Here is a 110,878-nt window from a genome sequence, read left to right as displayed (position 1 = left end):
CGCACTGCCCGCGGAGTGATCATCGCCCCGGCCGGGCCGCCCCTGGGCCGGCCCGGCGGGCGTCAGGAGGACGAGGGAGCCGGGGTCTCGGGAGCGGAGAGGCCCAGCGCCTCGTCCTTCGCCGCCTCCGCCTCGCGGCGGAACAGCCGGAACCACATGAACAGAACGAAGCCCACGAAGGCGAACCACTCGCCCGTGTAGCCCAGGTTCTGGAACGCCTTCAGGTCCAGCCCGCTGCCCTCCGGTGCCGCCGCAGGGACCGCCTTCAGGCCGGCAGGAGCGTCCGTGAGGGTGATCCACGCGTCATAGACGTCGTCCGGCACCACGTTCACCAGGGACGCCGCGCTGATCATGCCGATCTGGCCCGGCGGCAGACCGCCGCCGGCCCGGACGCCCGGCGAGCCCGAGTTCTCGGACGCCTGCAGCGCCCCGGTCACCGTCACCTCACCCGCCGGTGCGGCCGGGGCCCGGCCGCCCTCGGGCAGCCAGCCCCGCACCACCGGCAGCGTCCTGCCGCCGTCCGTGCGCAGCAGCGTCAGCACGTACGAACCGGTCCTGCCGTCGAGCTCCCGGCCCGGGACCAGGAACTGCTTCCCGTACCGCCCGGTCGCCGTGGCATGGCGCCCCGACGTCTCCTTGTCCACGGGCAGCAGCCCGGCCAGTGGCTCGGCCTTCAGGGAGCCGGGGTCCGGCCGCCGCTCCGCCTCCTGGTGCGAGTCGACGCGGTCCTCGAACCTGCCGAGCTGCCACGTCCCCATGAAGACGCAGAAGGGGATCGCCAGCACGACGAAGATGTTGATCCCCCACCAGCGGGGGGTCGTCAGGAACCGGTACACACCACCACGGTACGGAACGCGCTCACCCCGCTTCCGGCCGGGTCCCCAGGTGACGGGCCGCGAAGGCCAGCTCCAGCCGCACCTGCTTGATCCGCTCCTCCACCACGAGCGAGCCGTGCCCGGCGTCGTACCGGTACACCTCGTGCACGGCGCCCCGCTCCGCGAGCCGGTCCACATAGTTCTCCACCTGGCGGATCGGGCAGCGCGGGTCGTTCACCCCGGCCGAGATGTACACCGGCGCCCTCACCGCGTCCACGTACGTCAGCGGCGACGACGCCTCGAACCGGTCGGGCACCTCCTCCGGCGACCCACCCATCAGGGTGCGGTCCAGCGCCTTCAGCGCCTCCATCTCGTCGTGGTACGCCGTGACGTAGTCCGCGACCGGCACCGCGGCCAGGCCCAGCGCCCAGGCCTCCGGCTGCGTCCCGAGCCCGAGCAGCGTCAGATAGCCGCCCCACGAGCCGCCCGTCAGGACCAGCCTCGCCGGGTCGGCCAGGCCCGAGGCGACCGCCCACTCGCGGACCGCGGCGATGTCCTCCAGCTCGATCAGCCCGACCCGGTGCTTCAGCGCGTCCGTCCACTCCCGGCCGTACCCGGTGGAGCCGCGGTAGTTGACCCGCACCACCGCGTACCCGTGGTCCACCCAGGCGGCCGGGCCCGCGGCGTACGCGTCGCTGTCGTGCCAGGCCGGGCCGCCGTGGATGTCGAAGACGGTCGGCAGCGGACCGGTCGTGCCGGCCGGGCGCTGCACCAGTGCGTGGATCCGGCCGCCCGGCCCCTCCACCCACACGTCCTCCACCGGAACCGACGCGGGCGCTTTCATCCCCGGCGGGTCGAGGACCACACCACCCGCGGTCGACCGCACCGCCGGCGGCAGGGCGGCCGACGACCACAGGTACTCCACCGTCCCGTCCGGCCGCGCCGTCGCACCCGACACCGACCCGGCCGGCGTCGCCACCCGCACCAGCTCGCGGGTGGCGATCTCGTACCGCCACAGCTCGCCGCGTGCCTCGAAGCTGTGCTCGATCAGCAGGCCCGAGCCGTCCGGATACCACTCGGCCGAGACATCACCCGGCAGGTCCAGTCCCAGATCAGTCTCCTCGCCCGACGCCACGTCCCACAGCATCGGCTCCCAGCGGCCGCGCCGCTGGTGCCCCACGAGCAGCCTGGTGTCCCCGTCCACCGGCGCGAAGCCCAGCACGGCGAGCCCCAGCTCCTTGGTGCCGCCCTTGGTGTCGTCCAGCTCCGCCACCACGGCACCGTCGAGCCGCACCACCCGCAGCGCCGAGTGCATCGCGTCGCCGTGCTCGGTGTGCTCGATCGCGATCAGCGTGCCGTCGTGCGAGAGGTCACCCACCCCGGCCGACTCCCGGTGGCGGTAGATCTCCACCGGCATCCGCCCCGGCCGCACGACATGGATCGTCGACCCGTCCTCGTCCGTGGACCGCCCGACCACGGACGTGCCGTCCCGGCCGATCGCCAGTCCCGCCGGGTACGACGGCTCCAGCCCGGCCGCCGCCGGCTCGTCCGTCCCGCCGCCGAACGGCTGCCGCATCCAGACCCCGAACTCGTCCCCGTCGGTGTCCGCGAACCACCAGATCCACTCGCCGTCCGGCGACAGCGTCCCGTCCGTCGTCCCGTTCGGCCGGTCGGTGACCTGCCGCTGCTCGCCGCTGTCCCGGTCCCACGCGTACAGCTCGTACGTCCCGGTGGCATTGGACACGAACAGCGAGCGGGCGGGGGCGTCCAGCGCCCAGTCGGGCAGCGACACCCGGGGTGCCCGGAAGCGCTTCTCCCAGTCCGGCACGGCGGAGGCGTCGGTGGTCGTGCCGGCGGCGTCGGTCGGCGCGGTGGCGTCAGTCGGTGCAGTCATGCCCCCATGAAACCCGATGTCCGTGACAATCCGTTCGCGTCGTCCGCAGCCTGTGGACAACCTCCGCCGCATGTACCCACCCGCACCCGACGACTGGCGCGAGACCAACCGCGCACGCTGGGACGAGAGGGGCCCGATCCACGTCGCCGGCAGGTTCTACGACCTCGACGCCTCGGTACTCGATCAGGGCGGCGAAGGCCCGAGTCAGCGCAGCGCGCGCACCGACTCGTCCGCGCACAGCGACCAGATGACGAAGACGGAGATCGCGATCGAGACGATCGCCCAGATCGGGTAGTACGGCAGCCAGATGAAGTTGGCGATCACGGCGAGCGAGGCGAGTGCCACGCCGACCAGCTTGGCCCAGGACGCCCCCGCGAGGATGCCCGCGCCGACCAGTGCGAGGAGCAGTCCCAGCACCAGGTGGATCCAGCCCCACGCGGTGGTGCTGAACTCGAAGACGTAGTCGCCGATCCGCCCGTAGACGTCGTCCTCGGCGATGCCCGTGATGCCCTGCAGCATGCCGAGGACGCCGAGCACCAGCAGCAGGACGCCGGCGAGCATCGTTCCCACGGACGCCCAGCCGCTCTCGCCGGGCGGGGGCGCCGGAGCGGCCGGGGCGGTGTGGTGGGCGTACGCGTGGTGCTCCGTGCCATGGTGCTCGGTGCCGTGGTGCTGCCCGCCGCCGGTCGTTCCCCCGGTCGGGTCCGCAGGAGTGCTCATGGCCGTACCTCTCGTGCCGGATCCGGCTTCCAGTACGAGCCTGGGACGCCTCCGGGGCGGTCGGCGACCGGGGTGGGCCATTCGGCTGAGCGGCCGGCGGCCGCCGGCCCGCCCAGGGCGGCCCCGGGGCGAAACACTCCCTAGACGGCGACCACGCAGTTGTCGGAGCTGCGGGCGCCGAAGACGCTGACGACACCCGTCGTGCCGTCGCCGAAGAACCGGGAGAACAGACCCGCCGGGCGCCCGCCGAACAACAGCGGACCGAACACGGGTGCGATGTCCACGTCGTGCGGCTCGTCCGCGCCGTCGGCGATCATCGGCAGCCGGCAGGTGCGCGGCGCCACGAACTCCTGCACCACGCTCGTGCCCGTCGAGGCCGCCGCCGTCACCGCCGCCTCCCAGCGGGCCGGGTCCGTGTCACGGCCGATGACGACCTGCTTGCCGCTCATGCCGATGCTCTCCTTCAGCACCAGCGACTCCCGGTTGCCCACGGCGAACGGCACGAGGTCGACCTTCTTCCCGTCCCGGTGCGTCCAGCGGTCCGACACGACGCGCGTCCACGGGAGATAGGTGTCCACCAGCGCCCGCTCGGCCGCGCTCATCCACGGCCGGCCCTCCGACAGCAGGCCCATGGTCAGCTTGCTGGACAGGAAGGTGGAGGTCTGGGTGCCCACCAGCAGGCAGCCGTGGTCGAGCGCCGCCTGCACGGGGGTGGTGTCGATGCCGAGCTCGGCCCAGTCCGGGATGGTGAAGTCCCGAAGGCCCACGGGGTAGCGCAGGTGCGGCGGGCAGTCCCAGGCCTCGTGCAGGTCCTCCGGCTCGAAGAAGCGCGCGGTGAGCCCGCGGCCGGTGAGGTGCTCGGCCTGGATGTCGAAGTAGCGGGTGAACCCTCCCTGGTCGAGGGAGCTGCCCGCCAGGGCCACCCGGGGCTGCGTCCCCAGCTCCGCGCACAGGCCGTGGAACATCTCGGCACGGACGTCGAACGGGTCGCTGGAGGCGAACGGCACCCGCCCCTCCGCGTCGGCGTAGAGCTCGCGCCACACCTTCAGCCGGGAGTGCACCTCCACGGTGCCGCCGAGCGCCCCGCTGACGTTGAACTCCAGGAACCGCGGGCCGTTCGGCCCGATCACGATGTCCGGACGGGTCACGCAGTCCGCGTACCGCTCCTCGGCGAACCGGTCGGCCAGGAACAGCTGGTGCTCGTTCGCGGGCATCCGGTACGCCGCCAGCCTGCCCTCCGTGGTGGGTGCCGCCTCCAGCGCCGTGCGGCGCACCAGGTCGAGCAGCGCGGCCGTGACCCGGAACAGCTCGGCGTAGGAGGCACGCGGCAGCGTGATGGGCGCCGCAGGAAGCAGCTCCTGGTACGGCCAGCCGATGTCCCGCATCTCGTGGCACAGCATCCGGCGGATCTTCTCCGCGGGCGCGGCGGCCGGCGCCAGCCGGTACGTGCCGAACCACGGGTGGCCCGACGGGCCCTGCGCGGCGTCCTCCACGAGCGCGCCCATGCGCCTTCCCCCAACTCTCCGGTCCTCCCGGGACCCGCCCCGGCCTGGATAGCGTACGTTCTGACCACACCTCAACCGCCGTATCGCACAGGGGAGTACGACGCATGACACTGCGCCGCGTCCAGGACAACGAGTACGTCGAGGAGCACGGCGGGGACTACGAGGACTTCGAGCCCGGCATGGTGATCCGCCACTGGCCCGGCCGGACCATCAGCGAGACCGACAACACCTGGCTCACCCTGCTGACCATGAACCAGCACCCGCTGCACTTCGACACCCACTACGGGGAGGGCGCCGAGTACGGGCGGGTGCTGGTCAACAGCGGCATAACCCTCTGCCTGGTCGGCGGCATGACCGTGCAGGCGCTGTCCGCGCGGGCGGTGGCCAACCTCGGCTGGGACAAGGTCCGCCTGAAGGACCCGGTGTTCGTCGGGGACACGCTGTACGCGACGAGCCGGATCCTCGACAAGAGGCTGTCGAAGTCCCGCCCCGGGCAGGGGATCATCACGGTGGAGACGACCGGTACGAAGTCGACGGGGGAGCCCGTCATCGTCTTCGAGCGTTCCTTCATGGTCCGCTGCCGCGAGGCGGGCCATCAGCCCCCGGCGGCCCCCACGGCCTCGTAGAGCGCGGCCGCGGCGGCCGTGTCCTCGATGGCCATGCCGACGCCGCGGAACACCGAGGTGCGGCCGCCCGCCGCGGCGGCCCCACCGGCGACGAGGGTGCCCAGCTCGTGCAGCTCGTCCTCGCCGATCAGCCCGCCGGCCAGCGCCGCCCGCACCTCGCCCGCCTCCTCGACGGCCGCGGCGCGTTCCTCCACCACGACGAACGCGTCCGCCAGCAGGGCCGGGTCGACCTCCACGGCGTCCTCGTGAGTCCCGCCGATCACGTTGACGTGCGCCCCGGGGGCGACCCAGTCGGCCGCCACCAGGGGCGTGCGGCCGCCGGTCGAGGTCGTCGTGCAGACGACCTGGGCGTCGGCGACGGCGGCCTTCGCCGTGTCGCACACCCTGACCGCGACCGGCCCGCCCACGGAGTCGCTCACCCACCGGGCGAACTCCTCCGTGCGGGCGGGGGTCCGGGAGAACACCCGCACCGAGCGGATCGGACGCACGGCCGACACCGCCCGCACCAGCGCTCGCGCCTGCACCCCCGCGCCGATGACGGCCAGGTCCTCGGCGTCCTCGGGCGCGCACAGCCGGGTCGCGAGGCCCGCGACCGCGCCGGTGCGGACGGCGGTCAGCTCGGCACCGTCGAGCAGCGCCGTGATCCGGCCCGTCTCCAGGTCGGTCAGCACGACCACCCCGTGAATCAGCGGAAGGCCACGGCCCGCGTTGTCCTCGGTGAGCGTGGTGATCTTGACGCTGCCCACGCCGCGCCGCCGCCAGACCGCCGTACCGGCCAGCAGGTCCCGCCGCACGCCGGCCGTGCCGTGCTCGACCACCGTGCGGGACGGCGAGGCCGTGCGCCCCGCCGACAGGTCCTCGAACGCCTCGGCCAGGGCGTCGATCACCCGCACCAGCCGGTCCTGGCCCGCCATGCCGGCGGCGCCGATCGTCACCGGTCCGGTCATGCCGCCGTGCCCCTCTTCCGCGCGCTCAGCTCCGCCACCACATCGACGATCAGGTCCTCCTGGCCGGCGATGGCCTGACGCCTGCCGAGCTCGAAGAACACATCGCGCGGATCGACCCCGGCCCGTGCCGAACGGTCCAGCACCTGGTGCTTGAACCCGGAGAACACCCCGGCCAGGCCGCTGACGATGCTCAGCGAGCCGGTGACCGGCGGCGCCGGCATCAGCTCCCGCTCGGCGAACTCCGCGGCGTCCAGCAGCGCGTACAGGTCGATACCGGTCTCGAAGCCGGTCCGCTCCAGGACCGGCACCAGCACCTCCAGTTGCGTGTTGCCCGCGCCGGCGCCGAAGCCACGGGCGCAGCCGTCGATGATCCGGGCCCCCGCCTCGGCTGCCGCGACCGAGTTCGCGACGGCCATCCCGAGGTTGTTGTGCCCGTGGAAGATCACGGGGACCCCGGCGCCGACGGCCCCGGCGATCGCGCCGATCCGCTCGGTCACGTCCCGCGGCAGGAAGTGACCGGCCGAGTCCATGATCCCGACCGCCTGCGCCCCGTAGGACACGGCGTTCGCGGCGTGCTCGGCCAGTTCCGCGGGCGTCGCCATATGACTCATCATCAGCACGCAGTGCGCCTCGGCACCCGCCTCACGCAGCGCTTCGAGGTGCCGCTCGGCCAGTGACGTCTCGGTGCAGTGCACGCCGATGCGGATCACATCGGCGCCGTGCGCGACGGCCCTGCGCAGATCGCCCGAGGTGCCCCAGCCGGGCAGCATGAAGACGCCCAGCTTGCTGCCGCGCAGGGCCTCCCGCACGGTCGACAGCATCAGGTCGTCGCTGACGGCGGCACGGCCCACCTGGAGGGACGAGGCACCCAGGCCATTGCCGTGACCCACCTCCACCACCGGGACGCCGGCCGCGTCGGCCGCCTCCGCGTATCCGCGCAGTGCCTCCACACCGAGCTGGTGGCGCACGGCGTGCTGGCCGTCGCGCAGCGTCGGGTCGTGGATCACCACGGCGCTCATCCGCCCGCCTCCGTCCGGGCGGCGGCCGGGGCGAGCCGGGCCGCGTGCTGTTCGGCGACCAGGATGGCGGCCGAGTTGATGATGTCGAGGTTGCCCGCGTACGGGGGCAGCACATCGCTGTCCGCCATGACCTCCAGGGACACGACGATCCGGTCGCCGTTCACCGTGCAGGCCACCACGTCGTAGCCGGGCTGGAACGCCCGTACCCGCTCCGCCGCTTCGGCCACGACGGCGCGCACCCTCTCGGCGTCGGCGCCGGGCACGACCGCGTGGACGGCCGTCCGGAAGGTCGCGGGCGGCACGGCCGGGCTGATGTTGAGGATCGCCTTGGTGTCCCGCACGCCCGAGAAAGCCGAGAGGGCGTCCTGGGTCGTGGCGACGTACTCGTCGAGGTTGAGCCGGGTGGCCCGGCCCGCGATGGTGCTGGCCACCGTGGAGACGACCTCGATGTACTCCACCGGGAAGGCGCCGGCGAGCGCGTGCGCCACCGGGACGGAGGCCTGCCCGCCGCAGCTGATCAGGTTGACGTTGCGCACGGCCGGCGGCTGCGTCCCCGTCACGGTCGGCACCACCATCTGACCCACCTTGCTGGGGGTCATGTCGATGAGCAGCGTGCCCAGCGGCCGGAGCAGCCGCCAGTGCTCGGCGTGCGACATGGCGTTGGTGGCGTCGAACACCACGTCGAAGGGGCGCGGGGCCGCGAGAATCGCGTCGATCCCGCCCGCGGTGGTGGGGATCCCGAGGCCCGCGGCGTACGCGAGGCCCGCGGAGTCGGGGTTGCGTCCGGCGACCAGGCCGCACTCCAGCACGGGAGAGCGATGGATCTTGCCGACCAGGTCCTGGCTGATGGCGCCGGTCCCGATGACGGCGACGGTGACGGGCCAGGCGGCTCCCGCCTCCCCGGCGGTAGCCCCCTGGGCGACGGTCACGTCCTCAGCGACGGCCATGGCCGGCCTCCTCGCCGCCGGCGCTCCCCGCCGGCCGCCCGAACCGCTCGGTCCACGCGTCGCCGCGGGCCACCGTGGTGCGGGCCATCCGGGCGAACGGCGGGCCGACCATGCTGCCGTCGAGGACCGCGATCCCGCCGCCGGCCTCCCCCACGGCCTCGGTGACCCGCCGGGCGAACCGCAGGCCGTCCGGGTCGGGCCGCAGGGCCCCGTTGATCGCGTCCAGCTCGCTCGGGTGCACGGCCGCCTTGCCGTGGAAGCCCAGCTCGCGTATTCGGTCGATCTCCTCCGTCAACACCTCGGGCTCGGACAGCCGGAAGTTGGCGGTGTCGACGCAGGCCGTACCGTACCGGGCGCAGGCCATGGCCATCGCCTGGCGGGCCGAGAGCAGGCCGGCCCACGTGATCTCGACACCCAGGGTCGCGGCCAGATCGGCGGAGCCGAGGACCAGTCCGTCGGCGGCCGCCGCGATCGCGTCGATGCCGGCGACGGCCGCCGGGGTCTCCAGGGTCACGTAGATCTGCGGGTGCATCCCGGCCGATGCGAGGGTCGCGCGCATCAGCGTCACCTCGACCGCGGAGTCCACCATCGTCATCACGACGAAGCCGGGCCGGACGGCGCACTCGGTGAGCATCACGATGTCGTGCACCGCCTCGACGGTGCCCAGCTCGTTGACGCGCACGGCGACGTTCGCCGGCTCGGGCGCCTTCTCCAGCGCCGCCCGGCACACCTTGCGTGCCGCCGCCTTCTCCTGCGGCGGGACGGAGTCCTCCAGGTCGATCAGATGGACGTCCGCGTCGTACGACCAGGCCCCCACGACCCGGTCGAGGGAGAGCGCGGGGGTGTAGAGGATGCTGCGGGGGATCGCGCGGGCACTGCCCGTCATCGGTCCCCCTCTCCCGGCAGGGGGCCGGCGGTCTCCGCGCCGACCTCGGCCAGCACCTTGCACAGGCCGCGGATCTGCTCCTCGGTCTGCCCGGCGCGCATCATGACGCGGAGGCCCGCCGTACCGCGCGCGACGATCGGGAAGAACACCGGCGAGACGTAGAACCCGGCCTCGATCACCCGGCGGCCCGCCTCGATCACGGTCGAGTCGCTCATCGGCACGAGCCGGATCGGGAAGGTGCTGCCGGCCTGGTCGGTGTGGATCAGCGAGTCGAACAGCTCGATGTTGCCGTAGAGACGATTCTGCAGCGTGGTGAGCTCGGCGGTCCGGTGGATCTCCGCCGAGGCGAGGGACGCGCCGACCGAGGCGGTGTTCAGCAGCTGCGAGTAGTTCAGGGCGCCGCCGAAGCGCTCGATGATGCGCAGCGTCTCCTTGGACTGCCCGTCGAGCACGATCGCCGCGCCGCTGGTGCCGAACGCCTTGTTCAGGGTCACCACCGTGATGGTGCGCTCGTCCTGGACCGGGTTGTGCGTGCGGACGTAGCCCACGCCCCGCTCACCGTACGCGGACAGCGAGTGGGAGTCGTCGTAGTAGACCAGCAGGCCGTACTTCTCCTGCAGCTCGGCCAGTTCCTTGACCGGCGCGTATCCGCCCAGGCTGTCGCTGCCGTCGCAGACGTAGGCGACCTTGGCGTACTTCTTGCACATGTCCTCGATGTAGTCGAGGTCGTGGTGCCGGGACGTGACGACCTCGGTCTCGTCGGCGCAGACCGGCTTGACGTTGGCCATCGACACATGGGCGTTCTTGTCGAAGATCATCAGGGGCCGGGTGCCGTTGCCCAGGTGGCCCGAGGCGATCAGCGGCAGCAGCCCGAACGTCGCGGTGCTCGCGGCGATGGAGCAGACCACCTGGGCACCGAACAGCTCGCCGAGCGACGTCTCCAGCTCCTGCATGGCGGGTATCTGCACCCGGCTGCGGGCGATGCAGTGGTCGAGCACGCCGTAGCGCCGCATCGCGTCGATGCCACCCTCGATCACCCGGGGATGCGAGTCGAGGTCCAGGTAGGAGCAGCAGCTGAAGTTGATGAACTCATGGCCCGGCGCGATGAACTCATGCCCCTCGGTGGTGCGCAGGACGCCCGTCCCGGCGTCGAGGTCGGCCACGATGCCGGCCAGCCCGTTGCGCTCCGACATGTCCCAGAACTCGTTGCCGATGCCGATCAGCTTGTCGTTGTTGCGGTACCGGTGGGCCGGCGTGATGGTCTTGCGCTCGGTCATGAATTCGTCCCCGCCGGCTCGTAGTTGTAGACGCCCTTCAGCTTCCGGAACACCGCGGTGTAGATCGCCACGCCGAGCACGTACGGCCTGCGGAAGATCTTGGCGTCACGCAGCCAGAAGTTCATGTTGATGTTCATCTCGTCCAGCGACTCGGCCTGGTGCCACCAGCCGAGCGGCAGGTAGAGCATCTGGCCGGGTTCCAGGATCAGCTCCCGGCGCTGGGCCAGCTTGGAGGCCAGCTTCGGGTAGCGCGCCCAGTCCACGTCGTCGAAGTCGAAGACCTGGGACTTGTCACCGAACCCGTCCTTGAGGGAGCGGGGGTAGTACTCCCAGAAACCGGGGGGAGCCAGGACGAACCGCTTGCGGCCCTCCAGGCAGATGTTGAAGTTCTCCAGCTCGTCGAAGTGGCTCTGGGTGAACACCCCCTTGTGGCTGATCCACAGGTTGGCGGCGTTCATCGGGCCGCGGTAGTCGAAGAGCTTCCCGGCGTCGAAACCGAGGATCGCGTTGACGTCGGCCGGGCTGTTGCGGAAGTTCGAGACGATGCGGTTCCACGTGCCGGGATCCGTCATGTACTCGTCGTTCTCGAAGAACTCGCGGAGCCTGATCTCCCGGGTGGTCCACCGCTCCGCGTTCTGCTTGTTGCTCGGCTCGGTGAACAGGGTGACCATCATGTCCCCGAGACGCTCGGCCACACCGTCGCGGCCCAGCCCCTCGGTGCCCTTCGGCAGCGTGATGATCACCGGGACATCGGCCCGGATGAGGGCCTCCCGTCCGAAGGCCATGAACTCGTCGAACGAGATGCGGGGGACCGGTAGGCCCCCGAGACTGTCCCGCCCGGACACAGAATGCGCTGTATTCACAACTCTGTCCTCATCGTTCATTTTTTCACTGCTCTGCAACTGCCATCTCGGAAGCCGGCCGCGGAGCCGGCTCCCCCCTCCGCAGCGCCCGCTGCCCGGCGAGACTCAAGCCGAGGGCGACGATCCCGCCGCCGACGCCCGCCCATGCCGCGTGCGCGGAAGTGCCCAGGTCGGCCAGGTGCCCGCCGACGGCCGTACCCGACGCGATGCCGAGGGCACCGCAACTGTTGAGCCACGAGAACGCCTCGGAGAGCGCGCCCTTCGGAGCCACCGATTCCAGGAGTGTGCTGCCCGCGATCAGCGCCGGGGAGATCGCCACACCGGCGACCACGGCGAGGAGGCCCATCACGACGAACGAGTCCGCGAACGCCAGCGGAACCGCGCTCAGCGTCAGCACGAGCGTGGTGACGCAGAGCAGGCGGGCCTGCGGGATCCGCCAGTTCACCGCGCCGTAGGCCATGCCGGCGACCAGACTGCCCACCGCGATCAGCGCCAGCAGCACACCGCCGAGACCCGGCGCCGACCGCTCCTGGGCGAACGCGACCATCGAGACGTCCACCGCGCCGAACAGGAAACCCATACCGGCGTACGCGATCATCAGCACCCACACCCCGGGCACGCCGATCGCCCGTCGCGGTGTGTGGTCCGGCTTCGGCGCGTCGGCCGGCTCGGACCGGCGGTGCAGCGCCACGACGATCGACCCGGTCACGGTCAGCACCACACAGGCCACCAGGCCGCCTGCCGGGTGCACCGACGAGGTCAGCACGGTGACCAGCAGGGGCCCGACCAGGAAGATCGTGTCGTCGAGCATCGACTCCATGGCGTACGCGGTCCGCAGCGCCCCCTTGTCGACGAACGCCGCCCAGCGCGCCCGCATGAACCCGGTGAACGACACCGACGTGCACCCGGTGGCCGCCGCCGCCACGACCATCACCCACAGCGGGGCGTCGAGCGCGACCGACACCAGCAGCATCGTCATGCCCACCGCGTGCCCCAGACAGGTGGTGAGCAGAACCGTGCGCTGACTGCGCCGGTCGGCCAGCCGGCCGAGCACCGGCGCGGCGATCCCCTGCGAGACCAGCATCGCCGCGGCCACCGTGCCCGCGTCGCCCAGCGATCCGGTGGTCGCCGAGATCAGCAGCAGGCAGCCGATGGGCCGCATGGCGATCGGGAATCGGCCGACCATGCCCCAGAACGCCAGCGCCGCGGCGCCCGGTGTCCGCAGCAGCCGTAAATAGGATCCGAGCCCCGAATTCGACTCCGAAGCGCCCTCGGACACAATGCCCCCGTCAGTGCGGAATGGAAATCCTGAGAAAACCTGACGAACTTGGGCCGGAAAACCTGGTCCCCCGTCACACGCCAGGGAACAGAATGTTCCGCACTGACTGTGTCGATCCCCCCTGCCCCTGCCCCGTACAGCGGCGTCATCCTAGGGCCGCCCTCTACCCATGTCAATACCCTGAAACACCCTCAACACCCTTCTGACCAGGGCGATTTCACTTGACCCGAGCCTTGTCGAAGGACGCGGGCGGCACCCCTGCGGCGGCCTCGGCAACGGCAAAGTTTTCTTTGCCCGAAGTGATTCCGATGTTTACAGCAAGGCCCGATTCGCCTGGCCACAATTACCTGTACTGTCAGTGGCTGTGGCGGGCCGGGGTCGTTCATGCTCTCGTGCTGTTCCATCGGCCGTGCGTGAATAGAGACCGGTGTGCGCCGGCGGATCAGCATCCCGCGGTACGCGCACGGCCCGACGGCGCCGCGCGCCGCGCGGTTCCGGTCAACTTGAGGATCGCGGCCCCCACGGCCCGTCGCAGGGCGTTGTACTGCACAGGCGGCGCATCTCACAGGCTGAGACGCGCCCGGGCTCGGCCGCCCCTACGATGGCTGCCGGCCGCATGCGATCCAGAGGCGGTCGTGACCGATATTCAGGAGGCAGTCGTGTCCGAGCGGACGTCCGAGAGCCAGGAGTCCGGCCAGGCATCCCAGACCCCGGAGACCCCGGAGGCCGAGGAGAGCGAAGCCATAGAGCAGCGGAAGAACGGTCTGGAGCGCGGGGTGAGCGACGAGCTCGCCGAGAACATGAAGCAGGGCTGGGCCGACACCGAGCGGCACGACCTCCGGCCCATCCCGCAGGCCGCGCACACGGCCCGCCGCCGCGCCGAGCTCTCCGCCCGCTTCCCCGGCGAGCGCCTGGTGGTCCCCGCCGGCAACCTCAAGATCCGTGCCAACGACACGGACTACCGCTTCCGCGCCTCCTCCGACTACGTCTACCTGACCGGCGACCAGACCGAGGACGCCGTACTGGTCCTCGAACCCACGGCGGACGGCCACGAGGCCACCGCCTACCTGCTGCCCCGCTCCGACCGCGACAGCGGTGAGTTCTGGCTCTCCGGCCGCGGCGAACTGTGGGACGGCCGCCGCAACAGCCTGACCGAGAACGAGAAGCTCCTCGGCCTGCCCTGCAAGGACGTCCGCACCCTGGCCGACGCGCTCAAGGAGGCCACCGGACCGGTCCGGCTGCTGCGCGGCCACGACGCCACCATCGAGTCCGCCCTGACCGACAAGGTCACCGCCGAGCGCGACGAGGAATTCCGCGTCTTCCTCTCCGAGATGCGCCGCGTCAAGGACGACTTCGAGATCGCCGACCTGCGTTTCGCCTGCGAGGCCACCGCCCGCGGCTTCGAGGACGTCGTCCGCTCCCTCGACAAGGCGGAGGCCACCTCGGAGCGGTACATCGAGGGCACGTTCTTCCTGCGCGCCCGTGTCGAGGGCAATGACGTCGGCTACGCCACGATCGCCGCCGCCGGCCCGCACGCCACCACCATCCACTGGGTGCGCAACGACGGCCCCGTCCGCCCCGGCGAGCTGCTGCTGCTCGACGCCGGTGTGGAGACCCGCAACCTCTACACGGCGGACGTCACCCGCACCGTGCCGATCAACGGCACCTTCACCCCGCTCCAGCGCAAGATCTACGACGCCGTGTACGACGCCCAGTCGGCCGGTATCGAGGCCGTCAAGCCGGGCGCGGACTACCGCGACTTCCACCGCGCCGCGCAGGCCGTCCTCGCCGAACGCCTGGTCTCCTGGGGCCTGTTCGGTGACATGGACGTGGACAAGGTCCTCGAGCTCGGCCTCCAGCGCCGCTGGACCATGCACGGCACCGGCCACATGCTCGGCCTCGACGTCCACGACTGCGCCGCGGCCCGCACCGAGATGTACGTCGAGGGCCTCCTGGAGCCGGGCATGGTCCTCACCGTCGAGCCGGGGCTGTACTTCCAGGAGGACGACCTGACCGTGCCGGAGGAGTACCGCGGCATCGGCGTCCGGATCGAGGACGACATCCTCGTCACCGAGGACGGCAACGAGATCATCTCGTCCGCCCTGCCCCGCCAGGCGGACGAGGTCGAGGCCTGGATGGCCCGCCTCCGCGGCTGAAGATCCTCTCCGGGCCGGCCTCCTGCGGGCCGGCCTGCGGCCTTCACCGGGCCGGTCCCTTCCGGGCCGGCCTGTGGCCTTGTCCGGGCCGGTCCCTTCCGGGCCGGTCTGTGGCCTTGTCCGGGCCGGAAGCCCGGGACAGCGGCTCGGCCCGCCCCCGGAGGTACCGGGTGCGGGCCGAGGGGGTCTGCTTGCAGTGATCGCCCAGCACCCGCGGCGGTCAACCGCGGGCGTCATACGGCGTGGCATCACCGTGATGGCTGGCGGCCTGCGCGGCGAGGGCCGCGGGCACCGTCGTAGCGTCAGCCGGCCCGCTGAGGGGTCTGCTTGATGTCGTCGACAACGGTCCGGTGCATGATGGCGCTGGTGTGCAATACCGTGCCGGGCTTGATCACGACGCCCTGCTCGCTGGACTCCTTCACCTGGACGACGCGCTTGCCCAGGAAGACGTGGGTCCTGCTGTCGAAGATCCACTCCTCACGCTGACCGCTGCTCTCGTCCAGCCGGGCCACCGCCACACCCGGCCGGCCCACCGCGTCCGCGGCGTCCTGCACGACGACGACACCGGGAATCTTCGCGGCGGCCTTGAACAGGGCCGAGGACAGCTCCGCGGGCGGATAGCTCTCACCGAGGAGATCCCCGATCGTGGTGAACGCCTGCTGATCGGCGGAGCGGCCCTTCCCCTCGCCCTCCTCGTAGATCCTCGCGAGCAGTTGGCCGGGGTCCGTGGTCAGCCCGGCCAGCAGGTCGTACGAGGGGGCGTTCAGGGTGGCCACCGGCGTGTTGCCCTGCTCGTCGGGAAGGCTCAGGGTCTCCCCCTCGGGGCTGTCGTTGACGGCGGGGTCGACGAGCCAGCCCTTGGTGCCGTCGGGGGACTGCCAGATCTGGCGGGTGTGCAGCTCATGGCTGGCCAGGGTGCTCTTGCCCCGGTCGGTCCTCACGAAGGTGTCGGCCATCTTGGACTCGATGTAGACGTACTGGCCGGGCTTGACCGCCGGACGGGGCTTCCGGGCCGCCTCCAGCGAGAGCCGGTCGAGCAGCTGCGGCGCTCCCTTGGCGGACGCGACGCCCACCGTGGTGGTCAGGGCGGGGCCCGTGGCGAGGCCGCCGTTGCTCTCGGCGCCGGGCATCACCATCAGGGCGACGACCGTACCGGCCAGGACGGCAGCCATGGCGGGCAGGGCGATCGCCGGGCGCGGCAGCCGGAAACGCCGTGCCTTCGCGGTGGCTGCGGTCTGCGTGTGCTGTTCCTGCTGCTGTTCCTGCTGGATGTGGGCCATCAGACGCTCCTTGTGGAACTGGTGACGGCCCGCCGGCAGGTCACGTGCCGTCCGGGCCAGCAGCTCCCGGCCGTCTTCCCGTTCGGCCGGACTCTGCCGGGACGTGCTCGCGTTCATCGGTTTCCTCCCTGCGCGGGCCGGACCACGTTTACGTGATCACCTCTTGTCTGTCGGGCGGAGCGGCTGCCTTCCCGTTTTCCTGGCACGGACTTCCGCGTCCTGCCGGCAGCCGCAACCGCCGGCTCGTCCTCCGCGAGCGCGCGCAGCTTCTTGCGTGCCCGGGACAGGCGCGAGCCGACGGTGCCGACCGCGATCCCGAGGGCTTCCGCCGCGGCCTCGTAGTCCAGGCCCTCCCCGAGGCAGAGCGCCACCACCTCACGCTCCGTCCTGCGCAACGAGGCGAGAGCGGTCAGGGCCTTCGCGAGGCGGCGCCGGTCGTCGACCCGTTCCACCACCTCTTCGGCGTGGTCCGGCACCGAAAGCTCGGCCGCCGCCGCAGCGTTCGCCGCCGCCCGGTAGCGCCGGTTGCTCCGGTACTGGTTGCGGGCGGTGTTGGTGGCGATGCCCAGCAGCCAGGGCCGCAGGGAGCCGCCCTCGGGGTCGACCCGGTCGCGCAGCCGCCACGCCTCCATGAACGTCGCGGCCATCACGTCCTCCGCCGTCGACCAGTCGGCGGTGAGCCGGAAGGCATGGTTGTAGACCGCGCGGGCGCAGCTGTCGAACAGCTCCGCGAACGCGCTGGGATCCCCGGCCCGAACCCGGGTACGCATTTGAGTGCTCACGTCCATGAGCTGTCCGGCACCGCCTGCCGGCTTCCCGTGACCTGCGCCACAGCGCACCTTCCCGACCTTCCCGCCGGCCGGTGGCCCCGTATCGGGCCGCCATGGCCGCGCCCGGGACGTCCATGAGCGTCATCGGTCATCCGCGCCGCTTGCTCTCCATGTGCCCCCCATTTGGCCCCCATTCGACCTCCCTGGTTACGGCACCGTGGAAGTCCGACGCGGGCAAGATCCCATGCGACCGGTTCGCGTTATGAGCTCCACGAGTGTGGGCGGTCCTTTCTGACCGCTGTTTCCCCGAATGGCTCCGGAACGGTTCTTCCTCAGGGGCACAAGGTCGTCAGGTTGTGGAGCCACACCTCTCAGACGGGCGCGAGCGGTGAGTACGCGGATCAGATCTACGTGCCTGACATCGAGACAACCGTTGCCCTGGCGGCCGGGCAGGTCTTCCACGTGACCCTTCTCGGTACCGCTGTCGTCGTCGACTCCGGCCAGAAGGCCATCGGGTACTCGTTCGCCCACGCCAACAACCGCTTGTGGGCTCCGTTTTTCACGGTGACACTCTGAACGAGCGCCATTCCCGGCCCGGCTGTCGAGTTGCCCTTCGGTTCAGCGTCGGGGTGGAACCACGAGCTTTTCCACGAAGTGCGAGACGGTCTTTGCCCGGTGTCAGGTAAGGGCCGTATACCTCTTCCAGTACGAGGTGATGAGTTTGGGCGTCGTGAGCCCGCCGGTGTTGTTGGCGTTGTAGAGGTACGCCGCGCCGGTTGACGTACGGGCGATGACGTCCTGCCGCCCGTCGTCGTCGAAGTCGCCCGAAGCGACGATGGCGTTGAAGGACTTCCACCCTGCGCCGATCTTCGTACGCGGGAGGAAACCACCCTTCCCGTTACCCCGGTACAGCCATACGTCACCGTTGGCGTCCCTGGCGAGCAGGTCGGGGCGGGCGTCCCCGGACACGTCGCTGCGGCCCGCCAGGGCGTTGAACCCGCCCCAGCCGGCGCCGATCTTCACCCGTGTGCCGAAGCCGCCGGATCCGTTGCCGGGGTGCATCCACAGGTCGCCGTTGCCGTCACGGGCCACCACGTCGGGGCGGCCGTCGCCGGACATGTCCCGCATGGCCAGGATGCGGTTGTAGCGGCCCCAGCCGGTGCCGAGGCCGACCGGGCTGCCGGTGCCGGACGTGGTCGTCACCGGCAGCCGGTACAAGGTGCCGTTGGAGGTGCGGGCGAGCAGGTCGGCACGCCGGTCCCCGTTGAGGTCACCGGCCTGGAGGACCAGGTTGGTTCCGTTCGGGGGAAGGAACCAGCCGTTGCTGTCGACGGGGTCCTTGGCGTACGGCCGGGCTTCCAGCACGTCGACCACCCCGACGGGCTCCAGCCCGAGGATGGAGCCGGGCTGGCGCCAGTCGAAGAAACCGACGTCCCGGGTCCACTCCTCGACGACCGCCCGGTACGTGGGAACGGCCGTGTAGAGCCGCATTCCGGCGCGGACACAGGAAGTCGGGCCGGTCGCGGAGACCGCCACCAGCTTTCCGCCCGCGACCAAGGCGCCGCCGGAGTCGCCCGCGCACTGCTCCTTGGGGTCCGGCGTGGGCGTACCGGGCACCGCCGACGTGCAGATGATGCCCGGCGGCAGGCTGCTGCCGAGGCCGAGCGCTGCAGCGCAGTCGGCGCTGCGGCGCACCACGACCTGCTCGCTGTGCCGTACCCGCTGCCCGTCGATGCCGCCTGATCCGGACCAGGAGTGGAACGTTGCGGGGGCCCCGGCCGTGTAGAGAGCGGTGTCTCCCGGGCCGGCGAGCACCGGCGTGCCGGCCGCCGAGTAGGGGCTCGGGCCCTGCTGGACGCCGATGGCTGCCTGGCGGTTGCCGGCGTTGAACTGCGGATGGGTGCGGTAGGACGGATTGCCTGCGCCACTGTGACGCTGCCCGGTGGAGAGCGAGTACGACCACACCACGTCTGCGTCGGACCGTCCGGTGAAGCAATCCGGCGGGACCAGCGTCCTCTGCGGGGAGAGGGAGATGCCCGTGCAGGACCGCAGGGTGCCGCTCGGAGACGCGTAGAGCAGCGGAACGACCCAGGACGGCACGGGGGGAGTCGCGGCGGCGGCGGGCTGCGCCGTGCCCACCAGTCCGCCCAGCAGTGCACCCGCGAGCGCCGTACCGGTCCCCGCACGGGCCGCCCAGGAAGTGCGGGCGAACCGTCGCTGGTTCGAGAAGTGTGGTCGGCGCATGCCAAGTCGTGCCAAGAGAAACAGCCCCCCAAGGACCGCGTGGGATCGTGGGACGGCGCCCGCCCCCCAGCTTCGACCGTCCCCGCACAAGTGCGCGGATCCTAGCAGCGAGCCCCCGTGCCGACCGCCACCACCTTCCGCCGGTGGCTGGGCGATTGCCCCTCGCCGGGCGATCTTGCCCCAGATTCCTCCCAGCACGGCCCCCCCACACGAAACAGGTCAGGCACCTACTGGCTTCAGTAGGTGCCTGACCTGGTACTTCTCTGTCGGGGTGGCGGGATTTGAACCCACGACCTCTTCGTCCCGAACGAAGCGCGCTGCCAAGCTGCGCTACACCCCGATGTCGCCGTTGTCCCGGCGACGTCGTTTACTTTAGCCCACTCCCGCCCGGAGACGAAATCCGGTTTTCCGGGCCCGCCCGGTGCTGTCCGCCTGGCGTTGTCCGCCTGGCGTTGTCCGCCGGGCGGGGACGCGGGTGGGCGCCCGTCGCGGAGTGGCCGCCCCGGGGGCTGCTCCGCGAGGCCGGTGTCGCGGCGGCCCCCGGGGGTGGGAGGCTCAGTCCCGGGGGGTCAGCGTGAGCAGCGTCGCCTCCGGGGGGCAGGCGAAGCGGATCGGGGTGTAGCGGTTGGTGCCGCAGCCCGCGGAGACGTGCAGGTACGAGGTGTGGCCGCCCGTGTGGTGGGTGGAGAGGCCCTTGACCCGGTCCGTGTCGAGGTCGCAGTTGGTGACCAGGGCGCCGTAGAAGGGGATGCACAGCTGGCCGCCGTGGGTGTGGCCGGCCAGGATCAGGGGGTAGCCGTCGGCGGTGAAGGCGTCGAGGGAGCGCAGGTAGGGGGCGTGGACGACGCCCACCGAGAGGTCGGCGTCCCGTTCCGGGCCGCCCGCGACCCGCTGGTAGCGGTCCCGCTTGATGTGGGGGTCGTCCAGGCCGGTGAAGGCCAGCTCCAGGCCGTCGAGCTTGAGGCGGCCGCGCCGGTTCGACAGGTCGACCCAGCCCGCCGTGTCGAAGGCGTCGCGGATCTCTTCCCACGGGTTGTGGACGACCCCGACGGCCGGGGCGTTGCCGTTCAGCCCGTGGCGTCCCTGGGCCTTCTCGATCAGGTACCGGGCGGGGTTGCGGAGCTTCGGGCCGTAGTAGTCGTTGGACCCGAAGACGTACACCCCCGGGTATGCGAGGAGGGGGCCGAGCGCGTCCAGGAGCTCGGGGACGCCGTCGGGGTCGGAGAGGTTGTCGCCGGTGTTGACCACGAAGTCCGGGCGCAGCGCCGCGAGCCGCTGCAGCCAGGCGCGCTTCTTGTGCTGTCCCGCGACCATGTGGATGTCGGAGACCTGGAGCACCCGCAGCGGGCGCACCCCTCGGGGCAGTACGGGAACCGTGACCCGGCGGAGCCGGAAGGATCGGACTTCGAACCCGGCGGCATACGCCACGCCGGCCGCGCCGACCGCTGCGATTCCTGCCGTGATCTTCAGGGGGACTCCGTATCGCGCACGCATGGGGCCATCGTCGCAGACGAACGGGGGTGCGGAAATGCGCGGGCGGGCCGACCGCGGCACCTGCCACACTGGGCGCATGACCACGCTCAAGTCCAAGCTGCAGGATGACCTCAACGCCGCGATCAAGGAGCGCGACGAGCTGCGCTCCTCGACGCTCCGGCTGACCCTCGCCGCGATCACGAAGGAGGAGGTCGCCGGTAAGGAGAAGCGCGAGCTCTCCGACGACGAGGTGCAGAAGGTGATCGCCAAGGAGGCGAAGAAGCGCCGTGAGGCGGCTGACGCCTTCGCCCAGGGCGGTCGCGCCGAGCAGGCCGAGCGGGAGAAGGCGGAAGGTGTCGTCCTGGACGCCTACCTGCCGAAGCAGCTGGGTGACGACGAGCTCCGGGAGATCGTGGCGCAGGCGGTGGAGGAGGCCAGGGCCGCCGGGGCCGAGGGGCCGCGTGCGATGGGCGCCGTCATGAAGATCGTGAACCCGAAGGTCGCGGGCCGCGCCGAGGGCGGCCGGGTCGCCGCCGCGGTCAAGCAGCTCCTCGCCGGCTGACCGGCGCGGCACAGGACGTAAAGGGGGCGCCCCGCCGGTCCGGCGGGGCGCCCCCTCTTCTGCTTACCGGCTACCTTCCGGTGCCGCCGGTGCTCCCCTGGCCGCGCTGGTTGCCGCCGCCGATCAGGTCCGGCGGGAAGGAGATGTCCGGCCACGGGTCGTCGTCGCCGTCGTCACCGGGCTTGCTGGGCTTCCCCGGCTTTCCGGGCGTGGGCTTCGGCTTGTCGTCGCCCGTCGGGACGTCCGGGATGGCGACCTCCACGAACGACGGTGCGTCCTCGCCCTCCAGGGCGCCGGTCATGGCGTCCTTCCAGATCGGGCCGGGGACCTGACCACCGAACACCTTCTCGTGGTACTGGCCGCCGATGGTGATGTACTGCATCTCGACGTCCTGGCTGGCGCTGCCGACCCAGACCGCGCCGGAGAGGTTCGGTGTGTAGCCCACGAACCAGGCGTTCTTGCGGCTGTCGGTCGTACCGGTCTTGCCCGCGTTGTCCCGGGACGACAGACCGGCCGCGCGACCCGTACCGGAATCGATCACATCACGCAGCAGGTTGTTGATCGTGTCGGCGGTCCGCTCGGACATCGCCTTGGAGCACCTGGTCCGCGGTACCGGCAGGTTCTTGCCGTCCGCCGTGGTGATGGACTCGATCGCGGTCGGCGTGCAGAACACGCCGCGGTTGGCGAAGGCCGCGTACGCGGTGGCCATGTTCAGCGGCGAGACGCCCTTGGAGCCGAGCGAGATCGCCGGCACCTCGGGCAGCTTCTGGTCGTTGCCCTGTACGACGTTCAGCTTGCTGGTCATCTCCACGACCGGGCACATGCCGATCTCGCCGATCATCTGTACGAAGTACGTGTTGACCGACTTGGCCATCGCTTCCCTGAGCGCGTACGGCCCGACCTCGGACTCGTTCTCGTTCTCCACGGTGTCGCCCTGGTTGACCCACGGCTTACCGCTGCACGTCGACACGGAGGACGGGTACGGCATCTGGTAGGGCGACGGGTAGACCTGGGTCGGCGGCTTGCCCTGCTCCAGGGCCGCGGCCGCGACGAACGGCTTGAACGTCGAACCGGTCGGGAAGCCGAAGTTCGAGCCGCCCATCTTCTTGTTGACCGAGTAGTTGATCTGGGTCTCGTTCTTGCCGAAGCCGTACGGCTTGGACTGGCCCATCGCCACGATCTTGCCGGTGCCGGGCTGGACCATGGTCACGGCGGTGGCGACCTTGTCGGTCTGGTAGACGTGATCCTTTATCGACTGCTGCGCCGACTTCTGTGCCTTCGGGTCCAGCGTGGTCCGGATGGTCAGACCGCCACGGTTCCAGATCTTGCTCCGCTCCTCGCGGTCCTTTCCGAAGACCGGGTCGGAGAGGAAGACCTCGCGCACGTAGTCGCAGAAGAAACCGGCGCCGTCGACGGCGGTGATGCAGCCGTTCTTCGGCTTGCTGACCTTCAGCTTGATGGGCGCGGCCTTGGCGCGGTCGGCCTCCGCCTGGCTGATGTCGCCGACGGTGGCCATGCGCTGGAGGACGACGTTGCGGCGCTTGGTCGCCTCCTGGACGTCGTTGACCGGGTCGTACCGGCTCGGCGACTGCACGATGCCGGCCAGCATCGCCGCCTCCTCGAGCGTCAGCTGCTTGGCGGGCTTGGAGAAGTACCGCTTGGAGGCGGCCTCGATGCCGTACGCCTGCTGTCCGAAGAAGGTGATGTTGAGGTAGTTCTCGAGGATCTTCTTCTTCCCGAGCTCCTCCTCGACCTGGATCGCGTACTTCAGCTCCTGGATCTTGCGGCCGAGGGTCTGCTGGGTGGCCTGGGCGACCTTGTCGGGGTCGTCGCCGGCCTCCTCCACGAAGACGTTCTTCACGTACTGCTGGGTCAGCGTCGACGCGCCCTGGGCGACACCGCCCGACTGGGCGTTGCGGTTCAGTGCCCGCAGCACGCCCTTGAGGTCGATGGCCCCGTGCTCGTAGAAGCGCGAGTCCTCGATCGCGACGATCGCCTTCTGCATGTACGGGGAGATGTCCTTGAGCTCCACCACCGTGCGGTCGCGGGAGTAGACCGTGGCGATCTGGCCGCCCTGCGAGTCCAGGATGGTCGTGCGCTGGCTCAGCGGGGGCCGCTTGAGATTGGCCGGAATCTCGTCGAATCCCTGGACCGTGCCCTTCGCCGCGAGCCCCAGTGCTCCGGCGGCGGGCAGGGCGATGCCCGCGAGTACGGCTCCGGAGAGCACGCTGACACCGAGGAACTTGGCGGCCTGCTGGATCCCGGTCAGACCACCGCCCGAGCGCTTCTTTGGCATGGAGGCAGCCTACGTTCTCATTCGCCGGACACGCGTATATGCCTTGGCCTAAGCTGGTCACAACTGTCACAGCAGTTGCGGTCCCACAGCAAGACCCCTCCCCGCATCGCTAGTCCTCCCTAGTCCTCGGCATGTCTTCCCACGTTTCCCGAGTCGCGTGAAGCCATGTCCGTTTCCATAGCGTGTGTCAGTCATTGACCGCTGCGAATTGACCTCAGTGCTGAAGAAATGAGCGAAATGCCCGCTATGCCTTTCGCTCACTCCCCTGGGTGATCTGCCGCGTACGCATAGTCCGTTCGGGCCATTCAAGATTGGGCCCGAAGGGGGTGTTGCGCTGTGCCCACCTTCCGTAACGTCCTCAACTGGCAGCGGTGAATATGCCGCTGCCGCCGTGGGGGAGCCTCGATTCGGGAGAGGACGGCGCCGGTATGGGCTGGGTAGCTGACTGGAGTGCGCAGGCGGCCTGCCGCACTACCGATCCGGATGAACTGTTCGTACAAGGAGCGGCGCAGAACAGGGCCAAGGCGGTGTGCACCGGGTGCCCGGTGCGGACCGAGTGCCTGGCCGACGCGCTGGACAATCGCGTCGAGTTCGGCGTGTGGGGCGGCATGACGGAGCGTGAGCGGCGTGCGCTGCTGCGCCGTCGGCCCACCGTCACCTCATGGCGCCGCCTGCTGGAGACCGCGCGTACGGAGTACGAGCGGAGCGCGGGCATCCTGCCCGTCGCGCTGGACGACGACGAGACCTACGAGACGTACGCGGCAGTGGGTTAGGAGACCACGCTCCCCGCCCCTCCGGGTACGGCCGCCAGGGCCTTGGGAAGTCAGGGCCTTGAGCCGCTGCTCGAACACCGCGCCGATGTCGCACGCGCGAGCGCATCGTCGCCGCACCGGTACGTCGTGCCATGCCGGCGCACGACCTGCCACACGCTTGGCCGTGAGGCCGTGAGGCCGTGAGGCCGTGAGGCCGTGACGTCGTGACGTCGTGAGGCCGTGTGACGTCGTGATGCAGTGACGTCGGTACGCCCTGATGTCGTGACGCCGTAATGCCGTGACGCCGTGATGCCCGGGTGTGGGCACCGTGGTGCCGCTATGTGCTGGGCGTGGCGAGCCGCTCGCCGATGACGCGCAGCCCGGACAGATCGTGTACGTCACCCGGCAGCGCGGGCACTTCGGTGACCGCCACTTCGGGGTGGAGCGCGGTGAAACGATCACGTGTGCGCCGCTCACGCGCGAGTACCTGCATCCGTTCCGCGTGCAGGCGAAGCAGCCCCGCGGTCAACCGCGCCACAGCGGGCGACGGCGCCGCCGAGGCCGCGGTCGGCTCACGGTGCGACTCCATGGACTCGTTCTCGTACGACTCGGAAAGCTCGGGAAGCTCGGGAGAGGTGGCCCCAGGGCCACGAACACCAGTCTTCCCGGACCTATGATCCACAATGCGGCCTTCGTCAAGATTTTCCGCGGCGGCCAGCGCGCGCTCGGCGGAGAGCCGGGCCGCGCCGCTCCCGTGGACCCGGTTGAGGACCAGACCGGCCAGCGGCATCTCCTCCGCCGCCAGCCGCTCCACGAAGTACGCCGCCTCGCGCAGCGCGTCCCGCTCGGGCGCCGCCACCACCAGGAAGGCCGTGCCCGGGGCCTGGAGCAGCCGGTACGTGGCATCGGCCCGGGTGCGGAATCCGCCGAACATCGTGTCCATCGCCGCCACGAAGGTCTGCACGTCGCGCAGCAGCTGACCCCCCAGCAGCTTCCCCAGCGTCCCCGTCATCATCGACATGCCGACGTTCAGGAACTTCATCCCCGCCCGGCCGCCCACCTTCGCCGGAGCCATCAGCAGTTTGATGAACTTCCCGTCGAGGAAGGACCCCAGCCGCTTCGGCGCGTCCAGGAAGTCCAGTGCCGAGCGTGACGGCGGGGTGTCCACGACGATCAGGTCCCACTCGTCGCGCGCCCGCAGCTGCCCCAGCTTCTCCATCGCCATGTACTCCTGCGTGCCCGCGAAACCGGCCGACAGGGACTGGTAGAAGGGGTTCGCAAGAATCGCCCGGGCCCGCTCGGGGTCGGCGTGCGCCTCGACGATCTCGTCGAAGGTCCGCTTCATGTCGAGCATCATGGCGTGCAGTTCGCCGTCACCCTCGATACCGCCGACCCGGCGCGGAACGTTGTCCAGCTGGTCGATGCCCATCGACTGGGCCAGCCGGCGGGCCGGGTCGATGGTCAGGACGACGACCCTGCGGCCGCGCTCGGCGGCCCGTACGCCCAGTGCCGCCGCCGTCGTCGTCTTGCCGACCCCGCCGGCGCCACAGCACACGATGATGCGGGTCGCCGGGTCGTCCAGCAGCGGATCGACCTCCAGGGCCGCGGCCGCCTCCAGGCCGGACGCGGTGCCGCGGCCGGCTGCCGTGTCGAGAGTCATGCGCTCACCCCGAGCTTCCGCAGTTCCTTGGCCAGTCGGTACAGCCCGGCGAGGTCGGCGCCCTCGCCGAGGAGAGGCAGTTCGTACGCCGGTACCTGGAGCTTCGCCAGCGCCTCGCGCTGCTCCCGCTCCAGCTGCACCCGCCGGGCGTGCTCGGCGGCCTGGTCCAGGAGCGGTGTCACGAGCCGGGCCGCGCCGCTCACACCCGCCGACGTGAGCGCCTTGGCGATGTCCTTGCGGTCCCCGGCCGCCGCCCGGACCGCGTCCTCGTCCAGGACCTGCGGCCGCACCATGTTCACGATGACGTTGCCGACCGGCAGATCGGCCGCGCGCAGCTCGGCGACACCGTCGGCGGTCTCCTGGACCGGCATCTCCTCCAGCAGCGTCACCAGGTGCACCGCCGTCTCCGGAGACTTCAGCACCCGCATCACGGCCTGTGCCTGATTGTGTATCGGGCCGATCCTGGCCAGCCCCGCCACCTCGTCGTTCACGTTCAGGAAGCGGGTGATCCGCCCGGTCGGCGGGGCGTCCATGACGACGTAGTCGTAGACGTACCGGCCCTGCTTGTTGCCCTGCTTCTCCGGCTTCTCCCGGCGGCGCACCGCCTCGCAGGCCTTGCCGGTCAGCAACACGTCCCGCACGCCCGGCGCCACGGTCGTGGCGAAGTCGATCGCGCCGAGCTTCTTGAGCGCCCGGCCCGCGCTGCCCAGTTTGTAGAACATCTGGAGGTAGTCGAGGAGCGCGCGCTCGGCGTCGATCGCCAGCGCGTACACCTCGCCGCCGCCTGGTGCGACGGCGATCTTCCGCTCCTCGTAGGGAAGGGCCTCCGTTTCGAAGAGTTGCGCGATGCCCTGTCTGCCCTCGACCTCCACGAGGAGAGTGCGCTTTCCCTCGGTCGCGAGGGCGAGCGCGAGGGCGGCGGCGACCGTCGTCTTACCGGTACCGCCCTTGCCGCTGACGACCTGGAGCCTGCTCACGCCTTCGAGCCTAACCAGTGGCCGGGCGCCTCGAGCAGGAGGCTGCCTGTCTCAGCGGCTACAGTCGGCTCCATGACCAAGTGGGAATACGCGACCGTGCCCCTTCTCGTGCACGCGACCAAGCAGATTCTGGACACCTGGGGCGAGGACGGCTGGGAGCTCGTCCAGGTCGTTCCCGGGCCGAACAACCCCGAGCAGCTCGTGGCGTACCTCAAGCGGGAGAAGCCGTGACCGGCCGCGTCGAGTCGGCCCTGGCCGAACTCGGGCTGACCCTTCCGCAGGTCGTGCCGCCGCTCGCCGCCTACCAGCCGGCCGTGCGGTCCGGCGTGTACGTGTACACCGCGGGCCAGCTCCCGATGGTGGAGGGCAAGCTCCCCGTCACCGGCAAGGTGGGCGGTGAGGTCACCGCGGAGGAGGCCAAGGAGCTCGCGCGGATCTGCGCGCTGAACGCCCTGGCGGCCGTGAAGTCCGTCGCCGGTGACCTGGACCGCATCGCGCGTGTCGTGAAGGTTGTCGGGTTCGTGGCCTCCGCCCCGGACTTCACCGGACAGCCGGGCGTCCTCAACGGCGCCAGCGAGCTGCTGGGCGAGGTCCTCGGCGACAAGGGCGTGCACGCCCGCAGCGCCGTGGGCGTCGCGGTGCTGCCGCTGGACGCCCCGGTCGAGGTCGAGATCCAGGTCGAGCTCGTCGAGGACTGAAACAGCGTGGCGCAAGGGTCCGCGTGAGATCCGCGCGTGAGGTCAACGCGCCGGGGGCCCGTGAGGTCCATGCGTGCCGTCCACGGCGTGCGGTCCTCGTGACGTCCACGGCGTGAAGTCCATGCGTGAGGTCCTTGTGAGGCGCACGCGTGAGGTCCTCGTGAGGTGCGCGCGTGAGGTCCTCGTGAGGCCACTGGGCCAGGTCCTCGTGAGGTCCGTGCGTGTGTCCGCGCGTGACGTGCTCAGGGCCTCGCTGACGGCCCTGCGTCCCTCCTTGGGCGCAGGGCCGTTGCCATGGCCATGTTTCCCCCTCGAACATCGCGACGGATGCGCATAGCATCCGGCCATGCCCAATGGTTCCAATGGTCAGTGGTACCCGCCGGAGTGGCCCGACCGCATCCGCGCGCTCGCCGGCGGTGAGCTCACGGCCGTGACCCCGAAGCGGGCCGCGACCGTACTGCTGCTGCGCGGCGGCAAGCACGGCGGCGGTCCGGAGGTGCACATGCTGCGCCGCCGCACCTCCATGGCGTTCGCGGGCGGCGCGTACGCCTATCCGGGTGGGGGTGTCGACCCGCGCGACGAGCACCCGGTCCGCTGGGCCGGCCCCAAGCTCGCCGAATGGGCGACACGGCTCGGCGTCAACGGCCACGGCGAGGCCCAGGCCATCGTCTGCGCGGCGGTGCGCGAGACGTACGAGGAAGCGGGCGTCCTGCTCGCCGGACCGACCGCCGACTCGGTCGTCAGCGACACCACCGGTGACGACTGGGAGGCCGACCGGGCCGCCCTGGTGGCCCGTGAGCTGTCGTTCGCGGACTTCCTGGACCGGCGCGGGCTGGTCCTGCGCTCGGACCTGCTGGGCGCGTGGGCACGCTGGATCACCCCGGAGTTCGAGCCGCGCCGCTACGACACCTGGTTCTTCGTCGCCGCCCTCCCGGCCGGCCAGCGCACCCGGAACGTCTCCACGGAGGCAGACCGGACGGTGTGGATCCGCCCGTCGGACGGCGCGGCCGGCTACGACCGGGGCGAACTCCTGATGATGCCGCCGACGATCACGATGCTGCGCGACCTGGAGCGGTACGAGACGCCCACCGCGGCCCTCGTCGCGGCCAAGGAGCAGGACATGACGCCGGTACTGGCCCAGGCGCGCCTGGAGGGCGACGAGGTGATCCTGAGCTGGCCCGGGCACGACGAGTTCACCAAGCACGTCAAACACCTCCCGAAGGGTGGTCCCGCCGCATGACCGATGCCGCCGCGCTCCCCGGCCGGCCGCGCGGGGCCGTGGTCTCAGGACCCGCGACCGCCCGCGCCGTCAACGTCCTCGCGCCCAATCCGTCGGCGATGACCCTCGACGGCACCAACACCTGGATCCTGTCGGAGCCGGACTCGCCGCTCGCCGTCGTCGTCGACCCCGGCCCGCTGGACGAGGCCCATCTGGCGAACGTCGTCGCGACCGCCGAGAGCCTCGGCAAGCGCGTCGCGCTGACGCTGCTGACGCACGGCCACCCGGACCACGCGGAGGGCGCCGGACGGTTCGCCGAGCTGACGGGCACCCATGTCCGTGCGCTCGACCCGGCGCTGCGACTCGGCGACGAGGGACTGGCGGCGGGCCGGGCCATCGAGGTCGGCGGCCTGGTGCTGCGGGTGGTGCCGACGCCCGGCCACACCGCCGACTCGCTCAGTTTCCATCTGCCCGCCGACCGCGCCGTGCTGACCGGCGACACGATCCTGGGCCGCGGTACGACGATGGTGGCCCACCCGGAGGGCCGGCTCGGCGACTACCTGGACTCGCTGCGGCGGCTGCGCTCGCTGACCGTCGACGACGGTGTCCACACGGTGCTTCCGGGCCACGGGCCGGTCCTGGAGGACGCCCAGGGCGCGGTCGAGTTCTACCTCGCGCACCGGGCGAACCGCCTCGCGCAGGTCGAGACGGCCGTCGAGAACGGCCACCGGACGGCTCCCGAGGTCGTGGAGCACGTGTACGCGGACGTCGACAGGTCCCTGTGGCCGGCGGCGGAGCTGTCGGTGCGGGCGCAGCTGGAGTACCTGAGCGAGCACGGCCTGATCTGACGAGCCGTGGTCCGGCGCCCCTGATCCGACGATCCCTGGTCCGGTGGTCCTGAGCCGACGGACCTGATCCGACGGCCCTGATTCGCGGCGCTGTGCTGACGGACCTGTTCCGACGGGCGATCAGACGGCCCTGATCCTCAGGTTCCGGTCCGACTGGCCCGGTCCGACTGGCCCGGTCCGACGGGCCGGGGCCGGGGACGAGGCGGAGTCGCGGAGCGTGATGCTTTACGCTCCGCTTACTTCTTGGCTCTGTCTCTGGGGGGATTCCACGTGTTCGTCCTGTCCATCCTGTTGCTCATCGCCGCCGCGGTGCTGTTCTTCGTCGGTCGCGGCAGCGACCGACGGGGCCTCAAGCTCGGCTCGGCGGGTGCGCTGCTCGCCGGCCTCTTCGCCGGCCTGGCCAGCTGCCTGCACGTCATCAGCGCGTACGAGGTCGGTGTTCCGGTGACCTTCGGCAAGGTCGGTACGCCGATGACCTCCGGCATGAACGTCACTTCGCCGTTCACCAACGTCACCACCTTCTCGACGCGCCCCGTCGACCTGAACCTGTCCGACAAGGACGTCGTCGAGGTCCGTTCCTCGCAGGGCGGCGTGATGTACGCGGAGGTGACCGTGAAGTGGGCGGTCACCCCGGCCAAGGCGGTCGAGCTGTACCGCCTGGCGGGCAGCGAGGAGGCCATCCAGCAGCGGCTGGTCTTCCCGGACAGCCGGGAGATCATCCGTAACGTCTTCGCCCGTCACACGAGCGAGGAGGGCTACGCCTCCGCCCGCGAGAAGATCAACACCGAGATCGGTGACCTCATCAAGGAGCGGCTGGCCCCGCGCGGTATCGACGTCACCACGGTGAACCTGCGGAACGTGAAGCCCTCCGACCAGCTGCAGACCCAGATCGACCGAAAGATCCAGCAGCAGCAGGCCACCGAGCGGGCGCTGGAGGCCACCCGTACGGCGAAGGCGGAGTCCGACCGGCGCAAGATCGAGGCGGAGGGCATCGCCCGTGCCAACAAGATCCTCAACGACTCGCTGAGCGACAAGGTCCTGCTGAACCAGTGCATCGACGCCTTCAAGGAGGCGTCCGCGAAGAACCCGGTGTACGCGGTGCCGTGCGGTGGCGGGAGCGGAAACCCGCTGATCGTGGACGGCACGAAGCGCTGACGCGCGACTGACGCGCGACTGACGCGCGACTGACGCGCGACTGACGCGCGGCCGGGGTTCCGCCGGCGTGGCCTGGGCCCGCCGGCATCCGCCCACGCCGCCATCCGCCGACGCCGCCGTCCGCCGACGCAAGAGGGGCCGCCCCGGTGTGACCGGGGCGGCCCCTCTCGTACGGCTCGTACGGCGGACGAACTAGCGCGAGCGCTTGGCCAGCCGCTCGACGTCCAGGAGGATCACGGCGCGGGCCTCCAGTCGCAGCCAGCCGCGGCCGGCGAAGTCGGCGAGCGCCTTGTTGACGGTCTCGCGGGAGGCGCCGACGAGCTGCGCCAGCTCCTCCTGGGTCAGGTCGTGCACGACGTGGATGCCCTCCTCGGACTGCACGCCGAAGCGGCGCGACAGGTCGAGGAGCGCGCGGGCGACACGGCCCGGCACGTCGGAGAAGACCAGGTCGGACATCTGGTCGTTGGTCTTGCGCAGGCGCCGGGCAACGGCGCGCAGGAGGGCGGTGGCGACCTCGGGGCGGGCGTTCAGCCAGGGCTGGAGGTCACCGTGGCCGAGACCGAGGAGCTTCACCTCGGTCAGCGCGGTCGCGGTGGCCGTACGCGGGCCCGGGTCGAACAGCGACAGCTCACCGATGAGCTCGCCGGGGCCCAGGACGGCGAGCATGTTCTCGCGGCCGTCGGGGGAGGTGCGGTGGAGCTTCACCTTGCCCTCGGTGACCACGTAGAGCCGGTCGCCAGGGTCGCCCTCGTGGAAGAGCGCGTCGCCGCGGGCGAGCGTCACTTCACTCATCGAGGCGCGGAGCTCCGCGGCCTGCTCGTCATCGAGCGCCGCGAAGAGCGGGGCGCGCCGCAGAACGTCGTCCACGAGTTCTCTCCTATGTCGACCTGCTCAGGGAGTCTGGTCCCATGATGCCGGACGGTAAAACAGTGCGATCAATCACAACAAGTTTGACGCACTGGTACGCGTGTCCGTGCGGCAGGGCCCCGATTGGGTCCTCATGGTCGCCGTCCGGGGCGGATGTCACCGGTGGCCCTTAGGCTGGCCGGGTGTCCAATTCGCCGGTGAGAGCGCAGGCCAAGGGGGCCGGGAGAGTGTCCGGGGAACAGAATTCCGCTGTGGGCGAACAGTCGTCGACTACGTCCAAGAAAGCGACAAAAGCAACCAAATCGCCCAAGCGTCCGGCGGCTGGGGCAACGAAACCGGCCGGTGCGGCCAAGTCGGCCGGTGCGGCCGGTGCGGCCAAGAAGGCGAAGACCGCCGCGGCCGCGGCCGGTGGGACCGCCACCGGTGGGACCGGGACCGGTGGGACCGGGACCGGTAGGGCCGGGACCGGTAGGGCCGGGACCGGCGCCGGGGGCGGCGCGGCCGGGTCCGCCGTCGCCGGAGGGGGCCGCGGCGGAGGGAGCCGCAAGGGTGAGACCCGGCTCGGGATGGTGCGGCGGGCGCGCAAGATCAACCGGGAGCTCGCGGAGGTGTACTCGTACGCCCACCCCGAACTCGACTTCCGCAACCCCTTCGAGCTGCTGGTCGCGACCGTCCTGTCCGCCCAGACCACCGACCTGCGGGTGAACCAGACGACGCCCGCGCTCTTCGCGAAGTACCCCACCCCCGAGGACATGGCCGCCGCCGTGCCCGAGGAGCTCGAGGAGATCATCCGGCCCACCGGCTTCTTCCGGGCCAAGGCGAAGTCCCTCCTGGGGCTCTCCAAGGCCCTGCGGGACGATTTCGGCGGCGAGGTCCCCGGCCGCCTCGACGACCTGGTCACGCTTCCCGGTGTGGGCCGCAAGACCGCCTTCGTCGTTCTCGGCAATGCCTTCGGTGTGCCCGGTTTGACCGTCGACACCCACTTCGGGCGTCTCGTCCGGCGCTGGAAGCTCACGTCCCAGGAGGACCCGGTCAAGGTGGAGGCCGAGATCGCCGAGATCATCCCGAAATCCGAGTGGACGATGTTCTCGCACCGGGTGATCTTCCACGGGCGCCGCATCTGCCACTCCCGGAAGCCCGCCTGCGGCGCCTGCCCCATCGCGCCGCTCTGCCCGGCGTACGGCGAGGGCGAGACCGATCCGGAGAAGGCCAAGAAGCTGCTGAAGTACGAGATGGGCGGCTACCCCGGCCAGCGTCTGGCCCCGCCCCCGGACTATCCCGGCAGGCCCGCGGCGCCGCTCGGAACCGCCGAGACCGAGGAGTGACGGAACGAATCAGTGGCCGGAACACGTTGTGAGAGCCGGGGGTGCCTATGACGCGCGCTAAGCAGGACGCCGGACGCGGGACGTACGACCGGAGGACCGACCACAGGGCCGACCAGGGGCCCGTGGAGCCGGAAGACCGGCCGCACGGCCGCGCCGCCGCCCGCGGGACGCCCGTCCTCGTCAGCGGCGACGGCCTGCCCGGCTGGCTCGATCCCGTCGCCCGCGCGGCCGCCACCGTCGCCCCCGAGCAGCTCAGCCGCTTCCTGCCGCCCGAGCGCGGAGGCCGCCAGTCCGCCGTGCTCATCCTCTTCGGCGAGGGAGAGCGCGGCCCTGAACTGCTGCTCATGGAGCGCGCCAGCAGTCTGCGCTCCCACGCAGGCCAGCCCTCCTTCCCCGGCGGCGCCCTGGACCCCGAGGACGGCGACCCCGAGGGCGACGGCCTGCTGCGCGCCGCGTTGCGCGAGGCGGAGGAGGAGACCGGCCTCGACCCGGCCGGCGTGCAGATCTTCGGCGTGCTGCCCCGGCTGTACATCCCGGTGAGCGGATTCGTCGTGACGCCCGTGCTCGGCTGGTGGCGCACCCCCACTCCGGTGGGGGTCGTGGACCCGGCCGAGACCGCCCGGGTCTTCACCGTGCCCGTGGCGGATCTCACGGATCCCGCCAACCGCGCGACCACCGTCCACCCCAGCGGACACAGAGGCCCGGCATTTATGGTCGAATCGGCCCTGGTCTGGGGGTTCACGGCCGGTGTGATCGACCGGATCCTCCACTTCGCCGGCTGGGAGGAGCCATGGGACCGCTCGAAGCAGGTCCCGCTCGACTGGCGCTCATGACAGGGTGACTGCTGTGCTCCGCCGCGGGACGGGGCGACCGGTGACGAATCTGCGAGGCTAATGACGGTGAACGTGCTGGACATCCTGTTGCTGGTCGCCGCCGTGTGGTTCGCGATCGTCGGCTATCGCCAGGGATTCGTCGTCGGCATCCTGTCGGTGATCGGTTTCCTCGGCGGCGGAATCATCGCGGTCTACCTGCTCCCGCTCGTGTGGGGGCCGCTGACGGACGACGCCAAGGTCTCGACGACAGCCGCGGTCGTCGCCGTCGTCATCGTGATCGTCTGCGCCTCGGTGGGCCAGGCCTTCACCACCCACCTGGGCAACAGACTGCGCCGCCACATCACCTGGTCGCCCGCCCGTGCCCTGGACGCCACGGGCGGGGCTTTGGTGAACGTGGTGGCCATGCTGCTGGTCGCCTGGCTGATCGGTTCCGCGCTCGCCGGAACGTCCCTGCCGACGCTCGGCAAGGAGGTCCGCAACTCCAAGGTGCTGCTCGGGGTCTCGCGGGTGATGCCCGATCAGGCCTCGACCTGGTTCGCGGACTTCTCCTCGGTACTGGCGCAGAACGGCTTCCCGCAGGTCTTCAGCCCCTTCGCCAACGAGCCCATCACCGAGGTCAGTCCGCCCGACCCCGCGCTCGCCAACAGCCCGGTGGCGACCCGTGCCCAGCGGTCCATCGTCAAGGTCGTCGGTACGGCTCCGAGCTGCGGCAAGGTCCTGGAAGGCACAGGCTTCGTGTTCGCCGAGCGCCGCGTGATGACCAACGCGCACGTCGTCGGCGGCGTCGACGAGCCCACGGTCCAGATAGGGGGTCAGGGCCGGTTGTACGACGCGAAGGTCGTGCTCTACGACTGGCAGCGCGACATCGCCGTACTGGACGTGCCCGACCTGGACGCGAAGCCCCTGCAGTTCACCGACGCGGACGCCCGCAGCGGCGACAGCGCGATCGTCGCGGGCTTCCCGGAGAACGGCGCCTACGACGTCCGCTCCGCCCGTGTCCGTGGCCGTATCAACGCCAACGGCCCGGACATCTACCACCGCGGGCAGGTCCGCCGCGATGTGTACTCGCTCTTCGCGACGGTCCGTCAGGGCAACTCCGGCGGCCCGCTCCTCACTCCGGACGGCAAGGTCTACGGCGTCATCTTCGCGAGGTCACTGGACGACGCGAACACCGGCTACGCGCTGACGGCGGACGAGATCCGCGACGACATCAACCGCGGCCGCACCGCGAACCAGCAGGTCGACAGCCAGGGCTGCGCGCTCTGACGCACCGCGCCCGCGCCCGGGGCCGGACCGTCCGGGAATCCGGAACGGTCCGGCCCCGCGCGTGACGCCCCGGGGAGCCGGGAGGCCGGGCGTAACGGCCCGGAGATTCCGGGAGCCAGAGGTCCGGGCGGTCCGGGGAGCCGGACCGTCCAGGAGGTCCGGGAGCCGGGACCGGGAGCCCGGGGTCCTGGAGCCGGGGGTCCGGGCGGTCCGCAGATTCCGGGCGGTCCGGGAGATCCAGGACCCGGACGGTCCGGCAGGTCCGGGAGATCCGGGAGATCCAGGACCCGGACGGTCCGGGAGATCCGGGAGCCGGGGGTCCGGGTGGTCCGCAGATTCCGGGCGGTCGGAACAGCGCCGCGCAGCCTGGTGATCCCGATCCGGCACGCAAGGCCCGGAACGGTCTGGGGCACGGCGCCCCGTGCCGTTCCGGAGGTCCCGATCGGCCGGGGCGCCATCTTCGGCGCCCCGCCCCGCCGCCCGGGAAGGTCCGGATCAGCCCGCCGGAGCCGGCAGGAGGGTCCCGTAAGAGGTCGCTAGCCGCGCGGATGGCGCAGCCGCGCCGAGACCCAGCGGGCCCGGCGGCGGAGGATCCGCGAGATCCCGAGGCGGGGGTCAGGCCCCTGGCCCCCCTGGGGACCGTTCCTCTGAGTCATCGGCGCTGAGGCCGAGCGGCGGTTGCGTGCTGCGTCAGCGTAGTCGTGCGTCCAGCCCATACCCCGACGTCTGCCCGGGCCCCAAGGTCGGTAACCGCCCGCGGCGCCGCCAATTGGCCTATGCGCCAGGCATTTGGCTGTTCATAGGACAACCGTTCTCCGGCGTTCCCGGCGCAACCTCCTAGCGGTCGGGCTCGGGGTCCTTCAGCCAGCTGATGAGCTCCGTCGAGAACGCCACCGGGTCCTCCTCGTGGGGGAAGTGGCCGAGCCCGTCGAACAGCCGCCAGCGGTACGGCGCTTCCACGTACTCGCCGGAGCCGGCAGCGCTCCGCGTCCGCATCGCCGGGTCCAACGACCCGTGAAGGTGGAGCGTCGGCACCCGCACCGGGCGCTTCATCCGCCGGTTGAACTGGATGCCGTCGGGGCGGGCCAGCGAGCGGACCATCCACCGGTACGGCTCGATCGAGCAGTGCGCCGTCGACGGGATCGTCATCGCCCGCCGGTACACCTCGATCGCTTCCTCGTCCGGCAGGGTCGGCCCCGACCAGTCCCGGATCAGCCGGCCCACCAACGCGGCGTCGTCCGCGACGAGCTGACGCTCGGGCAGCCAGGGCCGCTGGAAGCCCCACACGTACGAGCCGGCGCGCGACTGCGAGAAGTCGGCGAGCATCGCCGAGCGCCACCGGCGCGGGTGCGGCATCGACGAGACCGCGAGCCGGCGCACCAGCTTCGGGCGCATCACCGCGGCCGTCCAGGCCAGATAGCCGCCCAGGTCGTGCCCCACCAGCGCCGCGTCCGGCTCGCCCAGGGACCGCACGACTCCGGTGATGTCGAGCGCCAGGTTGGCGGGATCGTAACCGCGCGGGGTGCGGTCGCTGCCGCCGACGCCGCGCAGATCCATCGCCACCGCCCGGAAACCGGCGTCGGCGAGCGCCGTCAGCTGATGCCGCCAGGTCCACCAGAACTGGGGAAAGCCGTGCAGCAGCAACACCAGCGGTCCGTCGCCCATCTCGGCGATATGGAAGCGCGCACCATTGGCCGCCACGTCACGATGGGTCCAGGGCCCATCGATCCGTACGGGACTGCCGGTGGGGCTGCCAGTGTTGCTCTCAGGGACCGTCATGCAGACGAGCGTGCCACAGTCGAGTCCGCGCCCGCGTCGGCAGCCGCGCCCCCGGCCGGCTCCGCGCCCGTGCCGGCCTCGATCCGGAGCGTCACCGGACGCGGGTGGGGCTTGGCGTTCCCCAGCACGGCGGCCGTCCGCTTCACCGAGGTGATGGACTTCTCCGGAGGCTTGACCTTCTTGAACTTGGAGACCGCCAGCAGCGACAGCACCGCGGCCAGCACCAGGTACGCGGCACCGACGATCAGGAACGACCAGGCGAGACCCAGCCCCAGATTGTGGATGCCGTACGCCGCGGCGAAGCTCAGCACCGGCAGCGAGAACAGCGCGAACACGCCCGCGATGCTGAAGGCGGTGCCGCCCATCAGGCCGCGCCTGACGTCCTGTCGCAGTTCGGCCTTGGCCAGCGCGATCTCGTCGTGGACCAGCGCGGACATCTCGGCGGTCGCCGAGGCGACCAGCTGGCCGAGGCTGCGCTCGGTACCGTTGACGGCGGGGTCGCTCATCGTCTCGCTCCCTCTTCTCTTCTCCGGGCCGATTCTCGTCTACGGTCCGACCTCAGATCATGCCGGACTGTCGCCGTCGTCGCGCGACGCCCCCGCGACTTCGGCCTGCCGCCGGTGCTCGGCGGCCTTCTTCTCGTAGATCTCCGCCATTCTCAGGTGATACGCGGGATCGTCCATTTCGTACACATCCGGTACACCGCTGAGATCGTCGTCCCGCTCCTCCTCGGCGACCAGCGCCAGGTACCTGCGCACCCGCAGCTTCAGCAGGACGCCCGCGAACAGGGCGGCGATGAGCGAGCCCATCAGGACGGCCGCCTTGACCTCGTCGGTGAGGGCCTCGTCCCCGGCGAACGCCAGTTCCCCGATGAGGAGCGAGACGGTGAAGCCGATGCCCGCGAGCGCGGAGACCGCGAAAAGATCCGCCCAGGTCAGGTCCTCGTTCAGCTCCGCCCGGGTGAAGCGGGCCGTCAGCCACGTACCGCCGAAGATGCCGACGGTCTTGCCGACCACCAGGCCGAGGACCACCCCGAGGGTCTCGGGCCGGGTGAAGACGTCGCCCAGCGCGCCACCGGAGACGGACACGCCCGCGGAGAACAGGGCGAACAGCGGTACGGCGAGCCCGGCCGACAGGGGTCGCACCATGTGCTCGATGTGCTCGCCGGGGGAGTGGTCCTCGCCCTCGCGGCGGGTGCAGCGCAGCATCAGTCCCATGGCGACGCCGGCGATGGTGGCGTGGACGCCGCTGTTGTACATCAGGCCCCAGATGACCAGCGCCAGCGGCACGTACACGTACCAGCCGCGCACACCCAGGCGCAGCAGCACCCAGAAGACGGTCAGACCGGCCACGGCGCCGCCGAGCGCCGCGAAGTTCAAGTCGCTGGTGAAGAAGACCGCGATGATCAGGATCGCGAAGAGGTCGTCGACGACGGCGAGGGTGAGCAGGAACGCGCGCAGTGCCGACGGCAGCGAGGTGCCGATGACGGCCAGTACGGCGAGCGCGAAGGCGATGTCGGTGGCGGTCGGGACGGCCCAGCCGTCCATGCTGCCGCCGCCGGCGCTGTTGACCAGCACATAGACGACCGCGGGGGCGACCATGCCGCAGAGCGCGGCGATCACGGGGAGCGCGGCGGCCCTGGGGTCGCGCAGTTCGCCGGCCACCAGTTCGCGCTTCAGCTCGATACCTGCGACGAAGAAGAAGATCGCGAGGAGGCCGTCGGCGGCCCAGTGCTGCACGGAAAGGTTGAGCCCGAGCGCCGCGGGCCCCATGTGGAAGTCGCGGACGGTCTCATAGCTTTCGCGCACCGGTGTGTTCGCCCAGACGAGCGCGGCCACGGCGGCGATCAGGAGGAGGACTCCGCCGACGGTCTCGGTACGGAGCGCGTCCGCCACGTAGGTCCGCTCGGGCAGTGTGAGGCGTCCGAGGAACGTGCGGGGAGTGGTGGTCTTGGGCGCGGCCACGGCGGTGGACCTCCGGTCGGTTCGGCGGGCATGACTGAACACATGCCGACCAGACTTCCCGGCGCACCCTGAGACTTTGTCGCTTCCTTGATGTGGCCCTCACCTTACCGGGCATGGGCACGGTCACATCCGACGTATGCCACCTTAGGTACAAAGAGGACACCCGGCGCGTTGGCGCCGGATGCCCTCCGTGCCGGAGGTGCCGCTCCAGCGGCTCAGTCCTCGGCGGCGGCGCTCGGCAGCTTGGACTGGATCAGGTCCATGACGGACGAGTCGGTGAGCGTGGTGACATCACCGAGCTGGCGGTTCTCCGCGACGTCCCGCAGCAGTCGGCGCATGATCTTGCCGGAGCGGGTCTTGGGCAGCTCGGCGACCGGGAGGATCCGCTTGGGCTTGGCGATCGGGCCGAGCGTGGCCCCCACGTGGTTGCGCAGGTCGGCGACGAGGGAGTCGTCCTCGCTCGCCGTGCCGCGCAGGATCACGAAGGCCACGATGGCCTGGCCGGTGGTCTCGTCGGCCGCGCCGACGACGGCCGCCTCGGCGACCTTCGGATGCGAGACGAGCGCCGACTCCACCTCGGTGGTGGAGATGTTGTGGCCGGAGACCAGCATGACGTCGTCGACCCGGCCGAGAAGCCAGATGTCGCCGTCGTCGTCCTTCTTGGCGCCGTCGCCCGCGAAGTACCTGCCTTCGAAACGCGACCAGTAGGTGTCGATGAACCGCTGGTCGTCGCCCCAGATGGTGCGCAGCATCGACGGCCACGGCTCGGTCAGGACCAGATAGCCGCCACCGCCATGGGGGACCTCGTTCGCCTCGTCGTCGACGACGGTCGCCGCGATGCCGGGCAGCGGGCGCTGGGCGGAGCCCGGCTTGGTCTCGGTGACGCCCGGGAGCGGCGAGATCATCATCGCGCCGGTCTCGGTCTGCCACCACGTGTCCACGATCGGGGTCTGGCCGGCGCCGATGTGCTCGCGGTACCACATCCAGGCCTCGGGGTTGATCGGCTCGCCCACCGACCCGAGGACCCGCAGGCTGCTCAGGTCGAACTTGGCGGGGATGTCGTCGCCCCACTTCATGAACGTCCGGATGGCGGTCGGCGCGGTGTAGAGGATCGTGACGCCGTACTTCTGCACGATCTCCCAGAACCGGCCCTGGTGCGGGGTGTCCGGCGTGCCCTCGTACATCACCTGCGTCGCGCCGTTGGCCAGCGGCCCGTACACGATGTACGAATGGCCGGTGACCCAGCCGATGTCAGCGGTGCACCAGTAGACATCCGTCTCCGGCTTGAGGTCGAAGACCGCGTGGTGGGTGTACGCCGCCTGCGTCAGGTAACCGCCGGAGGTGTGCAGGATGCCCTTCGGTTTACCCGTCGTGCCGGAGGTGTACAGGATGAACAGCGGGTGCTCGGCGTCGAACGCCTCGGGAGTGTGGTCCGTGGACTGGGCTTCAGTGATCTCGTGCCACCACACGTCCCGGCCCTCGGTGAAGGCGGTCTCCTGACCCGTGCGGCGCACCACGAGCACGTGCTCGACCTGGGGGCAGCGGGCCACGGCCTCGTCGATGGCCGGCTTGAGCGCGGACGGCTTGCCGCGCCGGTAGCCGCCGTCGGCGGTGATCACCAGCTTGGCGTCGGCGTCCTGGATGCGGGAGGCGACGGCGTCGGCCGAGAAGCCGCCGAAGACGACCGAGTGCGCGGCACCGATGCGGGCGCAGGCAAGCATGGCGATCGCGGCCTCGGGGATCATCGGCATGTAGACCGCCACGCGGTCACCCTTGTGGACGCCCAGCTCGGTCAGCGCGTGGGCCGCCCTGGACACCTCGTCCTTGAGCTCGGCGTAGGTGAGGGAGCGGCTGTCGCCGGGCTCGCCCTCGAAGTGGATGGCGACCCGGTCGCCGTGACCGGCTTCGACGTGGCGGTCCACGCAGTTGTACGCGACGTTGAGCTTTCCGTCGGCGAACCACTTCGCGAACGGCGGGTTCGACCAGTCGAGGGTCTCGGTCGGCTCGGTGGCCCAGCTGAGCCGGCGCGCCTGCTCGGCCCAGAATCCGAGCCTGTCCGCCTTGGCCTGCTCGTACGCGGCCGCCGTGACATTGGCGTTCGCCGCCAGCTCTGCGGGCGGTGCGAAACGCCGCTCCTCCTTGAGGAGGTTGGCCAGGCTTTCGTTGCTCACGAGATCTCCCATTCCCAGGGCGTCCGGTGTGTCCCAGCCCATAGCTCATCAGCCCGATGCCCGGGTGACAAGAGTTTCCCGTACATTGGTTTAGACCTCTTCGCTCGATGGGGTGACCGGGACGGGCGGTCAAGTGACCCCTCCTCCCCGGGCGGTGGGGAGGAGGGGCACCACCTTTGTCCACGGGCCGTCCGCGACGAAGGTTCACGGGTTCACCCGGGTGCTGGGCGCGTCAGGCGCAGGCCTCCTCGCGGGGACCGGGATTCACTCGGTCGAAGACGTTCTCGGCCTCGTCCGCACTGGACAGCAGATACGCCTGTGCCTCTCCGACGTGGAAATACATCCCGTGCAGTTCCAGCGTTCCTTCGGCGAGGCGCCGGGCCACCGCCTCATGGGCCTTCAGGTGCTCGAGCTGCTGGACGACGTTGGTCAGGCACAGCTGCTCCACGGCGTCGGCCGGCATCCGCCCGGAGATCCTGGCCCAGGCGTGCCGCTTGCTCGTCATCCGCTCCAGGCTCGGCATGCCGTGCCGCAGCCAGCGCCGCAGCGGTGTCTCCGGGGCGTCCGCCTTGCTGCTCAGCAGGGCCTGCATCGCACCGCACCCCGAGTGCCCGCACACGGTGATCGACTGCACGCGCAGGACGTCCACCGCGTACTCGATGGCGGCGGCCACCGAGTCGTCCCCGCTCTCCTCGCCCGGCAGTGGTACCAGATTGCCCACGTTCCGCACGGTGAACAGATCTCCCGGCCCGCTGGCCGTGATCATGCTGGTGACCAGCCGGGAGTCCGCGCAGGTGAGGAAGAGCTGCGAGGGCCGCTGACCCTCGCGGGCCAGCCGGGCCAGCTCCTCCCGCACCAGGGGAGCCGTGTGCCGCTGGAACGAGCTGAGGCCGCTCGCCAGCTGCTCACCGGTGGTGCGGCTTTTCGGCTCGCTCGTCTGCTCGGCGCAGCGGTGATTGCGCCAAGGTGTCCATGTCCGGCAGCACGAGTGCGAGCCGGCGGCCGGCTCGGCGATGCGTCCCCCGGCGCGGCCGGTCATCTCGACCTCACCGCCCTGGGTCACATGGGCGATCTGCCAGTCGTGCAACGTTTCGTAGGCAGCGTGGTCCATAAACGATCCATCCAACTCGACTACGGCGTGAGCCCCCTGAGGTACCTGATGCAGTGCCCTGCTCAGCCGTGGTACGGCGAGAAAGGTCAACGGCCCCCGGACCCTGATGAGATCGACCTCGTCCCCTGTCTCTCTGGTGATCCGGGTCCTGGTCAGCCGGTGCATGGCGAGGGCCGCGGCGGTGATGATGCCGATGCCCACGCCTTCGAGGATTCCGATGAAGGCGACTCCGGTGACGGTCGCCGCGTACACGAGCACCTCGCGGTGGCGGGTGACCGTGCGGATGTGGGTGATGCTGATCATCTGGATGCCGACGACCATCACCAGCGCGGCGAGCGCGGGCAGCGGGATCAGATCCAGCACGGGGACGAGCAGGAGCGAGGCCAGTACCACCCACAGGCCGTGCAGCATCGTGGAGTGGCGACTGACCGCGCCCGCCCGGACGTTGGCGACGCTTCGGACGGCGACGCCGGCGACGGGCAGGCCGCCCAGTGCCCCCGAGACCATGTTGGCCGCGCCCAGCCCGGCCAGCTCGCGGTTCAGGTCGGAGCGTGGTACCTGCTTCTCCGGGTCCTTGCGCGCGGCCGCCAGCTTGTCGACGGCGACCGCCGACAGCAGTGACTGCACGCTGGTCACCAGCGTGATCGTCAGGACGCCGGCCGCGATCCCGAGGACGGGCCCCTCGGGCAGCCCGGGCAGCGCATGGCTGCTCCACGACGGCAGGTCGACACGCGGCACCCGGAGCCCCGCCGCGGAGGCGAGGATCGTCGCGGCGGCGACCGCGCCGAGCGCGGCCGGCACGGTCCGCACGATCCGCCCGGTCCTGCCGGGAATGCGTGGCCACACCAGCAGCGCGGCGACGGTCAGTCCGCTCACGGAGAGCGCCGCCGGGTGCGAATCCGCCAACTGTGCGGGCAGACCGCGGATGTTGTCGACGGCGGAGCTCTGGGGCGTGCCGCCGAGGACGATGTGGAGCTGGGCGAGCGCGATGGTCACGCCGATGCCCGCGAGCATGCCGTGCACGATCGCCGGGGACACGACCAGTGCGGAGCGTGCCACCCGCAGGGCCGACAGGCCGAGTTGTGCGAGTCCGGCCAGGACGGTGATGGCACAGGTGGTGCGCCAGCCGAACTGGAGGATCAGCTCGGCGGTGACGACGGTCAGACCGGCGGCGGGGCCGCTGACCTGTAGCGGCGAGCCGCCGAAACGCCCGGCGACCAGACCGCCGACCGCGGCGGCCACGAGTCCGGCCTGGAGGGGCGCGCCGGTGGCGAGCGCGATGCCCAGGGACAGGGGCAGCGCGATCAGGAAGACGGCGATCGATGCGGACACGTCGGCGCCGGCGACACGGAACCGGCGGCGGCCACCGGGCGGGCTGTGTGGCCGCTGGAAGCGGACTGTGCCCTTCGTCCGGGTGGTGCGGGTCGTGCTCGTGGGGGGCAGGCAGGCAGTCATGTTTCCCGTCTCCTCCGGGGCAACGCGGTCGCGGAACGTGCGAGAACGAACGTGGGGGCGCGGCCGTGGGTCACGGCGTGTAACGGCGGGATTCAAACTCTCAGTAAACGGATCGTAATGCAGAGTAAAGACCCCGACATGATTTTCGGGGCAAATAGGGCAATCTTTCACCCGTTTCGGTGATTAATCACTCCGGTGCGGCTCGTCGTGCCGGCTCTCCTGCTTCCTCAGTGTGACGTTGGCGCCGGTCATACAAAACGCTTTTGGGACCAGAGGGAGAGGTGCGCGGATGAGGGCCGCCACGAAGGGAATCACTGCCGGCGTGATCGCGGTGGGGCTGGTCACCGGGCTGGCCGGATGCTCCGGCGGCGACGCGGGCACCAGGGGCGCTTCCGGTCCCAGGAAGGGCCCTGCCGCGGGCCCCGGGAAGGTGGTGCGCCTCATCGGCGACGGCTCGACCGCGTTCACCGGGGCGCAGCCGGGACTGCGCGCTCCGCAGCGCCTCGAACCGGGCCAGAAACCACCGCAGTTCGTGGTGTTCTCCTGGGACGGCGCCGGGGAGGACAGCCAGAGGCTCTTCTCCCACTTCCGCAAGGTGGGCAGGAAGTACGGCGCGACGATGACGTACTTCCTCAGCGGCGTCTATCTGCTGCCCGAGGAGAAGGCGGCGCTCTACGACCCGCCCGGCCACGCCCCCGGGCGCTCGGACATCGGCTTCAACGACACCGAGGGCATCCGCGCCACGGTCCGCGAACTGCGCGGCGCCTGGCAGGAGGGCAATGAGATCGGCACGCACTTCAACGGCCACTTCTGCGGCCCGGAGAACGGCGTGGGCACGTGGTCGGTCGAGGACTGGAAGAACGAGATCGCCCAGGCCAAGTCCTTCGTCAAGCAGTGGAAGACGAACTCCGGCCTGACCGCGGAGAAGCCGCTGCCGTTCAACTACGACACGGAGCTCATCGGCGCCCGTACACCCTGCCTGGAAGGCCGCAAGAACTTCGTCCGCGCCGCGAGCGAGCTGGGCTGGCGCTATGACACCAGCGGCGTCAACGACCAGGTGTGGCCCAAGAAGGACCAGGGTCTGTGGGACCTGTCGATGCAGCTCGTTCCCATCCCGGGCCGGGCCTTCGAGACGCTGTCGATGGACTACAACTTCATGGTCAACCAGTCCGGGACCGTCAAGGGCGACCCGTCCATGCACGCGTTCTGGGGCAACCAGATGCGTGACGGCCTGCTCCAGGCCTTCGACCGCTCGTACAACGGCAACCGCGCACCACTGATCATCGGCAACCACTTCGAGTCGTGGAACGGCGGCACCTACATGCGCGCCATCGAGGAGACCATCGCCGACGTCTGCGTCCGGAGCGAGGTGCGCTGCGTGTCCTTCCGGCAGCTCGCCGACTGGCTGGACGCCCAGGACCCCGCCGTCCTCGCCAAGCTGCGCACCCTGAAGGTCGGTCAGGCGCCGAAGGACGGCTGGACGGCCTTCCTCGCCGCCCGGCCGGACACCTCGACGGCGTCGCCCGCCCCGGATCCCTCCCGGCGGGGCTCACCGGCTCCGGCCTCCACCCCGGCGGTCCCGGCGGCCCCCGCGGTGGCTCAGGCCGGCTGAGCCGAGCTGATCCCCTCACCGAGTACGAAGGCGGGGTCGACCTGTGCGGCCAGGTCGGCGCCCGTCTTCGCGTTGCCCCAGCTCTCGGCGTTCTTCAGATGGAAGTGCACCATCTGACGGGTGTACCGCTCCCAGTCACGGTGCTGGTACGAGTCCTCCGCGGCGCGCCGCAGGGTCTCCAGGGCTGTCCGGTTGTCCGCCTCCAGCAGGGCGAAGGGGGCCGGCCGGCCCTTCTCCATCGCGCGCACCCAGTCCGAGTGACCGACCGTCACCAGCAGGTCGTCCCCCACCTCGTCGCGCAGGAAGTCCAGGTCGTCCCGGCCCTGCACCTTGTTGCCGACGACCTTGAGGGCCACACCGAAGTCACGGGCGTACTCCTTGTACTGCCGGTAGACGGAGACGCCCTTGCGGGTCGGCTCGGCCACCAGGAAGGTCATGTCGAAGCGGGTGAACATCCCGGACGCGAACGAGTCCGAGCCCGCCGTCATGTCGACGACGACGTACTCGTCCGGTCCGTCCAGCAAGTGGTTCAGGCACAGCTCCACCGCGCCGACCTTCGAGTGGTAGCAGGCCACCCCGAGGTCGGACTCGGTGAACGGCCCGGTCGCCATCAGTCTGATCGCGCCGTCATCCAGCCGTACCGGCCTGGCGCACGCGTCGTAGACCGGGTTGTCCTCACGCACCCGCAACAGCCGGGAGCCTTCGCCGGGCGGGGTCGTCTTGATCATCGTCTCGGCCGACGCGATCCGCGGGTTGTCGCCGCGCAGGTACTCCTTGATCAGCGGCAGATGCGCACCCATCGCCGGCAGCGCTGCGGCCTGTGCCTCGTCCAGGCCGAGTGCGGCCCCCAGGTGCTGGTTGATGTCGGCGTCCACCGCGATGACGGGGGCGCCGTGGGTGGCGAGGTGACGGATGAACAACGAGGACAGCGTGGTCTTGCCGCTGCCGCCCTTCCCTACGAAAGCGATCTTCATGTTCACCTAGCGTAGCGGGTCGAACGCTGTGGGTCGTGAAGGTGTATGAAGAACACCACTCCAAGGTGGGGCCCGGAGCCGGGGCGCGTAGCCTCGTTACCTATGAGTACGAATGCCGCCGACCCGCTGGCCGCCCTCGGAGCACTGCCGGGCGTGCCCGACGCCGTGGACTCCGTGCGCAAGGCCGTCGACCGTGTTTACGGCCACCGTGTGATGCGCCGTCGCAGCAATGAGGTCGCCTCGGAGGCGGCGCTGCGCGGGGCGCGCGGCTCGGCCGCGCTGTCCGGTGCCGACTGGGCCCTGGAGGAGGTGCGGCGCCGCACCGACTTCGGTGGCGACGAGGAGGCCCGGACGGTCGGCGCCGCGCTGCGTCTGAGCGCCGAGGCCGGCCAGCTGCTGTCCATCTGGCGGCAGTCGCCGCTGCGTGTGCTGGCCCGTCTGCACCTGGTGGCGGCCGGCGGCGCGGGTGAGGCGGAGGACTCGGTCGGGCGGCCGCGGCGGGACGGCGAAGCGGTCGACGAGCCGCTGATCGAGGCGCCCCTGCCGGGCGCCGCCGAGGTTTCCGGGCGCCTGGAGGGGCTGGCGGATCTGATTATCGCGGGCGGTTCGGCCCCCGCGCTGGTGACGGCGGCCGTGGTGCACGGTGAGCTGCTGGCGCTGCGCCCGTTCACTTCCCACAGCGGCCTCGTGGCACGGACGGCCGAGCGGATCGTGTTGATCGGCAGCGGGCTGGACCCCAAGGCGATCTGCCCGGCCGAGGTCGGACACGCGGAGCAGGGGCGGGCCGCTTATGTGGCGGCGTTCGAGGGCTATCTGTCGGGGACGCCTGAGGGTATGGCGGCCTGGATCGCGCACTGCGGGCGGGCCGTGGAGCTCGGTGTGCGCGAGTCGACGGCGGTGTGCGAGGCGCTTCAGCGCGGCGCGGCCTGAGCCGGACGGCGCCCGGCCGTTCTGGCGGCGAAGGTCCCTGAACAGGGTTGCGGCGGTACCGGGTGGTACCGCCGCTGGCACGTCCGCCGAGTTACCAAGCGTCCTCGATATGTGCCCATCAGGCGGGGACTTTGCCCTACGCCTGGTGCGGCTGGCCCGTAATCGACGGGTCGACGTCGCGTGGGTGCTCAGCTTCTGTGCTCGGTCCGTGGGGCCTTCTTGCTCAACAGGTAATCCTCTCGGATGTCCTCGGTCTCGCGGGCCGTTAAGTCCTTTGTACTCCCAATCGCCGGGGATACGAAACCCCTGGCTCCAGTTTTTACTTTTCCCCTCAAACAAGGGCCAACAGGGCGTCCGTGGCCCCCTCAGGCGGTCTGGCGGCGCCTGTTCGCGTACCAGACGAGACCCGCCGTGGCCGCCGCCGCACCCACCGCCGCCGCCGCGACGAGTGCGGGACGCGGCGGCATCCGGAACGCCGGAAGCCGCTGCTTCAGCCGGACCGGGCGGTTGAACACCAGAACCGGCCAGCCGCGCGCCTGCGCCTCACGGCGCAGCGAACGGTCCGGATTGACGACGTAGGGCCGGCCCACGGACTCGAGCATCGGGACGTCGGTGGCCGAGTCGCTGTAGGCGTAGCAGCGGGAAAGGTCGTACCCCTCGGACTCGGCGAGCTCGCGGATCGCCTCCGCCTTCGTGGGGCCGTATGCGTAGTACTCGATCTCTCCGGTGAAGCAGCCGTCGTCGCCGACGACCATGCGGGTGGCCACGACACGGTCGGCGCCCAGCATCTCGCCGATCGGCTCGACGACCTCGGCGCCGGAGGTCGAGACGATCACGACGTCCCGGCCGGCGGCGTGGTGCTCCTCGATGAGGGACGCCGCCTCGTCGTAGATGATCGGGTCGATCAGATCGTGCAGGGTCTCGGCCACCAGCTCTTTGACCTGCGCGACGTTCCAGCCCTTGCAGAGCGCCGAGAGGTACTCGCGCATCCGCTCCATCTGGTCGTGATCGGCTCCGCCCACCAGGAAGACAAACTGGATGTAGGCAGTACGCAGGACGGCTCGGCGGTTGATCAGACCGCCTTGGTAGAAGGACTTGCTGAAGGTCAGAGTCGAAGACTTCGCAATGACCGTCTTGTCCAGGTCAAAGAAGGCGGCTGTGCGCGGCAAGGAGTGGTTTTCCACGAGCCCGAGCATAGGTGCCCGCCATTCGGCGTACGCTAGGGCGTGTGGGTTTGCCTGAGAGGGCTCTCGGGTACACCATGGAAGTCACGGATCGTTCGCGACCGTGCTAACCCGGTCCGGCTCCTCCCCCCCCGAGTCGGCCGGAGAGACGACCCCCGCTCTCCCCCCCGGCGGGGGTCGTCGCATGTCCGGGCCCGTTTTCGCCGGTTCTCGGCGCCTGTATCCCCTCATTCGACCGCCCTCTGACGCGTTTCGGCGTTCGTTCGCGACCAGCATCGATCGTTACTCAGCGTAGCGCCAGGGCTGCTCTCCGGAAGTCACTGGTATGGGCGAGTGGGATATTCACAACCGGGGAGTTGTCCACAGTTTTTGGGCAAGATCCACTTCTTTTCCGGCAGCCCGGCACCGTGATTCCCGCCGCGAAGTCCGCGGACGGCAGGAATCGCAGATCTCTCAACGCGCGCAGACCACGTGAACAACGCGCGGAGATCGCTCCTGCATCGCCTGTGAGAAGGCAGGAGAGGTGGGTGTGGATTATGGCTGGATCTTCCGGGTCCGGTCGGGCCCCGGCCGTGGAGGGCAAGCGGGCCGGACCGCTGATCGTGACGGAGGACGAGGAGCTGCTCGACGACCTGCTGCGGCTGTGCGCCGCGGCCGGCGCGGTGCCCGAGGTGCACCACTCGGTTCCCGCCCGGCAGGCGGGCTGGGAGGCGGCGCCCCTGGTTCTCGTGGGCGACGACGCGGCCGTCCGCTGCACGGGCGCCGCGCGCCGGCGCGGTGTCCTGCTGGTGGGGCGTGACCAGGACGATCCCGCGGTCTGGCGGCGGGCGGTGGAGATCGGCGCCGACTGTGTGGTGCGGTTGCCCGACTCCGAAAGCTGGCTCGTCGACCGGATCGCGGACGTCGCCGAGGGGGTGGGGCGGCCCGCGCTCACCGTCGGAGTGATCGGCGGCCGTGGCGGAGCCGGGGCGTCGACGCTGGCGTGTGCGCTCGCCGTCGCCGCGGCGCGCGGCGGCCGGCGCACGATGCTCGTGGACGGCGATCCGCTCGGCGGAGGACTCGACGTGCTGCTCGGCGGCGAGCAGGTCCAGGGGTTGCGCTGGCCGGATTTCGCCGCCTCCAGAGGCCGGGTCGCCGGCGGGGCGCTGGAGGAGTCCCTGCCCTCGCTGCGGGGCCTGCGCGTGCTGAGCTGGGACCGGGGCGAAGCGGTGCGGATCCCGCCCGAGGCGATGAGATCGGTACTGGCCGCGGCGCGCCGGCGTGGTGGTGTGGTCGTCGTCGACCTGCCGCGCCAGGTCGACGAAGCCACCGCCGAAGCCCTCACACAGCTGGACCTCGGACTGCTGGTCGTCCCCGGCGATCTGCGCGCCGTCGCCGCCGCCAAGAGGGTGGCGTCGGCCGTGGGCATGGTTCTGCGGGATCTGCGCGTGGTCGTACGAGGGCCGTACGGCGCCGGGGTGGACGAGCGGTGGATCGCCGGCGTCCTGGACCTGCCGCTCGCCGGTGAACTGCCGTTCGAGACCGGGCTGTCGGCCGCGCTGGACGCGGGCACCCCGCCGGGCGACGGCACACGCGCCCCGCTGGGCCGCTTCTGCGCCGCCTTCTGGGATCGCGCGCTGGCCGAGGAGGGTGCGTCATGACGACGGGACTGCTCGACGCGGTGCGGCAGCGGCTCGCCGAGAGCGGCACCGAACCGACACCCGCCGGGGTGGCGACGGCGCTGCGCGCGCAGGGGCGGCTGCTGGGCGACACGGAAGTGCTCGGCGCGGCCGCGCAGTTGCGCGGCGAGCTGGTGGGGACGGGCCCGCTGGAGCCGCTGCTCGCGGATCCGGCGGTGACGGACGTCCTGGTGTCCGCGCCGGACCGGGTGTGGGTGGACCGCGGGGCCGGACTGGAGCTGTCGGGCGTCGTGTTCCGGGACGCCGCGGCGGTCCGTCGACTGGCGCAGCGGCTGGCGGCGGTGGCCGGCAGGAGGCTGGACGACGCCAGGCCATGGGTGGACGCCCGGCTGCCGGACGGGACGCGGATGCACGCGGTGCTTCCGCCGGTGGCGGTCGGCTCGACCTGTCTGTCGCTGCGGGTGGTGCGGCCCCGGGCCTTCTCCGTGGAGGAGCTGGCCGCGGCGGGCACGGTGCCCCCCGGCGGGGAGGGGGTGCTGCGGGCGCTGGTGGAGGCACGGGTCTCCTATCTCATCAGCGGGGGCACGGGGACGGGGAACCCCAATACCCATTCAGGACAACTCTAGGGGTGGATCACTCGGGGTAGCCGCCGCAGCATTCGACGTGACGGCATTGCAGGCGCCTGACCTGCGGTTATGTTGCCGCCGAGGGTGCGGCGACACGGACTATGGCACGGGCCTTCGATTCCAAGGTGGCGCCAAAAAGCCCCGGCCACCCGCCAAGGATGCACGGTTGACCGGGGTAGAGGGCGGTGACGTTAGCCCTTCGGCTGCGGTACGACGAACACGCGCACCGGGCGGGCCTCCGGATTGAGCTGCGTGGACAGCTGCTGCGTGCGCCTCCACGCCTCGACGAGCTGCGCGTACCGGGGGTCGGTCCATTCCGTCATGGCGCTCTCCTCTCCTCGCTCGCAGCCTACGGGTGGGTCAGCCCTTGGGCTTGGGGATGATGACGATCGGCCCGGAGTCGTCGGAGTGCTGGCACGACGCCGCCACTGAGACGAGCTGGTCGTCGGGGCTGCGCCACAGGTCACGGTCGACCTCATAGCCGGCGGCCTCGATCGCGGCGATGGTCCGCTCCAGGACGGCCGGGTTGAAGCGGCCGGGGTCGGGGCGCTCGGGCATGTGGTGCACGAACGTGCCCAGCGCGCCGCACAGTCGCTGGTACAGCGACGTGTGGAGGACCAGGGCGTGCCAGCCCTCGTCAACGACGCGGGAGGGTACGAGAGCATGGCCGGGGGCGGCCGCGGCGGTGGCCACGAACGCGAGTGCGTCGACGAGGATCCTCGACGCGAGCTCGGGTTCCATACCCGGGTTGTTGTCCAGGATGGTCGCGCGGACGCCGTTGAACTGGGCGTCGTTCAGCAAAGACCGTGCTTGCATGAGCTCTCCTGTTCGGTGGAGATGGGCCCGCCCCGGCCGGTTGGCCAGGGCGGGGCAGTGCCCGCCCGCTGCGCCGTCCCCGCCGTAGGTAGGGCAGCGGACGGAGATCATGAGCGAGGCCGCACCGGTGCCCGTCGGACGGGCTGTGCAGTCACCGGGCCGCAGTTGGGGTGTCGGTACTCGTCGGGGTGGACGCCGGCCCCTGCCTCGATTGGCTCCACACGCTCCGCCGGTCCGGTGATCGGCATGTCGCAGTGCACGCAGAACCGCGCGCCGGACATGGCGGTCATCCCGCTTCTCCTCGGTGGCAGGTGCACGCGCACGTCATGGTGAACAGCGGCCGCCGGTCCGGGCTGTCGCCGTGCGCCCGGACCTCGACGCTCGCCCCCGAGCAGTGACCGCACTCGCTCAGCCGGCACTCGGGTGACAGGTCCGAGCGCTCGGCTCGTAGCGTGTGCATCATCCCTTCGTCTCCTGGGCCAGGTCCTCCGCAGTGAGGACGTATGGCCGGACGAGGGCGCCGCTGTCGAACCAAAAGTCCACGGAACGCAGCTCGGAATGAGGGTTCCGGCGCTGCCGTGCTCGGGCAAGCACGCCGGTCCACTCCTCCGGCGACGGGAGACAAACGGGGATGCGTCGGTTGCCTTTAGGTGCGATGTCCCGCCCGGGGCACCTGCCCGATACGCGAAGTCCGAACAGGCTCGTCCTCATCAACTCGACTACGCGTGATACCAATTGCATGTCGACGCTCCTCAGCAGCGTTGGCCACGCCCCGGGACCGTTCGAGCGGTTGCCGGGGTCTGTGTTCCCACTGTCGGCTGACGTCGCGCCGCTTGCTTCCCCCCAACCGGTATACCCATGATGGGTAGGCTCGTTTGAAGGCCCGTGAGACACACTCCACGAGCAGGTACGGGACCGACATGATCGACTATGAACCGCCCACCGCTCTCCCGCGTGCCCTTCTGGGCAGTAGTGAGATGGCGGCAGCGATCAGTGCACACGACTTCGGCACCGTCTTCAGGCTCGCTCGCGACCGGGCAGGCATCAGCTACTCCAAGATCGCAATCGAGTGCGACATCAAGCCCGAGCGGGTGGGCACACTCGCACGGGGGCGCGGGCGAGTGACCAGTTTCGACAAGATCGCCCGTATCTCTGACGCGCTGCGCATCCCTGGACACATGCTGGGCCTGGCCGACCGCCCTTGGGAGGTGAGCCTTCACCAGGAGACGGGACCTGCGCACATGACCACGACGCAGAAAGACGGAGCAGGGGTGCGGCGCAGACGATTCCTCCAGACAGCCACTGGAGCGGGCCTCGCTGTCGGCATTACGGATCTCACGAGGCCGACCGCGGGGCGTCAGCTAGGGAAGGACTACCCCAACCTGCTGCGCCGGCGCGCGGCCCGCCTGCGACGCCTGGACGATGTCCTTGGCGGCGGTGACACCTACCGCGTCTATCTGGGCGAATATCAGTCCACGAAGGCGCTGCTGCGGGACGCAACGTATACGGAAGGCACGGGCCGGGAACTCTTGTCCGTGCTTGCCGAGCAGGCACAACAGGCAGGGTGGGCGGCATTCGATGCTGGTCGTGAAGCAGACGCGGCCGGGCTCTACCGGGAGAGCTACGCCGCAGCGACCGAGGCGCGTGACTCTGGCCTCGCCGCCAACGCGCTGGCCTTCCTCGCCTACCAGACGGTGAATGGAGATCGCGCAGCCGGCGTGGAGATGGCCACTCGATCCTGCGAGACCATCGGTCCGGACACCCCCTCGGGCGTCCGCGCGTTATTGCATGAGCGGAGGGCCTGGGCTTGCGCCATGGCCCAGCAGGCGTCCGAGACGGAGCGGTCGTTGCGCGCGGCGGAAGAAGCCCTGTACGGCGTCCACGAGGCGCCACAGCCGGACTGGGTCTCGTGGGTAGACAGAAACGAACTCAGGATCATGGAGGGGCGATGTTGGACTGTTCTCCGCCGCCCTCTTCGCGCCGTGCCAGTACTAGAGACGGCGCTTGCCGCCTTCGACGACAGCCACGCGCGGGACAAGGCCCTGTACCTGTCTTGGCTCGCCGACTCCTATATGACTGCCGGCGAGATCGAGCAGGCAGCTGAAGTCGCAAGCAGGGCGCTGGACCTAGCCAACGGTGTGGCGTCTGTGCGCCCGCGCCGACAACTGCAGCCGGTCCTAGAGCGACTTGTCCCGCACCGTGGTGTTGCGCACGTGGACGACGCACTCAGCAAGGCTTCGTTTTGATGCCTAGCTGGCCTCCTGGGTGGTGTTCTGCACTACCCAGTTCAGACACGCCTTGGAACCGGCCACAATCGGAATTGCCTGCACTTGAGGGGTTTCCCACGGGTGGTTCTCCAGCAGGTGAGCCTCCAGCAATGGGTAAAGCTCGGCGCGCGTGGTGAGCAGCAGTTGCCACTCTTCTCCGGTGCCGAACTCACCCAGGTGCCAGAACACAGAGGTGACAGGGCCGATGATCTGCGCTCCCGCCGCCAAACGCTCCTTGACGATCGACTGGGCCAAGTGCACAGCTTGATCGCGAGTTTCGGTTGCGGTGGATACCTGTACGAAGTCAGTCATGCGGGCGACGATATCGATCCGTCAGCAGGGGCGTGCTCAAAGTGCCCTAGTGCTGGAAGTAGGGGCATGACGAAGGCGCCCCCTCCCGACCCGGAGGCCGAGAGGGGGCGCGGTTGCTTCAGGTGTACTGGCGGCGGTGGGGATCAAGCGCCACGGACAGCAGCCCGCGGCGCTCCGGTGCAGGGTCCGACGGAGGCGGCGCGCCATCCCGGCGGCATACCAGCGCATCGGGATCGCCGGCGGGCGGTTGGAGGCTGTAGCCGTCCGGGCACGGCTGCCCGTCTACGCCGTCCTCGCCCGGGGGCCCTTGCTCTCCCTGGGGTCCGGCCGGTCCGGGCTCACCCTGCGGTCCGGGCGGTCCGGCTGGCCCTGCGGCGCCGTCCGCACCGGGCGCTCCAGCGTGGCCAACACCGGCTGCGCCGCTCTTGCCGTCCATGCCCGCCGGCCCGGTCGGTCCCGGCGGTCCGGACGGGCCGGGATCCCCTTGCGGTCCCATGGGGCCGATCGGGCCGGGTGGTCCTTCGACGCTCTGTCCAGGCTGGCCGCGGCTGCCCGGCGGTCCGGCGATTGGCTCCGCGCCGAGCCGCTCCACCTGTGCGGCCAAGGCATCCCGCGCTTCGTTCGCGGTGTGCAGCTCCACCTGCAACGACCGGATCGACAGCAGGATGCCCGCGAGGACCAGGCCGAGAAGCACAGCGGCGGCGACCGCCAGAGCGTCGCCGCGCCGTCGTCTCCGCTCCTCGGCACGCAGTGCGGTACGGCTCATGACCCGGCCCCCTGCGTCAGCAGTATCACCACGGGCATCAACACGGCGATCAGCGGAATCACCACCGCGCCTATTAGCCAGCGCCGCGTGGCCACCAGCTTCTCCGCGTCCTTCTCCCGCAAAGTCTCCAGCGCGCCGACCCGCGCGCCGAGTGCCTCATGCCGTAGGTCGTACAGCTTCTGGTCGACCTTCTCGTCCAGGCGGCGGCCGAGCTGCTGGATGTCGTCGCGTACATCGGTGAGCCGATCCTCGAATCGGCGAACGACCTCTCCGAGGGTCGGCTCATCTGCCATGGGGGGTGGCTCCGTTCAGTAGATCAGACGTCCGATCGCGGCGTGTGCGGTGCGGCCCACCCGGCGATCGCTCCGCCGGCGGCCGGGACGAGGGCGAGCACGAACGGCTCGATCGCGTCCGGCATCGACGAGATCAAGTTCGGGTCCTTGGTGATGGCGCCGAGGATCGCGAGCCCTGCGAGGCTCACGAGGTAGACCACGGCGGACGCAGCCTTCACCTTCTTCTCGATGGGGGCAGAGGGTGCAGCCATAGGAGGGGCTCCGTTCTGTGAGGGGATCAGACGGCCGGCCAGTAGTCGGACCGGACGCGACGGTGCAGCAGGGTCGCGCCAGGCCCGGTGGCCCGGACGCGGACGCGAAGGTGACGGCCGGTGGGGACGTCGTCGAGGTGGAGCAGCTGGTGGCCGCCGCCGGACCAGCGGACAACGCCATGCCCAGAGGCGTTCTTGCCATCAGGGGTGCACTCGTAGAACTCGGCCTCCGCGTACACCCCGACGGGCGTGGTCACGTACAGCCACACGAGGATCTTGTCGATGGCCTGGGGGCCGGCGTGAATGGTGGAGTCGCCCTGGAACGCGATCTCCAGCCAGGACCCGTCCTTCGGCAGGGCGACGTCCGTGGGGTTGTCCTCGCGCAGCATCTGAAGCGGCATCGGCTCGGCCTCCTTGGGTGGGCTGGACGCCCGGGCAACGATCTGGGGGAACACGACCTTGTTGAACTGCTGCACCCTGGCATCACCGGGGCAGGCGGTGCCGCCGGTGGACCACTCAGGGTGGAGCCGGTGGTAGCCGAACCCTGGGTCCGACGCTGACTGGCAGACGCGGAGCGGGATGTCGTGACGCTGGTGCAGCCACACCCCCAGGCCGATCAGCTTCTCGATCTGCTGGTCCGTCCACGGGTCGGTGTGCTGAAGGTTCGATGCCGTCTCGATGGACACGGCGCCGGTCCCGTCGGGCCGCCGGTTCGCCTGATAGTTGGCGTCAGCGCGGGTCTCGGTCCCGATGTACTGGCCGAGGTCGCCCTCGTAACCGAGACCGAAATGACTGTCCAGGGACGTGCTGTCCCGCCAGTACTCATACATGCGGCGGGCCGTCCACGGGGCCGCGATGCTGTGCAGGATGAACTGCGTGGGGCGGATCGCCGGCTGGCTGTCCGACTCGGGCTGTAGCTCCATCCGAATCGCGCCCGGGTACCAGGCCATGGGGCCTCCAAACATGAGAAAGACCCCGGCCGGGCGGCTCGGGGCGGGCTTGGTGGACGGGCAGGATCAAGCAGGCTGGGCCGGGTCGGGGATCTCGACCCAGCGGCCGGCGTACTGCTCGGGCGTGAACGCCTCGCGGAAGTTCCTTCCGAAGTAGCGGACGACGTAGGAGTCTTTCGCGACCGTGTACTGGACCGGGGGCCACCCGAAGATTTCCAGGACCAGGGTTTCCCCGTCGTCGCTGATGAGGGTGGCGCCCTCCAGCCACTGTGTGGCGATGTACTCGCCGTTGGTGCCGTCGTACTGGATGGACTCCTGCCGCTCCATGACCAGGGCCATTACACGACCTCCAAGATGGTGACGATGATCTTTGTGTCGGACTGGAGAAACGAGCCCGCCCCGGAGCCGCCCGCCGTACAGGCCCCCTGGAGCTTCAGCGTGTGGCTACCGGCCGAGGCGAGTGTGCCGGTCCACTGCTGGGCGATCGTTGCCCGGTCGGCCGTGTCCATGCCGTACACCGCGAGGCCGCCGGAGTCCGGGGTGCCGTCGACCACCAGACGGCCGACCATGAGATTCGTGGTCGAGGTGGTCGTGACCGACGCGTCGAACACGGCTTCGGCCTTGAACTCGGCGTTGGCGGCGGTGGTGGTGAACGTGACGGTGGCGCCGGTGATGTCGGCGTAGCTGGTCGTCGACACTGCGAGGGCGGCGCTCGCGGCGCCCTCGTAGATCTGGGGCTGGATCCGGTTGAGGGTGTCGGCGTCGATGACCTGTCCGGCCAGGATCGGCACGAGGTGTCTCCCTTCCTAAAGCGCGGCGCGCATGGGGTGCGCGAGGGATACCGGGGTGCCGGAGGCATGGGCCTTGGAGATGCCGTTGATGCCGCGGGTCACCGCGAACGTCTGGCTGAGCCCGGTGCCGGTGCAGCTGGTGACGCGCATGACCTCGCCGCCCACCTTGATGTCGAACGGGAACATCGCGGCGTAGGTGGCGGAGTCGATCCAGCGCTGTGAGCCGGTCTGGGTGAGTACGTTGGCGACCGTGGAGGAGGCGGTCATGCTGCCGTTGAGGGTGCAGCCGGCGGTGTCGGCCCGGCCGAGCACGTCGTCCTCGATGACGCCGACGGTCCAGGGGCCGGCGGGTACGCAGTTGAGGACCAGGTCCCACTCGTACAGGCCGAGGACCTCGGTGTAGCCCATGACGAGCAGATCGATCGCGTCGGGCGGCAGCCAGGCCGGGGGGTTGGCGATGGTGAGCCGGTCGCCGATGCGCAGGCCGAGGACGTCTGGGATCAGGTGCGGTGCGGCGTGCAGCATGATCCGCACGGTGGGGTAGCGGGCCTCGTCCCAGGTGCCCAGGTGCAGGCGCCAGGCGGCGATCTGCTCGGCCTGGGTGTCGAGCCACAGGGACAGGGTCACCGACTCGTCGTAGGTGCCGATCCCGTCCGGCGGGTCCAGGACCGATAGGGGGCTGGTCTCGTCGACGACGCGCGCTGAGGAGCCTCCTTCCCGGGTCACGGTGATGTCGTTGCGGACGCGCTGGTCGTCCTCGACCGGCTCCAGCGGCGGCCCGACTTCGTTGTCTGCCTCGTAGTCGAGGGCGAGTTGGGCGGTCTGGTTGTAGAGGCTGGTGCGGTCCCGGTAGACCAGGCCGAGGTTCTCGCGGTCTTCGTAGAGGATGCCGCCGTCGGTGTCGGCGGCCTCCTGCAGGAGGTTGAGCAGGGTGTCGGGGCGCTGCGGCCCTAGGGGCTGGGTGCCGCGGTCGACGTTGCCGTCGATTGCCCACAGGGTGAGCGTGGTGGATTCCTCGTTGGCGAGGCGGTCCATGCGGGTGATGGCGGTCTCTCCGGCGTAGCCGTCGTCCGCGCCGTCGTAGATGTCGACGCCCGGGGTGGTGCTGGATCCGGCGACGTCGAACACGGCCAGGTGCCCGAGGGTCATGTTCTCTGTCGCGGCTCCGTAGGCGGTGCCGCCCACGCCGATGGCGGCGCCCATGACGCCGGTGTAGATGGTGCCGCCGGTCCAGGATCCGCCGCCGGAGGTGACGTCCCGCCACCGGGCGACGAGGTTGGTCTGCCCGCCTCCGGCGTCGGAGACGAACACCTGCAGCCGGTTCCACGTGCCGGCGAAATCGGTGATCGCGCCGGCGGTGTTGTGGAGGAAAAAGGCGAGGACGTCGCCGGTGGCGTCGCGGGCCTCGATCCGGATCCCTGCGGTGGAGGCGTAGATGATCGCTGTACGCATGGCCGACCCGGCGACGGTGATGCGGATGATCTCCGTCTGTGAGGCGGGCATGGTCGGCAGGAAGTAGACCATCTCGGCCTGCCAGCCCGACGCGGTACTGCGGGGCACGGGGCCGGTGAAGGAGGCCGGGTTTTGCAGCTTGGGCAGGGGGTTGGAGCCGCCGAGGGTGTCGTCTGCGGCGTAGTCGAATCCGCTGGTGGTCAGGGGCAGGACGCGGGGGACGGCGCTGTAGGCCTGGGTGGCGGCGTCGCCTTCCTCCATCGGCCAGTACGCGATCGGCTCCCCGGCCGGCACACGCCGGCGGAGGGTGGATTCCAGGGGCTTTTTGCCCTGGCCCATGCGGCGCTGGATGCCCGCGGCCTCGATGGGCACCCACACGTCCCGGCCGGAGACGTCCCAGCGCGCCGGCCAGGACGACACCTCGCCCGTGAAGCGGGGCTCTCGGTCGCTGATCGTGCCGGCCGCCGCGGTCCAGGAGCGTCCTGCCGCGTCCGTGAACGCGGTTGCCCCGTCGGCCAGGGCGCGGAAGTCGGGGTTGGCGACGGCTGAGCCGCCGATGCCGGAGCGGACCTCGGCGCGGTGGATGCGGCCGATGGCGGGGAGCCAGAACGGGGCGACGAGCGCGGAGGTGGGAGCGATCTGCAGGGCCGCCGTACCGCTGTGGATCGACGTGGTGCCCACCCCGATGATCGGGTCGGTGAACTCGGTCCAGGTGCCGTCCAGGGAGTCGGCCCAGTACATGCGGACGGTGTAGCCGCCGGCGCCGTTGTTGACGTCCAGGGTGACGCGCAGCGCCGCCCGGGCGGGCAAGGCGGGCAGGTTCGCCCCGGCGAAGAAACTGTTGGCGCCAGTGGTAGACCAGCGCAGCTGCAGAATCCCCCCGGTGATCATGAGCATGTAACTGCGCTGGCCGGCGGCGCCGTCCCACTTGCCGATCAGGGTCCGCGGCTCGCTGGCACTCCACCGGGTGGTCGCCTCCACCCGCAGATCAATATCTCCGGTGATGTCGAGGCTGGCGTGGTCGGGAGTGGAGGCAATCTGGCCGGACGTGCCGTCCAGCCGCAGATACGCCTCCACCCCCTGCACCGACACCCGGATCGGGGTGTTGCGGCCGATCAGCCCGTAGTACGGGCTGCTGGGGTTTCGGGGGCTGTACTTGCCTTCCCGGTTGTTCAGCTCCAGGGAGCATTTCGACGGGTCGGTTCTGGTGCCCTCGTCCGCCCGCCCGTGCGTGATGGCGATCGGGTTGCGGTGGTAGACGTCCGCGGAGATGTCCGTCCACACACCGCTCACCCGCAGCTCGGTCCGCACGTCCAGCGGATCGTTCGGGAACGCCACGAGAAACCCCCTTCCTATGGCTGGCCGAACGTGAGCTGGACGTCTCCGCGGCCCTCGACACGGACGATCTTCTGAATGGCGGTCTTGAACGCTCCGTCGGCGCCGGTGTAGTCGAACCGCACCGTGACCAGCCCCGCCCCGGCGCCACCGCGGACGAGGGGCGTAGCGGGGGTGAGCTGGCGGCCGGCACCCATCGCGACCGCCGCCGGGGGTGCCTGGACCAGGTCGGCCATGCTGCGTGCCACCGCCGGCTCTCCGGCCTGGATGCCCTGGACGACGCCCGCGGGGATCCAGCGGCCGATGTGCTCGGCCATGTACCTGGAGGGTGAGGCGATGCCGAGGGCTTTGGCGATCGGCCCGGGAATCAGGTTCCTGGCCCAGCCCATCAGGGTGTCCTTGAGCCAGCCGCCCATGGACTGGATGCCGGACCACAGGCCGCGCACGATGTCCATGCCCTTGCTGTACAGCAGATCCTTCAGGCTGCCGATGGCGCTGGTGATCCGGCCGGGAAGTCCGCGGACCCAGCCGATCAGTTGCCCAGCTTTGGAGATGGTGCCGGTCTTGATGCGGTCCCAGTGCTGCAGGAACCAGCGGACCATCGGCAGGTTCTGGATGAACCCGAGGATCATCTGCCCGACACCCTGGATCTTGCCCCAGACCCAGTCCCATGCCTGCCCGGTCCACTGCTTGATCTTGTCCCAGTTGGCGAAGATCAGCGCGGCCAGGGCGATGACGATAGCGATGACCCAGCCGATCGGGCCCATGGCGATCAGCCACTGTGCGGCCATGGTCGCCGCCCAGATGACCGCACGCGCGGCCATGATCGCGAACTGGGCCACCGCGGTCAGTGAGGCGCGGACGACGGCGGCGATCCACGTGCCGATCGACACCAGCGCGGAGCCGACCCAGGAGGCGGCGGTGACCGCGGCCGAGGCGACGGCGGAGGCCCCGATGCGCAGGTAGGCCATGATGCCGATCGCCATCATCCGCATCCAGTTGCCCATGACGGTCCAGCAGGAGGCAGAGATGATCGCGTGCGCTCCGGTCACCACGGCGCTGATCGCGGCGTAGGTGGCCAGGGCGGCCTTGACGGTGAGGACCGTGAGGGCGAGGCCGGCGAAGGTGTACGCCAGCGGCACCATCACGGCGGAGTTCTCCATGGCGAACTTCGCGATCGTGCCCCCGGCCTCGCCGAGCTCGAGCATGACCGTGCGCTTGAACGACTCCAGCGCGGCTTTCGGGTTGTCGCCGACCTGCTTGGTCATCTTGTCGGCGGCGCCGCCGACCTGCCCCAGCGCGGAGACGGCCGACGAGGGGTCGAGGGCGAAGAGGGCCGCGCCGAGGTCTTCGGCCTGGGTGCCGAACAGCCCGACAGCGGCCGCCTCGCGGGCGACCGGATCCTCCATCGCGCGGAGCCTGTCCAGGGTGAGATCGAGGGCGCCGGTGGCGGTGTCGCCGCCCTTGCCGATCTTCGCCATCATGTCCGCGGCGTCCAGACCGAGGGCCTTGAACCCGTCGGCGGCGGCCTTGGATCCGTCGATGGACCGGATCGAGAATTCCTTGACAGCGTCGGCGACGATGTCCGCATCCCGGGCACCGGCCTTCAGACCCTGGCTGATCAGGCCCATGGCGGTCTCGCCGTCGAGGCCGAACTTCCGCCACTGGGTGCCGTACTCGTTGATCGTGTCCAGCAGGTCGTCTGCCTTGTTGGCGCCGGTCTGAAAGCCTCGGGTGACGATGTCGAACGCCTCGTCCGCGGACTGGGCAAGGCCGGTCTTCAGCATCTGCCCGATCGCCGCGGTGACCGGACCGACTTCCTGGTTGAACGTCTGCGCCAGAGCGAGAGCCTTTGTGGTGACACCTTCCAGACCGCCCTCGGCAGCCGAGGTGTCGCCGATGTTCTGGTAGACCCCGCGGATCGCCTCGTTGACGGTCTCGACCGAGTCGCCCCACGCGTCCTTGTAGACGTTGGCGGAGACCTGGGCGAGTTCGGCGGCCTCGGCCGGCCCGACCCCGAGCTGGGCGGCCAGCTTGTCGCCGGCCGCCTCCATGTCCATGGCGGCCACCACGCTCACGCCGAGCGCCGCGGCAAACCCTGCGCCGATGGTGGCGGCCGCGGCGTTGAACCGCTCCGCCATCTGCGAGACCTCGCCGGACGCGCGGTCGCGGGCCACCAGGTTGAACACGAGGGAGGTGTCCGACACCGGGTCACCTCCTCTTCATTTTTGCCTCTGCCTCGTCCTGCGACTGCTTGTAGGCGTCGAGCCAGTCCAGGAGGAGATCGGTCTCCTCGACCGTGAGGTGGTCCCAGTCGCGCGGGCCGATGCCCAGCAGGTGGGCGGCGTTGCCCAGCTGCGTCAGTCGGCGACGGGCAGACTCGCTTTTCCCGACTCCTCGGCGTCGTCGATCGCCTGGGCGATCTCCGCGTCAAAGGTCTCCAGCGCGGCGGCGAGTTCCTCGCCGTGCAGCCGGTCCACGGCCGCATCCCGCATGGTCTGCCACTCCTGGCGCGAGTACTCCAGGCGCAGCTCATCCCACTCGAACCCGACGTCCTCCCACCTCGTCTTTGGGTGGTCGCGGCGCAGGAAGACATACAGCAGCGCCCGCCGGCACAGAGAGCTGCCTTTGAGGACGGCCTGGGTGAACTCGGCGTAGGTCATGCCGGTGCGGCGCTCGATGTCCTCCCGTTCGGGGGCGAGGAGCCCGCGGCGGGGGTTGTAGCGCCAGCGGGTCGGCTCGTCCTGGCCCTCGGGCTGGTAGATCAGAAACATCGTGCTCCTATCCGGATCCGGCCCGGTCAGCGAGACGCTGGGCCATGTCGTTCATCGCGTCGAGGACGGCCTGCTTGAACCGCTCGTCCTGGCCCTCGAAGGACTCGTCGAACCAGTGCCGTTTGCCGTACTGGGTGCGCCAGGGCTCGTGGCCGTAGGTGAGGGTGCGCCACCCGCCATCGCGCCGGTTCGTGCGCTTGGGGGCGTTGGGGAAGCGACGTAGCCCGGGGGTTTTGAAGGCCTTCACGCGGGCGCCGGACCAGCGGCCGCCCAGCTTCACCTCGGGCCGGATCCGCTTGGCGATCGCCGAGCGCAGGCCGGGGGTGCTGGTGGACAGCCCGGCCGAGGACATGGCCATGATGTTGCTCTTGGCGAGCGCGGCCGCCGGTTTCAGCGCCTCGCGCATGTTCTTCGCGAGGTCTTTGCGCAGCTGCTTGCCGTCGGCCTCCGCGCGGATTGCCCGCACCAGCTCGTCGAGGCCCTCATGCGTGCATTGCAGGTCGAACGGCGGGCCGCTGGCGGGCATCAGGCGGTCGCCCGGGTCACGGCCCCCGACGTCGGGTAGCTGACCGACACCGAGGCCTCGTCACCCACGGACCCCTCGATCGGGTTCCAGCCCTTGACCAGCACACTGCCGGAGTAGGAGGGGTTGGAGGCGCCGACCGCGGACTGGTCGAGCCGGGTCACGAACGGTACGACCGTGCCGAGCAGCGGCCACATGATCGAGTCGATCTCGGTCGCGGCAACATCCTGCAGGAACTCGATGCTGAGCTCGCCGGACTTCAGGCCGCCGAGAACCTGCTTCCACCCGAGGCTGGTGTAGGTGGTGACGTCCTTGTCCTCCACCTCCACCGAGACCTCGCACTTGCGCATGTACTCGCTGACGTCCGTCCCGTTCAGGGACAGGTACTGGGCGAGCAGGACCATCTTGGCCATGGGGGATCACCTGATTCCGAGAGAGGCGGCGAACATGAACGAGGGGCTGGTGCCGGAGATGGTCCAGGCGACCCGGTAATGCGTGTCGGTGATGGCGGTGCCGTCGGTGCGCAGGATCTCCCCGCCCGCCCCGGTCGCCGCGGCGAACGTCAGCTGCGTGGTGGGCGAGGCGAACGATCCGTCGGCGTCGGACTCGATCCGTGCGGTGATGCTCGGCGTGGTGCCGGACGCTGAGAGGACATGCAGCGCGGCGTACAGCCGCTGCCCGGAGGCGACTGCCCCCAGGTTGAGCGCGGTCCCGGTGCCGCTCGCGGTACGAGCGGTGCCGGGCGGGTGACCGATCTGGCCCCGTACCAGCGGCCACGACGACTTGGCGGTGCCCGTCCAGGGGGCAACCTCGCCGACCGCGTCGCCGAGGCTGTAGTCGGCGCGCATCGCCTGGGTGACGTAGGCGAGAGCGCCGACGGTCGAGTCTGCCGGGCACACCGTCCACGGGCCGGTACCGCCCAGCTGTGACCAGGACGCGTTGTCGACGAGCGAAGGGTCGCCGGCCTCCCACTGGCCCTCGCCCGAGATCTCCGCGGAGGCCAGCCCGGCAAGGACTTCCTTCCAGCCGCCGGAGCGGTAGTTCGTGGAGTCCTTGTCTTCGTGCTCGGCGCTGATTTCGATCTTGTTGGATGCGCCGGACAGGTCGGCACCCACCGCGAACAGGCGGCAGTCGAGCAGGATCTGCTTGCTCATCAGGTGCTCCCCTCTCCGATGACCTTGATGATCAGCTCGGCGCCGATGTACTGGGTGCCCTGGTGCTCGTACCAGCGGTATCCCTGGATCCGCATCAGGTGCAGGTCATGCGCCAGGCCACCCAGCGCGTACTCACCCGGGGCGCCGCGGGCGGCCTCGATCGTGGCCTTCAGCGAGGCCGTACCGGAGCCGGACAGCATGGCGTCCAGTAGCCGTTGCGCGGACTGGTCGTCGGCGCGGCTGACCAGGACACGGCAGGTCACCTCGACCTCGTCCAGGGCGCGGCGCATCGCCCGGTCGAAGGTGACGGAGTACTCGCCAGCGAAGAAGTGTGGCGTGGTGATCGCGTCCGGGACGTGGCCGGTCGCGGTGAGCTTGCCCAGCCCGGGCGGCAGGACGACCGTGCGGGCAGCGTCGGCGATGGCATCACGAACGGCCGACATCTGCACTACGGCCACCCCCTCGGCTGCGCTTCGGGGCAGTCAGGACTTCCTGGGCTACGCCGGAGGCGACCAGGTGGGCGGCTGCTGCCGTGGGCAGGTCGGTTACCTCACCCTGCTTGGGCCACGGCTTGCCGTCGCGGCTGCCGGGCATGGCGACGAGCATGCGGATCTTCACTGCTGCCCCCTTTACGCGAAGCCGGGAAGGACGAACGGTTCGATCAGGTTCCACACATCGGGGTCACGCCTGGAGAGACGGACCACGCCCCACTCGGCGGAGCCGGTAATCCCCTCCGGGCTGTCCTTGCGCCGGTACAGGCGGGCGGCCTGGATCAGCGCAGCTTCCTCGATGTCGTCGGGCACGGCCGGCCAGCCGAACTGTGCAGTGATCCGCACCCGGATGGTGGCCGTGCCCCAGGTGCTGGTGGTGCGCAGAAGACCGGTGATGGGCCTGCTGTCCAGCAGCGCGTTGTCGGGACTCGTCTCGTAGTTCGTGACGGCCGTGTACGAGGAGCCAGAGCCGGTCTCGACGACCAGGCCGGTCGTGCTGCCGATGTCGTCGATCAGCAGGAGGTCGCCGTCGGCCTCGCGGACAATCCGGCCTCGCGTGTTGAAGGTGCGCTGTACGGCGGTCGGGTCGAGCCAGAAGCGTCGGCCGCAAGCCCGGTCGATGCCTCGGGAAGCGGCGGCCAGGGCGCTGTTGAGTAGGTCGTCGCGGCTGGTGTCGTCGGCCTCGATGTTCAGTCTCTGCTTCAGGACGGCCAGGGTCCCGTACTCGTTAGCCATCTCATGCCTTGTCGGTGGCGCGCGCCCGACGGCCCCTCGGCGGTGTGGAGCGGGATACTTCGGCGCCAGCCGACGGCTTGTCCTCGGCCGGCGGCGTAGCTCCCCGGGCCTTCAGCTGCTCGTCGACCTGGGCGACTCGGTCGGTCAGGCCGCGCTGAACGAGCCCCTCTCGCTCACGCAAAAGAGCGGCGATCATGTCCTCGTCGCGTGCCATGGCTTCTCCTTAGAAGACGTGCAGGTCAGCGGTGTTGGTGACGTTGTTGTTCGCCGAGTAGACGAGCCGCAGGTACCGCCACGGCTGGTGGGCGCGCAGCACCTTGTGGGCGACCCCTTCGACAGCAAAGAAGGTCTCGGTGCTGCCGGTATCCGGGGTGGCAGTCTCGGCGTAGGAGACGCGGAACCAGTTGGCACCGTCCGCCGACCCCTCGATCGCATAGGTGCACGCGGGGCTCGCACCTACCGTGGTCGTGATGGTCAGCAGCGCCGGCCGCTCGGTGGCGGCGCCCCGGTCAGCGGTGTTCGTCGATGCGCCGTTCCCGGTCTGCTCGTCCGAGAGCCGTACCGAGTTCGGCAGTCTGTCGCCAGCCAGCGCCATGGTGATCGGCATCCTGTGGACCTCCCGTCCGTCGTGCCGTGGTGGACCACGAGGGCCCGTCCCCAACGGGACGGGCCCTGCATGGCGAGGGGGTCAGGCTCCGGTGAACGTCGGCGTGACGAGTCCCGTACCCGCGATCTTCCGGGCGTGGGCGTAGCGGTTGTGGGTGTAGGCGTAGTAGCCGTAGACGACCATCAGCACGCCGAGGTTGGCGGCCTTGGTCTGCTCAGCCCGGATGTACATCGGGGCGTCGGGGTCCTCCCACAGGTGGCATTCCTGCCGGTCGACGAGGTAGATCTCGTCCTCGTTGGTGCCCGCGCCGAGGTTGGTGGCGATGTTGTTGTCGACGATGACGGGGGTGCCGTTGGGCAGGACGCCGCGCACGCCGCGCCCGTAGGCGGTGGCGTAGTTCGCGCCCAGGGTCTGGGCGATGACGCCAGGCTGGGTGATCAGCGGCCAGGTGGAGCCCATGGCGTTCTGCATCCAGTACCAGCGGCGGGAGTGCATGACGGCGAGGTTGTCGCCCGAGGCCATGTCGAGCATGGCGGCCTCGACGCCGGACAGTCCCTCGATCACCTTGGGGTACAGCTCGGCCGCGGTCGGGGAGGCGTCGGTGTAGGCGACGGACGTAGCCACGTTGGTCAGGCCGGTGGTCGCCTGGTTCAGCAGCTTGCCGTCGAGGTTCGTGTGGTATCGGCGGAACAGGTCGTCCAGCACGACGGACTCGATACCGGCGCCGCGCTCGATGGCCTGCCGGGAGAGTGTCTGCTGGCCGGCCGCCGTCTGCACGCTGACCGAGTGGAGCGTGTCGTCCATGTCCTGTTCGGTCACGGCCGCGTTCTCGGCGGACTGGTTGTCGACCGACGACGAGGTGGTGATCCGGGACAGGTTGACGGTCATGCCCTGCGCGGGCAGGTCGTGGCGGCGGATGGCGTCCGCGAACGGCCGCCGCGCGGCGGCGGCCGGGGCGTACATGTCGGTGAGGTACTGCGGCACCACCAGGCCAGCGAACGCGCCGGTGCCGGCCGCACGCTGCAGCTGGTCGCCCCGCTCTACCCGCTCCTCCTGCATGTGGCGGGCCAGGCGGGCGTTGGCCTCGTAGTCGCCGAGGAACGCTGCGGCGACGTCCCGCTCGAACTGGGCGCCTCGCCGGTCCTGGTCGGGCCGGTAGGTGCGCTCCTCCTGCCCGACGCGGGCGACGTGGTCGTAGGCCGGGGCGCGGGTCGCGGCGGGGACGGAGCGGGCCTGCAGCGCGGCGATCTCCTCCTCGCGGGCCTGCTCGGCGAGCAGCTCCTCGAGGGCGGCGTGGCGCCGGGAGACCTCCGCGTCCGCGGCGTCGCGTGCGGCGACCCGTTCGGTGACGGCGTCCTCGGTCAGGTTCGGGTCGGAACGCAGCGCGACGAGCGCGTCCTGTTCCTGCTGGCGGTGCGTGATCGCGGTGTCCAGGGCGGTCTGCGCCTGGGCGATCAGGTCGGCGAGAGTCATCTCGTCCTCCGTGGTCGATGGATTCCAGACGCCCCGGTCCAGGTCAGACGGCCACCCGAGGCATTGGCGCCGGGTGGGCTCGTGCGCGCAGAGCGCAGGGCAAAGACCCCGCCGGGCGGCGGGGAAGTCAAGGGGTCAGCGGGCGAGGGCGATCTCCAGCAGCGCACGGGCCCGGCTGGCGGTAGTGGGCTGCTGGCGAAGGGCGGCGCCGGCAGTGTGCGGGTTCGCGCCGTAGCCGACGATCGCGACGTCGCCGCGGTGCAGGTCGTACCGCGTGATGCGGTACTCCGAGTAGTCCGGGGACCACTGGCCCGCCTCGATCCGGAAAGCGAAGCTCATCTCGTCGATGAGTCCGGCCCGCAGCTTGGGCGCGATGTACGCGACGTCGTAGTCGTTGAGGTCCAGGTTCGGCGCGTGCACGGACAGGCCGCGGGCATCCTCGGTGAGGAACAGGCTGCCGGTGGTGGTGCGCGCCAGGCGGCGCAGCTGGTCGTGGCCCAGGACAAGCGGGACGTCCAGATCCGCGCGGCGCAGCGAGTCCTCGCCCGCGCCGACGGCAACGACCTCAGTGTACGGGCCGAACGCGTCCCACATCTCGTAGCCCTGCTCGTAGACGGAGGCATGCCCAAGGAACTCCAGACCCCCGCCCTCGCCCGTCTCGCGGACCTGCACGCCGGACAGAGCCGCACGTACAGAGGCGCGGGCACCGGGCTGCTGAGCGCTGCGCCGCTGCGACGGGCGGTCGGCTCGCTGGCGCACACTCTGGGCACGGGCTGCCGCCGCGGCGGCGAGCGTGGTTTCGGTCATGGCGTAGCTCCCGGTACGGCGGTCGTGGGTGGCGTGGGGACGGAGCGCGTGCCGAACAGCCGGTCGAACTCGGCGAGCTGGTCCTCGGTGAAGGGCGGCAGATTCTCCAGCGCCCGGGCTTCGGAAGGAGCGAGCGTCCGGTTGGTAATGCGCTGCCCGATCGTGCGGGCGCGGGCCTCGGGGTCCATCCGCAGCAGCGCGTCGGTGTTGAGCTTCACGAAGCGCGGACCTGACACGAGCTTTCGGCTGAAAGCGTCCTCACGGCGACCCACCGCCGGGCCCAGGTTCATGATGAGAAACTGGAGGTTGCGCTGGGTCATATTGGCGTAGGTGATGCTGCTGCCGGAGACCGCGGCGTCGATAAGGTCGCCGGGGCAGCCGAAGAACCGGGCAATGTCCCCGAGCCCGTACTCGCGGGCCTCGATGAACTGCGACTGCTGGGCGACTGCCTGGACCGGCTTGTACTCCCAGTCCATGCCGTGAACAAACAGGTCACCGTTGGAGACGGCGGCACGGAATCCTGCCTTGACCTCCCGGGCCTGACCCTTGTCGATCGTCTTGTTGACGTTCTTCAGCGTGCCCGAGGGGACGGCACCGCCAGCGAACCAGTCACGGGCGAACTGCTGCGCGTTGAGGGACTCCTCGATCGACCAGGCCGCATACGCCACCGGGGACAAACCGAGAGGGAAGCCGGCGACGGTGTACTGCTTCTCGTGCCAGACCTCCCACGGCTCGTAGTCCTTGCCGTTGATGGTGAACTTCTTGATGGTCGACCCGTTCGCCCGGACCGAGACGGAGCCCAGCTCGGCGAGCTCGATTCGGCCGGGCAGGCCGCGCCCGTCCGGGCCGATGACTCCCGTCCGTTCAGTGATCAGGCCGAAGCAGTTACCCGACCGGTCCAGGTCGAACTCGGTGGAGTACATCCACTCCCTGATGCCGACCTCGAGGCCGCCGGGCGTGACCAGAACAGGCGGCTTGGCCACCTCTACCTGGATCCCCTGGACGTTGCGATAGACGTCGATCGGGAAGCTGGACATCAGGTCGGCCCGCAGCCGGAGACACGCCCAAACTGCCGAGTGCCGAAGCGCGCTGTCGCTCGTTACGTGCACGCTCTTGCTGCCGGTCCGGCCCTCGCGGGCCAGCGCCAGCAGGTCCTCGGCGGTGGTGATCTGAGCGTCCCGTGTAAGGGCGTGCCTCATTCGCGACCAGAGCCCCATGGCTACCCCCTTACGCGAACGAGTCCGCTACGTCGTAGTCGTCGAGCACGGCCGGCCCCTTGTTCACCAGCGCCCACCGGGCCTCCGTCACCGCGACCAGCGGGGCGGCATCCACCAGGCTGTTTGTCCGGTCCAGCACCCACGCGTCCCCGACACGGCGGGTACGAGCGCCGTTCACGGCCGCGGTCAGCGAGGCCTGGTCGAGGTGGACGAGGCCGCCCTGCCTCATGGCGTCCGCTAGCTGTCCGCACGCTTCGGTCATGTCCTGGGCGCGCATCACGAACAGGTGGCCGCGGTGCGGCTGGTCCTTGTCCTCCGGAACGGTGATGCCAGCGGCGACCAGGTCGTCGATGAGTGATCCGGCCGGCGCCCCCGAGGAGGCGATGGCCACGACCAGCGGGTCCCACAGCTTGGTCAGCCGCACGAGCGCGGGCACCACCCAGTCCGTGCCCGTGCGTCGGTCGAGAAGCTCCAGGTGCACCTTGCCGTCGGTGCGCTTGATGGCCACGCCGATCGATGACCAGCTGCGGTCCTGGGAGACATCGACGGCCAAGGCCATGTCCCCGGTCGGCTTGGACGCCGCGTCGGCAAGGCCCGGCCATGAAGCCTTGGGGACGTTCGGGTCGGTCGGCGGGGTCGGCTTTCTCGTCCGGTTCAGGTATGCCCGGTCGAACTCGGCCGGGTCCATCTTCTCCAGCTCCGCCTGGATGATGGCCTCGGTCACTGTGTGCCCGAGCGCGGGCAGCGTTGCCCGCCACGTCGCCGGGTCCGCCCGGTCCATGTCCTCGGGCGCGTACCACTCGAAGTAGGCCGCACGCGGACGGGTCGCGGACGGGTCCTCCGCAAGCGCGGCCCACAGAGCCTCGATCAGCTCACGGCCCACCTTGCGCTTCTTGTTCAGCCACACCGACTTGGTCGTACCGCCGGCCGACGCCCACCACAGCTGGGCCATGGCCCTCGTCAGCATGGCCGGGCTGAACGCCTGCTCCAGCCGGTCATCCTCGTGAGCGAACGCCTCGTCGATGAACCCCAGATCCAGCGGGGGACCATGGCCAGCCTTCTCCGTGTTCGCCGTGATGCCCATCTTCGAACGCGTCCGGCCCCACAGGATCGCCTCGTTGCCATTCGACTTCCGGATGCGCGCCAGACGAGCCAGATCCGAGCCGGAGATCTTCTCCCAGAACTCGTCCTCCCAGCGCTGCCGCGCCATGCCCCGGGTCTGCGCCGCGTAGACGATGTTCTGCCGGTGCCACGCCAGCGCCCGATGGACCTGGGCGGCCAGACACAGCTCGGTCTTGCCCTGCTGACGCGAGACGCTCAGCCCCACCTCGCGGTGCGCGAACAGCCCGGTCTCGGGGTCGATCTCCAGCGCGACGTCGGACACGTACTTCTGCCACGGCATCGGCGGAGCACCGAGCTTGGCCATGACCTTCCACAGCTTCGGCCCCAGCGAGGGCCGGCCCGGATGGCGCGGCGTGCCCCAGCGCGGCGGGCACGTCAGGCCGTACCGCTCATACAGATCCTCGGCGAACTCAGTCGGGGGAGCCCAGATCTCCGAGGTCGTCATCGTCGTCATCCGAGGCCCGCCCCTCCAGCAGCTGGGCGAGCGTCTGCCGGAGCTCGCGGTTCAACTGGGGCAGCAGCCGGCCGTCCTCCCCTCCGCCTCCGTCGATCTCCCGCGCCAGGGTGAACGCCATCTCCGACAGCGACGGCTCGACGCCGGCCAGGTCGCCGAGCTGCTCGACGTCGTCGCGGACGGCCCGCTCCACGGGACCGTGCTGGGGTGTCGCCACAGTGCCCTCCCACGGGATCGGTGCTGGTCAGAGGACTCGGACCTTGATCATCCCGAGGGCATCGGGCCCGGGGGGAGAAATAAAAAAGCTGGGCGCGGGGCTGGGAAGATGATCTAGCTAAAAGGCGTGGCGGCCTCAGGGGCCGGCGTACCAGTCTCGTGACGTGATTAGGCGTGTGACCTCGGTCAATGCCTTGTTGCCCTTCTCGTTGTTGCACTTGCGTGCGCAGGTGGGGCAGCCGTCAACGCCGTGGATGGGGGCGAGGTTGTCGGGGTCGGTCTTAGCGCCGCCCTTGCTGACGGAGATGAGGTGGTCGACGGCGTCGGCGGCCCCGTGGCCGCACATGACGCAGACGTCGGACTCAGCGAGGATCCGGGCGCGGACCTTGCGGTAGGCGTACTCGGTGAGGTCAGTACGACCGGCCATGGTCCCTCCCTGGGGGGATGGGCGCAGTGTGCGCGGGCCGCTACGGTGTGTCCCTCGACGTGGGGGGGCGATGGAAACAGGTCAGCCGACTAGGCGCAGGCGGGTTCCCTGGCGACTGCTAATCATCATGGGACTGATCGGAGCTGCGGTAGCAGTGTGGTTTGCAGGGCCTCGCGACAGTGACGGCTCGGCCGCTACGACTCGAACGGTGGAGTATCGCCTGTCGGGTGACGCGGAAGGGGTCGACGTTACTTGGAGCGCTGGCGGCCAGTTGGCTCAGGCCAACGGGCAGACCGTGCCGCTGACCGATGAGTCCGGGGAGCCGCTGATTCTAATGTTCTCAGCTGGGGTGGACACTCATCTGTACTTCTCCGCGCAGAACACTGGGCCCGCCGGCGATTTGACGTGCCAAATCCTCGTTGACGGTGAGGTCGTTGCAGAGAACACGAGCAGCGGCGGATACGCGATCGCGTCTTGCTCAGGTACCACCTGACTCTCGCTTGCGCGCCACCTATCAGTGAAGGCCCCGACCGGGGGGAATGGTCGGGGCCTTGCGCTGTGCTGGTGGGTCCGGGCACGCCGGACGTGCCCTCAGTGTTACACCTGGTGGTTAATGGTTCAAGCGGCCTGGGTCATTAGACGATGCTGGACCTCGTTGAGGTCGACCAGGTCGCGGCCGGCGCAGTCGTGGCCGTGGTGGGTGAGGCGGCCGCGGTGGAGCCAGACACGGAGGGTTCCGGGCTTGACGCCAGTGGCCGCCTGGGCGGCGTAGAGGTCGACGAGGAGAGGCTCGGTCATGGCTCCATGATGCCGCCGTCGATGTTGGGTGGCGGAGTGGTCAAGTCGTCGAAGTAGCCGAGGATCTGGCCGCACGGTGTCCAGCGGTCACGGGGTATGACTCCCCGGGCGTGCGCGTCAAGGCACACGTCGGGGGTTGGGAGGGCGAGGTCGTCGCTCGCTGCACTGGTGAAGGTGGGCGCCGGCGGTGCGAGGGTGGGCGTAATGGCGGGAGGCGGCGTGGGCGGGTCGGGCGGGGCGTAAGCAGGGATGCTGTTCAGGATCGCCCAGCCGGCGACTGCTGCAGCCATAGTCACGAAGCCGAGGGCCAGGCCTAGGTAGTGCGATAGACCGCTGCCGGTGACTCGAAGAGTCTTGTTCGGCCCGAACTCCACGCCGGTGGGCCGTGTCTCGCGGTTCATGGCGGTCATGGTCTCGCGGTCGAGCGGGCTCGTCAGCCTTATTGGCAGAAGTGGCCGATGGGGTACCAGCCGCCGCAGCTCGGGCAGTAGTAGGTGGCGTGGTCGGTCCGCAGGGCGGCGCGGATGAGGGCATGGATGTGTCGTCGCATGGGGTGCTCCCAGGGGTCTACGGGTCGGTCTACAGCCGGTTCAGGCGGGGTCTACAGCCCCTTCTCCGGTGCCCTGACCTGCGTCTACAGCCTCAGAAGGGGTGTGCTCGGCAGCAGGGGAGAGGAGGGCTTGGATGTCGGACGCGCGGATGCCCTTGCGTCCGGTGATGTCGCCGACGCGGATCTTGTCGACCGGCACGCCGCAGTGGTCGAGGAGTGCTCGGAGGCGGGCGTCGTCGAGGTGCGCGGTTGCCGGGCGGGCTTGGAAGGCGTCGTACAGCTCGCGGAGGTGAATGCCGGGCCGGTCTCCGATGAGGTGCTGGATGCCGGAGAGGAAGCGGCGGCGGAGTTCTTCCTCGGTGAGGGGTACGGGGCGGCCGGCTCGCCAGGCCGCGATGGCGTAGGCGGCAGCCGTGGCGGCGAGGAGCCGGGGCTCGTCGCTGGCGGTGCGCCAGGCAACCAGGGCGCTGAGGGCGAGGCCGGAGCCGCGGGCGGCGATTGTGCCGCCATGGCCGTCTCGGTCCTGGGCGCGAACCCAGCGGCGGAGTCGGCCGTAGAGCTTCGCGTGGCCGATGGTGATCCGGCGGGGATGGATGCGGTGGGCGGCCCAGTGGGGCCTCCCGCGCCCGAAGGTGGGCACGGGAGGGAGTTCGAGGGTGTCGTCCTCGGGGTTGGTGGCCATCTGTGGTCAGGCGTTGCCGATCAAGGTGGTGAGCATCTGACCGACGCTGCCGAACAGGGTGCCGATGGTGGCGCCGATCTGAGTGCCGGACATGCACAGGCCGAGACCGAGGCAGACGAATCCGGGCAGCAGGTGCAGCTTCTTGGTGTCCTTGCCGTGCTTGTGCAGGTGCCAGGCCCAGAAGGAGAGCACGACGATCATCAGGACGGAGAGAGGTACGGATCCGCTGGGGGCGCCAGGCGCGGCGGGCGGGGCGGCCATGGTGTGGGCGGTCGCGGTGTCGATCGCAGCGAGCAGGGTGGTCTTCATCGTCGTGTCCTTCAGTACGAGAGCGCGGTGATCGCGGCGATGAGCAGGAGCGCGCCGAGCGCGGCGCGGGTGAGGTAGCGGCGCGGTGTACTGCCGGTGGGCAGGAGCCGGGCGACGACGAGCGCGGAGGGAATGCCGAGCAGTCCCCAGTAGCCGAGCGCGTGGAAGGTGATCACGGGTAGAACCCCGTTTCGCCGTCCCGTTCTGCCGCGGACTTGCGGCTCTTCTTCTCACGGGAGAGCACGGTGCGAACGTAGGGCGCATCGACGGTGATGCGGTTGATGCGCTGGACGCGGTCGACGATGTCGGCGGCCTTGGGGCGAGGGCCGAGCGCTGCCGCGGCGTCGAGGATGGCCTGGGCCTTGCTCGGGGCCGGTAGGGCCCCGACCTGCGGCGCATCGTCCGCATCGTCGCGCTCGATGATGATGCGCTCGGGTGTGTGGCCGAGGACGAGGGCGACCTGGACGGCGTCGACGACGACCCCGTATCCGACGAGCAGCGCGGCGAGTTCAGCGGGTCGCATGTCCGGCTGCGCATCGTGGGCGATGCGGATCGCATCAGCGGGGTCCATCTCGGCGAACCGGCGTCGCAGCACCTCCGACGCGGAGTGCCGGTTCGGGCGGGCGTCCCTTGGCTCGGGCTCCGATGCTGGGCTGTACATCCCGAGGAGGGCCGAGTCCGCTCCCTGCCGGAGCCTGTCGCGCTGCACCTGGACGAGGTCGGCTCCCAGCTCGGTGTCGCCTAGGCCGACCCGCCGCGCGAGCTTCCATGACTTCCGCAGTGCCGCGTCGCGGACTTCCTCGTCGGGGTGCCGTGTGGCGACGGCTTGGTGGTAGGCGAGCTGCTGCACAGCTTCGGCGTTCCGCCGCTGGGCTTCGGTGTCCGTGCCGGTGCGGTAGACGACGACGCGACGGGCGACGAACGCCATGCCTTCCGCGGCGGCCGACATGGCCATGGGGGTGATCGCGTACACCACGGCCTCGCGCGGGGTGTCGGCGACGGAGATGCCGGTGGCCGCGGCTGCGACCGGGGCGAGCCAGAGGCCGGCTCTTACGGGGGCGGGGGCGGTTTGGCCGAGCATCGTGACGCCGAGCATGACCAGGGCGAGGGTGAGGACGACGCCTTCGCCGGCCGCGACGACACCGGCGGCGGTGGCCGCCCGGCCGAACTCGACGGAGATGTTGGTGTAGGTGCCCCATGCGCCGACCCCTCCCACGGCGGCCATGGGTGCGGTCGCGGCGCCGAGGACGACGGACTGGCCGCGGGTCAGCCGGGGGTTCGATGCCGTGTTCACAGGGCCCCCTTCGCAAGGAGGGCGGTGAGGCGTCGGGCGGCAAATCGGATCTCTGCGGCGTTCTCGATGAGGGCGTCGGCGATGGCGTCGAGCCCGTGCGGGCCCATGGGGTACCAGTCGCCGTCGATCTCGACGTTCGCGAAGACGTCCCTGCCGGGCGGAAGCTGCGTGTACGGACGCTGCTCGAGGACGAGTCGCAGAGCCACCGCGGGGCCCCTGCTCGTCGGCAGGGTGAGTTCCGTGTCCGCGCTCGCGTGGGTGATGTCGGCGCGGTAGCCGTTCACCTGGTGGTACTGCTGAGCACACCAGGGGGGACAGATCGTCTCTACGTTGCCGTGGTCACGGGTGGGCACCGTGACGGTGCGGGGCGCGATCACTGGACGGTCACCCCGTTCGCGATCAGCCGGAGCAAGGCCGCGTACTCACCGCGGGTCTGCGGGTTGCGGACAGGCGGGGCGGCGGCGAGGAGGTCCTGCTCGGCGGCAAACGCGGCTTCGGTCGGTCCGTGGAGCCGTTCCGCCATGACCAGTGCCTGTGCGAGGCGGGTCTCCTCGCGCATGACGGTCTCGGGGCGGTGGCCGGCGAGCTTGTCGGCGAGCATGCCGAGGAGGGCGATGGTGTCGGCGCTGATGGCCGGGGTGGTGGCCTGTTCCGTCATCGCACACCGTCCGGGCGGATGGTGCCGGTGACGCCGGCGGGCGTGGCGCGCACGGTGATGGTGCGGCCGTCGCGGCGGCTGATCCTGCCGGCGGCGATCAGCCGCCTGTCCGGGCTGACCTGGGCGCGTGCGGGCGCGCTACTGTTCTGGTGGTCCATGACGAGGTCCTGTCTCGTTCGTGGGCAAGTGCCGGGGCGTGTCAGCGCTCCGGTGCGATGGGGTCGGGCGACGCGGCCGCTCCCAGGTGTTCCACCACCTGGGGAGCTGTCGTCCGGCCCCGCTTCTATGTGGTTGTGGTGGGGTCGCGCTCTGCGGGCCCGTTCTTCTTGATCGCCTTATCGATGGCGGTCCAGCTCTTGCCTAGGTCTCGGGCGACCTCGGCGATGGAGCCGAGGTCCGAGACGCCGTCCAGTAGGGCTAGAGCTCTGCGTTTGGCGGCTTCGGAGATCTGGAGTTTGAGCTGTTCCACCAGCTCGTCCTCCTGACGAACGCGATCCCGCCAGGGTTTCGCTTCCACCTCTCGCATGCTATCCAACCCTAGGGTTGGATAGCAAGGATCGCGGGCTATCAAGTTGCCTGCACGTTGCCCCTGTTGACCCTGGTGTTCTGGGCGGCACTCACCGTGCGCATGACCTCGGCGGCGTGCCGGGCGCAGATCAGTGCCTCGCCGCCGGGGTCGATCGCCTCGCCGGTGCACTGTTTGCCGTACCGGTTCGTCATGCGGCAGGTGAGGATTCGCTCGGGCATGGTTCCTCCGATCGGGTACGCCCGTCGTGGTCGATGAAGGCCTTCAAATCCGCCCATGTGGCAGGAGGGAACGAGCACCCGCACCACTTGCAGGTGATGGCCCGGTCGCCTGGGTAGTGGCGGAGTACGGCGCCACAGATGGCGCCGCTGCTGTCCACGGCCGGGCAGGTTCCCAGGCGGGTGCCGCGCTCGGTGCGATCGGCTGGATTGACGATCGATGCGACGTCGCGCTCGAGGTCGCGGATCTCCTCAGCGAACGCGCCGGCCAGCGGCCAGCTGGTGGCGATCCAGTCCAGGTTCATGGACAGGGCGCGGGCAGCCCGGAGGATGCGCTCCTCGACCAGGCCGGTGGCGACCGGATCGGTCCAGCCGCGGTCGGCCTGCATGGCGCTGCGCCAGTCCTCCAGGACGCCGACGATGCCGCCGGGTCCCCTGAGGCTCAGTACCGGCTCGGGGATGGGTAGGGAGGCGTCCACAGTCTGGGGACGGCCTCCGCCCTCTCGCTGTCCGCCGGGCTGGAGAAAGGCGGCCAGTCCGGCGTACAGCTTCGGCATGCGGTCGAGCCGACGGGCGGTCGCGAGGGTGCAGCCGGGGCAGAGGTAGCCGTCGGTCTCGTTCCGCTCGCACAGTCCGCACTGGTTCACGCCCGCTCCCGGGTAGCAAGGGCTTTCCGCCAGCCGTCGGTGGCGAGCCATTTGCGGTTTCCGGCAAGCACGCGTTCCGCGCAGAGCCGGGAGCGCCGGATGTCCGCGTAGCTGTCGATGACGCTGGTGAGAGTCATGACGAAGACGCCGACGCTGAAGCCGAGAAAGAGGATGGTGATTTCCGAGGGGGTCATGGCGTGACCTTCCTGGTCTAGAAGGGGGGCTCGTCGCTGCGGCTCGCCGCGGTGGTGGCGGCCGACGCGGGCCGGGCGCCTCCCCAGCCGTCGCCGGGGGCCTGGGCGCTCGGCTGCTGACCGCTGCTTGCCGTGTTCTTGGTGACGGTGGCGGAGGCTCGCAGCAGCGACGGGCCGACCTCGTCGGCGTCGACCTCGAAGACGGTGCGCTTGATGCCTTCGCGGTCCTCGTAGGACCGCTGTTTGAGGCGGCCCTGGACGATGACGCGCATGCCGCGGCCGAGGGTCTCGGCTGCGTTCTCGGCGGCTTGCCGCCACACGGAGCAGGTGAGAAACAGGGCCTCCCCGTCTTCCCACTGGTTGGTGGTCTTGTTGAAGACGCGGGGGGTGGAGGCAACGCGGAACTTGCAGACGGCGGCGCCGGCGGGGGTGAAGCGGAGTTCGGGGTCGTCGACGAGGTTGCCGACGATCGTGATGGAAGTTTCACCGGCCATCAGGGGCCTCCTTCTGGGTGGGCACGGAGTGGAGCTGGGGGCGGGCGTCGCGTTGCTCCCAGCCGTTGAGTTCGAGGACGGACGCGAACAGGTCGGCGGCCGCGCTGCGGGTGATGAGCGTCTTGTCGCCGGCCCATTGGTCGATGAGGGCGTCGGCCCTGTTCAGGGCGCGGTACGCCTTGTCGACCCGTTCCTGCGCGGCAGGTGTCACGGTGTCTCCTTCTCGGGGTAGGTGCGGCGGTAGTTGAGCTGGCGGAGCTTGGCGGCGTGGCGCACGGCGACGCCGCGGCGGCGGGCGGCGGCGAGGGCGGCGCGGCGGCGCTTCTCCCGCTCGATGCGGGTACGGGCGGCGGCGATCTTCTCGGCCACGACGTCGTCGACGTTCACGGCTGGGTCCGGCTCTGGTTGATCTCGGGCATGGGGCGTGCTCCTGAGGTAGTTGGTGACCTCGTCCTCGTCCCGGGTTCCTGTGACGAGTGGTGTTGTGTGACCTCGTCCTCGTCCCACCTAAAGAAGTGGGACGAGGGACGAGGACTCACGACCTCGTCCGGGACGAGGTGGGACGAGGTCGGACGAGGTCATTTCGCAGGGTGCGGGTCACGGATCGGGATCGAATTCGGACAAAGGGGGGCGAGCGACCTCGTCCCATGTCCGGGACGAGGTCATGCGGCCTCCGGTTCGGGCGACTTGTCCGCTTCCATTCCTGGCGTCGCGAGGCTGTGGAGGATGGCGCCGCGCGCCCCTCGGTCGGTGTTGATCCGGCCCTCGTCGACCAGGGCAGCGACGGCCTGCCGGATGTCGGCCGCGCGGCCACTCACGCGGTCCTCGATGCCCTTGCCGGTGAGCGGCTCCCGAGCGCCCGTTAGGGCCTCGAGCACCTTGCGCTTCAGCAGACCCAGGCGCTTGCGCTCCTCGTCGTCCTGGCGGTCCTCTTCGGCGCGCTGGATCGGCGCGTACAGGTGGGCCTCGGCGAACTCGGCGGACTCGGACTTGACGACGAGGTCGGCGTACCAGTGCATGCCGCTGGCGTGCGCCAGGCCGTTCTTGCGGATCTGGCCGGGGCGGTCCTTGGCGACGCGGATGGTGGACTTGCCGGTGACGCCGATGCCGAAGGGGCGCCGGTTCTCGAGCATGTACATCACGCCGTTGAGGCCGTTGAGCTTGTGTACGCCGCCGATGCTGTACCGGCCGCGGTTCTCCGAGGACTTGACGACGTGATCGAGGGTGACGACGGCGGCTCCGGCGTTCATCAGAGGGCGCAGCAGGAGCCGGCCGAACTTGGCGATGTCGGTGTTGTCCTTGAGTTCCAGGCCGAAGAGGCTCATGCCCTCGGTGACACCGTCGACGATGGCAAGCGTCGGTTCGTGGTCGAGGACGGCGGCCAGGTCGATGAGGTCGATGTCGCTCGGGCTGTTCTCGGGGCGGACGTAGTGGAAGTACTCCAAAACGTCTGTCGGGTTGGCGCCGAGGCAGAGGAGTCGGCCGACGACGCCACCCGCGTCGTCCTCGAAGTCGAGGTAGAGGACGTGGTTGCCGTCGTTGATCTCCTGGAGGCAGGCGATGAGGGCGAACCACGTCTTGCCCGCTTCGGACTCGCTGGCCACGCTGTTCATTCGGCCGGGGTAGAACAGGCCGACGCCGTCGTCGCGGCGCCCGACGCTGGGCTGGGGCGGCGCGTATGAGCCGTCGAGGACGGACCGCAAGTCCTGGGCGCCCCAGGTGCGCGGCGCCGGCCCTTTCTCGGCGGGCGCCACCCCTACGTCTCCCCAGTCCATGGGCGGCTCCTCGCCGTCCGGGCCGAGGTAGGCGTCCCATGCTTGATCGAACTCGGTCGTCAAGCCACCCACCCCCGGTCGCTCGGCCGGGTGGACGCGCTGTCGAAAGAGGCACGCGCCTCGGTGTCGCCGAGGCCGACGGCGGAGGCGGCGGACAGCAGGCCCAGTTGCGCCTCGCCGAGGTCGATGAGGTTCTGCTCGGCGAGTTCGTGCGCCCGGCATGCGGCGAAGAAGAAGGCGTTGTTGCGGTTGCCTTCGTGAGCGTCCATGACGTGCTGGACGAGGTCAGGGACGGTCCACATGCGGCCGCCGCCCGGCCGCCCCCGAGCCCGTTCCGGCGAGGGGAAGCGATGCCGCGGCGCCGGCCGGGTTGCGGGGGCGGACCGCCGCTGCTTGCGCGGCAGCAGGGACTCGGGCCAGTCAACGGTCGGCGCCAGGTACTCGCCGCTGCCCGCCCACTGGTAGCGGCCGCCCGAAGCGTGCACCGATGGGGCGAGCAGGATGTAGCCGTTGTGCTTGAAGTCGATGCCGGGGCCGAGCAGGCCGGGCAGTTCGAAGTCGGGGGAGCGGTACAGGATGTGAAGGCCGTCGCCGCCGGTGATCTGCATAGTGGTGCCGGGCAGGACGCCGACTCGCTCCTCCAGGCGCTGGAGGGATTCGCGGCCGCCGTTTCGGGGGTCGATGTCGATGACGGCCCACCCGTTCAGCTTGCAGGGCGCGCCGATGTTGGCGTCGGGTTCCTCGCGCCACCAGCGGCGGACGAGGTCGAGGTCGGTGGTGGCGGCGTGGAAGCCGTGGCAGGTGGGGACGCCGCACTGGCAGTGCTCCGGGCGGTGCTTGACGTACAGGCTGCTCTGGCGGTCGCAGCGGGGGCAGTTGGCGTAAGGCGCCTTGCTGCGGCGGACGCGAAAGACCTTGATGCCCGCTGCCGCGTAGGTTTCGGCGGCGGCTGGGAGTGCGGCGGGGATACGGAGGCCGACGGTCACGAACGTGCTCTCTTCTACGAGCTGGGTCTGGTTGTCCGTGAGGGGCGGGCGCCACCCCCAGTGGCGCCCGCCGTTCGGCTATGCGGTGTCTCGCATCCCGCGGGTGATGTCCTCGGCCATGGCGGTGATGGCCTCGCACCAGCGGCGGGCGGCCGTGCGGACGCACATGGGGCTGGGCTGTTCCTCGAGGTCGGCGCGGACCGAGCCGAGGGTGACGTGGAACCGGGCGAGTTCCGCAGTGCGCTGCAGGTACTGCTGTACGTCGGGCGCTTCGGGGTGCTCTGAACCATTCAGCTCGACGGGCTGGTCGACCGGCCACTGGCCGGGGCGGTGGTCCTGGGTGCTGGTCACGCTGCCTCCTGGGCCTGTGCGGTCTGGTGGAAGATGACGCGGAGTCGGGCGCGCTGCTCGTCGGTGAGGGACGGTGCCTGGTCGACGAGGCGGTCGATGCGTTCCCAGTAGCCGGCGGGCCGGGCCGGGCGGCCGGGGGTGTCCCCGGCCGCGTCGGTTCTCTGCTGGGGCGCACTCACGGGCAGGCCTCGTGGCGGGCGCGGCAGAGGAGGTGTAGAACCTGCTTGGCGACACCGGCAGGGTCGTCGGTGCGGCGGATCTCGGCGGCGATGATGTCGAGGATCTCGGCCATGTTGCCGACGGCGCCTTTGCGGGCTTCGGCGAGGGTCGCCAGGGCTGCAGCGCTGGTCACAGCACGTCCTCCCCGTTGTCGATGACAGTCGTGGCGGTCATGTGGGCGGGGAACAGGTCCTTGGCGAGACCGTGGAGGTGGGCGATGAGCAGCCGTGCGGCGGCGTCGCGCTCGGTGGGGTTCTGGCCGGCGGGCATGGCGAGGATGAGGACGCCGGACCGCTTCTCGATGAGCTGCCCGTAGAACCACGGCTGGGTGACGCTGGTGATGTCGACGAGTGTGGCGTTCTGCTCGGCGAGCAGCTGCGGCAGCGGAGCCGCGATGACGTGCTCGACGGAGGGGATGGGTCGGCTGTCGTTCGGCTGCGCGCAGGGCGCTGTGGTCGGTACAGTGGTCATTGAGCTTCCGATCTGCTGGCATGCGGATTCGATTTGCTCGACAGACGGCGCCTGGGTCGCACCCCGGGCGCTGTCGTCGTTTGCGGCACTCGTCGCCGCGGGGCGCGTCATGCGGCCTTGTTCTGCACGTAGGGCTTCAGCAGCGCTGCGAGTTCCTGCAGCTCAAGCACCGTCGAGAGGCGATACAGGGCCTCGACGGACAACTGCTTCTCCCCGCGCTCGACCTTCGAGAGGTGGCCCGGGTCGATGCCAGAACGCCTCGCCGTGGCGCGCAGGCTCAACCCCATGGCGTGGCGAGCTGCTCGCAGCGGGGGTTTGTTCAACCGCGAGGTTGATTCAGTCTGCATGATGTGAAGCGTAGGGCTCGTGGTGGCTGGGAGTCAACCAAATCCGAAACGATCGCTTCACATCTCGTTGACCCGTGGTCTACGGTGGCTCTATGACCGAGAATCCGCTGTACCCGGAGCCGGCCGAGCGACCGACCCCCATGTCGCCCAACCAGCTGGTCTCCTACAACCTGCTCCGGGCGCGCAGGGCCAAGGGGTGGAAGCAGCAGGAGCTCGGCGCGAAGCTGGGTCGCTACACCGGCCGCGTGTGGTCCAACGCGAGCGTCAGTGCGGCCGAGAGGGCTTGGCAAGGGGGGCGGCCGCGCAAGTTCGACGCCGACGAGATCGCTGCGTTCTGCCAAATTTTCGACGTGCCTTTTACGTACTTCCTCCTCCCCCCCGAGGAGGGGAACCCAGGGGAGGTTGCCAATGCAGAAGACGTGGAAACCGACCCGTTGCTGCGATTTCCAATCGTTGAGTACTTGAAATGCGTGCTCGCTGTCGATCCCACAGCCGATTTTCTTGATCGCGTACAGGCTGTGGTGCGGGAGTATGTTGCGCTCGATTTCATCCCAGCCAGGTGGGAGTGGGATACCAGTCGGACGCCCCCGGCTGATGAAAAGGGCGAAGATGCGGGTAGTGCCACTGAAGCTCGGCTGCGCTTGCAGGAAAAGCGCTTCGAGCAATGGGTTGAAGAGATGGGAATCTCGAACGAGATCGTCGAGGCTCTTACTCACGCGCGCGCTCAGCAAGTGGCTAGCGCGGTCGCGTCGCGTCTCGACGAGATGGGCTTCATCCGTAACCCGGATTTCAATAAAGAGATCGAGCTGCTCCGTCGGCGTGTAGCGCAGCTATCCGAGAGGGTGGAAGCAACGGAAGTCTCGACATCGACGGTCCCTGTGGTGCCATCGCGTGAAGAGGGAGGTCGATCCCTCGAGGCCGATGAGGTTGGAGGCGGTCGAGATAGGCCTGGAGAAGACCCGCAAACCATCGGCGGAAAGCTGGCTCAGGCTCGTATTGATGCCGGTCTCACTACCGAAGAAGTGGCAGCCGCTGCCCGCGTTCGCCCGGGCGTGATCGATGCAATTGAACACGGTAACTGGGCGGCAGTCGCCACAGACCGAACATCGGCTCAGAATCGCATTGCGGCGTTCGCTGGAGCAGTAGGGATTGACCCTCTGCCTCTTCTGCACGAGTACCGCCAAACCCTGCCGCCGAAGCTGGGCAAGCGCAGGCATGGGATGACTGATGAAGAAATGCGCGCAGTTGCTCGAAAGTTGCTCTAGCGCCCCTTTCCCTGCCCTTCTCGATTCCAAGCGACGTCGATTGTCTCGTAGTCAAAGTATCCGCCGTCGGGCATACGTCCGGGGCGTGCTGGCCGCACGGTGACGGTCATCAGCGCGCGCAGTGCGGCGCGCTGCTGATCCAGCGGCGTGGCCTTCCATGCGGCGCGCACGTCGGGTGCTCCCACCAGCCGCACCAGCGGATCCTTGAAGGCCGCTTTGCCCAGCTGCTTGTTGACGCCCTCCAGTTGGGCGCGCGCCGTGTCGGAGCCCTCGGTGAACTGGGCCATCGTGATCTGCCCGGAGCCGAAGAGGCCGGCCAGGTCGGTGAGGCGGCGCCGGATCTGCTCGCTTTCCGCTTGAAGGGCGGCAATGTTGATGTCGCCGGGGCCGGGCAGCAGGAGGTCATGCGCGTCGGGGCGCGACAGGCGCTCGATGATGAGGTCCTGCACATACTCGTCGAGTTTGTCGGCGCGCCGGGAGCCGCCGTGCCTGGTCTGGCACCGGTAGCTCGGGCGATTGGAGCCGCCGCACCGACTGCAGATCATCGTCTGAGTGCAGCCACCGAGACCGCACCTGTAGATCCCTGATCCGAACCACTTCGGTTCCGGACCCGGAGTGGTGCGGCGGGACGGGTCGGACAGGATCGCTACGACGGCCCTGAAGCGCGCCTCGTCGACGATCGGCTCCCATGCGCCGGGCCCGATCTCCTCGCCCCTGTAGACGGCGATTCCGGCGTTCCTGGGGCGCACCAGCATCTCCCGCGCTTCCTGCTGGGTGATGGGGTTGCCGCGCGTGGTCGTGAGCCCCTTATCGGCCAGCCAGCGTGTGAATCCGTTGATGGATCCGCCGGCCAGCATGCTGTTGATGCCGTGCTCGACCGCCGCGGCCTCCTCGGGGACCAGCTTGGTCATGTCCAGGACGGGCACCTGGACCTCGTCGCCGGTCTTCTTGTCGACCTTCGTGGTGGTCTCACCGGTCGGCATGCCCCAGCCGAACGGGCGGATGCCTCCACCCCATTCGCCGGCCTTCGCCTTCTGCTGCCGGGCACGGGCGACGCGTTCGGCCTTGTGCTCGGACTCATGCCGTGCGACGGCGCCGAGCATGCGCGCGACCATGCGGCCGGAGGGGGTGGCCAGGTCGATAGGTCCGGCCTGGCAGGTGTGGGTGGTCACGCCGCGGCGTTCGGAGATGTCGATGTACTCCTCCAGCTCGGTGGGGGAGCGGTGGAGCCGGTCGGTGTGCCAGGCGATGACGACGGTGGCTGTGCCCTCCTCGAGGTCGGCGAGCATGCGGCGGTAGTCCTTGCGGGGCTTGCCGCTGTACGCCGACATGTCGTTGTCGACGTAGGTCTCGACGACCTCCCACCCGTTCCGTTCGGCGAGGGCCTCGCAGTCCTCGCGCTGCCGGTCGACGCCGAGGTGGGCGCCGGAGCGGTCCTGGCTGATGCGGACGTAGATGACGGCGCGGACCCGGCCATCGGCCGTGTGGGTGGTCTTCATGTCCCAAGTGTGCCGGGCCAGAGATGTCCTGACTACAAGTTCGGGAAGACCACGCTTCTGTCGACGCTGCTGGGGCTCGTCGGCGAGCGGGAGCGGATCGTGGTCGCCGAGGACTCGGCGGAGCTGAGGCCGGACCATCCGCATGTGGTGCGGCTGGAGGCGCGGCCGCCCAACCAGGAGGGCGCCGGCCGGGTGAGCCTGCGTGACCTGGTCCGGCAGGCCCTGCGGATGCGGCCCGACCGCCTGGTCGTCGGCGAGGTGCGCGGCGCCGAGGTGACCGACCTCCTGGCCGCGCTGAACACCGGACACGAAGGCGGGTGCGGGACGGTCCACGCCAACACCGCGGCCGATGTGCCGGCCCGTCTGGAGGCGCTCGGCACGGCCGCGGGCCTCGACCGGGCGGCGCTGCACAGCCAGTTGGCGGCCGGGCTTTCGGTGGTGGTGCATCTCGTACGGGACCGGGGCGGGCAGCGGCGCGTCGCCGAGGTGCATGTGCTGGAGCGGGACCGGGACGGGCTGGTGTTGACGGTGCCGGCGCTGCGGTGGGGCGCGGACGGATTCCTTCATGAGCGGGGCTGGGAGCGGCTCCGCCCCTTGATCGGGGGTGGACGGTGGTGACCGGACAGCCGGTCCTCGCGGTGGCGCTGTGCCTGGGCGCGGCGGCCTGGCTGCTGGCCGGCCGGCACCGTGGACTCAGGCGGGCACGGCTGATGTTCGGCGGAACGGCGGCGGCGGACACCGGGTCGAGCCCGGGACGCTGGGCCGCACCGGGGCGGATGCCGGGGCCGTGGAAGGGGCCGTGGCCGGTGCCCTGGGGGCGGTGGTGGCCGGTGGCGCGGGCGCGGCTGAGGCGCGAGTGGCTCTGTCTGCTCGCCGCTGGGCTCCTCGCGGTGCTGGGGGAGTCTCCGCTGCCCCTGGTCGCAGGGGTGGTCGCGGTGCCCCTGGCAGGGCGTCGGCTGCGCGCCCGTGAGCGTGGACGCCGCCGGGACCGGCGGGCGGACGCCGTGATCGAGCTGTGCGGTGTGGTGGCCGGGGAGCTGCGGGCCGGCTGGCAGCCCGGGCAGGCGCTGCTGTTCGCCGCCCGGTCGACAGGTGCGCTCGGCGGCGATGAGGCGGCGGTGCTGGCGGCCGCGCGGTTCGGCGGCGACGTGCCGGAGGCGCTGCGCGGAGCGGCGCGTGGGGAGGGCGCCGACGGACTGGCCGGGGTGGCGGCCTGCTGGCAGGTGGCTGTGGACGGGGGCGCCGGGCTGGCGACGGGGCTCGACCGGCTGGAGGCGGCGTTGAGAGAGCGGCGGGACCAACGGGACCGGCTGCGTGCCGAGTTGGCGGGGGCGTGGGCGACGGTGACGCTGCTGGCCCTGCTGCCCCTGGTGGGGCTGGCGATGGGGTGGGCGCTGGGCGCCGACCCGCTCAGGGTGCTGTTCCACACCCCGGCGGGGGCCGGGTGCCTGGGGGTGGGCGGACTGCTGGAGGCCGCGGGCCTGTGGTGGGCCGCACGGATCGTGCGGACGGGGGAGCGGCCGTGAGCGTTGCGTACGGCGAGCTTGTGCACAGCCTGGGGATGGCCGCCGTCGCCATCGCGGCTGTGGCGGGGCCGGCGTGGTCCCTGGCCTGGAGACGGCGCGAGCGCAGGGCCCGCGCAAGGATCGTCGCGCTGCTGGCCGCGGAGCACCGGCAGCACCGGGCCTCGGCGTGGTCCCGGTGGGCAGCCGGCTCGTGGCTGGTGCGAGGTGTGGCCCCGCTCGGCGCGGCGGTCACCGGCGTCGTCCTGGTCGAGGGGGTCCTCGGCTGCGTGGCCGGGCTCGCCGCCGCCTTCGGCGTGTGGAAGTGGCAGCGGCGTCCGAAGCCGGTGTCGGACGACGTGGAGGCCGAGCGGGGGCTGCCGCTGGCGGCGGATCTCCTCGCGGCCTGTCTGTCGGCCGGTGCCGGTCCACGGGAGGCCGCCGAGGCGGTGGGTGCGTCGTTGGGCGGCCCGGTCGGTGAGCGGCTCTCCCGTACGGCCGCCGAACTGCGGCTGGGCGGCGAACCGGCCGAGGCGTGGGGGCGGCTCGGCGCGATACCCGGGGCGCTGGGGCTGGCCCGCTGTCTTGAGCGGGCGGCGGCCTCGGGGGCTCCGGCGGCCGAGCCCGTCTCGCGGCTGGCGGCAGGGCTGAGGGCGGAGCAGGCCCGCCGGGCCGCCGCCCGGGCCCGGCGGGCGCAGGTGCTGATCACGGCACCGGTCGGGCTGTGCTTCCTGCCCGCGTTCCTCGCGGTCGGGGTCGCGCCCGTGCTCGTCGGGCTGGCGAGCGCACTGCTGTGAAACGGAAAAGCGCACTGCTGTGAACGGAAATGAGGACGAGGCAGGTTCGTACCTGCGGAACAGGGGGTTGTCATGGGTGAGTGGATGCGGGCACGGCTGGCGGGGATGCGCGCGGACGCGGGCATGAGCACATCGGAGTACGCCATGGGGACGATCGCCGCGTGCGCCTTCGCGGCCGTGCTCTACAAGGTCGTCACCAGTGATGTGGTCTTCTCGGGGCTGGAGTCGGTGATCGGCAGGGCGCTGAATGCCCAGTTCTGAGACTGCCGCCGGCCGTGGGAAGGACGGCCGGGACCGGGGGTTCGTGACGGCGGAGGCGGCGGTCGCGGTGCCCGCGCTGGTGCTCCTCACCATGGCGTTGGTGTGGGCGCTGACCGCTGCCGCCGCGCAGATCCGGTGCGTCGACGCGGCTCGGGCCGGGGCGCGCGCGGCGGCCAGGTCCGAGCCCGGGGCTGCCGCGGTGGCCGCCGCCCGGTCGGCCGCACCGGACGGAGCGCGGGTATCGGTGGTGCGGACCGGGGAGCTGTGGCGGGTGCGGGTCGAGGCGCCCACGCCTGGCCCGGGCCCCATGGCGCTGACGCTGAGCGCGGAGGCGGCCGCGCTGGCGGAGGACACCGTGGGGGTGGCGCCGTGAGGCCGGGTGACCGCGGCTCGGCGACCTTGTGGGTGGCGGTCACCGCGAGCGCGATGTGCGCCGTCTTCGCGGTCGTGCTGGCCCTCGGGCAGGCGGTGGCGGCGCGGCACCGGGCGGGCGGCGCCGCGGACCTCGCGGCGCTGGCGGCGGCGGACACCGCCCTGTGGGGCGCGGCCCACGCCTGTGACACGGCGGCCCGGGTGGCGCGGGCACAGGACGCCGAGGTCGTGCGGTGCCGGCTGAGCGGTGAGATCGCGGACGTGACGGCACGGGCACGCTTCGGCCCGTATGCCCCGTCGGTCAGGGCCCGGGCGGGGCCTCCGGGGGCGCTGCCGGGGCTCCCCGCAGCAGTTCCGTGAGGAGCCGGACGGCGCCGCGTTTGTGCAGCGGGTCGTTGCCGTTGCCGCACTTGGGGGACTGGATGCAGGACGGGCAGCCCGCGTCGCACTCGCAGGAGGCGATGGCCTCGCGGGTCGCGGTGAGCCACTCGCGGGCGGTGTGGAAGGCCCGTTCGGCGAAGCCGGCGCCACCCGGATGGCCGTCGTAGACGAAGACGGTCGGCAGCAGGGTGTCGGGGTGGAGCGGGATGGACACCCCGCCGATGTCCCAGCGGTCGCAGGTGGCGAACAGCGGCAGCATGCCGATGGAGGCGTGCTCGGCGGCGTGCAGGGCACCGCCCAGCTGTTCGGGGTTCACCCGGGCGGCGTCGAGCTGGTCCTCGGTGACCGTCCACCACACGGCGCGGGTGCGCAGGGTTCGCGGCGGCAGGTCCAGCTTGGTCTCGCCGAGGACCTCGCCGGTGATGAGGCGGCGGCGGAGGAAGGACACGACCTGGTTGGTGACCTCGACGGAGCCGTAGCACAGGCGCCCGTCGCCCCAGGGGATCTCGGTGTCGGTCTCCAGGACGGAGATGGAGGTGGTGTCACGGGCGGTGGTGGAGTACGGCGGGTTGGCCTCCTCGACGAGGGCCACCGAGTCCTTCAGGTCGAGCTGTTTCACCAGATAGGTGCGGCCCATGTGGAGGTGGACGGCCCCGTCGTGGACGGCGGCGTGGGCGGCCGACTCGTCGACGGTACCGAGCAGCCGGCCCGTCCCCGCCTCGACGATCTGGACGGGGCTGCCGCCCTCGCCCCGGATGTCGGCGAGGTCCGCGGCCCGCTCACGGCGGGTCCAGTACCAGCCGGCGGCGCGCCGCCGCAGGAGCCCCGCCGACTCCAGCTGGGGCAGCAGCTCGCGGGCCGCAGGGCCGAACAGCTCCAGGTCCGGCTCGGTGAGCGGCACCTCGGCGGCCGCCGCGCACAGATGGGGGGCGAGGACATAGGGATTGTCGGGGTCGAGGACCGTCGATTCCACCGGTTGGCGGAACAGTGCCTCGGGATGATGGACGAGGAAGGTGTCCAGCGGGTCGTCGCGGGCCACCAGGATCGCGAGGGCGCCCTGGCCGGAGCGGCCGGCCCGGCCCGCCTGCTGCCACAGGGAGGCGCGGGTGCCCGGATATCCGGCGATCACGACGGCGTCCAGGCCGGACACGTCGATGCCGAGCTCCAGGGCGGTGGTCGCGGCGAGCCCGAGGAGCTCCCCGGAGTGCAGGGCCTGCTCCAGGGCCCGGCGCTCCTCGGGGAGGTAGCCGCCCCGGTAGGCGGCGACACGCCGGGCGAGGGAGCGGTCGACCTCGGCGAGGCGCTCCTGGGCGATGACGGAGATCAGCTCCGCGCCGCGCCGGGAGCGTACGAAGGCCACGGAGCGGACGCCCTGCACGGTCAGGTCGGTGAGCAGGTCGGCGGTCTCCGCGGTGGCGGTGCGGCGGACCGGGGCGCCCTGCTCCCCCTGCAGATCGGTGAGCGGCGGTTCCCACAGGGCGAAGACCAGCTCGCCGCGCGGCGAGGCGTCGTCGGCGACCTCCCGCACGGGCAGGCCGGTGAGGCGGCCCGCGGCCACGGCGGGTTCCGCCGCGGTCGCGGAGGCGAGCAGGAAGACGGGATTCGCTCCGTAGCGGGCGCACACACGGCGAAGACGGCGCAGCACCTGGGCGACGTGGGAGCCGAAGACGCCGCGGTAGGTGTGGCACTCGTCGACGACGACATAGCGCAGGGCGCGCAGGAAGGAGGACCAGCGGGGGTGGGACGGGAGTATGCCCCGGTGGAGCATGTCGGGGTTGGTGAGCACGTAGTTCGCGTACTGCCGGACCCACTCGCGCTCCTCCACGGGCGTGTCGCCGTCGTACACCGCCGGCCTGACACGGTTGCCCAGGGGAGCGGCGAGCGCCCGTACGGAGCGCCTCTGGTCGGCCGCGAGAGCCTTCGTGGGGGCCAGGTAGAGGGCGGTGGTACCGCGGCCGTTGGGGGCGTCCGAGCCGTCCAGAAGAGTGGACAGCACCGGGGCCAGATAGGCGAGCGACTTGCCGGAGGCGGTGCCGGTGGCGATCACGACCGATTCGCCGTCCAGAGCGTGCTCGGCTGCGGTGGCCTGGTGGGCCCACGGATGGTCGATCCCCGCCTTGTGAATGGCATTGATCACTTCTGGCCGGATGCGATCGGGCCAGAGCGCATGCCTACCCGCCCTTGGGGGCAAGTGCTCCGTATGAGTGATGCGCGTAGCCCGGTTCGCACCCGCGGCGAGCCGGTCGAGGACCGCACCGGGGGAGGGGCGGGTGTCCCCGCTCTCGGGCGGTCGACTGGGGCGGTGATTCATGGCCATCGGCACCGAGTGTGTCACCGGCGTGACGGACAATGCTCCCAAGGCGTCGTGCATGGCTGCTGGTAAGTGATTGAATGCCATCGCGGCTGGCGATCCGTCCCCTGGCTCCGCCCGGGAGATCCCGAGGGGCGACCGCTCGATAGCAAGGTGCTGGAGGATCCGTGGACCTGTCCCTGTCGACTCGCAATGTGTCCGGCCCTGGTGGCGACCGTACGGTCGTCGAGGTCGGTGGCGAGATTGATGTGTATACCGCGCCCAAGCTGCGCGAGCAGTTGGTCGAGTTGGTGAATGACGGCAGCTACCACCTGGTTGTCGACATGGAGGGCGTGGACTTCCTCGACTCGACCGGCCTCGGCGTACTCGTGGGCGGCCTGAAGCGCGTCCGCGCGCACGAAGGCTCGCTGCGCCTGGTCTGCAACCAGGAGCGCATTCTCAAGATCTTCCGGATCACTGGTCTGACCAAGGTGTTCCCCATCCACACCACGGTCGACGAAGCCGTCGCGGCGACGGACTGAGACGGCCTGACCAGGTCGGCCGAGGCCGGATCGAACCGGATCGGCCACGGTCGGCCACAGGCTTCCGGAGGAATGCAGGGGCGCCGGGCGCGAGCCCGGTCCTCTGAGATGCACGCCCGTACGTCCGAGGGGGACCGCATGGCCACCGTTGAACTCCGCTTCAGCGCCCAGCCGGAGCACGTCAGGACCGCCCGCCTGGTGGCGGCCGCCGTGGCGCGCCGGGCCGGGGTCGACGAAGCGGTGCTGGACGAGGTCAGGCTGGCCGTCGGCGAGGCGTGCTCCCGCGCGGTCGGACTGCACCGCAGCAACAACGTCACCTCACCGGTCCGCGTCGTGCTGACCGAGGAGGAGAAGTCGTTCTCCATCGAAGTGGGCGACGAGGTGCCGGGCGCGGGAGTGGCCGCGGCGGACGCCGCCGGTGTGCCCGGATCGCGCAGCGCCGCGCCCACGGAGCAGTACGACGACGCCGAGGGCGAGGACGAGATGGGTCTCGCCGTGATCACCGGCCTCGTGGACGACGTCGAAGTGTCCGCCGGCGAGCAGGGTGGCGTCATCCGGATGAGCTGGCCGACAAGCGCCCCCACAGTGCTCTCCTGACGCTCCACTCACCTCTGTAAAGGCCCTGCTGAGCAGGGCCTTTTTCCATTCGGTAGATCATCGATCAAGCGTCAATGGATTTATTCCATTACTGCTTTCGAGTGGATTTCAGCAACCGATCATTTGCCGAGTGGCAAGCGAAGGTCAATTCTGTTCTACGGCGCCCTGTTTTGATCGGGTTCCGCTCCCTACAATCCGTCCACATCTTGAGCTCTTCTGACGTCAAGGAGGACGAATGGCGGGGCTCTACAGCACAGCAGTGTCCGATCACTCCACCTACCTGTCAGCGGCGGTGCTCACCGCCGAGAACCGGATCATCGTGATCGTGGTCGCGGCCGTGGCGCTGGCCGCGCTGGTCGTCGCCCAGCTGCTGGTACGCCAGGTGCTGGCGGCCGGCGAGGGCACCGATTCGATGAAGAAGATCGCCGCAGCCGTACAGGAAGGCGCCAACGCCTACCTCGCACGGCAGTTGCGGACCCTCGGCGTCTTCGCCGTAGTGGTGTTCTTCCTGCTCATGCTCCTGCCCGCGGACAACTGGTCGCAGCGCGCCGGTCGTTCGCTGTTCTTCCTGGTCGGTGCGCTTTTCTCGGCGGTCACCGGATACGTCGGCATGCGTCTGGCCGTGCGTGCCAATGTGCGCGTCGCGGCCGCCGCACGCGAAGCGACTCCCGCACCCGGACAGCCGGAAAAGGATCTGACGACCGTCTCGCACAAAGCGATGAAGATCGCTTTCCGTACGGGCGGCGTCGTCGGCATGTTCACGGTGGGCCTCGGCCTGCTCGGCGCCTCCTGCGTGGTCCTCGTCTACGCGGCCGACGCACCCAAGGTGCTGGAGGGGTTCGGCCTCGGCGCCGCGCTCATCGCCATGTTCATGCGTGTCGGCGGCGGCATCTTCACCAAGGCCGCGGACGTGGGCGCCGACCTCGTCGGCAAGGTCGAACAGGGCATCCCGGAGGACGACCCGCGCAACGCCGCCACCATCGCCGACAACGTCGGTGACAACGTCGGCGACTGCGCCGGCATGGCCGCCGACCTGTTCGAGTCGTACGCCGTCACCCTGGTCGCCGCACTGATCCTCGGCAAGGCGGCCTTTGGTGACCTGGGCCTCGCCTTCCCCCTGATCGTGCCGGCGATCGGCGTGGTCACCGCGATGATCGGCATCTTCGCGGTCGCCCCGCGGCGCGCCGACCGCAGCGGGATGACCGCGATCAACCGAGGCTTCTTCATCTCCGCGGTGATCTCCCTCGCCCTGGTCGCGGTGGCCGTCTTCGTCTACCTGCCCTCCTCGTACGCCTCCCTGGAGGGCGTCACCGACCCCAGCATCAGCACACACGGCGGCGACCCGCGGGTGCTGGCCCTGGTGGCCGTGGCCATCGGCATCGTCCTGGCCGCACTGATCCAGCAGCTCACGGGGTACTTCACCGAGACGACCCGGCGCCCGGTCAAGGACATCGGCAAGTCCTCGCTCACCGGCCCCGCCACCGTGGTCCTGGCGGGCATCTCGATCGGTCTGGAATCCGCCGTCTACACCGCGCTGCTGATCGGGCTCGGCGTCTACGGGGCGTTCCTGCTCGGCGGCACCTCGATCACGCTCGCGCTCTTCGCGGTGGCGCTGGCCGGCACCGGCCTGCTCACCACGGTCGGTGTGATCGTCGCCATGGACACGTTCGGGCCGGTGTCCGACAACGCCCAGGGCATCGCCGAGATGTCCGGCGACGTCGAGGGCGCCGGCGCCCAGGTCCTCACCGACCTCGACGCCGTCGGCAACACGACCAAGGCCATCACCAAGGGCATCGCCATCGCCACGGCCGTACTGGCGGCGGCGGCGCTCTTCGGCTCCTACCGGGACGCGATCGCCACGGCCGTCGCGGACGTGGGGGCCAGGGTCGGTGGCATGAACCTGTCCATGGACATCTCACAGCCCAACAACCTGGTCGGGCTCATCCTCGGCGCGGCGGTCGTCTTCCTCTTCTCCGGTTTGGCGATCAACGCGGTGTCGCGGTCGGCCGGGGCGGTGGTCTACGAGGTGCGGCGGCAGTTCCGCGAGCACCCCGGGATCATGGACCACAGCGAGAAACCGGAGTACGGCCGCGTCGTCGACATCTGCACCAAGGACGCGCTGCGCGAACTCGCCACGCCGGGGCTGCTCGCCGTGATGGCGCCGATCGCCGTGGGCTTCACCTTCGGAGTCGGCGCGCTCGGCGCGTACCTCGCGGGCGCCATCGGTACCGGAACGCTCATGGCGGTGTTCCTGGCCAACTCCGGCGGAGCGTGGGACAACGCCAAGAAGCTCGTCGAGGACGGCCACCACGGCGGCAAGGGCAGCGAGGCGCATGCGGCGACGGTCATCGGCGACACCGTCGGCGACCCCTTCAAGGACACCGCGGGGCCCGCCATCAACCCGCTGCTGAAGGTCATGAACCTGGTGGCCCTGCTGATCGCACCCGCGATCGTGCAGTTCAGCCACGGTTCGGACGCCAGTCCCGGGATCAGGGCCGTCGTCGCGACCGTGGCCATCGTCGTGATCATCGGAGCGGTCTACGTCTCCAAGCGGCGCTCGGTCGCCGTGGGTGACGGAGGCAACTCCTCCGGCCGGATTCCCAAAACGCCCGACCGGGCACCAGTGGCATAAGACCTGCTCAAAGGGGTGGCGGACGGGCGTCCCGCGCTTCGTCCGCCCCTTCCATGTGTTTTCGTGAGCTATCTCTCCCTTAGGGCAAACCGGGCATTACCGGGTAATCCGGTCGCACGATATGTGTATGTCGCCCACATGCCGTGTATGTTCCGGGGCCGAGAGCCTTGGAAGGGACCAATCCGGTGAACAAGAAGCTTGCGGCCGCACTGTCCGGCGGTGCGGTACTGGTGCTCGCACTGACGGGCTGCAGCGAAGACAACGGCGACAACAAGGTGGACGCCTGGGCGAAGAAGACCTGCGACCAGGCCAAGCCGCAGATCCAGAAGAGGGCCAACGCCCAGCAGACCATCATCTCGACGGCCGCGGACGGCAAGCCCGGCGACATCCAGACCGCCGACTCGAAGGCCTTCCAGGACATCGCCGACGCGGACAGGTCGCTCGCCAAGGCCGTGCAGAACGCCGGAATCCCGCCGGTCGAGAACGGTGAGAAGCTCCAGCAGGACGCCGTGAAGGAACTCAACGCCACCGCGACGGCGTACGAGGGGCTGAAGAAGCAGATCGACGCGCTCGACCCCGGCAACCAGCAGAAGTTCGCGGACGGCCTCCAGGGCGTCGCGGACGGGCTGAAGAAGATCGAGAAGATGGACCAGGACGCGCTGGCCAAGCTGCAGTCCGGTCAGCTCGGCCAGGCCATGGCCAAGCAGCCCGGCTGCCAGAAGGCCGCCGCGTCGGCCGCCCCGGCCGAGGCCGGCTCGGAGGCGTCCAAGTCCCCGGCCGCTTCCGCGTCCAAGCCCGCCCCCGCGAAGCCCTCGGCGAAGGCGTCCGCCTCCGCGAGCAAGGAAGCCGAGTAACCGAGCCGCACAACAGAGCCGGACGGCGCAGGCGCCGGAACGTCACGCCATCGGCCCGTTCCCCCCAGGGGGCCGGGCCGCTCGGCGTTTGTCAGTGGCGGCGGTCACAATGAACAGGTGAGTACGACCAGCCTTACCGCCAGCCTCCCGGTGCCCGACCGCGCCGCCCGTCTTCGCGACGCCCTGCTCGCCGCGGACTTCACCGCCGACGGGCTGCTCGAACTGCTCGGCGCGCCGGCCTATGCCGCGCTCGCCCGCAGCGAGACCGTGCCCGCCCTGCGCGCCACCCGCGGGCACGGCCCGCTCGACACGCTCGTCCGGCTCTTCCTGCTGCAGCGGGCGGTGCCCCGTGAGCGGGCGAGCGCCGCGCTGCCGCTGGAGGAGGCACTCGCCGACCGGTGGGTCACCGAGGAGGCCGGCGAGATCCGCGCCACCGTGGACGTGCGGCCGTACGGCGGGCCCGACGGCCAGGACTGGTACATCGTCTCCGACCTCGGCTGCGCCGTGGGCGGTGCCGGCGGGGCGAGCGGCCGCGACGAGGGCATGGTCCTCGGCGTCGGCGGCGCTTCCACCACCCTCGCCGGCATCACCGTCCGCGAGCCCGCCGCCTCCGCCCTGGACCTCGGAACCGGCTCCGGCATCCAGGCGCTGCACGCCACACAGCACGCCACCAGGGTGACGGCGACCGACCTCAACCCCCGGGCGCTGGAGTTCACCCGGCTCACGCTCGCGCTGTCCGGGGCCCCCGAGGCCGATCTGCGCACCGGTTCGCTCTTCGAGCCGGTCGGCTCCGACACGTACGACCTGATCGTGTCGAACCCGCCGTTCGTCATCTCCCCCGGCGCCCGGCTGACCTACCGGGACGGCGGGATGGGCGGGGACGACCTGTGCCGCACGCTCGTCCAGCAGGCGGGGGAGCGGCTGAACGAAGGGGGGTACGCCCAGTTCCTCGCCAACTGGCAGCACGTGGAGGGCGAGGAGTGGCAGGAGCGGCTGCGCTCCTGGGTGCCGCGCGGCTGCGACGCCTGGATCGTCCAGCGCGAGGTGCAGGACGTGACGCAGTACGCCGAACTGTGGCTGCGGGACGCCGGCGACCACCGCGCGGACCCCGGGGAGTACCGGTCGCGGTACGACGCCTGGCTCGACGAGTTCGAGGCGCGCAAGACCAAGGCCGTCGGCTTCGGCTGGATCACCCTGCGCAAGACCGCCGCCGACCACCCGTCCATCGTGATCGAGGAGTGGCCGCATCCCGTCGAGCAGCCGCTGGGTGAGCACGTACGGGCCCACTTCGCCCGCCAGGACTATCTGCGCACCCGCGACGACGCCGCCCTGCTCGCCGACCACTTCGTGCTCGCGCCCGAGGTGATGCAGGAACAGGTCGGTCTGCCGGGCGCGGAGGACCCGGAGCATGTGGTGCTCCGGCAGAACCGCGGCATGCGCCGGGCCACCAAGGTGGACGCGGTCGGGGCGGGGTTCGCCGGTGTCTGCGACGGCACGCTCAGCGCGGGGCGGATCCTGGACGCCATCGCCCAATTGATGGGGGAGGACCCGGTGCTGTTGCGCGACCGCACTCCGCAGGCGATCCGCTTGCTGGTGGAGGAAGGCTTCCTGGACTCGGCCGGTACGGCACCCCGGGAGTGACCGCCGGAGGGTGAGCGCTGGGGCGGAAGGGGGTGAAGGTGAGGAGGCGTCCGAAGAGCTCGGTGTGACGGTATTTGCCCGCAAAAAGCCTCCTATGGAGGGTGCTTGCGCCGCTACCGTCATCAGAAGGGTGGGCGGTGCCGCGCAGGCACCGCCGTCTCGGGGGAGGCACCATGCTGGGGGACACACCGGATCAGGGCGAAGGCAGGGTCGTCGCGGGTCGCTACCGGCTCCTGCGCAAACTGGGCGCGGGCGGAATGGGGCGTGTATGGCTCGCGTACGACGAGGAATTGGCGTGCGAGGTCTCCATCAAGGAGATCGCCATGCCCGAAGGCATGACGGACGCGGGCGAGCCGGCCACCCGTATCGCCCGGGCCCGCAGTGAGGCGCGGCATGCCGCGCGGCTGCGCGGGCATCCGCATGTGGCGACGGTCCACGACGTGGTCCTGCACGAAGGACTGCCCTGGATCGTCATGGAGTTCGTGCCGGAAGCGATCGATCTCCAGGCCCTGGTACGGCAGTCGGGACCGCGTTCGCCCGCGGAGACCGCCCGGATCGGGCTCGCCGTGCTCGACGCGCTCACGGCCGGACACCGGATCGGGATCCTCCACAGGGACGTGAAACCGGCCAACATTCTGCTGGCGCCGGACGCTTCGGGCGCGCCGCACGGCCGGGTGCTGCTCACCGACTACGGCATCGCGCTCCGGCCGCAGTCGGGTGAACCCCGGCTGACCGCCACCGCCGGGGTGCTCGGCACACCGGGCTATCTGGCACCCGAGCGGGTCCGCGGCGAGCCGCCGACGCCCGCCGCCGACCTGTTCTCGCTGGGTGCCACGCTCTACATGACGGTGGAAGGGCGCGGGCCGTTCGACCGGGCCGACCAGTACGCCATGCTGACCGCGCTGCTCACCGAGGACCCCACGCCGCCGGTCCGGGCGGGGGCCGGCCTCGGGGCCGTATTGCACGGCCTGCTGCTCAAGGACCCGGTGCGCAGGGCATCACCGGAGGCGGCCGCCCGGGGGCTGGAAGCGGTGCGGGCCGCCGCGGCGGTCGCGGCGGCACCCACGGCCCCGGCGGCCCCGGCGGCTCCGGCGGCCCCGGCGGCTCCGGCGGGCGGGTTCGGGCCGCCGGCCGGATCACCGCAGATCGGGCAGGCGACGCCGCACACACCTCCTACGCCCCACATGCCGCCGACACCGCACACGCCACCCACACCCCACACGCCCTCGACACCCCACACGCCGGTGGCGGGGAACCCCGGCCCGTACGGGGCGTGGAATCCGTACGCCGCCACGGCCACGCAGCCCACGCCCGCGTCGCGCGCCCTCAAACCGACCGCGGTCGTCGCGATCGTGGCCGCCGTCGTCCTGGTGCTGGGCGGTGGGATCTGGGCCCTCGTGGCGATGCGCGACAAGCCGGATCGCCCACCGACGGCCAAGCCGGTGTCCGACGCGAAACCCGGGGTGCCGAACGGGCCGGTCTATCCGTACGGCGAATCCGTCGGAGTGACCAGTCCGCTCAAGGCCGGTGACTGCGTGTCCGTCGTCTGGCCGGGGGCACCGTTCGCCGCCCCGCCCAACGTCGGGGTCGTCGACTGCAAGGACGACGACGATCTGGACGGGCAGGTCGTCGCCGTCGAGCGCAGCGCGGACGCGGAGACGGCGCGGACCGAGGGGCCGCGGCAGTGCGCCCAGCAGACGGACGCGCTGGTCAAGTCGCTGCCCGAGGTCGCAGGGTACGCCCTCGTGCCGACGAAGCAGGGCTTCGGCGTGGCCGAGGGGGCCACCGCCTGTCTGGTCGTGGGGCAGAAGGCCGCGCTCGCCGGCGAGATCGGCACCTTCCGGGACGAGGGCGCCGATCTGCCGGTGAGCACCTGGGCGATCGGTGACTGTCTTCTCTACAAGGAGGTGGACGACGACACGGTGATCACACCGCTCACCAACTGCGCCGACCCGCACACGGACCAGGTGGTGGGCTTCGTGCGGATGCCGCAGGCGTCGCCCTTCGACGAGGTCGAGAAGAAGATGCACAAGCTGTGCGCCAACAAGTACGAGTCGGCCTGGGCCCCCGGCGCGGACATGGAGATGTTCGGCTGGCGGCCCTGGAAGTCTCAGTGGGAGGACGGCATGCGCACCGTGGTGTGCACGGTCGGCCGCCCGGATCTCAAGCCGACCACCGGCACGGTGGGCGGTCCCGCCGACACGGTCGGCTCGGGCGGGGGCACGGCCACCGATCCGGGCACGGAGGTCGTGACCTGGCCGTCGACGCGCCCCGCCCCGCCCCGTCCCTCCTGACACACGCGGGCCAGGAGCGCGGGCAGGGCCGGGAGCGGGTCCGGGCCAGGGCAAGCGCCGGGCCAGCAGCGCGGTCCCGGCCAGGGCGGGCGCCGGGCGGGTGAAACCGCGCGGCGGCCCCCGTGCCGTTCACCCGCAATTCGCGCTCACGACGCCCGGAGGTGTCAGCCTCACCCTCGGGGAACCAGCAAGGCGACCCAGGACGGGACGGCACAGGACGACGACGGCGTAAAGAACGGGGTACGGGCATGGAGAGCGGACCGGCCATTTTCGCGGGGGCGGCCTTCACGCTGTTCGGGGCGGCGCTGCTGGTGTGGACCGGGGCACGCGTGCTGCACCGTGCGCCGGTGGCGCACGGGGTGAGCCCCGTGGCGGCGGTCACGTTCGCAACCTCGATGGGGCTCGCTTTCCTCATCCTCGGGGTGTGGTGCTTCGGCCGGATCTGAGCCCTGGAACCGGCCTCCGCCCGGCGCCCGCCGACATGCGCCGGAATGGGCGGCTCCGCGATCTGAAAGGAGTCCGGGCGGCAGGAATGCCAGAACTCGGGTTACCGTTCGAGTGGCCGTTGCGGTCTTTTGCCGTTTGACACGGGGGCGGGTTGTACCGTCACACTCCGCAGCGACAGCAGCGTCACAGCAGTGCGCAAGCAGTGCACGCAGTGCCCGCGGTGCGACCACACCGCGCCGCACGGGCCACCGAGCGTCGACCGGAGAGAAGAGCGAAGTTGTCCCCGACAAGCGAGACCGCACAGGGCGGCCGCCGACTCGTCATCGTCGAGTCGCCTGCCAAGGCGAAGACGATCAAGGGCTACCTCGGCCCCGGCTACGTCGTCGAAGCGAGCGTCGGGCACATCCGCGACCTCCCGAACGGCGCCGCCGAGGTGCCCGAGAAGTACACCGGCGAGGTGCGCCGCCTCGGCGTGGACGTCGAACACGACTTCCAGCCGATCTACGTCGTCAACGCCGACAAGAAGGCCCAGGTCAGGAAGCTCAAGGAGCAGCTGGCCGAGTCCGACGAACTCTTCCTCGCCACCGATGAGGACCGCGAGGGCGAGGCCATCGCGTGGCATCTGCTGGAAGTGCTCAAGCCCAAGGTCCCCGTCCACCGGATGGTCTTCCACGAGATCACCAAGGACGCGATCCGGGAGGCCGTGGCCAACCCGCGCGAGCTGAACAAGCGCATGGTCGACGCGCAGGAGACCCGCCGCATCCTCGACCGTCTCTACGGCTACGAGGTCTCGCCGGTCCTGTGGAAGAAGGTCATGCCCCGGCTGTCGGCCGGTCGTGTGCAGTCCGTCGCGACCCGGCTCGTCGTCGAGCGCGAGCGTGAGCGCATCGCGTTCCGTTCCGCCGAGTACTGGGACCTGACCGGCACCTTCGCCACCGGGCGGGCCGGTGACGCGTCCGACCCCTCGACCCTGGTCGCCCGACTCGCCACGGTCGACGGCCGGCGTGTCGCGCAGGGCCGTGACTTCGGCCCCGACGGGCAGCTCAAGACGTCCGCCGGCCAGGTACTCCACCTGGACGAGACGAACGCCCGCGCGCTGGCCGCCGCACTCACCGAGGCGTCGTTCGGCGTCCGCTCGGTCGAGTCCAAGCCGTACCGCCGCTCGCCGTACGCGCCCTTCCGCACCACCACCCTCCAGCAGGAGGCGAGCCGCAAGCTCGGCTTCGGTGCGAAGGCCACGATGCAGATCGCGCAGAAGCTGTACGAGAACGGCTTCATCACGTACATGCGTACGGACTCCACGATCCTGTCCGACACCGCCGTCGCGGCGGCCCGGGCCCAGGTCACGCAGCTGTACGGCGCCGACTACCTGCCCGACAAGCCCCGCGTGTACGCCGGCAAGGTCAAGAACGCGCAGGAGGCGCACGAGGCGATTCGCCCTTCGGGTGATCGTTTCCGCACGCCCGCGGAGACCGGCCTGACCGGTGACCAGTTCAAGTTGTACGAACTGATCTGGAAGCGGACCGTCGCCTCTCAGATGAAGGACGCGGTCGGGAACTCCGTCACCGTCAAGATCGGCGGCCGGGCCGGCGACGGCCGGGACGTGGAGTTCAGCGCCTCCGGCAAGACGATCACCTTCCACGGCTTCATGAAGGCGTACGTGGAGGGGGCCGACGACCCGAACGCCGAGCTCGACGACCGCGAGCGCCGGCTGCCGCAGGTCACCGAGGGCGACGCGCTGACCGCCGAGGAGATCACGGCGGACGGCCACGCCACGAAGCCGCCTGCCCGCTACACCGAGGCTTCGCTGGTCAAGGAGCTGGAAGAGCGAGAGATCGGCCGCCCGTCGACGTACGCGTCGATCATCGGCACGATCCTCGACCGCGGCTACGTCTTCAAGAAGGGCACCGCCCTGGTGCCGTCCTTCCTGTCCTTCGCCGTGGTCAACCTGCTGGAGAAGCACTTCGGCCGGCTCGTCGACTACGACTTCACCGCCAAGATGGAGGACGACCTCGACCGCATCGCGCGCGGCGAGGCGCAGGCCGTGCCGTGGCTGAAGCGTTTCTACTTCGGCGAGGGCGAGGGCGAGGGTGCCGGCGCGGGCGGCGCCGCCGCGGCCGGAAACGGTGACGGCGACCACCTCGGCGGCCTGAAGGAACTGGTCACCGACCTCGGCGCCATCGACGCCCGGGAGATCTCCTCCTTCCCCGTCGGCAAGGACATCGTGCTCCGTGTCGGGCGGTACGGCCCGTACATCGAGCGCGGGGAGAAGGACACCGAGGGCCACCAGCGCGCCGACGTGCCGACCGACCTGGCGCCCGACGAGCTCACCGTCGAACTGGCTGAGGAGCTGCTCGCGAAGCCGAGCGGCGACTTCGAGCTGGGCACCGATCCGGCGACCGGCCACCAGATCGTCGCGAAGGACGGCCGCTACGGCCCGTACGTCACCGAGATCCTCCCCGAGGGCACCCCGAAGACCGGCAAGAACGCGGTGAAGCCGCGCACGGCCTCCCTCTTCAAGTCCATGGCCCTGGACACGGTGACCCTGGAGGACGCGCTGCGCCTGATGTCCCTGCCCCGTGTCGTCGGCACGGACGCGGAGGGCGTCGAGATCACCGCGCAGAACGGCCGGTACGGCCCGTACCTGAAGAAGGGCACCGACTCGCGGTCCCTGGAGAACGAGGAGCAGCTCTTCAGCATCACGCTGGAGGAAGCCCTCGCGATCTACGCCCAGCCGAAGCAGCGCGGGCGCGCCGCCGCCAAGCCCCCGCTGAAGGAGCTCGGCACGGACCCGGTCAGCGAGCGCCCGGTGGTCGTGAAGGACGGCCGCTTCGGCCCGTACGTCACGGACGGCGAGACGAACGCGACCCTGCGGACCGCCGACAGCGTGGAGACGATCACGCCGGAGCGCGGCTACGAACTGCTGGCCGAGAAGCGGGCGAAGGCCCCGGCCAAGAAGACCGCGAAGAAGGCGGCCAAGAAGGCTCCGGCGAAGAAGGCGACCGCGGCGAAGAAGACGGCCGCCAAGAAGACGACGACGGCGAAGAAGACCACGGCCGCCAAGAAGACGACCGCGGCGAAGAAGACGACCGCGAAGAAGGCCGCGGCGTCCACGTCGACGTCGGCGGCCACGGCGACCGAGGAGTAGCCCGCCGCGCCGGCTCCCCGCCTCACCGGCTTCGGGTGCCGGCTCCCCGGCTTCCCGCCTCACCGCCTGCCCGCCTCACCGTCCCTCCGCCCGGTGGGCGGGGGCGGCGGGTGGCCGGTGGTCGGAGGTCCGTCACCGGGGCACCGGGCTTGTCCCGGCCGGCCCGGTCACGGCCCGGGGGCGTTTGTTCGGGCGGGGGACTGGCCGTCAGTCGCGGCGGATAGGCTGAGGGGATGACGCGAGCCGAGCAGCCAACGGTCTTGAGCCCCACCTCAGACTCCGACGCCGCACTTGCCGCAGACTCCCGCGAGCGCGCCGTACGGGCCCTGTTGCGCAACCAGCCGCTGAGGCGGCTGTGGAGCGCGCAGCTCGTCGGCGGGATCGGCGATGCCCTCGCCCTGCTCGTCCTGGTGCTGCTGGCGCTGCAGGCGGCGGTCACCGAAGGGGCGTTCGGAGGTGGGTATCGCGGCGCGGCGTTCGCCGTGGCCGCCGTCTTCGGCGCGCGCGTGCTCGCCACTCTGTTGTTCGGCGCCGTACTGCTCGGCCCCCTGACCACCCTGACCTCACCCGGCGGTCCGCTCGACCGCCGCTGGACGATGGTCGCCGCCGACGGCGTGCGGATCGCGCTTCTCGTCGTCGCGCCGCTGTGGATCGACTGGACGCCCGACCAGGCCCTCGCCTTCCTGCTGAGCACCGTCTTCCTGGCCGGCGTCGCCGAGCGGTTCTGGACCGTCGCCAAGGAGAGCGCCGCCCCCGCCCTGCTGCCCGCGCCGCCCATGGAGGGCGCGGCCGTGCGCCCGCTCCCGGACCACCTGGACGCGCTGCGGCGGCTTTCGCTGCGTACGGGCTTCGCCGCCGTCCCCGGCGCCGCCGCCGCGCTGCTGGTCGCCACCCTCATCGGCAATCTGCTCGGCACCGGCATCGACTGGTTCTCCGGCCACCAGGCGGCCCTCGGGTCGTACGTCGCGGCCGGGCTCTTCGCCGCCTCGGTGTCCGTCCTGTACTTCCTGGAACTGCCCGACACGCAGACACCCCGCCCGCGCTCCCCGCTGGAGGGCCTGCGCCGTCCGTCCACCGGCACCGGCCTGGAGAAGGGCCGTACGGCCGCCATACCCCTGCTGGTCCTGGCCTGCGCGTCCGTCGCCGGAGCGATCGCCTCCGCGGCCGCCGTCGCGGCGCTGCACGCCACGGACCTCGGAGGCGGACCCGTCGCCTTCGCGCTGCTGATCCTCGCGCTGACCGGCGGCACGGGCCTCGGCATCCGGGCCGCCCACGCGGTACTGCCCGGCCTGTCCCGCCGCCGCCTCCTCGCGCTCGCCGTCGCCGTCACCGGTGTCGCGCTGCTCGCGGCGGGCCTGGTGCCGGACACGGCCACCGTGCTGTTCATCACCCTGGGCGCGGGCCTTGCCGCGGGCATCGCCGCCCACACCGGCCATGCGCTCATCGACCAGGAGACCGAGGAGTTCCGGCGGCCGAGGCTCACCGAACACCTCCAGGCCGTGGTGCGGGTCTCCATCGCGCTCAGCGCGCTGGCCGCCCCGCTGCTCGCCGCGGCGATCGGCCCCCACCGCCTCGCCAACGGAGACTTCGTCTTCGCCCACGGCGGCGCCGCCTTCACGCTGATGCTGGTCGGCGCGCTGCTGCTGCCCGTCGCCGCGCTGGTGCTCGCCAAGACCGACGACCGCTCCGGGGTGCCGCTGCGCCGTGACCTGCGCGACGCGCTGCGCGGAGCCGACCCGGCCCAGGCGCGGTCGGCGACCGGTTTCTTCATCGCCCTGGAAGGCGGCGACGGCGCCGGCAAGTCCACGCAGGTGGAGGCCCTGGCCGAGTGGATCCGGGCCAAGGGCCACGAGGTCGTCGTCACCCGCGAGCCGGGCGCCACCCCGATCGGCAAGCGGCTCCGCTCGATCCTGCTCGACGTGTCCAGCGCCGGACTGTCCAACCGCGCGGAGGCGCTGCTGTACGCCGCCGACCGCGCGGAGCACGTCGACTCGCTGGTCCGCCCCGCCCTGGAGCGCGGCGCGATCGTCATCTCCGACCGGTACATCGATTCGTCCGTCGCCTACCAGGGCGCCGGCCGCGACCTGTCCCCGACCGAGATCGCCCGGATCAACCGCTGGGCGACCGGCGGCCTCGTACCCCACCTGACCGTTCTGCTCGACGTCTCGCCCGAGACCGCGCGGGAGCGGTTCACGGAGGCGCCGGACCGGCTGGAGTCGGAGCCGGCCGAGTTCCACCGGCGCGTACGGGCCGGATTCCTCGCGCTCGCGGCCTCGGACCCGGCGCGCTACCTCGTCGTCGACGCGGGCCAGGACCCCGAGTCCGTCACCACCGTCGTACGCCACCGGCTGGACCAGATGCTGCCCCTGTCCGAGGCCGAGGTGAAGGCCATGGAGGAGGCGCGCAGGGCCGCCGAGGAGGAGGCACGGCGCAAGGCGGAGGAAGAGGCCGCCCGCAAGGCCGAGGAGGAGCGCCTGGAGCGCGAGCGCCAGGCGCAGCTCGCCAAACTGCGCGCCGAGGAGGAGGAGCGCAAGCGCCGCGAGGAGGAAGAGGCACGGCAGCGCGAGGCCGAGCGGCAGGCCGAGGAGGCCAGGCGCCGCGCGGAGGAGGCGCGCCGACTCGCCGAGGAGGAACGCCGTCGGCGCGAGGCCGAGGAGAAGGCCCGCCGCGAGGAGCAGGAGCGGCTGCGCAAGCAGCACGAGGAGGAGGCGCGGCTCCGCAAGGAGGCCGAGGAACGCCGCCTTGAGAAGCAGCGCAAGGCCGAGGAGGCACTGCTGCGGGCCGAGGAGGCCCGGCGCCTCGCCGAGGCGGCGGCAGCGGCGGCGGCCGCGTCCGCGGCCCCCGCACCCGAGACGGCGAACGAGATCACCGTCCCCAACCCGGTCGTGCGGCCCGACGAGACCACCGTCGAGACGCCGCGCGTCAACATGCGCAAGGACGACGAGACGACCGTGCTCCGCCCCGTGCGGGACGAGCAGCCGGCGGCCGACGAGACCGCGGTGCTGCCGCCGGTGCGAGACGGCGGCCGCGGCCGGGACACGGCTCCCACCGACGAGACGGCGGTCCTGCCGCCGGTCCGGGCCGACCGCGAGACCGGCGCGGCGGACGAGACGGCCGTCCTGCCGCCCGTGCGCGACGCGGGACCGGCCGACCGGGTGCCCCCGGGCTTCTTCCGCGACGAGGTCGCGCCGGCGCCCGAGCCGGCCGCCCACGAGTCGAACGAACGCACCCGCGAGCTCCCGCAGGTCGACGAGCAGGGGAGGCCCCGGCGCCGCTCGGACTGGGCGGAGGAGACCCCGCTGGACGACCTGCCGACCCTGGCGGACGAACTGCTCGGCCCGCACGACGACGAGAACGAGAACGAGAACGGCGGCGGCAGGGGGCGCGGGCGCCGCTGACGGCCGAGCCGGCCATCACCCCGGTGACCGCCGCGCCGGTGACCGCCGCGCCGGTGGCCGGGCGCCGTCGCCGGCCGGGTGATCGCGGCGGGCGTTGTCGGACCACTGCCCCACAATGGGAAGCCGCACGAGGACCCACACGTACGAAGGGGGTGAGGCACCCATGCCCGTATGGGACGACCTGGTCGGACAGGAGCGGGTGCAGGCGCAGCTCGGGGCCGCCGCCCGGGACGCCGACGCGCTCGTGACCGCCGTGGCCGCGGGCACCGCCCCGCCCGACGCGTCGAAGATGACGCACGCCTGGCTGTTCACCGGCCCTCCCGGATCCGGAAGGGCCACCGCCGCCCGGGCGTTCGCCGCGGCCCTGCAGTGCGTCAGCCCCGACCGGGCACTCGGCGGGGAACCCGGCTGCGGATTCTGCGACGGATGCCACACCACCCTCGTGGGGACGCACGCCGACGTGGAGATCGTCCGCACCGACCTGCTCTCCATCGGCGTCAAGGAGACCCGCGACCTGGTCCGGCGGGCCCAGCTGTCGCCGGCCGGCGGCCGCTGGCAGGTCATCGTCCTGGAGGACGCCGACCGCCTCACCGAGGGCGCGGGGAACGTGCTGCTGAAGGCCGTCGAGGAGCCCGCGCCCCGCACGGTCTGGCTGCTGTGCGCGCCGTCCCTCGAAGACGTCCTGCCCACCATCCGCTCCCGCTGCCGCCACCTCACCCTGCGCACCCCGTCCGTCGACGCCGTCGCCGACCTCCTCGTCCGGCGCGACGGGATCGAGCCCGAGGCCGCGGCCACTGCCGCCCGTGCCACCCAGGGGCACATCGACCACGCGCGGCGCCTCGCCACCGACGAGCGCGCCCGCGCCCGCCGGGCCACCGTGCTCAAACTGCCGCTGCGCGTGGACGACGTGGGTGGCTGTCTGCGGGCCGCGCAAGAGCTGATCGACGCAGCGAGCGAGGACGCCCAGCAGGTCGCCGAGGAGATCGACGCCAAGGAGACCGAGGAGCTGAAGACGGCGCTCGGCGCGGCCCAGGGCGGCCGGATGCCACGCGGCACGGCGGGCGTCATGAAGGAGCTGGAGGACAAGCAGAAGCGCCGCAGGACCCGCACGCAGCGCGACAGCCTGGACCTGGCCCTCAGCGACCTCACGGGCTTCTACCGCGACGTGCTGGCCCTGCAGCTCGGCTCGCGCACGGCCCTCGCCAACGAGGACGTGCGCGACGCGCTCGACCGCACGGCCCGCGAGTCGACCCCCGAGAGCACCCTCCGCCGGATCGAGGCGGTCCTGGCCTGCCGCGAGGCCCTCGACCGCAATGTGGCACCGCTGCTCGCCGTCGAGGCGATGACGATGGCGCTGCGCGCGGGATAGTCCTCCGAGCCGAGCCGAGCCGAGCCGAGCCCGACCGGGTCGGGTCGCCCGTCCGCCCGCCCGTCGGCCCGTTCAGCACGGTCATCCGTACGGGCACGTCCGCGCACAATCCGTCACCGCGCGGCTACGCTCCGGGCATGGACTCCAGTCGTATGCTCCGTACGTCCGCCGTCGCCCTGGCGGCCGTCGGCATGCTCTTCGCGGGCTGCACACGAGGGGACACGGAGCCCGCCGCCTCCGCCTCCACACCGGGCGCGAGCGTCCCGGCCGAGTCGCTGCGGGCGTACTACGGGCAGAAGCTCAGCTGGCGTGCCTGCGGTGTCCCCGACTTCGAGTGCGCCACGATGAAGGCCCCCCTCGACTACGCGAAACCGGACGGCGACCAGGTGAGACTGGCCGTCTCCCGGATCAAGGCCACCGGTCCCGGCCGACGACTCGGCTCGCTGCTGGTGAACCCCGGCGGACCCGGCGGCTCCGCGGTCAGCTACCTCCAGGGGTACGCGGGCATCGGCTACCCCGCCCCGGTCCGCGCCCGCTACGACATGGTCGCCGTCGACCCGCGGGGGGTGGCCCGCAGCGAGGGGGTCCGATGCCTCGACGGCCCGCAGATGGACGCGTACACGCAGGTCGACCAGACGCCCGACAGCCGGCGCGAGACCGCGCTGCTGGCCGCCTCCTACCGGTCGTTCGCGACCGGCTGCGCCAAGCGCTCGGCCAAGATCCTCTCCCATGTCTCCACGGTCGAGGCGGCCCGCGACATGGACATCCTGCGCGCGGTGCTGGGCGACGAGAAGCTGACGTACGTGGGCGCCTCGTACGGCACGTTCCTCGGCGCGACGTACGCCGAACTGTTCCCGTCCAGGACGGGGCGTCTGGTCCTGGACGGCGCGATGGATCCTTCGCTGCCGACCGCCGAGCTGAACCGCGACCAGACCGCCGGCTTCGAGACCGCCTTCCGCTCCTTCGCCGCAGACTGCCTCACCCAGCCGGACTGCCCGCTCGGCACGGGGTCGGTCACCGAGGCGTCCGCCCGCCTCAAGGCCTTCTTCGCCCACCTCGACGCCCAGCCCGTCCCCACCGGCGAGAGCCGCCCGCTCGGCGAGGCCCTGGCCACCACGGGCGTCATCGCCGCCATGTACGACGAGTCCGCCTGGCCCCAGCTCCGCGAGGCCCTCACCGCCGCGATGGACGGCCAGGGCTCGGGCCTGCTCGGCCTCGCCGACTCCTACTACGAGCGCGACGGCGACGGCCGGTACTCGAACCTCATGTACGCCAACACGGCGGTCAACTGCCTGGACCAGCCGCCCGCCTTCAGCACCCCCGCCGAGGTCACCAAGGCGATCCCCGCCTTCGAACAGGCCTCCCCCGTCTTCGGCCGCGGCCTCGCCTGGGCCTCCCTGAACTGCGCCCCCTGGCCGGTCAGGGCCACCGGCACGGCCCACCGCATCGAAGCCAGGGGCGCGGCCCCGATCGTCGTCGTCGGCACTACCCGCGACCCGGCCACCCCGTACAAGTGGGCCGAGGCCCTCGCCGGCCAGCTCGCCAGCGGCACCCTGCTCACCTACGACGGCGACGGGCACACGGCATACGGCCGGGGCAGCGACTGCGTCGACACCGCGATCAACGCCTACCTCCTCGAAGGCAAGGTCCCCCCGCCCGGCAAGCGCTGCCGCTAGGGCGTGCCTTGCCCGGGTCGCGGCCCACCCGTGGCCGGCACCCCCGCCCGGACCGGGCCGGAACCGGGCGCCGACCGGGGGTGTGCAAGGCACTCTCTGCACCTGTGTAGACTTGGGCACGCTGCTGCACCCCCCAGGGGGAATCGCAGGGCATGCCGCCTTAGCTCAGTTGGCCAGAGCAACGCACTCGTAATGCGTAGGTCTCGGGTTCGAATCCCGAAGGCGGCTCAGGGATATAACGGCTGGTCAGAGGCCGTAAGCGATGAGCCCCACCCAAGATCCTCGGGTGGGGCTCATACGTATTTAGTACACCTGGTTTTGATCACCCAGGCGGGGTGAGTGACGCACTCGATAGAGCGAGTGCGACCTTCCGACCGGCGTCGAGCGCGTCGGCTACCTCGTCCAGCCGGTCCGGGAACAGGTGCCCGTACACGTTCAGCGTCATGGCTGCGTCCTTGTGCCCGAGCATCGTCTGAACGACCTTCACGTCCGCGCCGGCCGCGATGGCGAGCGACGCCGCGGTGTGCCGCAGCTTGTGCGGCGTGACGCCCATGCCGCCCAGGCCCGCCTCCTTCACCGCCGGGTCGAAGATGCGGGAGCGGAAGTTGCTGTACCGCAGCGGCCCACCCTCCGGCGCCGTGAATAGCAGATCGTTCTGACCCTTCCCGTGAGCGAGGGAGCCCAGCTCGTCGGCGAAGGAGCGGGGAAGCGGCACGGACCGCTTCTCGTGGTTCTTCACCGGCCCCAGCGCCAGCTCGCCGCGCACGTCGGTGTAGTTCTGCACGATCCGGATGCGGCGCTTCGGTACCAGCAGCCGGCCGACCTTGATGGCTGACGCCTCCGCCCACCGGATGCCGCAGTAGCCGAGCGTCAGCACCATCAGCCGGTATTCGCCAGCCGCGAGCGCCAGCCGTTCGAGCTGGTCGTAGGTGAGGTAGACGTGCTCGTCCTCGTCGTCCGGCCGCGGCAAGTCGTGATCGTGGCACGGGCTCGTCGAGATCCGCTTCGAGAACACCGCGTGCTTCATCACCATGGACAGCACCCGGTACGTCTTCACCACCCGCTGTGCCCCGAGTACCCGGCCCGACTTCCCCGGCTGCGTGCACAGGTCTGTCAGCCAGGCGGAGACGTCCTCCCACTGGATCGCCGAGACCTGCCAGTCACCCCACTTCGGGATGACGTAGTTGTCGAGCAGCTCCCGGTAGTCGTGCCGGGTGGTCCGGCCGATCTTCCGCTTGGAGGAGAACCACTCCTCCGCGACGATCCGGACTGCGGTCTTGCCGGACTTCGGGTCTCGGTACGAGCCCTTGTCCAGGCGGGCCGTGATCGCGTGCACCTCAGCCTCTGCCTGGGGGAGCTTGGCGAACGTCTTCGCCTTGCCCTTCCCGTCCGGCCCGTACCAGCGGACCCGCCACCGGCCGGGCGGCTGGCGCTTCGAGCCCTCACGCTTCGCGGCCTGCCACTTCTCCATGGCCGTCTGGTAGTCGGCGTGGGTCTCTCGATCCTCAATCCATACCCTGGCCACTGGACCCTCCCTCCGCCTGAACGCCGAGGAGCCAGTTCAGGACCTCGTTCCG

At 70.7% G+C, this 110,878-nt stretch carries 113 protein-coding genes, 2 tRNA genes and 3 pseudogenes (1 of these 118 cut by a window edge); 39 read left to right on the top strand and 79 right to left on the bottom strand.

What is annotated here, in order from left to right; translation table 11 throughout:
- On the top strand, positions 1 to 19 hold the final stretch of the coding sequence (locus tag ACY34K_RS18925; RefSeq protein WP_462748519.1) for a hypothetical protein. 1,166 nt of this gene lie to the left of the window's left edge; only the last 19 of its 1,185 coding nucleotides appear in the window; its start codon lies beyond the left edge, outside the window; the stop codon is at positions 17 to 19.
- Positions 20 to 62: 43 nt separating this feature from the next.
- On the opposite strand, the gene ACY34K_RS18920 is transcribed toward ACY34K_RS18925, so the two are convergent.
- Both ACY34K_RS18920 and ACY34K_RS18915 read right to left on the bottom strand, forming a co-directional pair.
- On the bottom strand, positions 63 to 836 hold the full coding sequence (locus tag ACY34K_RS18920) for an SURF1 family protein (protein ID WP_462748517.1): 774 nt from the start codon (positions 834 to 836) through the stop codon (positions 63 to 65).
- A 22-nt stretch (positions 837 to 858) separates the two neighbouring features.
- On the bottom strand, positions 859 to 2,709 hold the full coding sequence (locus ACY34K_RS18915; RefSeq protein WP_462748515.1) for a S9 family peptidase: 1,851 nt from the start codon (positions 2,707 to 2,709) through the stop codon (positions 859 to 861).
- 70 nt (positions 2,710 to 2,779) lie between these two features.
- On the opposite strand from ACY34K_RS18915, the pseudogene ACY34K_RS18910 reads away from it, so the two are divergent.
- A pseudogene (locus tag ACY34K_RS18910) lies at positions 2,780 to 2,881 on the top strand (SAM-dependent methyltransferase); the annotation flags it as partial.
- A gap of 32 nt (positions 2,882 to 2,913) precedes the next feature.
- On the opposite strand, the gene ACY34K_RS18905 reads toward ACY34K_RS18910, so the two are convergent.
- Together ACY34K_RS18905 and ACY34K_RS18900 are read right to left on the bottom strand one after the other, a co-directional pair.
- A complete protein-coding gene (locus tag ACY34K_RS18905; RefSeq protein WP_462748589.1) occupies positions 2,914 to 3,270 on the bottom strand; it encodes a DUF7144 family membrane protein in 357 nt (118 codons plus the stop codon).
- A 299-nt stretch (positions 3,271 to 3,569) separates the two neighbouring features.
- Entirely contained in the window at positions 3,570 to 4,934 is a 1,365-nt protein-coding gene (locus ACY34K_RS18900) for a hypothetical protein (protein ID WP_462748513.1), read from the bottom strand.
- Between the two features lie 104 nt (positions 4,935 to 5,038).
- Here ACY34K_RS18900 and ACY34K_RS18895 point away from each other — a divergent pair, with 104 nt between their 5' ends.
- A complete protein-coding gene (locus tag ACY34K_RS18895; protein WP_462748511.1) occupies positions 5,039 to 5,560 on the top strand; it encodes a MaoC family dehydratase in 522 nt (173 codons plus the stop codon).
- On the opposite strand, the gene ACY34K_RS18890 is transcribed toward ACY34K_RS18895, so the two are convergent.
- Genes ACY34K_RS18890 through ACY34K_RS18860 form a run of 7 tightly spaced genes read right to left on the bottom strand, consistent with a single transcriptional unit; the run spans position 5,530 to position 12,778 of the window.
- Positions 5,530 to 6,507 (bottom strand): ornithine cyclodeaminase family protein, encoded by a 978-nt coding sequence (locus ACY34K_RS18890; protein WP_462748508.1) that lies wholly within the window; start codon positions 6,505 to 6,507, stop codon positions 5,530 to 5,532. The genes ACY34K_RS18895 and ACY34K_RS18890 overlap by 31 nt on opposite strands.
- Positions 6,504 to 7,526, bottom strand: coding sequence for a 4-hydroxy-2-oxovalerate aldolase (gene dmpG, locus ACY34K_RS18885; protein WP_462748506.1), 1,023 nt, complete (start codon positions 7,524 to 7,526; stop codon positions 6,504 to 6,506). Before dmpG ends, ACY34K_RS18890 begins: the two co-directional genes overlap by 4 nt.
- The gene (locus tag ACY34K_RS18880) at positions 7,523 to 8,473 is read right to left on the bottom strand and encodes an acetaldehyde dehydrogenase (acetylating) (RefSeq protein WP_462748505.1); all 951 of its coding nucleotides are present in this window, start codon (positions 8,471 to 8,473) and stop codon (positions 7,523 to 7,525) included. Before ACY34K_RS18880 ends, dmpG begins: the two co-directional genes overlap by 4 nt.
- A complete protein-coding gene (locus ACY34K_RS18875; RefSeq protein WP_462748504.1) occupies positions 8,460 to 9,359 on the bottom strand; it encodes an HpcH/HpaI aldolase/citrate lyase family protein in 900 nt (299 codons plus the stop codon). Before ACY34K_RS18875 ends, ACY34K_RS18880 begins: the two co-directional genes overlap by 14 nt.
- Positions 9,356 to 10,636, bottom strand: a complete 1,281-nt coding sequence (locus ACY34K_RS18870; protein WP_462748502.1) for an 8-amino-7-oxononanoate synthase family protein — start codon at positions 10,634 to 10,636, stop codon at positions 9,356 to 9,358. Before ACY34K_RS18870 ends, ACY34K_RS18875 begins: the two co-directional genes overlap by 4 nt.
- Positions 10,633 to 11,520, bottom strand: coding sequence for a cupin-like domain-containing protein (locus tag ACY34K_RS18865; RefSeq protein ID WP_462748500.1), 888 nt, complete (start codon positions 11,518 to 11,520; stop codon positions 10,633 to 10,635). The genes ACY34K_RS18870 and ACY34K_RS18865 overlap by 4 nt, the downstream gene beginning before the upstream one ends.
- Positions 11,521 to 11,524: 4 nt before the next feature.
- Positions 11,525 to 12,778, bottom strand: coding sequence for an MFS transporter (locus tag ACY34K_RS18860; protein WP_462748498.1), 1,254 nt, complete (start codon positions 12,776 to 12,778; stop codon positions 11,525 to 11,527).
- Between the two features lie 659 nt (positions 12,779 to 13,437).
- On the opposite strand from ACY34K_RS18860, the gene ACY34K_RS18855 reads away from it, so the two are divergent.
- Complete coding sequence (locus tag ACY34K_RS18855) at positions 13,438 to 14,934, top strand: aminopeptidase P family protein (protein ID WP_462748496.1); 1,497 nt, start codon at positions 13,438 to 13,440, stop codon at positions 14,932 to 14,934.
- Positions 14,935 to 15,236: 302 nt separating this feature from the next.
- On the opposite strand, the gene ACY34K_RS18850 is transcribed toward ACY34K_RS18855, so the two are convergent.
- Together ACY34K_RS18850 and ACY34K_RS18845 are read right to left on the bottom strand one after the other, a co-directional pair.
- Positions 15,237 to 16,331, bottom strand: a complete 1,095-nt coding sequence (locus tag ACY34K_RS18850) for a CU044_5270 family protein (RefSeq protein ID WP_462748494.1) — start codon at positions 16,329 to 16,331, stop codon at positions 15,237 to 15,239.
- A complete protein-coding gene (locus tag ACY34K_RS18845) occupies positions 16,328 to 16,984 on the bottom strand; it encodes an RNA polymerase sigma factor (RefSeq protein WP_462748492.1) in 657 nt (218 codons plus the stop codon). The genes ACY34K_RS18850 and ACY34K_RS18845 overlap by 4 nt, the downstream gene beginning before the upstream one ends.
- A gap of 411 nt (positions 16,985 to 17,395) precedes the next feature.
- On the opposite strand from ACY34K_RS18845, the gene ACY34K_RS18840 reads away from it, so the two are divergent.
- Positions 17,396 to 17,560, top strand: coding sequence for a hypothetical protein (locus ACY34K_RS18840; protein WP_462748490.1), 165 nt, complete (start codon positions 17,396 to 17,398; stop codon positions 17,558 to 17,560).
- A 102-nt stretch (positions 17,561 to 17,662) separates the two neighbouring features.
- On the opposite strand, the gene ACY34K_RS18835 is transcribed toward ACY34K_RS18840, so the two are convergent.
- The 3 genes from ACY34K_RS18835 to ACY34K_RS18825 all read right to left on the bottom strand — a co-directional run bounded on the left by ACY34K_RS18835 (position 17,663) and on the right by ACY34K_RS18825 (position 20,722).
- Positions 17,663 to 19,228 carry an FG-GAP repeat domain-containing protein gene (locus ACY34K_RS18835; protein ID WP_462748488.1) on the bottom strand — a complete coding sequence of 522 codons (1,566 nt, stop codon included), beginning with the start codon at positions 19,226 to 19,228 and terminating at the stop codon, positions 17,663 to 17,665.
- A gap of 266 nt (positions 19,229 to 19,494) precedes the next feature.
- Positions 19,495 to 19,568: transfer RNA gene (locus ACY34K_RS18830), tRNA-Pro, on the bottom strand.
- A 215-nt stretch (positions 19,569 to 19,783) separates the two neighbouring features.
- A complete protein-coding gene (locus tag ACY34K_RS18825; protein WP_462748485.1) occupies positions 19,784 to 20,722 on the bottom strand; it encodes a metallophosphoesterase in 939 nt (312 codons plus the stop codon).
- A 76-nt stretch (positions 20,723 to 20,798) separates the two neighbouring features.
- Between ACY34K_RS18825 and ACY34K_RS18820 the strand changes: the two genes are divergently transcribed.
- Positions 20,799 to 21,263 (top strand): GatB/YqeY domain-containing protein, encoded by a 465-nt coding sequence (locus ACY34K_RS18820; protein WP_462748482.1) that lies wholly within the window; start codon positions 20,799 to 20,801, stop codon positions 21,261 to 21,263.
- A gap of 70 nt (positions 21,264 to 21,333) precedes the next feature.
- On the opposite strand, the gene ACY34K_RS18815 is transcribed toward ACY34K_RS18820, so the two are convergent.
- Positions 21,334 to 23,559, bottom strand: coding sequence for a transglycosylase domain-containing protein (locus ACY34K_RS18815; protein ID WP_462748480.1), 2,226 nt, complete (start codon positions 23,557 to 23,559; stop codon positions 21,334 to 21,336).
- Between the two features lie 428 nt (positions 23,560 to 23,987).
- Between ACY34K_RS18815 and ACY34K_RS18810 the strand changes: the two genes are divergently transcribed.
- Positions 23,988 to 24,332 (top strand): WhiB family transcriptional regulator, encoded by a 345-nt coding sequence (locus ACY34K_RS18810; protein ID WP_058940833.1) that lies wholly within the window; start codon positions 23,988 to 23,990, stop codon positions 24,330 to 24,332.
- A 316-nt stretch (positions 24,333 to 24,648) separates the two neighbouring features.
- Here ACY34K_RS18810 and ACY34K_RS18805 read toward each other — a convergent pair whose 3' ends face one another.
- Together ACY34K_RS18805 and ACY34K_RS18800 are read right to left on the bottom strand one after the other, a co-directional pair.
- Positions 24,649 to 25,971: an ArsA family ATPase gene (locus ACY34K_RS18805; protein ID WP_462748477.1), complete on the bottom strand. Its 1,323-nt coding sequence runs from the start codon at positions 25,969 to 25,971 to the stop codon at positions 24,649 to 24,651.
- Positions 25,968 to 26,948 carry an ArsA family ATPase gene (locus tag ACY34K_RS18800; RefSeq protein WP_462748475.1) on the bottom strand — a complete coding sequence of 327 codons (981 nt, stop codon included), beginning with the start codon at positions 26,946 to 26,948 and terminating at the stop codon, positions 25,968 to 25,970. Before ACY34K_RS18800 ends, ACY34K_RS18805 begins: the two co-directional genes overlap by 4 nt.
- Before the next feature lie 72 nt (positions 26,949 to 27,020).
- Here ACY34K_RS18800 and ACY34K_RS18795 point away from each other — a divergent pair, with 72 nt between their 5' ends.
- The 5 genes from ACY34K_RS18795 to ACY34K_RS18775 all read left to right on the top strand — a co-directional run bounded on the left by ACY34K_RS18795 (position 27,021) and on the right by ACY34K_RS18775 (position 30,868).
- The gene (locus ACY34K_RS18795) at positions 27,021 to 27,179 is read left to right on the top strand and encodes a DUF4177 domain-containing protein (protein WP_019992579.1); all 159 of its coding nucleotides are present in this window, start codon (positions 27,021 to 27,023) and stop codon (positions 27,177 to 27,179) included.
- Positions 27,176 to 27,646, top strand: a complete 471-nt coding sequence (locus tag ACY34K_RS18790; RefSeq protein ID WP_462748472.1) for a RidA family protein — start codon at positions 27,176 to 27,178, stop codon at positions 27,644 to 27,646. Before ACY34K_RS18795 ends, ACY34K_RS18790 begins: the two co-directional genes overlap by 4 nt.
- Before the next feature lie 346 nt (positions 27,647 to 27,992).
- Positions 27,993 to 28,886: an NUDIX hydrolase gene (locus tag ACY34K_RS18785; RefSeq protein ID WP_462748470.1), complete on the top strand. Its 894-nt coding sequence runs from the start codon at positions 27,993 to 27,995 to the stop codon at positions 28,884 to 28,886.
- Positions 28,883 to 29,713 (top strand): MBL fold metallo-hydrolase, encoded by an 831-nt coding sequence (locus ACY34K_RS18780; protein WP_462748467.1) that lies wholly within the window; start codon positions 28,883 to 28,885, stop codon positions 29,711 to 29,713. The genes ACY34K_RS18785 and ACY34K_RS18780 overlap by 4 nt, the downstream gene beginning before the upstream one ends.
- A gap of 270 nt (positions 29,714 to 29,983) precedes the next feature.
- Positions 29,984 to 30,868 (top strand): prohibitin family protein, encoded by an 885-nt coding sequence (locus ACY34K_RS18775; protein WP_462748587.1) that lies wholly within the window; start codon positions 29,984 to 29,986, stop codon positions 30,866 to 30,868.
- A 192-nt stretch (positions 30,869 to 31,060) separates the two neighbouring features.
- Here ACY34K_RS18775 and ACY34K_RS18770 read toward each other — a convergent pair whose 3' ends face one another.
- A complete protein-coding gene (locus ACY34K_RS18770) occupies positions 31,061 to 31,735 on the bottom strand; it encodes a Crp/Fnr family transcriptional regulator (RefSeq protein WP_014046869.1) in 675 nt (224 codons plus the stop codon).
- A 251-nt stretch (positions 31,736 to 31,986) separates the two neighbouring features.
- On the opposite strand from ACY34K_RS18770, the gene nth reads away from it, so the two are divergent.
- From nth to ACY34K_RS18755, 3 genes are all read left to right on the top strand, one after another.
- Positions 31,987 to 33,060: an endonuclease III gene (nth, locus tag ACY34K_RS18765; RefSeq protein WP_462748464.1), complete on the top strand. Its 1,074-nt coding sequence runs from the start codon at positions 31,987 to 31,989 to the stop codon at positions 33,058 to 33,060.
- Between the two features lie 47 nt (positions 33,061 to 33,107).
- A complete protein-coding gene (locus ACY34K_RS18760) occupies positions 33,108 to 33,893 on the top strand; it encodes an NUDIX hydrolase (RefSeq protein ID WP_462748462.1) in 786 nt (261 codons plus the stop codon).
- 66 nt (positions 33,894 to 33,959) lie between these two features.
- Positions 33,960 to 35,159 carry a MarP family serine protease gene (locus ACY34K_RS18755; RefSeq protein WP_462748460.1) on the top strand — a complete coding sequence of 400 codons (1,200 nt, stop codon included), beginning with the start codon at positions 33,960 to 33,962 and terminating at the stop codon, positions 35,157 to 35,159.
- A gap of 536 nt (positions 35,160 to 35,695) precedes the next feature.
- On the opposite strand, the gene ACY34K_RS18750 is transcribed toward ACY34K_RS18755, so the two are convergent.
- From ACY34K_RS18750 to ACY34K_RS18725, 6 genes are all read right to left on the bottom strand, one after another.
- Positions 35,696 to 35,875, bottom strand: coding sequence for a hypothetical protein (locus ACY34K_RS18750; RefSeq protein ID WP_462748459.1), 180 nt, complete (start codon positions 35,873 to 35,875; stop codon positions 35,696 to 35,698).
- 121 nt (positions 35,876 to 35,996) lie between these two features.
- Complete coding sequence (locus ACY34K_RS18745; protein WP_462748458.1) at positions 35,997 to 36,938, bottom strand: alpha/beta fold hydrolase; 942 nt, start codon at positions 36,936 to 36,938, stop codon at positions 35,997 to 35,999.
- Complete coding sequence (locus ACY34K_RS18740) at positions 36,935 to 37,444, bottom strand: phage holin family protein (protein WP_462748456.1); 510 nt, start codon at positions 37,442 to 37,444, stop codon at positions 36,935 to 36,937. The genes ACY34K_RS18745 and ACY34K_RS18740 overlap by 4 nt, the downstream gene beginning before the upstream one ends.
- 57 nt (positions 37,445 to 37,501) lie before the next feature.
- Complete coding sequence (gene nhaA / locus ACY34K_RS18735) at positions 37,502 to 38,902, bottom strand: Na+/H+ antiporter NhaA (protein ID WP_462748454.1); 1,401 nt, start codon at positions 38,900 to 38,902, stop codon at positions 37,502 to 37,504.
- 215 nt (positions 38,903 to 39,117) lie between these two features.
- Entirely contained in the window at positions 39,118 to 41,073 is a 1,956-nt protein-coding gene (gene acs, locus ACY34K_RS18730) for an acetate--CoA ligase (protein ID WP_462748453.1), read from the bottom strand.
- A 232-nt stretch (positions 41,074 to 41,305) separates the two neighbouring features.
- Positions 41,306 to 43,639, bottom strand: coding sequence for a bifunctional SulP family inorganic anion transporter/carbonic anhydrase (locus ACY34K_RS18725; protein ID WP_462748450.1), 2,334 nt, complete (start codon positions 43,637 to 43,639; stop codon positions 41,306 to 41,308).
- 289 nt (positions 43,640 to 43,928) lie between these two features.
- On the opposite strand from ACY34K_RS18725, the gene ACY34K_RS18720 reads away from it, so the two are divergent.
- Positions 43,929 to 45,251 (top strand): polysaccharide deacetylase family protein, encoded by a 1,323-nt coding sequence (locus tag ACY34K_RS18720; RefSeq protein ID WP_462748448.1) that lies wholly within the window; start codon positions 43,929 to 43,931, stop codon positions 45,249 to 45,251.
- On the opposite strand, the gene ACY34K_RS18715 is transcribed toward ACY34K_RS18720, so the two are convergent.
- Positions 45,239 to 46,225, bottom strand: coding sequence for an ATP-binding protein (locus ACY34K_RS18715; protein WP_462748446.1), 987 nt, complete (start codon positions 46,223 to 46,225; stop codon positions 45,239 to 45,241). The genes ACY34K_RS18720 and ACY34K_RS18715 overlap by 13 nt on opposite strands.
- A gap of 102 nt (positions 46,226 to 46,327) precedes the next feature.
- On the opposite strand from ACY34K_RS18715, the gene ACY34K_RS18710 reads away from it, so the two are divergent.
- Positions 46,328 to 47,155 (top strand): Fic family protein, encoded by an 828-nt coding sequence (locus ACY34K_RS18710; RefSeq protein ID WP_462748443.1) that lies wholly within the window; start codon positions 46,328 to 46,330, stop codon positions 47,153 to 47,155.
- A 365-nt stretch (positions 47,156 to 47,520) separates the two neighbouring features.
- Here the strand turns inward: ACY34K_RS18710 and ACY34K_RS18705 are convergent, their stop codons facing one another.
- Positions 47,521 to 48,351, bottom strand: a complete 831-nt coding sequence (locus ACY34K_RS18705) for an HAD family hydrolase (RefSeq protein WP_462748442.1) — start codon at positions 48,349 to 48,351, stop codon at positions 47,521 to 47,523.
- A 524-nt stretch (positions 48,352 to 48,875) separates the two neighbouring features.
- On the opposite strand from ACY34K_RS18705, the gene ssd reads away from it, so the two are divergent.
- Positions 48,876 to 49,979: a septum site-determining protein Ssd gene (gene ssd / locus ACY34K_RS18700; RefSeq protein ID WP_462748440.1), complete on the top strand. Its 1,104-nt coding sequence runs from the start codon at positions 48,876 to 48,878 to the stop codon at positions 49,977 to 49,979.
- Positions 49,976 to 50,554: pseudogene (locus tag ACY34K_RS18695) on the top strand (ATPase, T2SS/T4P/T4SS family); the annotation flags it as partial. The gene ssd and the pseudogene ACY34K_RS18695, both read left to right, overlap by 4 nt.
- A 221-nt stretch (positions 50,555 to 50,775) precedes the next feature.
- Here the strand turns inward: ACY34K_RS18695 and ACY34K_RS18690 are convergent.
- Positions 50,776 to 50,907, bottom strand: a complete 132-nt coding sequence (locus ACY34K_RS18690; protein ID WP_462748439.1) for a hypothetical protein — start codon at positions 50,905 to 50,907, stop codon at positions 50,776 to 50,778.
- A 37-nt stretch (positions 50,908 to 50,944) separates the two neighbouring features.
- On the bottom strand, positions 50,945 to 51,400 hold the full coding sequence (locus tag ACY34K_RS18685; protein WP_462748438.1) for a glycine-rich domain-containing protein: 456 nt from the start codon (positions 51,398 to 51,400) through the stop codon (positions 50,945 to 50,947).
- A gap of 920 nt (positions 51,401 to 52,320) precedes the next feature.
- Between ACY34K_RS18685 and ACY34K_RS18680 the strand changes: the two genes are divergently transcribed.
- Positions 52,321 to 53,646, top strand: coding sequence for a helix-turn-helix domain-containing protein (locus ACY34K_RS18680; protein WP_462748435.1), 1,326 nt, complete (start codon positions 52,321 to 52,323; stop codon positions 53,644 to 53,646).
- 3 nt (positions 53,647 to 53,649) lie between these two features.
- Here ACY34K_RS18680 and cutA read toward each other — a convergent pair whose 3' ends face one another.
- The 46 genes from cutA to ACY34K_RS18450 all read right to left on the bottom strand — a co-directional run bounded on the left by cutA (position 53,650) and on the right by ACY34K_RS18450 (position 82,336).
- Positions 53,650 to 53,979 (bottom strand): divalent-cation tolerance protein CutA, encoded by a 330-nt coding sequence (gene cutA, locus ACY34K_RS18675; RefSeq protein ID WP_462748433.1) that lies wholly within the window; start codon positions 53,977 to 53,979, stop codon positions 53,650 to 53,652.
- Positions 53,980 to 54,097: 118 nt separating this feature from the next.
- Positions 54,098 to 54,745, bottom strand: coding sequence for a collagen-like protein (locus ACY34K_RS18670; RefSeq protein WP_462748431.1), 648 nt, complete (start codon positions 54,743 to 54,745; stop codon positions 54,098 to 54,100).
- Positions 54,742 to 55,038 carry a hypothetical protein gene (locus ACY34K_RS18665; RefSeq protein ID WP_462748430.1) on the bottom strand — a complete coding sequence of 99 codons (297 nt, stop codon included), beginning with the start codon at positions 55,036 to 55,038 and terminating at the stop codon, positions 54,742 to 54,744. The genes ACY34K_RS18670 and ACY34K_RS18665 overlap by 4 nt, the downstream gene beginning before the upstream one ends.
- Before the next feature lie 23 nt (positions 55,039 to 55,061).
- The gene (locus tag ACY34K_RS18660) at positions 55,062 to 55,289 is read right to left on the bottom strand and encodes a holin (protein ID WP_462748429.1); all 228 of its coding nucleotides are present in this window, start codon (positions 55,287 to 55,289) and stop codon (positions 55,062 to 55,064) included.
- A 26-nt stretch (positions 55,290 to 55,315) separates the two neighbouring features.
- Positions 55,316 to 56,239, bottom strand: coding sequence for a peptidoglycan recognition protein family protein (locus ACY34K_RS18655; protein ID WP_462748427.1), 924 nt, complete (start codon positions 56,237 to 56,239; stop codon positions 55,316 to 55,318).
- A gap of 66 nt (positions 56,240 to 56,305) precedes the next feature.
- Positions 56,306 to 56,578 (bottom strand): hypothetical protein, encoded by a 273-nt coding sequence (locus ACY34K_RS18650; RefSeq protein WP_462748426.1) that lies wholly within the window; start codon positions 56,576 to 56,578, stop codon positions 56,306 to 56,308.
- Positions 56,578 to 57,030 (bottom strand): hypothetical protein, encoded by a 453-nt coding sequence (locus ACY34K_RS18645; protein WP_462748424.1) that lies wholly within the window; start codon positions 57,028 to 57,030, stop codon positions 56,578 to 56,580. Before ACY34K_RS18645 ends, ACY34K_RS18650 begins: the two co-directional genes overlap by 1 nt.
- Before the next feature lie 15 nt (positions 57,031 to 57,045).
- On the bottom strand, positions 57,046 to 59,820 hold the full coding sequence (locus ACY34K_RS18640) for a hypothetical protein (RefSeq protein WP_462748422.1): 2,775 nt from the start codon (positions 59,818 to 59,820) through the stop codon (positions 57,046 to 57,048).
- Between the two features lie 14 nt (positions 59,821 to 59,834).
- A complete protein-coding gene (locus ACY34K_RS18635; RefSeq protein ID WP_462748420.1) occupies positions 59,835 to 62,024 on the bottom strand; it encodes a phage tail tape measure protein in 2,190 nt (729 codons plus the stop codon).
- A 153-nt stretch (positions 62,025 to 62,177) separates the two neighbouring features.
- Positions 62,178 to 62,591 carry a hypothetical protein gene (locus ACY34K_RS18630; RefSeq protein ID WP_462748419.1) on the bottom strand — a complete coding sequence of 138 codons (414 nt, stop codon included), beginning with the start codon at positions 62,589 to 62,591 and terminating at the stop codon, positions 62,178 to 62,180.
- A gap of 7 nt (positions 62,592 to 62,598) precedes the next feature.
- Positions 62,599 to 63,117: a hypothetical protein gene (locus tag ACY34K_RS18625; protein ID WP_462748417.1), complete on the bottom strand. Its 519-nt coding sequence runs from the start codon at positions 63,115 to 63,117 to the stop codon at positions 62,599 to 62,601.
- The gene (locus ACY34K_RS18620) at positions 63,117 to 63,527 is read right to left on the bottom strand and encodes a phage tail protein (protein ID WP_462748415.1); all 411 of its coding nucleotides are present in this window, start codon (positions 63,525 to 63,527) and stop codon (positions 63,117 to 63,119) included. Before ACY34K_RS18620 ends, ACY34K_RS18625 begins: the two co-directional genes overlap by 1 nt.
- A 6-nt stretch (positions 63,528 to 63,533) precedes the next feature.
- On the bottom strand, positions 63,534 to 64,268 hold the full coding sequence (locus ACY34K_RS18615) for a hypothetical protein (protein WP_462748412.1): 735 nt from the start codon (positions 64,266 to 64,268) through the stop codon (positions 63,534 to 63,536).
- The gene (locus tag ACY34K_RS18610; protein ID WP_462748411.1) at positions 64,268 to 64,711 is read right to left on the bottom strand and encodes a hypothetical protein; all 444 of its coding nucleotides are present in this window, start codon (positions 64,709 to 64,711) and stop codon (positions 64,268 to 64,270) included. The genes ACY34K_RS18615 and ACY34K_RS18610 overlap by 1 nt, the downstream gene beginning before the upstream one ends.
- Positions 64,712 to 64,897: 186 nt before the next feature.
- Positions 64,898 to 65,494, bottom strand: coding sequence for a head-tail connector protein (locus ACY34K_RS18605; protein WP_462748409.1), 597 nt, complete (start codon positions 65,492 to 65,494; stop codon positions 64,898 to 64,900).
- A 1-nt stretch (position 65,495) separates the two neighbouring features.
- A complete protein-coding gene (locus tag ACY34K_RS18600; RefSeq protein ID WP_462748407.1) occupies positions 65,496 to 65,708 on the bottom strand; it encodes a hypothetical protein in 213 nt (70 codons plus the stop codon).
- A gap of 9 nt (positions 65,709 to 65,717) precedes the next feature.
- On the bottom strand, positions 65,718 to 66,089 hold the full coding sequence (locus tag ACY34K_RS18595; RefSeq protein WP_462748405.1) for a hypothetical protein: 372 nt from the start codon (positions 66,087 to 66,089) through the stop codon (positions 65,718 to 65,720).
- Positions 66,090 to 66,182: 93 nt separating this feature from the next.
- The gene (locus ACY34K_RS18590) at positions 66,183 to 67,574 is read right to left on the bottom strand and encodes a hypothetical protein (RefSeq protein WP_462748403.1); all 1,392 of its coding nucleotides are present in this window, start codon (positions 67,572 to 67,574) and stop codon (positions 66,183 to 66,185) included.
- 135 nt (positions 67,575 to 67,709) lie between these two features.
- Positions 67,710 to 68,381, bottom strand: coding sequence for an HK97 family phage prohead protease (locus tag ACY34K_RS18585; protein WP_462748401.1), 672 nt, complete (start codon positions 68,379 to 68,381; stop codon positions 67,710 to 67,712).
- Entirely contained in the window at positions 68,378 to 69,580 is a 1,203-nt protein-coding gene (locus tag ACY34K_RS18580) for a phage portal protein (protein WP_462748399.1), read from the bottom strand. Before ACY34K_RS18580 ends, ACY34K_RS18585 begins: the two co-directional genes overlap by 4 nt.
- 28 nt (positions 69,581 to 69,608) lie before the next feature.
- Positions 69,609 to 71,174, bottom strand: a complete 1,566-nt coding sequence (locus ACY34K_RS18575) for a terminase large subunit domain-containing protein (protein WP_462748397.1) — start codon at positions 71,172 to 71,174, stop codon at positions 69,609 to 69,611.
- Entirely contained in the window at positions 71,131 to 71,391 is a 261-nt protein-coding gene (locus tag ACY34K_RS18570) for a hypothetical protein (RefSeq protein WP_462748395.1), read from the bottom strand. The genes ACY34K_RS18575 and ACY34K_RS18570 overlap by 44 nt, the downstream gene beginning before the upstream one ends.
- Before the next feature lie 135 nt (positions 71,392 to 71,526).
- The gene (locus ACY34K_RS18565) at positions 71,527 to 71,817 is read right to left on the bottom strand and encodes an HNH endonuclease (protein ID WP_462748393.1); all 291 of its coding nucleotides are present in this window, start codon (positions 71,815 to 71,817) and stop codon (positions 71,527 to 71,529) included.
- A gap of 618 nt (positions 71,818 to 72,435) precedes the next feature.
- A complete protein-coding gene (locus tag ACY34K_RS18560; RefSeq protein WP_462748391.1) occupies positions 72,436 to 72,615 on the bottom strand; it encodes a hypothetical protein in 180 nt (59 codons plus the stop codon).
- Positions 72,612 to 73,016, bottom strand: a complete 405-nt coding sequence (locus ACY34K_RS18555) for a hypothetical protein (protein WP_462748389.1) — start codon at positions 73,014 to 73,016, stop codon at positions 72,612 to 72,614. The genes ACY34K_RS18560 and ACY34K_RS18555 overlap by 4 nt, the downstream gene beginning before the upstream one ends.
- 189 nt (positions 73,017 to 73,205) lie before the next feature.
- Positions 73,206 to 73,847, bottom strand: a complete 642-nt coding sequence (locus tag ACY34K_RS18550) for a hypothetical protein (RefSeq protein ID WP_462748386.1) — start codon at positions 73,845 to 73,847, stop codon at positions 73,206 to 73,208.
- 6 nt (positions 73,848 to 73,853) lie between these two features.
- Positions 73,854 to 74,156, bottom strand: coding sequence for a hypothetical protein (locus ACY34K_RS18545; RefSeq protein WP_462748384.1), 303 nt, complete (start codon positions 74,154 to 74,156; stop codon positions 73,854 to 73,856).
- 11 nt (positions 74,157 to 74,167) lie between these two features.
- Positions 74,168 to 74,332 carry a hypothetical protein gene (locus tag ACY34K_RS18540; protein ID WP_462748382.1) on the bottom strand — a complete coding sequence of 55 codons (165 nt, stop codon included), beginning with the start codon at positions 74,330 to 74,332 and terminating at the stop codon, positions 74,168 to 74,170.
- Entirely contained in the window at positions 74,329 to 75,450 is a 1,122-nt protein-coding gene (locus ACY34K_RS18535) for a conjugal transfer protein (RefSeq protein ID WP_462748380.1), read from the bottom strand. Before ACY34K_RS18535 ends, ACY34K_RS18540 begins: the two co-directional genes overlap by 4 nt.
- Positions 75,447 to 75,827 carry a DUF6907 domain-containing protein gene (locus ACY34K_RS18530; RefSeq protein ID WP_462748378.1) on the bottom strand — a complete coding sequence of 127 codons (381 nt, stop codon included), beginning with the start codon at positions 75,825 to 75,827 and terminating at the stop codon, positions 75,447 to 75,449. Before ACY34K_RS18530 ends, ACY34K_RS18535 begins: the two co-directional genes overlap by 4 nt.
- Positions 75,824 to 76,108, bottom strand: coding sequence for a hypothetical protein (locus ACY34K_RS18525; protein ID WP_462748376.1), 285 nt, complete (start codon positions 76,106 to 76,108; stop codon positions 75,824 to 75,826). Before ACY34K_RS18525 ends, ACY34K_RS18530 begins: the two co-directional genes overlap by 4 nt.
- Positions 76,105 to 76,266 carry a hypothetical protein gene (locus ACY34K_RS18520; RefSeq protein ID WP_462748374.1) on the bottom strand — a complete coding sequence of 54 codons (162 nt, stop codon included), beginning with the start codon at positions 76,264 to 76,266 and terminating at the stop codon, positions 76,105 to 76,107. The genes ACY34K_RS18525 and ACY34K_RS18520 overlap by 4 nt, the downstream gene beginning before the upstream one ends.
- A gap of 125 nt (positions 76,267 to 76,391) precedes the next feature.
- Positions 76,392 to 76,634 (bottom strand): hypothetical protein, encoded by a 243-nt coding sequence (locus ACY34K_RS18515; RefSeq protein ID WP_462748371.1) that lies wholly within the window; start codon positions 76,632 to 76,634, stop codon positions 76,392 to 76,394.
- 41 nt (positions 76,635 to 76,675) lie between these two features.
- On the bottom strand, positions 76,676 to 76,855 hold the full coding sequence (locus ACY34K_RS18510) for a hypothetical protein (protein WP_462748370.1): 180 nt from the start codon (positions 76,853 to 76,855) through the stop codon (positions 76,676 to 76,678).
- The gene (locus tag ACY34K_RS18505; RefSeq protein WP_462748369.1) at positions 76,825 to 77,499 is read right to left on the bottom strand and encodes a hypothetical protein; all 675 of its coding nucleotides are present in this window, start codon (positions 77,497 to 77,499) and stop codon (positions 76,825 to 76,827) included. The genes ACY34K_RS18510 and ACY34K_RS18505 overlap by 31 nt, the downstream gene beginning before the upstream one ends.
- Positions 77,496 to 77,693 (bottom strand): hypothetical protein, encoded by a 198-nt coding sequence (locus ACY34K_RS18500; RefSeq protein ID WP_462748368.1) that lies wholly within the window; start codon positions 77,691 to 77,693, stop codon positions 77,496 to 77,498. Before ACY34K_RS18500 ends, ACY34K_RS18505 begins: the two co-directional genes overlap by 4 nt.
- Positions 77,694 to 77,710: 17 nt before the next feature.
- Positions 77,711 to 78,187 (bottom strand): single-stranded DNA-binding protein, encoded by a 477-nt coding sequence (locus tag ACY34K_RS18495; RefSeq protein ID WP_462748367.1) that lies wholly within the window; start codon positions 78,185 to 78,187, stop codon positions 77,711 to 77,713.
- Complete coding sequence (locus ACY34K_RS18490; RefSeq protein WP_462748365.1) at positions 78,177 to 78,398, bottom strand: hypothetical protein; 222 nt, start codon at positions 78,396 to 78,398, stop codon at positions 78,177 to 78,179. The genes ACY34K_RS18495 and ACY34K_RS18490 overlap by 11 nt, the downstream gene beginning before the upstream one ends.
- Positions 78,395 to 78,574, bottom strand: coding sequence for a hypothetical protein (locus ACY34K_RS18485; RefSeq protein WP_462748363.1), 180 nt, complete (start codon positions 78,572 to 78,574; stop codon positions 78,395 to 78,397). The genes ACY34K_RS18490 and ACY34K_RS18485 overlap by 4 nt, the downstream gene beginning before the upstream one ends.
- Positions 78,575 to 78,849: 275 nt before the next feature.
- Complete coding sequence (locus ACY34K_RS18480; RefSeq protein ID WP_462748361.1) at positions 78,850 to 80,034, bottom strand: AAA family ATPase; 1,185 nt, start codon at positions 80,032 to 80,034, stop codon at positions 78,850 to 78,852.
- Complete coding sequence (locus ACY34K_RS18475) at positions 80,022 to 80,948, bottom strand: bifunctional DNA primase/polymerase (RefSeq protein WP_462748359.1); 927 nt, start codon at positions 80,946 to 80,948, stop codon at positions 80,022 to 80,024. Before ACY34K_RS18475 ends, ACY34K_RS18480 begins: the two co-directional genes overlap by 13 nt.
- Positions 80,949 to 81,026: 78 nt before the next feature.
- Positions 81,027 to 81,299 carry a hypothetical protein gene (locus tag ACY34K_RS18470; RefSeq protein WP_462748358.1) on the bottom strand — a complete coding sequence of 91 codons (273 nt, stop codon included), beginning with the start codon at positions 81,297 to 81,299 and terminating at the stop codon, positions 81,027 to 81,029.
- Positions 81,296 to 81,478: a hypothetical protein gene (locus ACY34K_RS18465; RefSeq protein ID WP_462748357.1), complete on the bottom strand. Its 183-nt coding sequence runs from the start codon at positions 81,476 to 81,478 to the stop codon at positions 81,296 to 81,298. Before ACY34K_RS18465 ends, ACY34K_RS18470 begins: the two co-directional genes overlap by 4 nt.
- The gene (locus ACY34K_RS18460; protein WP_462748354.1) at positions 81,475 to 81,651 is read right to left on the bottom strand and encodes a hypothetical protein; all 177 of its coding nucleotides are present in this window, start codon (positions 81,649 to 81,651) and stop codon (positions 81,475 to 81,477) included. The genes ACY34K_RS18465 and ACY34K_RS18460 overlap by 4 nt, the downstream gene beginning before the upstream one ends.
- Positions 81,648 to 81,989 carry a hypothetical protein gene (locus ACY34K_RS18455; RefSeq protein WP_462748353.1) on the bottom strand — a complete coding sequence of 114 codons (342 nt, stop codon included), beginning with the start codon at positions 81,987 to 81,989 and terminating at the stop codon, positions 81,648 to 81,650. The genes ACY34K_RS18460 and ACY34K_RS18455 overlap by 4 nt, the downstream gene beginning before the upstream one ends.
- Before the next feature lie 107 nt (positions 81,990 to 82,096).
- Positions 82,097 to 82,336 carry a helix-turn-helix domain-containing protein gene (locus ACY34K_RS18450; protein WP_462748351.1) on the bottom strand — a complete coding sequence of 80 codons (240 nt, stop codon included), beginning with the start codon at positions 82,334 to 82,336 and terminating at the stop codon, positions 82,097 to 82,099.
- 92 nt (positions 82,337 to 82,428) lie between these two features.
- Between ACY34K_RS18450 and ACY34K_RS18445 the strand changes: the two genes are divergently transcribed.
- The gene (locus tag ACY34K_RS18445; protein ID WP_462748349.1) at positions 82,429 to 83,601 is read left to right on the top strand and encodes a helix-turn-helix domain-containing protein; all 1,173 of its coding nucleotides are present in this window, start codon (positions 82,429 to 82,431) and stop codon (positions 83,599 to 83,601) included.
- On the opposite strand, the gene ACY34K_RS18440 is transcribed toward ACY34K_RS18445, so the two are convergent.
- Complete coding sequence (locus ACY34K_RS18440; RefSeq protein WP_462748348.1) at positions 83,598 to 85,100, bottom strand: recombinase family protein; 1,503 nt, start codon at positions 85,098 to 85,100, stop codon at positions 83,598 to 83,600. The two genes, ACY34K_RS18445 and ACY34K_RS18440, sit on opposite strands and share 4 nt — an antisense overlap.
- Positions 85,101 to 85,142: 42 nt before the next feature.
- Here ACY34K_RS18440 and ACY34K_RS18435 point away from each other — a divergent pair.
- The 6 genes and pseudogenes from ACY34K_RS18435 to ACY34K_RS18410 all read left to right on the top strand — a co-directional run.
- Positions 85,143 to 85,718, top strand: a pseudogene (locus tag ACY34K_RS18435) (ATPase, T2SS/T4P/T4SS family); the annotation flags it as partial.
- Positions 85,715 to 86,626, top strand: coding sequence for a type II secretion system F family protein (locus ACY34K_RS18430; RefSeq protein ID WP_462748346.1), 912 nt, complete (start codon positions 85,715 to 85,717; stop codon positions 86,624 to 86,626). The pseudogene ACY34K_RS18435 and the gene ACY34K_RS18430, both read left to right, overlap by 4 nt.
- Positions 86,623 to 87,399, top strand: coding sequence for a type II secretion system F family protein (locus ACY34K_RS18425; RefSeq protein WP_462748344.1), 777 nt, complete (start codon positions 86,623 to 86,625; stop codon positions 87,397 to 87,399). The genes ACY34K_RS18430 and ACY34K_RS18425 overlap by 4 nt, the downstream gene beginning before the upstream one ends.
- 72 nt (positions 87,400 to 87,471) lie before the next feature.
- A complete protein-coding gene (locus tag ACY34K_RS18420) occupies positions 87,472 to 87,660 on the top strand; it encodes a DUF4244 domain-containing protein (RefSeq protein WP_462748341.1) in 189 nt (62 codons plus the stop codon).
- Complete coding sequence (locus ACY34K_RS18415; RefSeq protein ID WP_462748339.1) at positions 87,647 to 88,033, top strand: TadE family type IV pilus minor pilin; 387 nt, start codon at positions 87,647 to 87,649, stop codon at positions 88,031 to 88,033. Before ACY34K_RS18420 ends, ACY34K_RS18415 begins: the two co-directional genes overlap by 14 nt.
- Positions 88,030 to 88,392, top strand: coding sequence for an Rv3654c family TadE-like protein (locus ACY34K_RS18410; RefSeq protein ID WP_462748337.1), 363 nt, complete (start codon positions 88,030 to 88,032; stop codon positions 88,390 to 88,392). The genes ACY34K_RS18415 and ACY34K_RS18410 overlap by 4 nt, the downstream gene beginning before the upstream one ends.
- Here the strand turns inward: ACY34K_RS18410 and ACY34K_RS18405 are convergent.
- Positions 88,334 to 90,811, bottom strand: a complete 2,478-nt coding sequence (locus ACY34K_RS18405; protein ID WP_462748334.1) for a DEAD/DEAH box helicase — start codon at positions 90,809 to 90,811, stop codon at positions 88,334 to 88,336. The genes ACY34K_RS18410 and ACY34K_RS18405 overlap by 59 nt on opposite strands.
- Positions 90,812 to 90,891: 80 nt before the next feature.
- On the opposite strand from ACY34K_RS18405, the gene ACY34K_RS18400 reads away from it, so the two are divergent.
- The 12 genes from ACY34K_RS18400 (at position 90,892) to ACY34K_RS18345 (ending at position 109,529) form a co-directional block, all read left to right on the top strand.
- Positions 90,892 to 91,245: an STAS domain-containing protein gene (locus ACY34K_RS18400; protein ID WP_003967428.1), complete on the top strand. Its 354-nt coding sequence runs from the start codon at positions 90,892 to 90,894 to the stop codon at positions 91,243 to 91,245.
- 138 nt (positions 91,246 to 91,383) lie between these two features.
- A complete protein-coding gene (locus ACY34K_RS18395; protein WP_462748327.1) occupies positions 91,384 to 91,842 on the top strand; it encodes an ATP-binding protein in 459 nt (152 codons plus the stop codon).
- Positions 91,843 to 92,077: 235 nt separating this feature from the next.
- A complete protein-coding gene (locus ACY34K_RS18390) occupies positions 92,078 to 94,474 on the top strand; it encodes a sodium-translocating pyrophosphatase (RefSeq protein WP_462748326.1) in 2,397 nt (798 codons plus the stop codon).
- A 185-nt stretch (positions 94,475 to 94,659) separates the two neighbouring features.
- On the top strand, positions 94,660 to 95,328 hold the full coding sequence (locus ACY34K_RS18385; protein WP_462748325.1) for a small secreted protein: 669 nt from the start codon (positions 94,660 to 94,662) through the stop codon (positions 95,326 to 95,328).
- A 117-nt stretch (positions 95,329 to 95,445) separates the two neighbouring features.
- Positions 95,446 to 96,969, top strand: a complete 1,524-nt coding sequence (locus ACY34K_RS18380) for a DUF7059 domain-containing protein (RefSeq protein ID WP_462748323.1) — start codon at positions 95,446 to 95,448, stop codon at positions 96,967 to 96,969.
- Positions 96,970 to 97,142: 173 nt separating this feature from the next.
- Entirely contained in the window at positions 97,143 to 99,263 is a 2,121-nt protein-coding gene (locus ACY34K_RS18375) for a serine/threonine-protein kinase (RefSeq protein WP_462748322.1), read from the top strand.
- Positions 99,264 to 99,511: 248 nt separating this feature from the next.
- Positions 99,512 to 99,709 carry a hypothetical protein gene (locus ACY34K_RS18370; protein WP_462748321.1) on the top strand — a complete coding sequence of 66 codons (198 nt, stop codon included), beginning with the start codon at positions 99,512 to 99,514 and terminating at the stop codon, positions 99,707 to 99,709.
- A gap of 278 nt (positions 99,710 to 99,987) precedes the next feature.
- Positions 99,988 to 102,858, top strand: a complete 2,871-nt coding sequence (topA, locus tag ACY34K_RS18365; RefSeq protein ID WP_462748319.1) for a type I DNA topoisomerase — start codon at positions 99,988 to 99,990, stop codon at positions 102,856 to 102,858.
- A gap of 233 nt (positions 102,859 to 103,091) precedes the next feature.
- Positions 103,092 to 106,256, top strand: a complete 3,165-nt coding sequence (tmk, locus tag ACY34K_RS18360) for a dTMP kinase (RefSeq protein WP_462748318.1) — start codon at positions 103,092 to 103,094, stop codon at positions 106,254 to 106,256.
- Between the two features lie 163 nt (positions 106,257 to 106,419).
- Positions 106,420 to 107,625, top strand: a complete 1,206-nt coding sequence (locus tag ACY34K_RS18355; RefSeq protein WP_462748316.1) for a DNA polymerase III subunit delta' — start codon at positions 106,420 to 106,422, stop codon at positions 107,623 to 107,625.
- A 137-nt stretch (positions 107,626 to 107,762) separates the two neighbouring features.
- Positions 107,763 to 109,301 (top strand): alpha/beta hydrolase, encoded by a 1,539-nt coding sequence (locus tag ACY34K_RS18350; RefSeq protein WP_462748314.1) that lies wholly within the window; start codon positions 107,763 to 107,765, stop codon positions 109,299 to 109,301.
- Between the two features lie 154 nt (positions 109,302 to 109,455).
- Positions 109,456 to 109,529 (top strand) — tRNA-Thr (locus ACY34K_RS18345).
- Positions 109,530 to 109,623: 94 nt separating this feature from the next.
- Here the strand turns inward: ACY34K_RS18345 and ACY34K_RS18340 are convergent.
- Positions 109,624 to 110,826, bottom strand: coding sequence for a tyrosine-type recombinase/integrase (locus tag ACY34K_RS18340; protein ID WP_462748313.1), 1,203 nt, complete (start codon positions 110,824 to 110,826; stop codon positions 109,624 to 109,626).
- Positions 110,827 to 110,878: the final 52 nt, after the last annotated feature.

It is taken from the genome of Streptomyces sp. STAM6 (assembly GCF_054963715.1).
This window is presented reverse-complemented; position numbering and strand designations above follow the sequence as displayed.

Bases quoted from the DNA above. Each gene is read 5' to 3' on its own strand.
- ACY34K_RS18915 (WP_462748515.1), bottom strand. From the start codon at position 2,709: ATGACTGCACCGACTGACGCCACCGCGCCGACCGACGCCGCCGGCACG.
- ACY34K_RS18905 (WP_462748589.1), bottom strand. From the start codon at position 3,270: ATGCTCGCCGGCGTCCTGCTGCTGGTGCTCGGCGTCCTCGGCATGCTG.
- ACY34K_RS18900 (WP_462748513.1), bottom strand. From the start codon at position 4,934: ATGGGCGCGCTCGTGGAGGACGCCGCGCAGGGCCCGTCGGGCCACCCG.
- ACY34K_RS18895 (WP_462748511.1), top strand. From the start codon at position 5,039: ATGACACTGCGCCGCGTCCAGGACAACGAGTACGTCGAGGAGCACGGC.
- ACY34K_RS18890 (WP_462748508.1), bottom strand. From the start codon at position 6,507: ATGACCGGACCGGTGACGATCGGCGCCGCCGGCATGGCGGGCCAGGAC.
- dmpG (WP_462748506.1), bottom strand. From the start codon at position 7,526: ATGAGCGCCGTGGTGATCCACGACCCGACGCTGCGCGACGGCCAGCAC.
- ACY34K_RS18880 (WP_462748505.1), bottom strand. From the start codon at position 8,473: ATGGCCGTCGCTGAGGACGTGACCGTCGCCCAGGGGGCTACCGCCGGG.
- ACY34K_RS18875 (WP_462748504.1), bottom strand. From the start codon at position 9,359: ATGACGGGCAGTGCCCGCGCGATCCCCCGCAGCATCCTCTACACCCCC.
- ACY34K_RS18870 (WP_462748502.1), bottom strand. From the start codon at position 10,636: ATGACCGAGCGCAAGACCATCACGCCGGCCCACCGGTACCGCAACAAC.
- ACY34K_RS18865 (WP_462748500.1), bottom strand. From the start codon at position 11,520: ATGAACGATGAGGACAGAGTTGTGAATACAGCGCATTCTGTGTCCGGG.
- ACY34K_RS18850 (WP_462748494.1), bottom strand. From the start codon at position 16,331: ATGAACGCGAGCACGTCCCGGCAGAGTCCGGCCGAACGGGAAGACGGC.
- ACY34K_RS18845 (WP_462748492.1), bottom strand. From the start codon at position 16,984: ATGCGTACCCGGGTTCGGGCCGGGGATCCCAGCGCGTTCGCGGAGCTG.
- ACY34K_RS18835 (WP_462748488.1), bottom strand. From the start codon at position 19,228: ATGCGCCGACCACACTTCTCGAACCAGCGACGGTTCGCCCGCACTTCC.
- ACY34K_RS18825 (WP_462748485.1), bottom strand. From the start codon at position 20,722: ATGCGTGCGCGATACGGAGTCCCCCTGAAGATCACGGCAGGAATCGCA.
- ACY34K_RS18820 (WP_462748482.1), top strand. From the start codon at position 20,799: ATGACCACGCTCAAGTCCAAGCTGCAGGATGACCTCAACGCCGCGATC.
- ACY34K_RS18815 (WP_462748480.1), bottom strand. From the start codon at position 23,559: ATGCCAAAGAAGCGCTCGGGCGGTGGTCTGACCGGGATCCAGCAGGCC.
- ACY34K_RS18810 (WP_058940833.1), top strand. From the start codon at position 23,988: ATGGGCTGGGTAGCTGACTGGAGTGCGCAGGCGGCCTGCCGCACTACC.
- ACY34K_RS18805 (WP_462748477.1), bottom strand. From the start codon at position 25,971: ATGACTCTCGACACGGCAGCCGGCCGCGGCACCGCGTCCGGCCTGGAG.
- ACY34K_RS18795 (WP_019992579.1), top strand. From the start codon at position 27,021: ATGACCAAGTGGGAATACGCGACCGTGCCCCTTCTCGTGCACGCGACC.
- ACY34K_RS18785 (WP_462748470.1), top strand. From the start codon at position 27,993: ATGCCCAATGGTTCCAATGGTCAGTGGTACCCGCCGGAGTGGCCCGAC.
- ACY34K_RS18780 (WP_462748467.1), top strand. From the start codon at position 28,883: ATGACCGATGCCGCCGCGCTCCCCGGCCGGCCGCGCGGGGCCGTGGTC.
- ACY34K_RS18760 (WP_462748462.1), top strand. From the start codon at position 33,108: ATGACGCGCGCTAAGCAGGACGCCGGACGCGGGACGTACGACCGGAGG.
- ACY34K_RS18750 (WP_462748459.1), bottom strand. From the start codon at position 35,875: ATGGGCTGGACGCACGACTACGCTGACGCAGCACGCAACCGCCGCTCG.
- ACY34K_RS18745 (WP_462748458.1), bottom strand. From the start codon at position 36,938: ATGACGGTCCCTGAGAGCAACACTGGCAGCCCCACCGGCAGTCCCGTA.
- ACY34K_RS18740 (WP_462748456.1), bottom strand. From the start codon at position 37,444: ATGAGCGACCCCGCCGTCAACGGTACCGAGCGCAGCCTCGGCCAGCTG.
- ACY34K_RS18725 (WP_462748450.1), bottom strand. From the start codon at position 43,639: ATGACTGCCTGCCTGCCCCCCACGAGCACGACCCGCACCACCCGGACG.
- ACY34K_RS18720 (WP_462748448.1), top strand. From the start codon at position 43,929: ATGAGGGCCGCCACGAAGGGAATCACTGCCGGCGTGATCGCGGTGGGG.
- ACY34K_RS18715 (WP_462748446.1), bottom strand. From the start codon at position 46,225: ATGAAGATCGCTTTCGTAGGGAAGGGCGGCAGCGGCAAGACCACGCTG.
- ACY34K_RS18710 (WP_462748443.1), top strand. From the start codon at position 46,328: ATGAGTACGAATGCCGCCGACCCGCTGGCCGCCCTCGGAGCACTGCCG.
- ACY34K_RS18705 (WP_462748442.1), bottom strand. From the start codon at position 48,351: ATGCTCGGGCTCGTGGAAAACCACTCCTTGCCGCGCACAGCCGCCTTC.
- ssd (WP_462748440.1), top strand. From the start codon at position 48,876: ATGGCTGGATCTTCCGGGTCCGGTCGGGCCCCGGCCGTGGAGGGCAAG.
- ACY34K_RS18690 (WP_462748439.1), bottom strand. From the start codon at position 50,907: ATGACGGAATGGACCGACCCCCGGTACGCGCAGCTCGTCGAGGCGTGG.
- ACY34K_RS18685 (WP_462748438.1), bottom strand. From the start codon at position 51,400: ATGCAAGCACGGTCTTTGCTGAACGACGCCCAGTTCAACGGCGTCCGC.
- ACY34K_RS18680 (WP_462748435.1), top strand. From the start codon at position 52,321: ATGATCGACTATGAACCGCCCACCGCTCTCCCGCGTGCCCTTCTGGGC.
- cutA (WP_462748433.1), bottom strand. From the start codon at position 53,979: ATGACTGACTTCGTACAGGTATCCACCGCAACCGAAACTCGCGATCAA.
- ACY34K_RS18670 (WP_462748431.1), bottom strand. From the start codon at position 54,745: ATGAGCCGTACCGCACTGCGTGCCGAGGAGCGGAGACGACGGCGCGGC.
- ACY34K_RS18665 (WP_462748430.1), bottom strand. From the start codon at position 55,038: ATGGCAGATGAGCCGACCCTCGGAGAGGTCGTTCGCCGATTCGAGGAT.
- ACY34K_RS18660 (WP_462748429.1), bottom strand. From the start codon at position 55,289: ATGGCTGCACCCTCTGCCCCCATCGAGAAGAAGGTGAAGGCTGCGTCC.
- ACY34K_RS18655 (WP_462748427.1), bottom strand. From the start codon at position 56,239: ATGGCCTGGTACCCGGGCGCGATTCGGATGGAGCTACAGCCCGAGTCG.
- ACY34K_RS18650 (WP_462748426.1), bottom strand. From the start codon at position 56,578: ATGGCCCTGGTCATGGAGCGGCAGGAGTCCATCCAGTACGACGGCACC.
- ACY34K_RS18630 (WP_462748419.1), bottom strand. From the start codon at position 62,591: ATGTTTCTGATCTACCAGCCCGAGGGCCAGGACGAGCCGACCCGCTGG.
- ACY34K_RS18625 (WP_462748417.1), bottom strand. From the start codon at position 63,117: ATGCCCGCCAGCGGCCCGCCGTTCGACCTGCAATGCACGCATGAGGGC.
- ACY34K_RS18620 (WP_462748415.1), bottom strand. From the start codon at position 63,527: ATGGCCAAGATGGTCCTGCTCGCCCAGTACCTGTCCCTGAACGGGACG.
- ACY34K_RS18615 (WP_462748412.1), bottom strand. From the start codon at position 64,268: ATGAGCAAGCAGATCCTGCTCGACTGCCGCCTGTTCGCGGTGGGTGCC.
- ACY34K_RS18610 (WP_462748411.1), bottom strand. From the start codon at position 64,711: ATGTCGGCCGTTCGTGATGCCATCGCCGACGCTGCCCGCACGGTCGTC.
- ACY34K_RS18605 (WP_462748409.1), bottom strand. From the start codon at position 65,494: ATGGCTAACGAGTACGGGACCCTGGCCGTCCTGAAGCAGAGACTGAAC.
- ACY34K_RS18600 (WP_462748407.1), bottom strand. From the start codon at position 65,708: ATGGCACGCGACGAGGACATGATCGCCGCTCTTTTGCGTGAGCGAGAG.
- ACY34K_RS18595 (WP_462748405.1), bottom strand. From the start codon at position 66,089: ATGGCGCTGGCTGGCGACAGACTGCCGAACTCGGTACGGCTCTCGGAC.
- ACY34K_RS18590 (WP_462748403.1), bottom strand. From the start codon at position 67,574: ATGACTCTCGCCGACCTGATCGCCCAGGCGCAGACCGCCCTGGACACC.
- ACY34K_RS18585 (WP_462748401.1), bottom strand. From the start codon at position 68,381: ATGACCGAAACCACGCTCGCCGCCGCGGCGGCAGCCCGTGCCCAGAGT.
- ACY34K_RS18580 (WP_462748399.1), bottom strand. From the start codon at position 69,580: ATGAGGCACGCCCTTACACGGGACGCTCAGATCACCACCGCCGAGGAC.
- ACY34K_RS18575 (WP_462748397.1), bottom strand. From the start codon at position 71,174: ATGACGACGATGACGACCTCGGAGATCTGGGCTCCCCCGACTGAGTTC.
- ACY34K_RS18565 (WP_462748393.1), bottom strand. From the start codon at position 71,817: ATGGCCGGTCGTACTGACCTCACCGAGTACGCCTACCGCAAGGTCCGC.
- ACY34K_RS18560 (WP_462748391.1), bottom strand. From the start codon at position 72,615: ATGACCGAGCCTCTCCTCGTCGACCTCTACGCCGCCCAGGCGGCCACT.
- ACY34K_RS18555 (WP_462748389.1), bottom strand. From the start codon at position 73,016: ATGAACCGCGAGACACGGCCCACCGGCGTGGAGTTCGGGCCGAACAAG.
- ACY34K_RS18550 (WP_462748386.1), bottom strand. From the start codon at position 73,847: ATGGCCACCAACCCCGAGGACGACACCCTCGAACTCCCTCCCGTGCCC.
- ACY34K_RS18545 (WP_462748384.1), bottom strand. From the start codon at position 74,156: ATGAAGACCACCCTGCTCGCTGCGATCGACACCGCGACCGCCCACACC.
- ACY34K_RS18525 (WP_462748376.1), bottom strand. From the start codon at position 76,108: ATGACGGAACAGGCCACCACCCCGGCCATCAGCGCCGACACCATCGCC.
- ACY34K_RS18520 (WP_462748374.1), bottom strand. From the start codon at position 76,266: ATGGACCACCAGAACAGTAGCGCGCCCGCACGCGCCCAGGTCAGCCCG.
- ACY34K_RS18515 (WP_462748371.1), bottom strand. From the start codon at position 76,634: ATGCGAGAGGTGGAAGCGAAACCCTGGCGGGATCGCGTTCGTCAGGAG.
- ACY34K_RS18510 (WP_462748370.1), bottom strand. From the start codon at position 76,855: ATGCCCGAGCGAATCCTCACCTGCCGCATGACGAACCGGTACGGCAAA.
- ACY34K_RS18500 (WP_462748368.1), bottom strand. From the start codon at position 77,693: ATGACCCCCTCGGAAATCACCATCCTCTTTCTCGGCTTCAGCGTCGGC.
- ACY34K_RS18495 (WP_462748367.1), bottom strand. From the start codon at position 78,187: ATGGCCGGTGAAACTTCCATCACGATCGTCGGCAACCTCGTCGACGAC.
- ACY34K_RS18455 (WP_462748353.1), bottom strand. From the start codon at position 81,989: ATGACCACTGTACCGACCACAGCGCCCTGCGCGCAGCCGAACGACAGC.
- ACY34K_RS18450 (WP_462748351.1), bottom strand. From the start codon at position 82,336: ATGCAGACTGAATCAACCTCGCGGTTGAACAAACCCCCGCTGCGAGCA.
- ACY34K_RS18445 (WP_462748349.1), top strand. From the start codon at position 82,429: ATGACCGAGAATCCGCTGTACCCGGAGCCGGCCGAGCGACCGACCCCC.
- ACY34K_RS18440 (WP_462748348.1), bottom strand. From the start codon at position 85,100: ATGAAGACCACCCACACGGCCGATGGCCGGGTCCGCGCCGTCATCTAC.
- ACY34K_RS18420 (WP_462748341.1), top strand. From the start codon at position 87,472: ATGGGTGAGTGGATGCGGGCACGGCTGGCGGGGATGCGCGCGGACGCG.
- ACY34K_RS18415 (WP_462748339.1), top strand. From the start codon at position 87,647: ATGCCCAGTTCTGAGACTGCCGCCGGCCGTGGGAAGGACGGCCGGGAC.
- ACY34K_RS18405 (WP_462748334.1), bottom strand. From the start codon at position 90,811: ATGGCATTCAATCACTTACCAGCAGCCATGCACGACGCCTTGGGAGCA.
- ACY34K_RS18395 (WP_462748327.1), top strand. From the start codon at position 91,384: ATGGCCACCGTTGAACTCCGCTTCAGCGCCCAGCCGGAGCACGTCAGG.
- ACY34K_RS18390 (WP_462748326.1), top strand. From the start codon at position 92,078: ATGGCGGGGCTCTACAGCACAGCAGTGTCCGATCACTCCACCTACCTG.
- ACY34K_RS18375 (WP_462748322.1), top strand. From the start codon at position 97,143: ATGCTGGGGGACACACCGGATCAGGGCGAAGGCAGGGTCGTCGCGGGT.
- ACY34K_RS18370 (WP_462748321.1), top strand. From the start codon at position 99,512: ATGGAGAGCGGACCGGCCATTTTCGCGGGGGCGGCCTTCACGCTGTTC.
- tmk (WP_462748318.1), top strand. From the start codon at position 103,092: ATGACGCGAGCCGAGCAGCCAACGGTCTTGAGCCCCACCTCAGACTCC.
- ACY34K_RS18355 (WP_462748316.1), top strand. From the start codon at position 106,420: ATGCCCGTATGGGACGACCTGGTCGGACAGGAGCGGGTGCAGGCGCAG.
- ACY34K_RS18350 (WP_462748314.1), top strand. From the start codon at position 107,763: ATGGACTCCAGTCGTATGCTCCGTACGTCCGCCGTCGCCCTGGCGGCC.